This window comes from Terriglobales bacterium, from assembly GCA_035651995.1.
Classification (GTDB): domain Bacteria; phylum Acidobacteriota; class Terriglobia; order Terriglobales; family Acidobacteriaceae; genus DASRER01.
Window position 1 is genome coordinate 1 of sequence record DASRER010000004.1, and the last position, 115343, is coordinate 115343.

General features: G+C 64.9%; 81 protein-coding genes, 3 tRNA genes and 1 other RNA gene (1 of these 85 running past the window's edge). 43 read left to right on the top strand and 42 right to left on the bottom strand.

Annotation, left to right across the window (positions count from 1 at the left end; genetic code table 11):
- Positions 1–408 precede the first annotated feature (408 nt).
- Positions 409–867 carry a transcriptional repressor gene (locus VFA60_02485; protein HZQ90641.1) on the top strand — a complete coding sequence of 153 codons (459 nt, stop codon included), beginning with the start codon at positions 409–411 and terminating at the stop codon, positions 865–867.
- Between the two features lie 65 nt (positions 868–932).
- Positions 933–3182: a catalase/peroxidase HPI gene (gene katG, locus VFA60_02490; GenBank protein ID HZQ90642.1), complete on the top strand. Its 2250-nt coding sequence runs from the start codon at positions 933–935 to the stop codon at positions 3180–3182.
- A 342-nt stretch (positions 3183–3524) separates the two neighbouring features.
- Here the strand turns inward: katG and VFA60_02495 are convergent, their stop codons facing one another.
- The 6 genes from VFA60_02495 to VFA60_02520 all read right to left on the bottom strand — a co-directional run bounded on the left by VFA60_02495 (position 3525) and on the right by VFA60_02520 (position 15931).
- Positions 3525–4886 (bottom strand): CapA family protein, encoded by a 1362-nt coding sequence (locus VFA60_02495; GenBank protein ID HZQ90643.1) that lies wholly within the window; start codon positions 4884–4886, stop codon positions 3525–3527.
- Between the two features lie 50 nt (positions 4887–4936).
- Positions 4937–8143 carry a carboxypeptidase regulatory-like domain-containing protein gene (locus VFA60_02500; GenBank protein HZQ90644.1) on the bottom strand — a complete coding sequence of 1069 codons (3207 nt, stop codon included), beginning with the start codon at positions 8141–8143 and terminating at the stop codon, positions 4937–4939.
- A 24-nt stretch (positions 8144–8167) separates the two neighbouring features.
- Complete coding sequence (locus VFA60_02505; protein HZQ90645.1) at positions 8168–9928, bottom strand: amidohydrolase family protein; 1761 nt, start codon at positions 9926–9928, stop codon at positions 8168–8170.
- Between the two features lie 166 nt (positions 9929–10094).
- A complete protein-coding gene (locus VFA60_02510) occupies positions 10095–13103 on the bottom strand; it encodes a hypothetical protein (GenBank protein ID HZQ90646.1) in 3009 nt (1002 codons plus the stop codon).
- 112 nt (positions 13104–13215) lie between these two features.
- Entirely contained in the window at positions 13216–14481 is a 1266-nt protein-coding gene (locus VFA60_02515) for a cysteine desulfurase-like protein (protein ID HZQ90647.1), read from the bottom strand.
- A gap of 4 nt (positions 14482–14485) precedes the next feature.
- Positions 14486–15931 carry an amino acid permease gene (locus VFA60_02520; protein ID HZQ90648.1) on the bottom strand — a complete coding sequence of 482 codons (1446 nt, stop codon included), beginning with the start codon at positions 15929–15931 and terminating at the stop codon, positions 14486–14488.
- Between the two features lie 146 nt (positions 15932–16077).
- Here VFA60_02520 and VFA60_02525 point away from each other — a divergent pair, with 146 nt between their 5' ends.
- Entirely contained in the window at positions 16078–16839 is a 762-nt protein-coding gene (locus VFA60_02525) for a GntR family transcriptional regulator (protein ID HZQ90649.1), read from the top strand.
- Positions 16840–16938: 99 nt separating this feature from the next.
- On the opposite strand, the gene VFA60_02530 is transcribed toward VFA60_02525, so the two are convergent.
- On the bottom strand, positions 16939–18492 hold the full coding sequence (locus VFA60_02530) for a TonB family protein (GenBank protein HZQ90650.1): 1554 nt from the start codon (positions 18490–18492) through the stop codon (positions 16939–16941).
- Positions 18493–18928: 436 nt separating this feature from the next.
- Between VFA60_02530 and VFA60_02535 the strand changes: the two genes are divergently transcribed.
- A complete protein-coding gene (locus VFA60_02535) occupies positions 18929–19633 on the top strand; it encodes an HAD family hydrolase (protein HZQ90651.1) in 705 nt (234 codons plus the stop codon).
- A 16-nt stretch (positions 19634–19649) separates the two neighbouring features.
- The gene (locus VFA60_02540; GenBank protein HZQ90652.1) at positions 19650–19799 is read left to right on the top strand and encodes a hypothetical protein; all 150 of its coding nucleotides are present in this window, start codon (positions 19650–19652) and stop codon (positions 19797–19799) included.
- 51 nt (positions 19800–19850) lie between these two features.
- On the opposite strand, the gene VFA60_02545 is transcribed toward VFA60_02540, so the two are convergent.
- Positions 19851–20438 carry a GNAT family protein gene (locus tag VFA60_02545; GenBank protein HZQ90653.1) on the bottom strand — a complete coding sequence of 196 codons (588 nt, stop codon included), beginning with the start codon at positions 20436–20438 and terminating at the stop codon, positions 19851–19853.
- Positions 20439–20567: 129 nt separating this feature from the next.
- On the opposite strand from VFA60_02545, the gene VFA60_02550 reads away from it, so the two are divergent.
- The gene (locus VFA60_02550; protein HZQ90654.1) at positions 20568–21170 is read left to right on the top strand and encodes a hypothetical protein; all 603 of its coding nucleotides are present in this window, start codon (positions 20568–20570) and stop codon (positions 21168–21170) included.
- A gap of 148 nt (positions 21171–21318) precedes the next feature.
- On the opposite strand, the gene VFA60_02555 is transcribed toward VFA60_02550, so the two are convergent.
- From VFA60_02555 to VFA60_02580, 6 genes are all read right to left on the bottom strand, one after another.
- A complete protein-coding gene (locus VFA60_02555; protein HZQ90655.1) occupies positions 21319–23841 on the bottom strand; it encodes a hypothetical protein in 2523 nt (840 codons plus the stop codon).
- Between the two features lie 41 nt (positions 23842–23882).
- Positions 23883–25496: an NAD(P)/FAD-dependent oxidoreductase gene (locus VFA60_02560; GenBank protein HZQ90656.1), complete on the bottom strand. Its 1614-nt coding sequence runs from the start codon at positions 25494–25496 to the stop codon at positions 23883–23885.
- Positions 25497–25504: 8 nt separating this feature from the next.
- Positions 25505–27256, bottom strand: coding sequence for a hypothetical protein (locus tag VFA60_02565; protein ID HZQ90657.1), 1752 nt, complete (start codon positions 27254–27256; stop codon positions 25505–25507).
- Between the two features lie 187 nt (positions 27257–27443).
- On the bottom strand, positions 27444–29213 hold the full coding sequence (locus VFA60_02570) for a family 43 glycosylhydrolase (GenBank protein HZQ90658.1): 1770 nt from the start codon (positions 29211–29213) through the stop codon (positions 27444–27446).
- 234 nt (positions 29214–29447) lie between these two features.
- A complete protein-coding gene (locus tag VFA60_02575; protein ID HZQ90659.1) occupies positions 29448–30572 on the bottom strand; it encodes a PmoA family protein in 1125 nt (374 codons plus the stop codon).
- Positions 30559–31914 carry a Gfo/Idh/MocA family oxidoreductase gene (locus tag VFA60_02580; protein ID HZQ90660.1) on the bottom strand — a complete coding sequence of 452 codons (1356 nt, stop codon included), beginning with the start codon at positions 31912–31914 and terminating at the stop codon, positions 30559–30561. Before VFA60_02580 ends, VFA60_02575 begins: the two co-directional genes overlap by 14 nt.
- 280 nt (positions 31915–32194) lie before the next feature.
- Between VFA60_02580 and VFA60_02585 the strand changes: the two genes are divergently transcribed.
- The 6 genes from VFA60_02585 to VFA60_02610 all read left to right on the top strand — a co-directional run bounded on the left by VFA60_02585 (position 32195) and on the right by VFA60_02610 (position 35280).
- A complete protein-coding gene (locus VFA60_02585; GenBank protein HZQ90661.1) occupies positions 32195–32566 on the top strand; it encodes a hypothetical protein in 372 nt (123 codons plus the stop codon).
- 14 nt (positions 32567–32580) lie between these two features.
- On the top strand, positions 32581–32799 hold the full coding sequence (locus VFA60_02590) for a hypothetical protein (GenBank protein ID HZQ90662.1): 219 nt from the start codon (positions 32581–32583) through the stop codon (positions 32797–32799).
- A gap of 28 nt (positions 32800–32827) precedes the next feature.
- Positions 32828–33010: an aminotransferase class V-fold PLP-dependent enzyme gene (locus VFA60_02595; protein ID HZQ90663.1), complete on the top strand. Its 183-nt coding sequence runs from the start codon at positions 32828–32830 to the stop codon at positions 33008–33010.
- Between the two features lie 2 nt (positions 33011–33012).
- Positions 33013–34176 (top strand): M20/M25/M40 family metallo-hydrolase, encoded by a 1164-nt coding sequence (locus VFA60_02600; GenBank protein HZQ90664.1) that lies wholly within the window; start codon positions 33013–33015, stop codon positions 34174–34176.
- Positions 34177–34339: 163 nt separating this feature from the next.
- Entirely contained in the window at positions 34340–34885 is a 546-nt protein-coding gene (locus tag VFA60_02605) for a Chromate resistance protein ChrB (protein HZQ90665.1), read from the top strand.
- 44 nt (positions 34886–34929) lie between these two features.
- Positions 34930–35280, top strand: coding sequence for a chromate resistance protein ChrB domain-containing protein (locus tag VFA60_02610; protein ID HZQ90666.1), 351 nt, complete (start codon positions 34930–34932; stop codon positions 35278–35280).
- 214 nt (positions 35281–35494) lie between these two features.
- On the opposite strand, the gene VFA60_02615 is transcribed toward VFA60_02610, so the two are convergent.
- The gene (locus tag VFA60_02615; protein ID HZQ90667.1) at positions 35495–37291 is read right to left on the bottom strand and encodes a tetratricopeptide repeat protein; all 1797 of its coding nucleotides are present in this window, start codon (positions 37289–37291) and stop codon (positions 35495–35497) included.
- A gap of 441 nt (positions 37292–37732) precedes the next feature.
- Here VFA60_02615 and VFA60_02620 point away from each other — a divergent pair, with 441 nt between their 5' ends.
- On the top strand, positions 37733–39202 hold the full coding sequence (locus VFA60_02620) for a tetratricopeptide repeat protein (protein ID HZQ90668.1): 1470 nt from the start codon (positions 37733–37735) through the stop codon (positions 39200–39202).
- A complete protein-coding gene (locus VFA60_02625; GenBank protein HZQ90669.1) occupies positions 39199–39984 on the top strand; it encodes a LytTR family DNA-binding domain-containing protein in 786 nt (261 codons plus the stop codon). The genes VFA60_02620 and VFA60_02625 overlap by 4 nt, the downstream gene beginning before the upstream one ends.
- A gap of 115 nt (positions 39985–40099) precedes the next feature.
- On the opposite strand, the gene VFA60_02630 is transcribed toward VFA60_02625, so the two are convergent.
- Positions 40100–40786 carry an SDR family NAD(P)-dependent oxidoreductase gene (locus tag VFA60_02630; GenBank protein ID HZQ90670.1) on the bottom strand — a complete coding sequence of 229 codons (687 nt, stop codon included), beginning with the start codon at positions 40784–40786 and terminating at the stop codon, positions 40100–40102.
- Between the two features lie 79 nt (positions 40787–40865).
- The gene (locus VFA60_02635; GenBank protein HZQ90671.1) at positions 40866–42455 is read right to left on the bottom strand and encodes an aldehyde dehydrogenase (NADP(+)); all 1590 of its coding nucleotides are present in this window, start codon (positions 42453–42455) and stop codon (positions 40866–40868) included.
- Between the two features lie 71 nt (positions 42456–42526).
- Between VFA60_02635 and VFA60_02640 the strand changes: the two genes are divergently transcribed.
- Together VFA60_02640 and VFA60_02645 are read left to right on the top strand one after the other, a co-directional pair.
- Entirely contained in the window at positions 42527–43837 is a 1311-nt protein-coding gene (locus tag VFA60_02640) for an enolase C-terminal domain-like protein (GenBank protein ID HZQ90672.1), read from the top strand.
- Between the two features lie 9 nt (positions 43838–43846).
- Positions 43847–44752 carry a dihydrodipicolinate synthase family protein gene (locus VFA60_02645; protein HZQ90673.1) on the top strand — a complete coding sequence of 302 codons (906 nt, stop codon included), beginning with the start codon at positions 43847–43849 and terminating at the stop codon, positions 44750–44752.
- Between the two features lie 198 nt (positions 44753–44950).
- On the opposite strand, the gene VFA60_02650 is transcribed toward VFA60_02645, so the two are convergent.
- From VFA60_02650 to VFA60_02660, 3 genes are all read right to left on the bottom strand, one after another.
- Positions 44951–48196: a carboxypeptidase regulatory-like domain-containing protein gene (locus tag VFA60_02650; GenBank protein HZQ90674.1), complete on the bottom strand. Its 3246-nt coding sequence runs from the start codon at positions 48194–48196 to the stop codon at positions 44951–44953.
- A gap of 301 nt (positions 48197–48497) precedes the next feature.
- Complete coding sequence (locus tag VFA60_02655) at positions 48498–49307, bottom strand: IclR family transcriptional regulator (protein HZQ90675.1); 810 nt, start codon at positions 49305–49307, stop codon at positions 48498–48500.
- 256 nt (positions 49308–49563) lie between these two features.
- Entirely contained in the window at positions 49564–50457 is an 894-nt protein-coding gene (locus tag VFA60_02660; GenBank protein HZQ90676.1) for a LysR family transcriptional regulator, read from the bottom strand.
- Between the two features lie 337 nt (positions 50458–50794).
- On the opposite strand from VFA60_02660, the gene VFA60_02665 reads away from it, so the two are divergent.
- The 5 genes from VFA60_02665 (at position 50795) to VFA60_02685 (ending at position 61690) form a co-directional block, all read left to right on the top strand.
- Positions 50795–54043 carry a carboxypeptidase regulatory-like domain-containing protein gene (locus VFA60_02665; GenBank protein ID HZQ90677.1) on the top strand — a complete coding sequence of 1083 codons (3249 nt, stop codon included), beginning with the start codon at positions 50795–50797 and terminating at the stop codon, positions 54041–54043.
- A gap of 192 nt (positions 54044–54235) precedes the next feature.
- The gene (locus tag VFA60_02670; GenBank protein HZQ90678.1) at positions 54236–56446 is read left to right on the top strand and encodes a TIM-barrel domain-containing protein; all 2211 of its coding nucleotides are present in this window, start codon (positions 54236–54238) and stop codon (positions 56444–56446) included.
- 135 nt (positions 56447–56581) lie between these two features.
- Positions 56582–57694 carry an alginate lyase family protein gene (locus tag VFA60_02675; protein HZQ90679.1) on the top strand — a complete coding sequence of 371 codons (1113 nt, stop codon included), beginning with the start codon at positions 56582–56584 and terminating at the stop codon, positions 57692–57694.
- Positions 57695–57806: 112 nt separating this feature from the next.
- A complete protein-coding gene (locus VFA60_02680) occupies positions 57807–60071 on the top strand; it encodes a HEAT repeat domain-containing protein (GenBank protein ID HZQ90680.1) in 2265 nt (754 codons plus the stop codon).
- Positions 60072–60322: 251 nt separating this feature from the next.
- Entirely contained in the window at positions 60323–61690 is a 1368-nt protein-coding gene (locus VFA60_02685) for an MATE family efflux transporter (GenBank protein HZQ90681.1), read from the top strand.
- A 594-nt stretch (positions 61691–62284) separates the two neighbouring features.
- Here VFA60_02685 and VFA60_02690 read toward each other — a convergent pair.
- Positions 62285–62359: transfer RNA gene (locus VFA60_02690), tRNA-His, on the bottom strand.
- Between the two features lie 280 nt (positions 62360–62639).
- Here VFA60_02690 and VFA60_02695 point away from each other — a divergent pair.
- Complete coding sequence (locus VFA60_02695) at positions 62640–64055, top strand: TonB family protein (GenBank protein HZQ90682.1); 1416 nt, start codon at positions 62640–62642, stop codon at positions 64053–64055.
- A gap of 123 nt (positions 64056–64178) precedes the next feature.
- On the opposite strand, the gene VFA60_02700 is transcribed toward VFA60_02695, so the two are convergent.
- Entirely contained in the window at positions 64179–64415 is a 237-nt protein-coding gene (locus tag VFA60_02700; GenBank protein HZQ90683.1) for a zinc ribbon domain-containing protein, read from the bottom strand.
- An 80-nt stretch (positions 64416–64495) separates the two neighbouring features.
- Here VFA60_02700 and VFA60_02705 point away from each other — a divergent pair, with 80 nt between their 5' ends.
- The 4 genes from VFA60_02705 to alaS all read left to right on the top strand — a co-directional run bounded on the left by VFA60_02705 (position 64496) and on the right by alaS (position 70896).
- Positions 64496–65491, top strand: a complete 996-nt coding sequence (locus VFA60_02705; GenBank protein HZQ90684.1) for an alpha/beta fold hydrolase — start codon at positions 64496–64498, stop codon at positions 65489–65491.
- Positions 65492–65648: 157 nt separating this feature from the next.
- Positions 65649–66167, top strand: a complete 519-nt coding sequence (locus VFA60_02710) for a regulatory protein RecX (GenBank protein HZQ90685.1) — start codon at positions 65649–65651, stop codon at positions 66165–66167.
- A 155-nt stretch (positions 66168–66322) separates the two neighbouring features.
- Positions 66323–68002 (top strand): DUF885 domain-containing protein, encoded by a 1680-nt coding sequence (locus VFA60_02715; GenBank protein HZQ90686.1) that lies wholly within the window; start codon positions 66323–66325, stop codon positions 68000–68002.
- A gap of 143 nt (positions 68003–68145) precedes the next feature.
- Positions 68146–70896 (top strand): alanine--tRNA ligase, encoded by a 2751-nt coding sequence (gene alaS / locus VFA60_02720; protein ID HZQ90687.1) that lies wholly within the window; start codon positions 68146–68148, stop codon positions 70894–70896.
- 416 nt (positions 70897–71312) lie between these two features.
- On the opposite strand, the gene VFA60_02725 is transcribed toward alaS, so the two are convergent.
- Positions 71313–72560, bottom strand: a complete 1248-nt coding sequence (locus VFA60_02725) for an inner membrane CreD family protein (protein HZQ90688.1) — start codon at positions 72558–72560, stop codon at positions 71313–71315.
- Positions 72561–72916: 356 nt separating this feature from the next.
- Here VFA60_02725 and VFA60_02730 point away from each other — a divergent pair, with 356 nt between their 5' ends.
- The 4 genes from VFA60_02730 (at position 72917) to VFA60_02745 (ending at position 78257) form a co-directional block, all read left to right on the top strand.
- Positions 72917–73336, top strand: coding sequence for a hypothetical protein (locus tag VFA60_02730; protein HZQ90689.1), 420 nt, complete (start codon positions 72917–72919; stop codon positions 73334–73336).
- A gap of 290 nt (positions 73337–73626) precedes the next feature.
- Positions 73627–74568: a lytic transglycosylase domain-containing protein gene (locus tag VFA60_02735; GenBank protein HZQ90690.1), complete on the top strand. Its 942-nt coding sequence runs from the start codon at positions 73627–73629 to the stop codon at positions 74566–74568.
- Between the two features lie 26 nt (positions 74569–74594).
- The gene (locus tag VFA60_02740; protein HZQ90691.1) at positions 74595–76892 is read left to right on the top strand and encodes an N-acetylmuramoyl-L-alanine amidase; all 2298 of its coding nucleotides are present in this window, start codon (positions 74595–74597) and stop codon (positions 76890–76892) included.
- A gap of 216 nt (positions 76893–77108) precedes the next feature.
- On the top strand, positions 77109–78257 hold the full coding sequence (locus VFA60_02745; protein ID HZQ90692.1) for a DUF6599 family protein: 1149 nt from the start codon (positions 77109–77111) through the stop codon (positions 78255–78257).
- A gap of 499 nt (positions 78258–78756) precedes the next feature.
- Here the strand turns inward: VFA60_02745 and VFA60_02750 are convergent, their stop codons facing one another.
- A complete protein-coding gene (locus VFA60_02750; protein ID HZQ90693.1) occupies positions 78757–79215 on the bottom strand; it encodes a group 1 truncated hemoglobin in 459 nt (152 codons plus the stop codon).
- Between the two features lie 226 nt (positions 79216–79441).
- Positions 79442–79517 (bottom strand) — tRNA-Thr (locus tag VFA60_02755).
- Positions 79518–79957: 440 nt separating this feature from the next.
- Here VFA60_02755 and VFA60_02760 point away from each other — a divergent pair.
- A complete protein-coding gene (locus tag VFA60_02760; protein ID HZQ90694.1) occupies positions 79958–80833 on the top strand; it encodes a tetratricopeptide repeat protein in 876 nt (291 codons plus the stop codon).
- A 29-nt stretch (positions 80834–80862) separates the two neighbouring features.
- On the opposite strand, the gene VFA60_02765 is transcribed toward VFA60_02760, so the two are convergent.
- Positions 80863–81522 (bottom strand): DUF2490 domain-containing protein, encoded by a 660-nt coding sequence (locus VFA60_02765; GenBank protein ID HZQ90695.1) that lies wholly within the window; start codon positions 81520–81522, stop codon positions 80863–80865.
- 106 nt (positions 81523–81628) lie between these two features.
- On the opposite strand from VFA60_02765, the gene VFA60_02770 reads away from it, so the two are divergent.
- The 5 genes from VFA60_02770 (at position 81629) to VFA60_02790 (ending at position 89923) form a co-directional block, all read left to right on the top strand.
- Positions 81629–82807, top strand: a complete 1179-nt coding sequence (locus VFA60_02770) for an acyl-CoA dehydrogenase (GenBank protein HZQ90696.1) — start codon at positions 81629–81631, stop codon at positions 82805–82807.
- A gap of 667 nt (positions 82808–83474) precedes the next feature.
- Entirely contained in the window at positions 83475–85361 is a 1887-nt protein-coding gene (locus VFA60_02775; protein HZQ90697.1) for an ATPase, T2SS/T4P/T4SS family, read from the top strand.
- Positions 85362–85391: 30 nt separating this feature from the next.
- Positions 85392–85727, top strand: a complete 336-nt coding sequence (locus tag VFA60_02780) for a PilZ domain-containing protein (protein ID HZQ90698.1) — start codon at positions 85392–85394, stop codon at positions 85725–85727.
- 144 nt (positions 85728–85871) lie between these two features.
- Positions 85872–86720 carry a maleylpyruvate isomerase N-terminal domain-containing protein gene (locus VFA60_02785; GenBank protein ID HZQ90699.1) on the top strand — a complete coding sequence of 283 codons (849 nt, stop codon included), beginning with the start codon at positions 85872–85874 and terminating at the stop codon, positions 86718–86720.
- A 95-nt stretch (positions 86721–86815) separates the two neighbouring features.
- Positions 86816–89923 carry a TonB-dependent receptor gene (locus tag VFA60_02790; GenBank protein ID HZQ90700.1) on the top strand — a complete coding sequence of 1036 codons (3108 nt, stop codon included), beginning with the start codon at positions 86816–86818 and terminating at the stop codon, positions 89921–89923.
- Between the two features lie 104 nt (positions 89924–90027).
- On the opposite strand, the gene VFA60_02795 is transcribed toward VFA60_02790, so the two are convergent.
- Positions 90028–90101: transfer RNA gene (locus tag VFA60_02795), tRNA-Arg, on the bottom strand.
- 107 nt (positions 90102–90208) lie between these two features.
- Between VFA60_02795 and VFA60_02800 the strand changes: the two genes are divergently transcribed.
- A complete protein-coding gene (locus VFA60_02800) occupies positions 90209–90619 on the top strand; it encodes a hypothetical protein (protein HZQ90701.1) in 411 nt (136 codons plus the stop codon).
- On the opposite strand, the gene VFA60_02805 is transcribed toward VFA60_02800, so the two are convergent.
- The gene (locus tag VFA60_02805) at positions 90616–91206 is read right to left on the bottom strand and encodes a hypothetical protein (GenBank protein ID HZQ90702.1); all 591 of its coding nucleotides are present in this window, start codon (positions 91204–91206) and stop codon (positions 90616–90618) included. The genes VFA60_02800 and VFA60_02805 overlap by 4 nt on opposite strands.
- Positions 91207–91511: 305 nt before the next feature.
- On the opposite strand from VFA60_02805, the gene VFA60_02810 reads away from it, so the two are divergent.
- Positions 91512–94691, top strand: a complete 3180-nt coding sequence (locus VFA60_02810; protein ID HZQ90703.1) for a TonB-dependent receptor — start codon at positions 91512–91514, stop codon at positions 94689–94691.
- Between the two features lie 92 nt (positions 94692–94783).
- Here VFA60_02810 and VFA60_02815 read toward each other — a convergent pair whose 3' ends face one another.
- Positions 94784–95911 (bottom strand): type IV pilus twitching motility protein PilT, encoded by a 1128-nt coding sequence (locus tag VFA60_02815; GenBank protein HZQ90704.1) that lies wholly within the window; start codon positions 95909–95911, stop codon positions 94784–94786.
- 545 nt (positions 95912–96456) lie between these two features.
- Between VFA60_02815 and VFA60_02820 the strand changes: the two genes are divergently transcribed.
- Together VFA60_02820 and VFA60_02825 are read left to right on the top strand one after the other, a co-directional pair.
- On the top strand, positions 96457–97092 hold the full coding sequence (locus VFA60_02820; protein HZQ90705.1) for a hypothetical protein: 636 nt from the start codon (positions 96457–96459) through the stop codon (positions 97090–97092).
- Positions 97093–97186: 94 nt separating this feature from the next.
- Positions 97187–98455: an NAD(P)/FAD-dependent oxidoreductase gene (locus VFA60_02825; GenBank protein HZQ90706.1), complete on the top strand. Its 1269-nt coding sequence runs from the start codon at positions 97187–97189 to the stop codon at positions 98453–98455.
- 358 nt (positions 98456–98813) lie between these two features.
- On the opposite strand, the gene VFA60_02830 is transcribed toward VFA60_02825, so the two are convergent.
- Complete coding sequence (locus tag VFA60_02830; protein HZQ90707.1) at positions 98814–99755, bottom strand: branched-chain amino acid transaminase; 942 nt, start codon at positions 99753–99755, stop codon at positions 98814–98816.
- A gap of 266 nt (positions 99756–100021) precedes the next feature.
- Positions 100022–101491 (bottom strand): putative glycoside hydrolase, encoded by a 1470-nt coding sequence (locus tag VFA60_02835; protein HZQ90708.1) that lies wholly within the window; start codon positions 101489–101491, stop codon positions 100022–100024.
- A gap of 321 nt (positions 101492–101812) precedes the next feature.
- Between VFA60_02835 and VFA60_02840 the strand changes: the two genes are divergently transcribed.
- Both VFA60_02840 and VFA60_02845 read left to right on the top strand, forming a co-directional pair.
- The gene (locus tag VFA60_02840) at positions 101813–102979 is read left to right on the top strand and encodes an AAA family ATPase (GenBank protein ID HZQ90709.1); all 1167 of its coding nucleotides are present in this window, start codon (positions 101813–101815) and stop codon (positions 102977–102979) included.
- Between the two features lie 156 nt (positions 102980–103135).
- On the top strand, positions 103136–104539 hold the full coding sequence (locus VFA60_02845; GenBank protein ID HZQ90710.1) for a M48 family metallopeptidase: 1404 nt from the start codon (positions 103136–103138) through the stop codon (positions 104537–104539).
- Between the two features lie 201 nt (positions 104540–104740).
- Here the strand turns inward: VFA60_02845 and VFA60_02850 are convergent, their stop codons facing one another.
- A complete protein-coding gene (locus VFA60_02850; GenBank protein ID HZQ90711.1) occupies positions 104741–105325 on the bottom strand; it encodes a GTPase domain-containing protein in 585 nt (194 codons plus the stop codon).
- A gap of 256 nt (positions 105326–105581) precedes the next feature.
- The gene (locus VFA60_02855) at positions 105582–106889 is read right to left on the bottom strand and encodes a VWA domain-containing protein (protein ID HZQ90712.1); all 1308 of its coding nucleotides are present in this window, start codon (positions 106887–106889) and stop codon (positions 105582–105584) included.
- Between the two features lie 247 nt (positions 106890–107136).
- Here VFA60_02855 and VFA60_02860 point away from each other — a divergent pair, with 247 nt between their 5' ends.
- A complete protein-coding gene (locus VFA60_02860) occupies positions 107137–108039 on the top strand; it encodes a VWA domain-containing protein (GenBank protein HZQ90713.1) in 903 nt (300 codons plus the stop codon).
- Between the two features lie 101 nt (positions 108040–108140).
- Here VFA60_02860 and VFA60_02865 read toward each other — a convergent pair whose 3' ends face one another.
- The 9 genes from VFA60_02865 to pheT all read right to left on the bottom strand — a co-directional run.
- Positions 108141–109313 (bottom strand): VWA domain-containing protein, encoded by a 1173-nt coding sequence (locus VFA60_02865; GenBank protein ID HZQ90714.1) that lies wholly within the window; start codon positions 109311–109313, stop codon positions 108141–108143.
- 33 nt (positions 109314–109346) lie between these two features.
- Positions 109347–110357 (bottom strand): RluA family pseudouridine synthase, encoded by a 1011-nt coding sequence (locus VFA60_02870; protein HZQ90715.1) that lies wholly within the window; start codon positions 110355–110357, stop codon positions 109347–109349.
- A gap of 125 nt (positions 110358–110482) precedes the next feature.
- Positions 110483–111292 carry a prolipoprotein diacylglyceryl transferase gene (lgt, locus tag VFA60_02875; GenBank protein ID HZQ90716.1) on the bottom strand — a complete coding sequence of 270 codons (810 nt, stop codon included), beginning with the start codon at positions 111290–111292 and terminating at the stop codon, positions 110483–110485.
- A gap of 183 nt (positions 111293–111475) precedes the next feature.
- Positions 111476–112525: a methyltransferase gene (locus tag VFA60_02880; GenBank protein ID HZQ90717.1), complete on the bottom strand. Its 1050-nt coding sequence runs from the start codon at positions 112523–112525 to the stop codon at positions 111476–111478.
- 74 nt (positions 112526–112599) lie between these two features.
- A non-coding RNA gene (ssrS, locus tag VFA60_02885) (6S RNA) lies at positions 112600–112791 on the bottom strand.
- Between the two features lie 198 nt (positions 112792–112989).
- Positions 112990–113292, bottom strand: coding sequence for a cell division protein ZapA (locus VFA60_02890; GenBank protein ID HZQ90718.1), 303 nt, complete (start codon positions 113290–113292; stop codon positions 112990–112992).
- A 30-nt stretch (positions 113293–113322) separates the two neighbouring features.
- Entirely contained in the window at positions 113323–113625 is a 303-nt protein-coding gene (locus VFA60_02895) for a hypothetical protein (protein ID HZQ90719.1), read from the bottom strand.
- Between the two features lie 174 nt (positions 113626–113799).
- The gene (locus VFA60_02900) at positions 113800–114999 is read right to left on the bottom strand and encodes a histidinol-phosphate transaminase (protein HZQ90720.1); all 1200 of its coding nucleotides are present in this window, start codon (positions 114997–114999) and stop codon (positions 113800–113802) included.
- Between the two features lie 161 nt (positions 115000–115160).
- On the bottom strand, positions 115161–115343 hold the 3' portion of the coding sequence (gene pheT / locus VFA60_02905) for a phenylalanine--tRNA ligase subunit beta (GenBank protein ID HZQ90721.1). 1848 nt of this gene lie beyond the right edge of the window; 183 of the gene's 2031 nt are visible here — the last part of the coding sequence; its start codon lies off the right edge, out of view; it ends in the stop codon at positions 115161–115163.

Sequence of the window (115343 nt, forward strand, 5' to 3'; positions counted from 1 at the left end):
AGAATGCCCTCGACGCAGGCGCGGTTGGCAGCCCACGGCCGCCCACGACCGTCCCGTCGTCGCTTCGGTTGCGGAAAAAAATGCTCGATCAGTTCCCACTGCCGGTCGCTGAGCCGCATGGCGCGAGCTTCGCCAATCGCGGCCCTGCCGCGTAAGTGCTTGATTTGAGTACGAATCTATTTATGAAACCAGCTCTAGGGACCCACAGGCAGTCATCATCCAGATTGGTGCTGGTGATGAAGCGTTCGCGGCTTCTTCGAATCGGATCGACGCCGTCAGTGAAGCTTGCTGAATGCAGTGATCGGCATAAGGCAGTCACTATACGCTGCTCGCCGTTCGGGCGAGCCAACCGAGCGAGCCGAGCGCGCGCGCTTGACAAACTATCACATTAGATATATTCCAAATAGCGTGGATGGCGAAGCGATCAAGCGCCGGTTGGAGGGCAGCGGGTTGCGGTGCACTCCGCAGCGGTACGCCCTGCTGGCATTCCTGAGCGAATGCAACCGACATCCCACCGCGGCAGAGATTTTCGAAATGGTGAATCGGGCGGATCCACGCTCTTCAAGGGCCACGATTTACAACAATCTGCGGGACCTGGTGCAGGCAGGTTTGGTGCGTGAGGTGGCCGTCGAGGGCCGGGCCGCGCGATTCGACGCCAAGCGGATGCGGCATCACCACTTTATCTGCGACCGTTGCGGCAATGTTGAGGACATCGAGTGGTACGACGTTCCCAGGCCGGCCTCGGGCTCGCTGGGTAAGCGGCGCATCCGCGAATGTGAACTTATTTTCCGGGGGCTCTGCACGAAGTGCGCTCCTCGGCGAGCGAAGCGCGTCCGGGGATTGCACGGACGCGCAGGCCAGGGTTAGGTCGTCGCAATTCACTTAACCAATTCGTTGGCGCAGTTCTGCCGACTCATTTGAAGGAAGACATTATGGAGAAGAACCTCAGCGCGACAGCGCCGGCAGGCGCGCCTGCTCAGGAACAAGCCAAGTCAGCCGAATCCAAGTGCCCGGTATCGCACGGGTCTCGCCGGCACCAGACGAATGCCGACTGGTGGCCGAATCAGCTGAACCTGAAGGTCCTGCACCAGAATTCCCCTTTGTCCGATCCGATGGGCCAAGAGTTCGATTACGCGCGGGAATTCAAGAGCCTCGATCTGCAAGCGGTGATCAAGGACCTGCATGCGTTGATGACGGACTCACAGGCGTGGTGGCCGGCCGATTACGGCCACTATGGGCCGCTTTTCATTCGTATGGCGTGGCACAGCGCCGGCACGTACCGCATCGGCGATGGCCGCGGCGGGGCCGGTTCGGGCACGCAACGCTTTGCGCCTCTCAACAGCTGGCCGGACAATGCCAACCTGGACAAGGCGCGCCGGCTGCTCTGGCCGATCAAGCAGAAGTATGGCCGGAAAATCTCCTGGGCCGACCTCATGATTCTGGCCGGAAACGTCGCTTTGGAGTCGATGGGATTCAAGACCTTCGGTTTCGGCGGCGGGCGCGAGGACGTGTGGGAGCCGCAGGAAGACATTTTGTGGGGGCCGGAGGGCAAGTGGCTGGCGGACGAGCGTTACAGCGGCGATCGCGAGCTGGCGGACCCTCTGGGCGCAACGCAGATGGGGCTGATTTACGTGAACCCGGAAGGGCCCAACGGAAAGCCGGATCCGGTGGCTGCGGCACGGGACATCCGGGAGACGTTTCGCCGCATGGCGATGAACGACGAGGAGACCGTCGCGCTGATTGCCGGCGGGCACACCTTCGGTAAGACGCACGGCGCGGCCGTTCCCGCGCAGTATGTTGGCCCCGAGCCCGAGGGCGCCGACGTGGAAGAACAAGGACTGGGCTGGAACAACAAATTTGGCAGCGGCAATGGCGCGCATACGATCACCAGCGGCCTGGAGGGCGCCTGGACCACGACTCCGGTGAAGTGGAGCAACAACTATTTCGAAAACCTGTTCGGATTTGAGTGGGAACTCACGAAGAGCCCGGCTGGCGCGAACCAGTGGACGCCCAAGAACGGGGGCGGGGCGGGAACCGTTCCCGATGCGCACGATCCAGCGAAGAAACACGCACCGGTCATGCTGACCACGGACCTCGCCCTGAAAGTTGACCCGATCTATGGGCCGATCGCGAAGCGCTTCTACGAGCAGCCACAGGAGTTCGCCGAGGCGTTCGCCAAGGCCTGGTACAAGCTGACGCACCGCGACATGGGCCCACTGTCGCGCTACCTGGGCCCGCTGGTTCCGAAGGAGCCGCAGTTGTGGCAGGACCCGGTTCCGGCGGTGGACCACAAACTAATCGACGAGGAAGACGCCGCTGCCCTGAAGGTGAAGGTTCTCGCGTCCGGACTGTCGATCTCCGAGCTGGTCGCCACCGCCTGGGCATCGGCCTCGAGCTTCCGCGGATCCGACAAGCGCGGTGGCGCGAACGGGGCGCGCATTCGACTGGCGCCGCAGAAGGACTGGGAAGTGAACCAGCCCGCCCAGCTGGCCAGGGTGCTGACCAAGCTGGCGGCGATCCAGAAGGAGTTCAACGCCTCGCAAACGAATGGGAGCGAAGGGAAGAAAGTGTCGCTGGCCGACCTGATCGTTCTCGCCGGCAACGCGGCGGTTGAGCAAGCGGCGAAGAGGGCGGGGCACGAAGTGAAGGTTCCGTTCTCGCCCGGGCGCACCGATGCTTCGCAAGAGCAGACCGACGTGCACTCGTTTGCCGTACTGGAGCCGGCCGCGGACGGGTTCCGCAATTACCGCCGCGCAGGCGAGCAGAGGTCGCCGGAGGAGCTGCTGCTGGATCGGGCGCAGTTGCTGACGCTGACTGCCCCCGAGATGACGGTCCTCATCGGCGGCCTGCGCGCGTTGAACGCGAACTTCGGGCAATCGAAGCACGGCGTTTTCACCAAGCGTCCCGAGACGCTGACGAATGATTTCTTCGTCAACCTGCTCGACATGAGGACGAAGTGGCAGCCGGCTTCCGGCTCCGAAGGCGTGTACGAAGGGCGCGATCGCGCGACAGGCGAACTCAAATGGACCGCCACCCGAGTCGATCTTGTGTTCGGGTCGAACTCCCAGCTCCGGGCCATCGCCGAGGTCTATGCATGTGACGACGCGAAGGCGGTGTTTGTGAAGGACTTCGCGGCTGCGTGGAGCAAGGTGATGAACCTTGATCGCTACGACCTTGCCTGACGTCAGCGGGAAAAGCCGCCGCGTGGCGCGCCGAACCAACTGCCGATCTTCTCGACGCATTTGACGGACGGCGCCGAGGATCGGCGCGAGTCGGGAATCATTTTGTCGATCGCGGCCACTGCGCGACGCGGGGAACCGACGCGCCCTTTCCTGGCGCGGCCCTGGTCGCGGCCGGTCTGTTCATCTTCGCACCGCCGAGGACAACTCGAAGGGGAACGTTCGGGCGAGGCGCCTCGTCTAGACAGTTCGTGGCGACGTACCGGCGGGCGAGCGCCGCACGCCAGCGCGTGACCCGGGCGGCACGTCGCCACAACGTGAATGGCATCTCCGCGATCGCGTTGCTCAGGCGAGCTGGACGACGCCGGCGCCGTTGCTGAACGCAACGCGGGCGCCGAACGGTTGGGAGAGCCGAGCGACGCGCTCCACGATTCTTGCTGCGGCGGCCGGTGGCGCCAGGATCGGCGTGCCGCGGCGGGCCCGCGCCAGGTCCTGCTGGAGCGTAATCGGGAGGAGCGTGACCGAGGTGGCGCGGCCGCCGCGGAATTCGACGCGCGCGATTGCCGATTCCCAGAAGACGGCATCGCTGAATCCGTTCATGGCGCGGTCGAAGAAATCAGACGGATCACGCCCTTCGATGCCGCAGCGCGAATAGATCTCCTGGGGGATCTGCCGCATGCTTTCCGCCTGGAAGATGAAGTTGGCGAGCGAATAGAAGATGGGGCGCTGCTTGTAGATTTCCACGCCGCGCAGAATGTGGGGGCCGTGTCCGATGAACATGTGCGCGCCGGCGTCGATGCACTTGCGCGCAAAGTCCACGAGAAAGGCGGCGGGAACTTCGCGTGATGTGCCTGATTCATGCGCGTGGATGCTGACCAGCACCAGGCCGGCGTTGCGCGCGGCGCGGCGCACGGCGGCGGTGATGCGCGCCAGGTCCGTGGGATCGGGTGCGGTTGCGACGCCCGCGGCGTCGGCGGCAACGAAGCGGTTGCCGAGGAACGAGATGCCCTCCTGCGGGGCCTGCGGCACCAGTCCGGCTTCGGGATTGGGGAAGAGCGAATGGGAAATTTCTTCGAGCGATTTGAGCTGTGCGGCGGAGAGCTTGTAGGTGGTGCGAAAGCGCAGCGGGTTCAGCCCGGGGCGTCCGGGGATTTCATCGTTGCCGTCGGCGGCGAGCGACCACGGGCGGATGGTTGAGGCGCATGCGATGAGAGCGACGCGTCCGCGGCGGGAGTCGTAGAAGGCGGGAGCGGTGGCGTCGGCAAGGTTGCGGCCGGTGCCGGCGTGCGCGATGCCGGCGCGCTCCAGCTTCGACGCGGTGGCGAACATGCCCTCCTCGCCGTAATCGAGCGAGTGATTGTTGGCGGTGGAGACAATGTCGAAGCCGGCCCAGCGCAGCTCTTCGGCCATCGGGCCCTCGGCGCTGTTGTTCAGGTCGCCGCAGGCGCCGGTGGCGGCGGGCGCCGTGCCTGGGTCGGGAAAAGTGATCTCCACGTTGGCAAAAGCGGCGTCGGCGTCGCGAATCGAGCGCAGCAAGGCGAGTGTGGCGGGGTCGTCGTGTTCGAACGGCCGGTTGATGATGCAATCACCAACCGCGGCGATGGTGAAGGCATCGTCGCCGCCCTGGGCGAACAGGGAAACACGGGAAAGGCCGGCCATCGCGGCCAAGCAAGCGGAGCTGCGGAGGAAGTCGCGTCGTGTGGTCATGGCTGGAAGGAAGGGTGGACGCGGTCAATGCCGCGCCCACCGCGAGCCGATCAGTAGAGGAACTTCAGCGCGAATTGCAGGATGCGCGGATCGCGCGCTTCCAGCACCCGGCCGAAGGTGGGCGAACCGATGTTCCCATCGGGGATCACGAAGTTCGGATGGTTGAGGATGTTGAAGAACTCGGAGCGGAACTGAACGCGAGAACTCTCGGTGATGCGGAAGTTCTTCGAGATGGAGAAATCGAGGTTCCTGTAAGCCGGTCCAATCAGGCTGTTGCGCCGTTCATTGCCGAACTGCCCGGGATTTGCCGTTTGGGTAAGGCGCTGGAACGCCGCCGTGTTGAACCACTGCAGATCGGTGCGCGGGCCGGCGTTGGGGTCGCCGATGACGTTCGGCCGGTCGCCGCCGACGCCGGTGAGGGAAACATCAACCGGCTCGGTCACCGTGAACGGCTGTCCGCTTTGCATGGCGTAAATCCAGTTTGTCTGCCAGCCGCCAAGGAGCGAGCCCGCCACGCCGGTGAGGTTGCGCGCGAAGGGCAGGTCGTAGACGCCGGAAAGAACGAACCGGTGCCGCGTGTCGTAGAGCGACGGCCCGTATTCCAGGTCGATGCGGCTGGGAATCATGGGCGTGTTGACGTTGCCGGCGTTGGTGTTCTGGCTGATGTTGAAGTAGGAACCGGTGTCGAGGCTCTTCGACCAGGTGTAGGACGCCAGGAACGTGAGGCCGCGCGAGTAGCGCTTGTTGGCGCTCAACTGGAGGCCGTTGTAGTTGGACCCGGCGGTGTTCTCGATCTGGGTGACGCCGCGGAAGTTGGGGTTGATGCGGCGAGACTGCAGGTTGGCGACCGTGGCGCCGGGGCCGAAGATGGCGGGATTCGCCTGGTTGAAGCGGATCAGCTTCACGCCGCGCGTGCCGACGTAGGCGGCCTCGAGGAGCACGTCGCCCGGTATCTGCCGCTGGAGGGAGAGGTTCCACTGCTCGTCGTAGGGCATCACGGTGTTCTGCGCAAACGACGTGAGGCCGACGGGCAGGACGACATTCTTCGAGGCGAACGGGTTCGCCTGGCCGGCCAGCGGATTGGCGAAGCTGGTGGGCGGCGCGGTCGAGGCGAAGCTGGGGAAGCCCGGCGGTGAAGAGTTCGCGGCGTTGAATGTGGCGATGCCGGGGATGTACTCGTAGAAGATGCCGAAGCCGGCGCGGACCGACCACCTTCCCGTGCCGGTCGGATCCCACGCCAGCCCGATGCGCGGCGCGAAGTTGTTGCCATCGGCGTTGTAGGTTCCGCCGGGGATGCCCGGGTCGCCCTGATAGACGAGGCCGACCGGCGCGTCGGCACGAAGCGTGGACTTCATGCCCGGCCGATAGGTGGCGAACAACTGGTTGTCGGGAGTCTTGAATGCGCCCTGCCAGGTGTAGCGCAGGCCGAGGTTCAGGGTGAGGTTTTGCCGGATGCGGTAGTTGTCCTGTGCGTACCACTCATAGGTGTAGCCGTTCAAGTCGAACTGCGCGATGGTGCCCTGCGAGAACGACGCCGGCGTCCCCAGGTAGAACTCCGCCAGTGCGTTTTTCGCGATGGAACCGTTGAAGGTGAACTGGCCGTTGATGTTGCTGCCGAAGACAACGCCGAACTGGGTGCGTCGCAAATCCACGCCGAACTTGGCATCGTGCTTGCCGTGGGCGAGCGCGACCGCGTCGCGGATCTCGTAGCTGTTGGTGATTCTGATTGCCGGTCCCTGCGGATTGCCCAGCGGTGAAAGGCCGGTGACCTGAATGACCGGGATGGTTTCAAAGTCCGGGCCCTGCGTGGGATAGGTGAAGCCGAAGTCGGAGAGTTTGTCGCGACGCGTAAACAGCGGGCTGCCAAAGTTCAGGCGCACATAAGAGAGGCGCAGTTCATTGAGGAGCCGAGGCGTGAAAATGTGCGTGTAGGCGGTTGAAAGCGTGCGCGGCCGCTGCGAAGCCAGGCCGGGGAATCCCGGAACGGTCGCGCCGAAGGGCACGAAGGGCTGTTTCTGGTCCTGCGAGTTCTGCAGGTAACGGGCCCAGAATGTGTTGCTGCTGTTGAATTGGTGATCAATGCGCACGCCCCATCCATTGCGATCGTCCTGCAAGGTGGGCGACGAGGTGAACAGGTTTGCGCCGGAATTGGGATTGGGATACAGCGCCAGCAGCTTCTGCGCGATGGGGTTGATGGGCACCACGTTGTTGGGGAACGGCTGGCCGGTTGCCGGGTTGGTGGGCTTGGTGGCGCTCTGCGAAAAGTCGCCGTTGCGCTCCAGCAGCGTGGGCACGCCTGCCGTACTGGTGATGCCCTGGCGGTTCCGGAAGCCCTCGTAATAGGCGTAGAAGAACGTCCGGTTCTTGCCGTTGTAAACGCCGGGGATGAGAACCGGGCCGCCGGCGCTGAAGCCGAACTGGTTCTGCTTGAGTACGGGCTTGCTACCACGAGCGAAGAAGTTGTGCGCGTCGAAAACGTCGTTGCGCAGGAACTCCCACACCGCGCCGTGCAGCCGATTGGTGCCCGACTTGGTGAGGACGTTCACCACCGAGCCGCCGCCCCAGTACTCGGCGGAGTAGGAGTTGGTGAGGATCTTGAATTCCTGGATGGCGTCAGGCGGCGGGCGCAGCACGCTTGATGTGAAGAAGATGTCGGTGTCGAGGCCGCCATCAACCATGAAGACATTGGCCTGGGTGCGCAGCCCGTTCACGTTGAAACCCTGGTCGGCGGCGGCGCCCGAGCCGCTCTTGGCGAGGTTGGGCGTAATCGGCGTGACGCCGGGCTGGAGCGATCCGAGCTGGAGGAAGTTGCGCCCGTTCAGCGGCAGGTCGGTGACCTTGCGCTCGTCGACGACTTTGCCGAGGGTGGCGACGGTGGTGTCGACCTGGGAGGCATCGGCCACGACTTCCACCGCCTGCTCCACCGCTCCGGGGCGCATCTGCGCATCGACGCGCGCGTTCTCGTTCACGTTGACGGTGACGCCGTGCTGCACATAGGGCGCAAATCCGGTCGCTTCGACGCGCACGGTGTACTTGCCGACGGGCAGGAGCTTGACGGTGTACTCACCGGTGGCGTCGGTGGTCAGGGTACGCTGCGCGCCCGTGCCTTCATTGGTGATGGTGAGCTTGGCGTTGCTGATGGCGGCGCCAGTCGAGTCGTGCACGGCGCCGAGGATGGTGCCGGTGGTTTCCACGGCGAAGGTGAGCGGAGCGGCGGCGAGCAGCAGGATGGTGCTGAGAACGAGAAGGCGTTTCATCGTATGCTCCATGCGGCCGGCAAATCAGTGGCTACCGGCTGCGATTGAGTTCGTGGCCTGCGCATGCGCCAGGGCGGTGTTCGGGGTCCCATTGCGGTAGAGCACGCGGCCGGCGGGGTGTCCGGTCAGCCTGCGGTTTTCCAACGCAACGGAGCCGTTGACCAGCACATGCAGTACTCCGTCGGGGTAGTGCAGGGAATCGGCGTAGGAGCTGCGGTCGGCCATATGCTCCGCGTCGAATACCACGATGTCGGCGGCGAGGCCCTCGCGCAGCAGTCCGCGATCACGCAGCCGCAGCGACTGCGCGGCCAGGCCGGTCATCTTGCGGACCGCTTCCTCCAGCGAGAGGACCCCTTCTTCACGCACATACTTGCGATAGACGCGGGCAAAGCTGCCCAGTGAGCGTGGATTGATCCAGCGCGGGCCGAGTGGCGTAAGTTCGCCGTCGCTGCTGAAGCTGAGCCACGGCTGCTTGAGCACGGCGACCACGTCACGCTCATCACAAGGGCCGATGGAGATGACGAAATGCTCGTCTTCGGTGCGCAACAGCTTCTCGGCGATGCTGAAGCCGTCGGTGTGCTCCAGGGCGGCGATTTGCGGGATCGTCTTGCCCACGTATTGCGGATTTTTCGTGGAGACCTCGACGCGGAGCCAGCCGTATCCCCACTTCCTGATCCAGTTGCGGCTGGAGGGGTTGTTGATCCCCTCGTCGTTGGCTTTCCTGATTTGCTCGCGCCTGGCGGGATCGTCGAGCGCTTTGACGAGTTCGGCGACGTACTGCTTCTGCTCAGCGTCGTTGGCGAAGTCGGGAGGATTCCCGTGGAGGGCGTTGTAAACCTGCTCGAGGTGTCCCATGCCGGGCGGGATTTGCAGCACCGACGCGACCGATGTGCGCACCGCGCCGTTGGGGAACGGGTACTGGTTCGCGGTGATCTCCTGGCCGCGGGCGCGCGCGGCGTTGATGAGCGCGACCGCTTCGGCCATCTGGCCCCAGTTGTCCTGGCCCATGACCTTGATGTGCGAAATCATGAGCGGAATGTGCGCGCGCTCGGTGATGGCGAGCGTTTCGCGCAGCGACGGCATGAATGACGTCATCTCGTCGCGGTGATGGGTGTCGTAAATCCCCCCGTATTCGGCGGCGACCTTGGCAAGTTCCACGACTTCATCGGTCGAGGAGTAAACGCTGGGGATGTACACCAGGCCGGTGGAGAGGCCGAAGGCGCCGGCCTCCATACCCTGGCGGACCATCTGCTTCATCTGCTCGCGTTCGGCCGGGGTGGCGGCGCGGTCCACGATGCCGATCACTTTCGTGCGAATCGGATTCTGGCCGATGTAGAAGGCCGTGTTCACGCCCATGCCGGCGCGCTGCCACTGGCGCGCGTCGTCCATCATTTCGACGGTGCCGAGGCCGTCGATTCCCAGGACGACGGTGGTGATGCCCTGGATCAGCCAGAACTCTGCCGGCCGCAGGTTTGGATCGCGCAGGCCACGGTCGGAGTGGTTGTGCATGTCGATGAAACCGGGCGCGACGTAGAGGCCGGACGCATCGATTTCCTTCGTGGCGCTGGCAGCATGCAGGTCGCCGATGGCGGCGATCTTGCCGACGCGTACGCCGACATCGGCGTGGAACCAGGGATTGCCGGCGCCGTCGATGACGCGTCCGTTGCGTATGATGACGTCGTAGCGATCGGCGGCGAGGGCGGGGCCGGTGAGCGCGACAAGGGCGAGCAGCAGCGGGAAGAATGCCCGCCGCGGCGCAGCAAGGGGCGGGCTTGTGGATGCCAAACCCAGGGCGACGCGAATGTGCCGTGCCCGCATACCGCAACGTGGGAAAGCCACTGATTTCTACTCCGCTACTTCGCTGCTGTCAAGCATGTCCGGTACCGCATCTGTATCCCGATGGTATACCGCCAAGCGGCGCGGCGTCCTATGCAAGGGCCGCGCCAAGGTCCTAATTGCCGGCTGGCTTTTCCGCTGAGGGGCCGACGCCCAGCCGCGCAACGTCCTGCTGCACGGCTTTCCATTCGGCCATGAGCGCGTCGCGCCGCGCGTCGTACTCGTGCAGCAGGTCGTAGAGTTGCTGCGGCGGCGCGGTGTCGGCCGCGCCGGCGACGTTCGCCAGTTCCGCGTACTGCGCGTCCAGCAGAATCGGATAAACGAGCGCGGCGTCGCGGCTGGTAGAGCGCACCTGCGTCATTTTCCCTTCGATGTCGGCCATCTTGCGCAGCAGGCCGTCGATCGTGCTGCGCCGGCCGGCGTCGCCGCCTGCCGATGCTTTTTCGACGGAGGCGCGGGAGTTGCGGATCTGGATGACCGCGTTGTGGAGTTCATTGACGCGATCGCGCACCTGCACGCAGAAGTCATACTGCTTCAGCAAGTCGGCCGTGGTTGCTTTCACACGCGGGTCGGCCTTGATCTCCAGCGGCGCGGTGTGCTGCTGGCCGGCGACGGTGAGGCGCACCTGGTACGTCCCCGGCGGAACCAGCGGCCCGCCGCCGAGCGTTTCCAGGATGAACAGCCCCGGCACGGGCGTGGGGCCTTGGGCGCGATAGTTCCAGCGATAGCGGTTCATGCCCGCGCGCGCGGTGAGAGCCGGTTCGCGTGGAGTGGCGGGCTCGGGGCCGCCGGCGGCCGGTGGCGGGCCCGGCTTGGCGCTTGTTGCGTGGTGCAGAACGGCGCCCTTGGCATCGAGGATGTCGAGGGTGATGGGCGCGGACGGCTCGGAGGCCAGAAAGAAGTCGATCGCCGCGCCGACGGGCGGATTCTGGCCGGCGTTCCTGACGGGCCCTCCGCCAGCGAAACCGCCGCCGCCGCGCTCGCGATAGGAAACGGCGGGTTTGTACAAGTGTACGCCGGCGGCGGCAACTTCGGGCGTCGCCTGGCGCAGCGGCGTGATGTCGTCGAGGACCCAGAGGCCGCGCCCGTGGGTGGCGATGATCAGATCGTCGCCATTGACGGTCGTGTCCCACACGGGGACCGGCGGCAGGTTCAGCTTGAGCGATGTCCAGTTGGCGCCGTCGTCAAACGAGACGTACAAACCGCCCTCGGTGCCGGCGTAGAGCATGCCGGGCCGCTGCGGGTCGGCATGAATGGAATGTACCCAGTGGCCGGGCGCGATGCCGCGCGTGATCCCGGTCCAGGTCTTGCCGAAATCCGACGTTTTGAAAATCATCGGGCGGAAGTCATCGGAGTAGTGAAGATCGGCGGCGAGGTATGCCGTGCCCGCTGCCTTCGAGGAAGGTTCGATCATGCCGATGCGCGACCACTCGGGCAATTGCTGCGGCGTGACTCTGCTCCAGCTTTTTCCGCCATCGCGCGTGAGCTGCACGATGCCGTCGTCGGTGCCGGCCCACAGCAGGTCTTTCTGCACGGGCGACTCGGCCAGCGCAAACAGCGTGTCGTAGTACTCGGAGCTGGCGTTGTCGGGCGTGAGCGGCGCGGGACTGGACTGCTGCTTGCTCTTGTCGTTGCGCGTGAGGTCGGGGCTGATGATGCTCCAGCTCATGCCGCCGGTGGTTGTCTTGAACACGACCTCGCTGCCCACGTACCAGACGCTGGGATCGTGCGGCGAGATGATCATGGGTGGCGTCCAGTTGAAGCGGTGCTTCAGGCCGGCGGGCGGATGCGCGCGAGCGCCCAGCCAGGGCGCGATGTTCTGCACCTGGCCGCTGGCGCGATCGAAGCGCGTGATGTGTCCGTTGTGGTCTCCGGAAAAAACGATGTTGGAGTCGCGCGGGTCGGGCCAGTTGTATCCCGATTCACCGCCGCCGACGGTGTAGAAGTCGCGGTCGGTGATGGCCGGACCGTCGCCGCGATTCAGGATGGCGAGGCTGGTGTTGTCCTGCTGGGAGGCGTAGATGCGGTAGTTGAAATTGCTGTCGGTGGTGACGTGGTAGAACTGGCCGGTTGGCTGGTTATTCTGCGGCGTCCAGGTAGCGCCGCCGTCCATGGAGATGCTGACGCCGCCGTCGTCGGCCTCGATCATCCGCTTGTTGTTGGTGGGATCAATCCACAGGAAGTGATTGTCGCCGTGCGGCACGGGCACGACTTTGAACGTGCGGCCGCCATCGGTGGAGCGCAGCGTGTTCAGCGCGAGGCCGTAGACGGTGTCGGCATCCTGCGGGTCGGCATAGATGTGATTGCCATACCACGGGCGCACCCAAATGGGCTCGCTGTTGACCACCTGCCAGTTTTCGCCGGCATCGTCGGAGCGGTAGACGGCGTTGGTTTCGGCCTCGATGATGGCGTACACGCGCTTGGAATCGGCGGCGGAAATCGAGACGCCGATGCGTCCCAGCACGCCCGCCGGGAGACCATGCCCGGAGAGGCGCGTCCAGTGGTCGCCGCCGTCGGTGGACTTGTACAGGCCGCTGCCCGGGCCGCCGCTCGTCAGGCTGTAGGCCGTGCGGCGGACCTCATACATCGAAGCGAACATCACATTCGGGTTCTTCGGGTCGAGCGTGACGTCAACCGCGCCGGTCTTGTCGTCCACGTAAAGAATGCGCTCCCAATTCCTGCCGCCGTCTTTGGAGCGATAGAGACCGCGCTCGGGATTCGGGCCGAAAGCGTGTCCGATGGCGGCGACGTAGACCACGTCGGGATTCTTCGGGTCGACGACGATGGCGCCGATGTGGCGGCTGTCTTTCAGGCCGATGTTCGTCCACGTTTTGCCCGCATCGGTGGACCGGTAGACGCCGTCGCCTTCCGAGATGGTGTTGCGCAGGCAGGGCTCGCCGGTGCCGACATAAATAATGTTGGGATCGGAGGGCGCCACCGTGATGACACCGATGGACCAGATGCCGGCAGCGTCGGTAATTGGCGACCAGGTGATGCCGCCGTTGGTGGTCTTCCACACGCCGCCGGTGACGGCGCCGAAGTAGTACGTGAGCGGATCACCGGGAACGCCGGCGGCAGCTTCGGCGCGGCCCCCGCGGAATGGGCCGACCAGGCGCCAACGCAAACCGTCGTACAAGTTCGCAGGCACCTGCTGAGCGACTGCGTCGAGGGATGCGACGGACAGAACCAAGCTGGCGAGGCAGAGCAGAAGCGCGCGGCAGGAACGAGTCATGGGATCACCCCTGAGTCACGAGATTGCGAAGCGCGGCGCCGAAGGCGCGGACTTCGTCGATGGTGTTGTAGTGGACCAGCGATGCCCGCACCGTGCCGGAAGCGGGATCAAGGCCGAGGCGGCGGATGAGGCGCGGCGAATAGTTGTGCCCGTCGCGGACGCCAATCCCTCTGGCGGCGAGCGCCTCACAGATCTGCGCGGGCCCGACGCCGTCAACGGTGAAGCTGAAGGTGGGCGTGCGCAGCGCGAGCTGCGATTCGCCGCTCAATCCGTAAATATGCGAGCCGGGAACAGCCCGCAGCGCGGCGAGCATTTCGCGTGACAGCGTCTGCTCGTAGCTGGTGATGGCGTTCATCGCGGCGATGATTTTTTCGCGCCGCGAACCGGCGCGCGGCTGGACTCGCTTGCCAAGCCACTCCAGGTACTGCACGACGGCGTCCATGCCGGCGACGTTCTCGTACGTGTAGGTGCCGGCTTCGATCTTCCAGGGCGGCTCGTCGGGGATGAAGTCTTCGCGGAACGTGGGCAGTTCGCGGAGGGCGCCGAAGCGCCCCCAGAGGAAGCCCATGTGCGGCGCGAAGATCTTGTAGCCGGAGCAAACCAGGTAGTCGCAATCCCAGGCCTGCACGTCGAACAGGCCGTGCGGGCCGTAATGAACTGCGTCGACGAAGACCTGCGCGCCGGCGGCGTGGGCGCGGCGCGCGACGTCGGCGATGCCGGTGATCGAGCCGAGCGCGTTCGAGGCAAGCGTGCACGCGACCAAACGCGTGCGCGAGGAGAGAAGCGCGTCGAGGTCCTCGGGGTGGAGCAGGCCGTCGTCGCGGAACTTCCACCAGACGAAGCGCGCTCCTTCGCGCTCCAGCGCGAGCCAGGTGGCGACGTTCGCTTCGTGGTCCAGGTCAGTGACGATGATCTCGTTGCGCTGACCAAGCGTCTGGCCGATGGCGAGGCTTACGGTCCGAATGAACGAGGTGGCATTCAGGCCGAAGGCGACTTCTTCCGGGCGATTGGCGTTGAGGAACAGCGCGACCGACTCGCGCGCGGAGGCGATCGTCTCGTCCACGGCGCGCGACTGCGGATAGCGGCCTCCGCGCTGCACGTTGCGGCGCAACAGGTGGCCCGCGGTGGTATCGAGCACGATCTGCGGCGCCTGCGCGCCGGCGGCGTTGTCGAAGAAGACGAACCCGGGGTTGTCGCGGACCGCGGGGAACTGGTTGCGGACCTCGGCCACGGGAAAATCAACCTGCGCGGGACTGTGGGCCGCGGGCATGAAACTACTCCGCTCCTTCCGCAGCGGTCGGGGCTGAGATGCGCGCGGCGTTCGCCGCCAGTTGGCCGGTCCGCCTGCTCCTGAAATAAGCGATGGAAATCAATCCGAGCATGGGTATGAACGCGGGGATGGTGTAACGCAAACCGTCTACCCAAAACGTCGTTGCGCTGATGGCGAGCACCGCGGCGATGGCGGTGATGGTCGGCACAGGATGCGCCGGCAGGCGCAGCGGCAGTCGCGCCGCGAGCTCGGCGCCGATCGTTTTGCGGAAGTTCAGGTGCGAAAGCAGGATCACGATCCAGACAAAGAACATTCCGGCTACCGCCGTCCCGTAAAGCAAAAGGAAGGCGTTCGAGGGCGCGTAGATCGCCAGCAGGACGGCAGCGGCCATTCCCGCGGTGGAGACCACCAGGGCGCGCAAAGGAACTCCCGCTGGGGAAACGTTTCCCAGCCACGCGGGCGCGTATCCGCCGCGGGCGAGCGAGAACAGCATGCGCGTGGAAAGATAAAGATTGGTGTTGGCGCTGGAGAGCGCGGCGGTGATGACCACTGCGTTCATGATGCTTGCCGCAAACGGAATTCCCACCGCCGCGAAGGTCCGCACAAACGGACTGCCGGAAAGTCCGGCGCCGGCGGTGGCGTTCCACGGCGAAACCGCCAGCGAGATGAAGAGCGCCAAGATGTAAAAGAGGATCAGCCGGAGCACGATGGTGCGCATGGCGCGGGGAATGCTCTTTTCCGGCTGTTGCGCTTCGCCGGCCGTGACCGCGATCACTTCGACACCCATGTAGCTGGTGATGCCGAGTGTGAGGGCGAGCCACACGCCCGACCATCCGTTGGGCAGGAATCCGCCGTGCGCGGTGAGGTTGCGCAACCCGATCGCCGGCCAAGGTCCGATGCCGGCGACGAGCGCGAACCCGAGCAGGATGAAGGCGACGATGGCGACCACCTTGATCAGCGCGAACCAGTATTCGAACTCGCCGAAGCGGCCGACCTGCATGCTGTTCACGGCAACCAGTCCGGCGGAGACGGCCAGCACCCAGATCCACTGCGGCACCGCCGGAAACCAGTACGCGAAGTAAATCCCGACGGCGGTGACTTCGGCGCCGATGGCGATGATCTGCACGATGCCGTAAGTGGCGCGAACCGCGAATCCGGACCAGGGAGAGAGATATTTTTCCGCGTAGATTCCGAACGATCCCGCGACGGGATGCACGACGGCCATCTCGGCCACGGCGCAGGCGAGAATGCCGGCGACGACGGCGCCGGCGACGTAGGTGATGAGCACTCCCGGTCCGGCCAGACGGATGGTGACGCCGCTGCCCAGGAACAGTCCGACACCGATGGCGCCGCCGATTGCGATCATGCTGAGCTGGCGCTCGGTGAGGCGGCGCTGGAGGCTTTCGCCTTCGCGCGCTGTCTTGTTGCCGTCCGGTGCCGAGCCGGTCATTGTCTCTCCCCGGGGTCACTCGCCGCGCGATTCGGGTTGCGCGGCGCGCACAACGATATACAATCGGTATGCCAATTGTCACGTCCCGCGCAGGAGAAAAAGATTTCGTTGCCCGCAACCGCGGGTTCGGATGGTGGAAGGTCGCGATGAAAACCAAGCCCGGCAGGTCAGCCTTATCTCGAAGCAGCAAGCGGCGCGGCGGCGCGAAGATGCCGGCCATTCCTCCGGTACTGAAGAGCATGACCGCCTCGGCCACTCCGGGCTCGCTCGGGAGCCGGGTTTACCAGGCGCTGAAGCGCGACATCATCACGGGCGTGTTTCGCTCGGGAGAGGCGCTCACCGAGAGCCTGCTGGCGAAGCGATACCGCGGCAGCCGCACGCCGGTGCGTGAGGCCGCAGTGCGGCTGCAGCAGGAGAACCTGCTGCTGATCGTGCCCAGCCGTGGATACTTCGTGCGGCACATCACGATCAACGAGCTGAACCAGCTCTACGAGTACCGCGCGGCGCTCGAGTCGGCGTGCGCGGACCTGGCGGCGCGCAAGGGCGCCGCTGCCGGCGAGATTGACCACCTGAGCAGCCTGGGGCAGGTGCACTTCGAGAAAGACGACCGGGCCAGCTACGAGCGGTTCATCGAGTCGGACACCGCATTTCACATCGGGATCGCGCAGCTCACGCGCAATCAGCTGCTGACCGAGGCGGTGCGCGACGTGCGCTGCCACATGGAGCGCATCATGTACGCGGCGATCAACATTCACTACTACGGCGAGTCGCCGGCCAAGGAGCACGCGGGCATTATCCAGGCAATCCGCGATCGCGACGCGGAGCGCGCCCGCCGCCTGATGCAGGAACACATTTACATCTCCAAGGAGAAGGTGTTCCAGCTGGCAAGCAACTCGCGGGTGCTGTAGCGGCCCCGCCAAACGCCAACGTTCCGCAACCGCCATACCAGCGGCGGTATACGGCCTGCATCCTCGCCCAGGCTTTGCGTGCCTGGTTCCAGACTTTGCCTATTCGCCCTTGAACTGAATGGCAACATCGGTGGAGGACGAAACGGGCCTGCCGTTCAGGGTGGCCGGACGGTAAGTCCACTCGCGCACGGCCCTGACCGAGGCCGCGACGAGGTATGGATCGCCGCTGATGACGCGCGCGTCGGTGACTTTGCCTTCCGCCGAAATGGCGATGTGCAGTCTCACGACGCCGGACCGGCGCAGGAGCTTGGCTTGCGCCGGGTACTCGGGAGGCCGTCCCTGCAAGCGCGTGGCGGGAACCGCGAGCGACTCCTTCGCCACAAGAGCGGCAGCCGGAGCGGCCGCGGCAGGCAGGTCAGGCAGCGGCCTGACCGAGCCGGCCGTGAGTCCGAGGGAAGGCGGCTCGACGGGCTCTTCCGGCTTTGCGACCGGCTTGCCGGTGCTCAACTGAAGGACGGCGACCGGCTCCTCGGCCTTTTCGGGCGCGTGCGTGTGCGCCGGCTCAGGCTTCGGTCCTTCCGTCTTGGCAACGACGGGGGAAGCGGCGGGCTGTGGCGAGGCAGTGACTGGGGTTGGGGCCGGAGGTTGTGGGGCTGGGGTCGCGGGAATCGGCTCGTCCGTCGCTGCCGGAGCCGGCACGGCGGGCGCAGGCGCCTGATGGGCGGCCACGTTCTCCGGCGCGGGGGGCGCAGCCGGCGCGGTCCTGTGCCGCACGTAGAGGACGAGGCCGAGGCCCAGCAACACGAGCGCGGCAACAGGTCCGGCCAGCAGGAAAACATTTCTCCGGCTCCAGGTTTGCGGCGCGCGGTTGGCGACGTGCGACGGATGCGGGACAGCGACCGGCGATGTTGCCGGACGAGCGGTGTAAGTGGCGGCCGGTTTCGGTTTGACGAGAGAGCCGTGCGACGTCGGGTCCTCGGCGAAGCCCAGGACATCGGGGCTCACGCTCGTCGGCGCCGGCTGTTCCTGTTCCTTAACCAACTCCGACACCGGTTTCGGGGCCGCGGGTTTGGGGGACGGGGCAACCGGCGGAACGCGGACCGGCTCCGGTTCCTGGAGCAGGGAAGTGAGGTCAATCTCGAGGGGCGATTCGGTCGCGGACGACCGCAGCGGTTCGGCCGGTTCCGACTCGCTGAGCTTGCTGGCGAGCACGTCGCGCAGGGCCATGAGGATGGCGATGTGCGAGGCGCTGAACGCCTTTTGCGCCTGGGAGAGCACGGCGAGCACGGCACGCACTTCGCCGCCCCACGGCACAGGAACGCTCATGATGGAGCGCACGCGGAGCGCACGGAAAGCGCCTTCGAGCTGCGCTTCGGCGTCGGGATCGGCGCAGGTCTGGACCTTCTTTGTGGTGACGCACAGCCCGGTCACGCCGCTGGGAAACGGAATCGTGGCGCCAACTTCAGGCGCGATGCCGTCGCTGGTGCGAATTACCAGATCGTTGCGACGGCGGAGAGCGATGACGACGCCGGTGGCGCCGGTGAGACACTGCGCGCGCTCGGCGATTTCCGACAGCTCTTCCGCGAGCAGAAGGGCATTCGCGCTCAGCGGAGGAGGCGCGACCCGCGATTCGGTCCTGGGGACGGTTGCCATAAGAATGAGCCTCCCCGTGTTCATTTTCCGTACTGACCGGCTACGAGAGCCGGTGCATATAGATGTTTATCGCGGCGGGACCTGGAGCGATACATCACGAGCGTGCAGTGTGCTTGTGGATGGGGGAAACGAAGGTGTATGGACCAGTGGGTTAGCGGGCAGGCGCCGGAGGCCAGTGGGACCTTGCGATGAGGGCCCTCCCCGGTCGAGCGAAGCACGAGGCCGAAGTACTGGGGGTGCTTGGCGACGCAGGCCTGCGCGAGGGCCACACGCATCCATGCTGCCGGCGTGCGCGGTGGGAGTTTAATGGCGGGGCGGCTTCCACAAGGGTTGGGAGAAGAGCAACTGCGATTTCGAGCTTGCGGCGGTGTGGTCTTAAACTGGCGGGGCGGCCGCGGCGGGAAGCGGCGATTCCGAGATCGCAAGAAGAGCGCCGGTGAGCGACAAGCTGGTCTTCCTGTTCGACGTGGACAACACGCTGCTGGACAACGACCGGGTGGCCGCAGACCTGCGGAACCACCTGGAGCGCGAGGTGGGGCACGAACGGCAGGAGCGCTACTGGAGCATCTTCGAAGGATTGCGCGCCGAAGTGGGTTACGCCGACTACCTGGGGGCGCTACAGCTCTATCGCGCAAATTTTCCGCGTGATCCGCACCTGTTAACGGTGTCGCACTTCCTGCTGGAGTACCCATTCGCGCATCGCCTGTTTCCCAACTCGCTCGACGCGGTGGACCATGTGAAGCAGTTCGGCAAGCCGGTCATTTTGTCTGACGGCGATGTTGTCTTCCAGCCGCACAAGGTCTGGCGCTCGGGGCTGCACGACGCATTTGACGGGGCGGTCCTGATCTATATCAACAAGGAGTTCGAATTGGAGGATGTGGAGCGCCGGTATCCGGCGGAGCATTACGTGCTGGTCGACGATAAGGTGCGCATCCTGACGGCCGTGAAGCGGATCTGGGGGCGGCGCGTGACGACGGTTTTTCCGCGACAGGGGCACTATGCTCTCGACGAGAAGCTGGTGAGCAGTTTCCCGCCGCCCGATTTCACCATCCCGCGGATTGGAGACCTGGTCACGCTGGATTTTGGAGCACTGGTGGAGAAGTCAGGTGCGGCGGACCGGCAAGGACGGGCACAAGGTTAAAGTTGCATAACGGCGCTTGAGCGCTTCGAGCGCGCGGCATGTCCGGGACCTTGCCAGCGGCGCCACGAATACCTGGGTCGCGTATCAGTTGCCCATCAACAATGCCGGCGGGCAGGCAACTTACGATTCGCGGCAGGTAGAGCTGGTGGCGCACTTCACGTTCTAGGAACGGGAAACGCACCGATAGCGCCGCTTCGGCGGCGCTATTTTTTTGCATTCAGTCCAGCTTGAATTGCAGGTGCTGTTTCACGGCCGGCCACTCGGCGGCGATGATGGAGTAGACGACGGTGTCGCGCAGGGCGCCGTTGCTGTGCAGCTGGTGGCTGCGCAGGATGCCATCTTGCTTGGCGCCGAGGCGCTCGATGGCGCGGCGGCTTGCGTGGTTGAAGAAGCTGGTGCGGAATTCGACGGCGATGCACGCCAGCTTTTCGAAGGCGTAGGCCAGGAGCAGCAACTTGCACTCGGTGTTGATGGCGGTGCGCTGGGCGGATTGCGCGTACCAGGTGGAGCCGATCTCCACGCGGCGGTTGCGCGCGTCGATGTTCATGAAAGAGGTCATGCCGACAATGCCGCCGCCGGCGAGATCGCGAACTGTCCATGGCAGCATGGAGCCGGAGCGTTGCAGGTCGAGGCGGCGCTCGATTTCGGCGCGCATCCCCTCGGGCGAAGGGACGACCGTGTACCAGAGCTTCCAGAGCTCGCCGTCGCGGGCGGCGGCGACGAGGCCGTCATGGTGCTCGAGCGAGAGCGGTTCCAGAGCGGCGTGGCGGCCGCGGAGCGTGATGGGGGCGGTGAATGGGTCCATTTCGGAAGGAGTGGCGATGCGCGGATTCTATCAGCCAGGCCCTAAAGGCCAGAGAGGCACGGGAGGGCAGCCCCGTCCGGAGCAACTGCCGCGCCGGGCGGGGCATCTTTGGCGGGTGGGGAGATGTCCATGAAGAAACACTTGAATGTAGTACTGGCAATGCTTGTCCTGATGGCGGCGGGAGTGGCGCAGACGCATATGCTGCCGGAGGGGAGCGAAATCAAGGTAAGGACTGACACGGCAATTCCGGCGAAGCCGGCGGCGAACGCCCGCTACACGGCGAGCGTGAGCAACGATGTGACCGACAGCTCGGGCGCAGTGGTGATCCCGCGGGGCTCACGTGCCACGCTGGTTGCCGTGCCGAACCCCGATGGCAAAGACACGACGCTCGACTTGAGGTCGGTCCGTGTCAATGGGCAGAGCTACTTGCTTCAGGCTCCAGGCGAGACCAGTTCGTCGCCCGAGGGACTGGGCGCCAATAAGCGCACGGCGAAATACGTGGGCGGCGGCGCCGCGATCGGCGCCGTCCTGGGTGCGCTGCTGGGCGGCGGCAAGGGAGCCGGCATCGGCGCCATCGTGGGCGGTGCAGGCGGAGCCGCGGGCCAAGTCCTTACCGGAAAGAAGAAAGAAATGCCGGCCGAAACCGAGCTGAGCTTCAAGCTGGCGCAAAACCTGCAACTCCAGCCGGTCAGCAGCGGTGGGAGGAGTCACCGGCCGGCACAGCCTCAGTAAGCAGCAACCACCGGCATCCTTTGCGGGGCGATCCGGCCCCGCAAAGGGTGACGGCGCCCGCCTCCTAGCGGCGTGCGTGAAGAGGCGCCAGCGAAACCTGCATCTGACGGAACAGAGCATTCGTGGTGTGGCCGCTGTGCGGCGCGCATCACGCGGCGACGCTGGTGTCGGCGGGGCGCAGGTCGGCGGCTGCGGCGTGGGCTTGGGCCAGCGCGGTCATGGATTCAGACGCGAGCCAGGCGACCGCGTAGCTGGCCAGTCCCAACAGCAGCGCGTTGCTGAAGCCGATGGCCATGCCCGCGACCGTGGCGGCGAGGCTGCCGTAGACCGAAGCGCATCCGTTGATCCCCCAGGCCCAGGGGACAAAGGCGGGCGCCTGCTGCCGGGCAAACTGCAACCCGGTGGGGAAGAAGATGCCGAGCAGAAAGCCGACGGGTGCAATGCCGAACAGCACGGCAGCCGCCCGCGCGGGCAGCGGCCAGCGCAGCACCAGGGGCGCCGCGAAATAGAACATTGCCAGGAACATGGCGAGCGCGACCACCAGGAGCGCCGCCGTGACGCGCACCTTGTGGCGGAACGGCGCCGGCCATCGCGCGGAGACGGCGCTGCCCGCACCCGCGGTAAGCAACAGTCCGGCCAGCAGGATCGGGACCGAATACATGGGATTGCCCAGCAGCAGGATGCACTTCTGCATGAGCGCGATCTCCAGCAGCATGAAACCGAAGCCGAGGCCGGCGAAGTAGGTTGCCTGGCCGCGGACGTGCGGCACGCGCAGGCCCTCGCGCTGAAATCCCCAGAGCGGCAGCACGATGGCGCAGATCATCGCGAGGGTTGCGGCGATGCTGATCTGGAGCAGCGTGCTCTGGACGCTCGAGCCGCGCAGCGTGTCGAGGTCCCAGTTCTGCGGGCCGGTGAGGGCCGAGGTCTCGAAGAAGAAGGGCGAGTCATCCGTTGTTGGAGTGACTTTGTAGGCGTAGTTGCGGAAGAACTGGCGCTCGTTGCCACTGTCATACGCCGCGATGAGCGCGTTGAATACGTCTGCCGAGTTCTTCAGGCGGGAACCGTTCATCGCCGTGTAGTAGCGCTCTTCGCGTGCCCGCTGGTCAGCGGCAGGCCACACCTTGGGCCAATAGAGGACGCCGACGCCGGAGCGGCGCGCCTGCGCGGCGAGCGTCTCGGCTTCCTGCGGCGTGAAGACGCCATTCTTGAAAACGGAGAGCGCCCAGCGCTCGTCGCCGATGATCATGATGCGCCCGCCGACTTCGTCCACGCCCATGCGGCGCCAGGCCTGCGCGGCGAGCGACGAAAGACGCAGCGTCTCCTTCGGCGGATAGGAATTCCAGCGATAGAAGCCGACGTAGCCGCCCGGCTTCAGATGCGTGAAGTAGTCGCGAAAAGCCTCGACCGTGTAGAGGTAGTTTTCACTGAGGACGTAAGCGCCGGCGTTGAGGGCGGCGAACGTGTCAATAGCGACGATCTGGATCAGATCGAATTGCTTCGAGGTGGAACGGATGGCGTGGCGGCCTTCGGCGCTGAGCGCGGTGACGCGCGGGCTGCCGAGCAGGTTGCCGTTCCACCCGGCGTAACGGCGCCTGGTGAGGTCGAAGGTATAGGGATTCAGCTCGACGGTGGCGATGGAGTTGGCGCCGGCGGCGAGCGCGTAAGCAACGTCCACGCCGCCACCGGTGCCGATGATGGCGACGTCAGGATGATTGAGCAGCGCGTAAGTGGCCGCGGAAGGGTGAATGGGGCCGCCCGTGGTCATGCGCCGGCGAATGTCGCTGATGGCAGCGCTGCCGACCAGGCGCGTGTGCGCGTCGGCGTCCTGGGTGATGATCTTGTAGGAACCAGGCGGATGCTCGGTGTAGTTGAGCAGTTGGGAATTGTGTCCACCGAGAACGTCGATGCGCACCATCGGCGTCCAGCGGGTGCGCTCGATGCGCGCGCCGGAAGCGAGCATGCGCCACATGTCCTTGTAGCGCTCGGGAAGAAACTGGAAGTGGCGATGGCGAATGCTCATCCAGGTGGTGGCCACGAGGGCGAGCGCAACGAGTGAGGCCGCGGCCGGACGGCGGATGGCGCCGGCGTTGAAGAGCCATAGAGCGCCGCAGGCGGTGACGATGGCGCTCAGCAGAAGCAGGCAGCCGGCCGCGCCGAGCACGGGCAGCAGTACAAAGTAGGCGGCGCAAGCGACGCCGGCAGCCGCCAGGTCGGCAAAGTAGAGCTTGCCGGCGCTCGCCGAACAGCAGGCGAGCAGCAGGGAGAGCGCCGCGCCCGCGAAAACAAACGGCGGCAGCGAGACGGCGTAGCAGAGCATGAGCTTGAGAGCGGGCGAGGCGGCGTCCATGTGCGGCAGCACGCGCGACGTCACGTAGAGCGCGACGAGCAGGCTTACGCTCATCAGCGACGCGCAGACGCCGATCAGCAGCGGGGCCTGCAGCCGGGCGCGGCGCAGGACCGTGACCAGCGTCCCGCTGATGCCGAAACCGAGCAGCGCGATCGAGATGGCGAGATAGACGACGTGGTTCCAAAAGATGAACGAGAGAATGCGCGTCTGCACCAGCTCGAAGGTGAGCGCCGCAAAAGAAATGGCTGCGATGGTGGCGTAGCTGAAAGTGAGGGGGAGCTGCGCCTGGGTGCTTTGCCGGGGACTGTTTGCTGAATGCGCCATCAACTCTCCAGGGCAGTTCTAATTTGCGCCAGCGCGCCGGTTTAGGCGGCCTCGGACGGCTGCACAGGCGGTCCCTTCCTGGCCTCGTGATAATCCTGCTCGGTGTTGACTTCCCACAGGTTCGATTTGTCGGTGCGGCCCTCCACGATGTTGTCCACCGCGATCATGGCGGTGAGCATGGAGTGGTCCTGGTTGTTGTATTTGTGCATGCCATTGCGTCCCACCAGAAACAGATTGGAGAAATCGTCGAGCCAGGCACGCAACTCGGGGAAGCGGGCGTAGGTGCCGAAGTAGGCGGGATAACTTTTCGGCATGCGCAGCACGGTGCTGTCGCGCACCGAATCCTTGTCGATGATGCCGATCTTGTGGAGCTCCGACGCGGCGAAGCGCGAGAGGTCGTCGTCGGGGCGCTTCCAGAGGTCATCGGTCTCGTAGCAGAAGTATTCGACGCCGATCCAGACCTTGCTCGGGTCGGCGACCATGCCGGGGCTCCAGTTGTTGAAGATCTGGAGGCGGCCGGCGAGCACGTCGGGTTCCTGGATGTAGATCCAGTTGTCGGCGATCAGGCGTGAGCCGTTGGCGGAGTCCTGAACCTTGAGGCGGTCCACCAGCAAGCCAACGGTGATGAAGTCGCGGTACTGCAGGCCCTCGCTGACCTCGCGGACGCTGGCGGGAACTTCGCATTGGAGCGAGTCCACCAGCTCGCGAATGGGCATGGTGGAGAAGCAGTAGTCGCAGGGGAATCGCTGCTCGCGACCCTCGCGCACGGCAATGACGGCGGTCACACGATTGCCAACGCCGACTTCAAGGCGCGCGACCTTGGTCAGGGTGAGGATTTCGCCGCCCAGGACGCGTACTTTGCGGGCGACTTCTTCCCACATCTGGCCGGGGCCGTACTTGGGATAGAGGAAACGCTCGATGAGCGACGTTTCCACGTTTTTTTGGCCGACGCCGTGGGAGCGCGCGGGGAGCAGCTTGCGCGCGGCATGCGCCAGCGACCTGCCGATGGACAGCTTCCTGATGCGTTGCTCGCCCCACTCGGCGTCAATCGAATGGCAGGGCACGCCCCAGACTTTTTCCGTGTACGACTTGAAGAACGTGCGGTAGAGCTCGCCGCCGAAGCGATTGATGAAGAACTGCTCGAGGTTTTTCACGTTGCGCAGCGGGAACCAGGCGCGGCGCAGGTAGCTGAGGCCGATGCGGAAGGTCCGCCAAAGGCCGAGGTTGCGAATGGTGGCGGGCGAAAGCGTGATGGGGTACTCGAAAAATTTGCGGAGGAAGTAGATGCGCGACTTTCGGTTGCGCACCAGCATGACGCGGTCACGATCGGGCGGGTGATGTCCGTTGCCGTTGACGGTGCGCGACTTGCGCTGGTAGGTGATCACGTTGTCGCGCGCGCCGTCAGCTTCCTCCATGGGAAGGTGTGAGAGCCACCACTCCATGACGCGATCACTCTTGGAGAAGAAGCGGTGACCGCCAATGTCGATGCGATTGCCGTTGTGGTTGACGGTGCGCGAGATGCCGCCCATGTAAGTACTCTGCTCGAGCACGATGGGCAGCACGCTGGTGCGGGTGAGCAGTTCATACGCGGCCGTGAGGCCCGCGGGGCCGGCGCCGATGATGAGAGCAGTCTTGCGGGGGGCCCGGGTCACCATTCGCGGCGTCACCATCGGCCAGATCCAGGGCCACCCGCCTGAAGATTGCGGGCCCGCAGTGAGGGAGAAGCTGGGCACTGGAACGGCGCCAAGATCGAGTCCATGGGAACCAGGCGCGCAAAGGGTTCGGCGTCGGCGAGCACGAACCACACTTTGCGGTGCGGGTAGTAGTTCACCAGCCGGCAGTCATCGGGGGAGTCGTCGATGCGCGCGAGCACGACGCGCTGGCGGTCAATGTCAGGCCCGCCGTAGACCCACTCCTGGTGGTAGATGTGCCACGGCGCGTACTTGACGAAAACCAGGTGCTCGCCGCCGGATTTTTCCAGCTGGTGAATCACGCGCAGGCGCTCGATGTACCAGGGAATTGCCGGCTCGGGGCGTCCATTGATGCCGAATCCCGGGGTCCGCGCAAAACGATAGAGCTGGCGGCGGGCCCCGTCCTGCAGGGAGGCGATGCCGATCACGAGCAGCACAACGGCGAAACCGCGCACCCAGTACCGACCGACGCGCTGGCCGCGAATGCGCGCCGTCCGCAGCAGCCTGAGTCCGAGGAACGCCAGCCCGAAGTAGCTGACCAGTAGCGGAGCGGCATAAGAAGAGAGCGGCCACCAGACGACGGCGAGCAATCCGAGGAGGACGAACAGAGCCGTCCAGGCAAGCCAGGCGCGGCCCCTGGAACGCACGGCCGCCCACAGCCCGAGCAATGCGAGCAGCACGAGCGGAGCCAGATGCTGATGGTAGTAGTAGCTGAGCTTCACGCGCTCCAGCTCCAGGATTCCACTCGGCGTTTGCGCGAGCAGCCCAGGCACGCCTTCCCAGAGAGCAAAAAACGTACGCAAAACTTCGTAGCGGTAGTGGGGTGCGGGCAGCAATGCCATTCCGAAAAACGGCTGAACGAAGTGGTACTGGCGGAAGTTTGCGACGTAGGGCATCTCGGCGGGATTGCCGGTGCCGCGGTAGTTGTAGTAAGCGGCCCATCCGAACAGCAGAATGAGCATTGCCGTTGCCGGCACCAGAACGCGCACCCAGGCGCTCTCACGCCAGACGTAAACCAGCAGGCCAGCGGCGAGCGGCAGGGCGAACATGAAACCTTCAAAGGGACGGCTGGTGGCAAGAACGCCGACGCCGAGAGCCAGCCACATCACATCTCGCAGGCGGGCATTGCGGATGACGCGAACGAAGCCGCCGAGGGCCAGCGCGGCGCCGAGGGCGGCGACCGATCCGCCCCAGTACGAGTCGCTGTACTGCGTGCCAACGCCGTACTTGAAGGCGACGAAGATTCCCGCCAGCAGGGCATAGGGCGGCCCGATCAGCGGCTGCAGCGCCCAGCAGATGGCGGCGGCCATCAGGCCAGTGTCGAGCCACACGCCCCACCAGTAATGAGCGCCAAACCAGAGCGGCAGGGCCATGAAGAGACTCGGCGCGGGCTGGTACTGCGTCTGGTACGTGGGGACCATGTTGACGTGGAAGGTCTCGAAGTGCCGCCAGAAAGGATGAACAGGATTGGTGAGCCGCCCGTCGGCGAATGTCTGGGCGCCCAGAATGAAGCTGAACTCGTCGGGGATGGAAGCGTCGGGGATTGGAAGCCAGGGGAGGAGGAAGAGCCGGGGAAGCAGCGCCAGCGCCGCGGTGAGGGCGACGGCGAGCGCGCGGCGATTGGCGAGCCGGGTGAACCAGCGCTCGACGCTGCGTCCGGACCGGTAGAAAAACAGAAGATCACCAACAACCAGACCTGAAGCCGCCAAAAGCAATTCGTGCATTCCATCCCCAAGGGTGAGCCCGGGACCGCCATCGAGCAGGGCTGGAGAAGCTGCTCGCAAGAAAAGAAGCGTGAAATTTACGGGAGGTTGGCCGAAGAATCCGGGCCGATTTGGGGGCGAGGGCTGTCGCAACTCGGCGTGGAACTTGCCAAGCCGCTGGTCCGCAGCGCGGCCGCGCCTGAGCGGGTCAGTTCAGGCTGTAAACGCGAACGTAGGAGAAGTGAGCGGTGAAGCCGGCGCCAGCCATGGAGACGAGTCCGATCTTCACGTTGCCGCCGAGAGTGTGCGTCCAGGTGGCGCCGCCCTCCCAGCGAATTCCGTCGTGGCTGGAATACGAAGTATAAGTCTCGCCATTTGCGGTGGCGCGCCGCGCGATGCGCAACCAGGTAAAGTCCGCGGGCGAGGCGAGCAGCGCGCTGCCGTACTGCGGAGAACCGGAGGGAACGCCGTTGAGCTGCTTGGCAAACTCGAGCTGGCGCGTCTGGTTGATGGCGACGGACGCGAGCTTCACGTAGTTGGCGTCGTCCTTATATATGAGCAGGCCGGCCTGCGCGTAGTTGAAGGCGCCGACGGTGGGAACGGTGGTGGAGATGCGCGTTTCGACGATGTAGTCGCCTGCCGGGGCCGCTTCAACCAGCACCGACGCGTTGTTCTGGTTCACGTAAATCTGTCCGGCTTGGGTATCGAAGCGGAAGCCTTCGGAGTCGAGGCCATAGCTGCCGGGCGCGGGGGGGCGGATCCAGCTCCAGTTGGGCGCGAGAGCGAAGGCGGAGAAGTCGTCGGAAGCGGCGCTGACGATGGCGGCGGGAATGTCGCTGGGCGCGGCTGTGGCAACGGGCAACTGCGACGCGGGCGCCATGAAGGGCGCGGTTTGCGGCGAGTCGGAGGGCCCAGCTCCGCCACGGACGCGCGGCCAGCCGTCGATCCAGTCCACGCGGTCGAGCATCGCCGGACGCCGCGTCCAACTGCCACTGAAGTAGGGTTTTTCGGCGCTGATGGCGTGGTAGAGCATCCAGTCCTGGCCGGCGGCGTCGGTGACCATGGAGTTGTGGCCAGGGCCGATCCAGCGATTGCCGTTCATGGCCAGCACGGGCGTGCCGCCCACGCGCGGTTCCAGCAGCGAGTTGCCGTCACGGTCCAGGTACGGCCCGAGAAGGTTCTGCGAGCGCGCGGCGAAGACGCCGTATCCGGAGAGCGGGCCGTTGCAGCACGCGCCGGCGGAGACAAACAAATAGAAGTAGCCGTCGTGGCGGACGATGTAGGCCGCTTCATAGCGGTCGGCGACGGCGATCGGCGTCTCGGAAGGCGAGGAGGTCATGCCGTCGGCCGAAAGAGCGCGCGCAGAGATGCCGCCAACGAAACTGCCAAAGAAGATGTAGCGCTGGCCGCCATCTTCGGCGACGAACGGATCAATCGTCCAGCGTGGACTCGAGGGCGGCACAACCGGCGTACTCGCGGCCGACCAGGGACCGAGCGGCGAGTCGCTGGTGGCGACGAAGATCGCGCTGCCGCCGAGTTTCGTATCCGACGCCGCATAATAAAGGTAGTAGCGGCCGTTGAAGAACTGCACGTCGGGCGCCCAGACGTAGCCGTCGTCGGAAACCCAGGAGGGCCGGTCACTGAAGACATCGCCGACGTACGACCAAGTGACCAGGTCGCGCGAGGCAGAGATGGCGATGTAGTGAAGGCGTCCGCCATCCTGGAAGCGGTCCTCGGTGCAGTACATGTACCAGAGGTCGTCGCCGGGCTTCTGTCCGCGGATGATGGCGGGATCGGGGCAGCTCTCCACCACGCTGCCGCTGCCGGTGGTGATGCGCAGGGGATTGGAGTACTCCGACGCGCCCGACGCGGTGACGCTGGCCAGCGATGCGGCCACATTGGGCGCGGCGCGACCGCCGCATCCGAGCAGCACCGCCAGGAAGAACGAAGCAAAGAGCGCGGCCAGAGATCGCGACACAGCGCCGCCAGCTTAGGTGTGAGCTGGATTGAGGACGATGAGGCGAATCACCGAGGCGTAGCCAGAGTTTCCCCTTAGCCAGAGATTTGCCGCGACCCACCACGCGGACGGGGGCGTCCGCGCCGCACGGTCCGTGGTGATGTGCCGGCGGGCGAGGGCGCCCGTCGCTACAACGTGCGAAGCAGTGGAGGGGCGAACACGCGGACGAGGGCGTCGGCGCCGTACGGATCGCGGCTACTTCTTCGCTGCTTTCACCGTCTTGGGCGAGGTTGATTGCCGCGCGGTGGTGAATTCCATCCAGGCCTTCTCAACATCGCCGGCGGTCGCGGTCTTCGACAGAATCAGGATGCGGTGGCGGAAGGTCACGCTCTGGTGAGGGTCGAGCGCGAAGTTGAGCGTTTCTTTGCCGTCGCTGAGGGCGCTCTGGCCGAGCGGGTTGGCGGCGAACAGGCCGTAGCCGCGCGCGTGCCAGTAGGTCGGGTATCCGGGATTCTGCGGATGATCGAGGATGGCGATGCTCACCGGCTCCTGATTCACCTTGCCGGTGAGGACGCACCAGCGCCCGCGCGTGCCCCAGGCGTCGTCGCCGGTTTTGCCTTCGCTGGTGAGGTAATTGCCAGTGACCACGCTGTTGTCCATGGCGGCCACGGTGATGGCGCGGCCGGTTGAGTCGGTAAACGTTTCGTCCTTCTTGCTGGGCAGCTCGAGCGAGCGCGCCACGCGCATGCCGAGCACGCCTTCCTTGTTGTCGGGGAAGGTGACGCGCTTGTCGAGCGCGATGAGCGTGGTGATGCGGTCCACGCTGCGGGAATCGGCGGTGCCGCGGAAGACGAACCTGGTGTGCTCGTTCAGCATCGGTTTGCCGTCGGGGCCGAGCCACTCGGTTTCGACCTCGAGTTCGCCGCTGTCGCTGCCGCTTTTGGCGCTGACCACCTTGCGATGCTCGATCGTTCCCATGTGCGGACGGTCTTCCGGCTTGATGGCGTCGGAGTTGTTCCAGAAATCAATGCCGTCCACGTTGCCGTAGTTGAACCACAGGCCAACGTGATGCGGATGGTCGGCGCGCTCGCCGGCCCTGGGGGGGAAGTTGCGCGTGATGACCGTGCCATCAGCCATCGCGAGCGGATACAGCACCGGCTTCTTGAGATTCGTCGGATAGCGGTAGGACGTGAACAGCTCGCTGCCGATCACGATGTCAACGCGGCGGCGATCCGGATCGGGGAGGACCTGTACCGGGAGATAGGGTGATTTTGCGGCGATTGTCTTGAGCCTGGGTTTTGTCTCGCCTGCGGATAGGGCCGAAGCGCCGGCGGCGAGCGCCGCCAGCGCCAGAATTGCCGTGAGCCTAGCCGCGCGCATTGCCTGCTCCTATCACTACTTCCTGCCGGGCGTCGTCGAAGCCTACGCGCTGGCCGGTCTGGATGGCGGCGATCGTCATGCAGAGCGCGATGGAGTGGCTGTAGCCGGCTTCGATGTCGGCATTGGGCTTCTTGCGGCTGCGCACGCACTCCATCCAGTTGCGGACGTTGGCTGAAGTGGAGTCGTCGGCCCCGGTATCGGCCGCGGTTTCCTGCGGGGCGGCTTCGCCGAGCGACAGGTTGGGCAGCAGGTTCGCCTTCATGTCCATTTCGGAAGCGTACTTCTGCTCCAGGCCGCCCTCGGCGGTGATTACGCGCTTATCGAGATCGAGCGTGCCGCCGTTGGAGCGGTACAGCTCCTTCACGCCGCCGGCCGAGTTCGTCTGGCGCGACGAGTAAATCACCTGGAAGCCCTTGCTGGGATCGTCGAGCGGACCGTAGTCGAAGATGGCGGTCATGGTGTCCCAGTTGCGGCGGCCGTCTTTCCACAGATAAATGCCGCCGTTGGCCACGACGCTGCGCGGGTGCGGCAGCCCGGTGAACCAGTGCACGGTGTCAATCTGGTGCACCATCCACTGGCAGGGAATGCCGGAGGAGTAGGGCCAGAAGAGGCGGAACTCAAGGTGCTTGCGCGCGTCGAAGGGCTCGTACGGGCGGTTGACGAGGAAGCGCTTCCAGTCGGTATCGGCCTCGCGGAGTTGCGGCACCAGCTTGGGACGGCGCCAGCGGCCGGGCTGGTTCACGTTCCACGTCATCTCGACGGCGACGATCTCGCCGAACCTGCCGGACTTGATGAACTCGTTGGCCTGCATGTACTGCGGCGTGCTGCGGCGCTGGGTGCCGATCTGCACGATCTTGCCGGTCTCGTGGACGGCCTTGCGGATGGCGCGCGCGTCGGCCATGGTGTTGGCCAAGGGCTTTTCGATGTAGGCGTCGCGGCCGGCGCGCACCGCTTCCACGCCGTGCATGGCGTGCTGGAAGTCGGCGGTGGCCACGATGACCGCGTCAACGTCCTTGCGGTCGTAAAGTTCGTCGTTGTTGCGAACCGTGTCGACCGTGCGGTTGAAGCGCTGCTGGAAGTGCTTTTTCGCCTCGTCGCGGCGCATGCTCCAGATGTCGGAGACGGCGACAAAATCGAAGTTCAGCTCGCCGGCCGACTTGTAGAAGGCGGGAATCAACGCCTGCCGGGCGCGGTCGGAAAATCCCACCAGCCCGACGCGGACGCGGTCGTTGGCGCCGAAGATGCGCGCGTAGCTCTCGGCGGTGGCCGGAATTGCGCCGGCCACCAGGCCTGCGCCGGCAACCTTGAGGAACGTGCGCCGTGGAGTTTTCTCGGTGGTCATTGTGCCGCCCTCCTCGCGAATCGTGCCTCGCCGGGGGACCGAGGCGCGTGGAATTCCGGCCAGCGGGGCCAAGGGCGGAGATTGACACCAGGCGTCTCGCATGTCAATCGCGAGTTCCACAATGTGAGAAGAGGCGGGCAGCGGCGCATGCAGCCGCGGCCACGCCGGCCCGCGGCCGGACCTGGCGAGTTGTGCAGACCCGCGCCGGTGGCGCAACTCGGCGCTAACGCTTTTTTCCGCGACGCCCTACGATGCCAGAATCATGCTGCCGAATTCCCCATTGGCTGCCAACACCCGCACCCTTCCGCCGAAGCCCGTGGTCTTGTGTGTTTCGCGCGACGCCACGGTCAATTCCGCCCGGGTGAAGGCCGTGGCATCCACCGGGTTCGCCGCCGCCGTGGCCAGCACGGCGCGCGACGCCACCGACCTGCTCACGTCGCGCTCCTTCGCCGCGGTGATCGTTTGCTCGACGCTGACGCGTGCCGAACAATTCGCCGTGGCCCGGCTGGCGCGCCTCGATTACGAGACGCCGGTCATCGTGGTTTACGACGAATCGGTCGATCCCAACATTCCGGCCGACTCGCGCATTCCCAAGGACGATGCGCACCGCCTGGTGAGCGCAATTCGCCGGCTGCTGCAGGCCGCGGCCTGAGCCTGGGGGTGCCCGTGAAAATGATTCCGACCTGTTGTCCGGTTTGCGGCGCCACCACGATCGAGCGCATTCTGCCGACGCTCGAAGTGCTCGTCCGCGACGCCGGCGTTCATGAAGTTGGCGGGCTCTACAGCTATCGCTGCCTCAGTGGCGGACACATCTTTTTCGTCCGCGTGGCCGACCTCGATAGCGAAGCGCAGGGCGCGGCGGCGATTTCGTCTCCAGAAACTTAATGGCGGCCACGGAACCACCGCGATTGACATGGACAGCGCCGGCTTCGCCATTCGCGCCGGCGACCTGGCGGCGTTGCCGCTGCTGAAGCGCTTAGGCGCCAGCGCGGCCGCGCGCGCGTCGGCGTACATCTACAACACGGTCGAGGAAGCGGACCGCTTCGCCGATGCGCTGGAGCGTGGCGGTGCTGGGCGGCAACTGAGACAATTGTGAGCGTGGCATCGCAGCAAACCGGCGTGGCTGAAGATTTCCTGAGCGAACGGGCTGTGCTCGCGGCGCTGCAGGAGCTGGTCCGGATTCCGTCGGTGAATCCGGCGCTCGCTCCCGGCGAAGGCACGGGCGAGGGCGCGATCGCGGCGCACGTGTGCCGGTGGTTCCAGCAGCGCGGCGTTCGGAGCTGGCTGGAGGAGGCCGCGCCAGGGCGTCCCAACGCGGTGGCGCAGGTGGGCAGCGGCTCGGGGCCGGTGCTGGCGCTGTGCGCGCACCTGGACACGGTGAGCACTGCGGGGATGACCATTCCGCCGTTTGAGCCGCGCATGGACGGCGGGCGCGTCTACGGCCGCGGGAGCTACGACATGAAGGGCGGCGCGGCGGCGATCCTGTGCGCGGCGGCGTGGCTGGCGAAGAAGGCGCTGCGCGGCACGGTGATGGCGGCGCTCGTTGCCGACGAGGAATACGCCAGCATCGGAGCGCGGGCGTTTGTCGCCAAGCACCGCGCCGACGCCTGCATCCTCACGGAGGCGAGCGAGAAGCAGCTCATCGTGGCGCACAAAGGATTCGTGTGGGCCGAGATCGTTACGCGCGGCAAGGCGGCGCACGGCAGCCGATGGGACCTGGGCGTGAGCGCCATCGGCAAAATGGGACGCATCATCGCCGCGCTGGAGAGATTCGATGCCGAAGTTCTGCGCGCGCGCAAGCATGCGCTGGTGGGTCCAGCCTCGCAGCACTGCGCGCTCGTGAGCGGCGGCGAGGGCCTTTCCACGTACTCGCCCGAGTGCCGGCTCAAGATCGAGCGCCGTACTTTGCCCGGCGAAACGCCGGAGCAGGTGATAGGAGAGCTGCGAGACGTGGTCGCATCGTGCGGCGAGGAAGCCGAGATCACGCTGCTGCTCGAGCGCGCGCCCATGGTCACCTCCGACGAAAGCCCGATTGCTCGCATCACGCATGCTGCGATCCACGAGGCCACCGGCAGCGCGCCGGCGCATTCCGGGGTGAGCTACTGGATGGACGCGGCGCTGTTTTCGGCGGCGGGCGCCGACACGGTGAACTACGGGCCTTCGGGAGCCGGCGCGCACGAGGCCGTGGAGTGGGTGGATCTGAACTCGGTGGTGACGTGCGCGCGCGTGCTGGCGCGGGCGGCGGAGAAGTACTGCGGGTAGTCCATCAGCGGCAGTGGTTGCGCGGGCACGCGGACGAGGGCGTCCGCGCCACGCGGACCGTGGCGACCCTGAAGAGCAGTGCTGAGTTGCTCGCGGGCGGGGTCGCCCGCGTACACACGGTCGGTGGTGATGTGCCGACGATATACCTGTATCATCCGGGGCCATGGCGAAGCGAGCCGCGACGAAAACGCCGAGTGCAGATCAAGCGCCTCGCTGGCTGATGCTGATCTTCACGCTGCCGGCCAAGCGCGCGAGCGAGCGCGTGGAGGTGTGGCGCAACCTGAAGCGGTCGGGCGCGCTGCAGATGGGCACATCAGGCTATCTCCTGCCTTTTTCGGCGGCGAACCAGGAGCGCTTCGAGTGGCTGGCGTCGGCCATACGGACGTATAAGGGCCAGGCGTCTGTCGTCCAGGCGCATTCCATTGACGATGCGCCTGACGATGAGCTGCGGCAGCGCTTTCTTCAGGCAAGGGCGGGCGAGTATGAGGAGCTGATGCGCGAGGCGAGGAAGCTGGCGAAGGCGCACGGCGCGAACACGGCGGCGCGGCTGCGGCGCCGGCTGGAAGAGATCGCTTCCGTGGACTTCTTCAACAGCCCGCTGCGAAGCCGTGCCGAGGCAATGCTGGCGCGCGTCGGGCCACCGGCAGAAGCGGGGGCTCCCGCTCGCGGCGTGGTCGCGCGGCGCGATTCCAGAACCGGACCTGGGTAACGCGTCCGCGGCCGGGGATCGACCGCGCGGCGTCGGCGTGGTTCATCCGGCGATTCATTGATCCGAAGGCGAAATTTGCCTTTGCAACCGACGCGCGGCGCCAGCCTGATGCGGTGCCCTTCGACATGTTCCAGCCGGGCGGTTTCGGCCACCGCGGCGACGATTGCACGTTCGAGACGCTGCGCAAGGAATTCGCCATCCGCGATGCGCGCGTGGCCGCCCTGGCCGAGATCATCCACGATGCCGACCTCGGCGATGAGAAGTTCGGACGCACCGAAGGCCTGGGCCTGGACCGGGTGCTGGTGGGCTGGGCCAACCAGGACATCAGAGACGACGAGCTGCTGCGCCGGGGGATGGATCTGATCGAGGGGCTGTACCGATCGGTGGGTGGGTAAGTTTCGAGTTATCAAGTTTCGAGTTTCGCGTGCGCGGACGAGGGCGTCCGCGCCACACGGTCCGTGGTGATGTGCCGGCGGGCGAGGGCGCCCGCCGCTACAACGTGCGAAGCAGTGGAGGGGCAAGCACGCGGACGAGGGCGCCCGCGCAACGCGGTCCGTGGTGATGTGCCGGCGGGCGAGGGCGCCCGTCGCTACAACGCGAAGGTCGTGCTCAGAAGCCAATGATTTCCAGCAGCGACTGGAAGCGCGGATGGCGGCGGAATGGATCGTAGAACGGGTCCTGGCGCGTGAGGACGAGCCAGTAAGAGCGCTCCTCGATGCCTTTTTCCATCCACTGGAAGGCGGTGTCGGGATCGCCGAGGCCGAGATAGATCTGGGCGACCAGCGGCGAGGGCAGGTAGCGTCCCACGCTGCGCTGCTGCGCATCCTGCAGGAGCTGAAGAGCGCGGTCTTTCTGTCCGCCAAAAGCGGCAGCGCAGGCAAGCGCGGCGGTGGCGGAGGGGTTCTGGGAAATGTTATCGGCGCGCTCGAACGCTTCGATGGCGGCGGCGTGATTGCCCTGGCAGAGGAGGACGCGGCCCAGGTCGAAGTGACCGGGCGCGAAGCGCGGCTCCCGCTCAAGCACGTTGCGTATGTACTGCTCAGCGGCGTCGAACTGGCGCCCGTAATAATAAGGATCGGCGATGCTCTTGGCGATGATAAGCGAAAGCGGATCGAGTTCGATGGCCAGCCGGTGCTGCTCGACGGCCTCCTCGAGGCGCCCCATGGCGGAAAGAAACGAACCCAGCCAGTGGTGGGCGGCGGGGTAACTGGGGTTCAGTTCGATGGCGCGGCGCAGTTCGCGCTCCGCGTCACTCCAGCGCCACTCGTACCAGAAGTGCATCAGGGCGAGCGAACAGTGAGCGGCGCCGAGCTTGTCGTCGAGCGCGAGCGCGCGTTGCGCCGCGGTGCGCGCCTTGGGCGCGGCTTCGTGCGGACGTAACGCGCCAAACCAGCTGAGCAGGGAGTAGCAGTCGGCCAGGCCGGCGTGCGCCGGCGCGTAGTCCGGATCTTCGGCGAGCGCGCGCTCGAAGCATTCGATGCCGGCCAGAAGCGCCGTTTCGGTGCGCTGCATGGCCAGGAAGCGTCCCCTTAAATAATGTTCGTGCGCGTCGGGATGAAGCTTGCCCGGCGACGAGGCTCCGGGGGCCATCTCAGGCAGGAGTTCGAGCGCGAGCGAGCGGCCGATGCGGCGGGCGACGTCGTTCTGCAGGCCGAGCATGTCGTCCATTTCGCGCTCGTAGCTCTCGGACCAGAGGTGCGTCTGGTCGGCGACCTTGATGAGCTGCGCGGCGATGCGCACGCGGTTGCCCGAGCGCCGGACGCTGCCTTCCACGATGTAGTCAATCCCGAGTTCGCGGCCGATGGTGGAGATGTCCTTGGGGGTGCGCTTGTATTGCATGGCCGAGGTGCGCGCGATGACCCCGAGGCGCTGCGGATCGAGCCGCCCGAGCTGCGCGATCATCTCGTCGGTCATGCCGTCGCTGAAGTATTCCTGCGCGGGATCCTCGCTGAGGTTTTCGAAGGGGAGCACGGCGAGGCGCAGCTTGGGCAGCGGCGTGGGCGCCTCCTTCGGCGTGCCGGCGACAACCGGCGCGATGAAGCGATAGCCGCGGCGAGAAACGGTTTCGATGTAGCGCGGCAGCTCGGGACGGTCGCCCAGAGCGCCACGAATCTTGTTGATGGCCTTGTTGAGGCCGTGGTCGAAGTCGACGAAGGTGTCGGCGGGCCAGATTTTGTTGCGGAGCTCCTCGCGCGTGACCACGTCGCCATGCCGCTCCAGCAGCAGCGAGAGCACCTGGAACGGGAGCTCCTGCAAGCGCACACGCTGCCCATTCCGGCGCAGTTCCCCGGACTTCAGGTCCGCCTGGAACGGACCAAAGCGGACGACGCGATTTACGCTCGCGACGGTAAGCACCCTTGGCCCCTGGTCCTTCGACGTGCAACTCAGCCCGGGGTAAACAGACATACGAACTATCTCTGTGAAAAGTTCGGCAGTTCGGGTTGACTGGGACGAACCACCGACCGCAATCAGGCGCGCTCGCGCCAGAGCGAACGCGCTTCTTCACTGGATCGAGTTTTTCAGATGTGCCCTACAACTTCCCGTAGACGCGGGCGGACGCACACCACCCCGCACTGCCGCTGCGTGCGGCACGCGTCGCCAAGCAGTGATCGTCTGCTGCTCCTAAGACTTAAGAGATGTTCGGTTTGTTCCAAAGGACTGAAATTTCTTTCGCAGGGGAGCGGCAGGGGAGACTTGTTCCGGTCCTCAGACGTTTCTTCACTTAGCAACGCACCATGGGTCGGCTGGCGTACCGGAATGTGAGTGTCCGGATTCGGTCATACGGAAAGGCACGCCAGTTGCGGGTTAGGAGGGGCCCGGCGTGGCGCACGTAGTGGGGAGCGTGCCATGTCTCGGAAACTGTTCTGCGCCGCCGTGCTGTGCATCATCGCTGGAGTTGGTTTTGCGGACGCCAGCGAACAGTTGAGCCCTGAAGGATATCGAAAGCTGCTGGAAGCAGCGCGCTCCGGAAATGTGGAGGCGCAAAGGAAGCTGGCAATCGCGACCGACAACGGACTGGGCGTGCCGAACGGGGCAGAGCCGGCAGCGTACTGGTACCAGAAAGCGGCGAACGCGGGTGATCCGATGGCGCAAAACGAATTCGGCAACATGCTGAGCACGGGCCGCGGCGTGGCCCGCGATCCGAGCGCGGCCCTCGGATGGTTCCGCCGCTCGGCGACGACCGAGTTTCTACCGGCGCAATTCAACGTCGCCATGGCGTACATAACCGGGCGCGGGACGAGGCAGGACTTCAGCGAGGCGGCAAGGTGGCTGCGTCGATCGGCTGACGCCGGGTTTGCGCCGTCGCAGGCGGCCCTCGCCCTGGTGGAAGTGATGGGTGTCCTGGGAAAGCCCGATTGCGCGGCGGCAGAGAAGCTGATCGCGAAGGCGACGAGGCGTCCCTCGGGAGTGGCCGAGTACTACGCGGGCGCGGTTGCGGAGAGCGGTTGCCCGGGCGGCGGCGCTGAGCAGGCGGCGCGGTGGTATGAGCGTGCGGCGGGGCACGGCAACACCGAAGCCATGTACCACCTGGCCTATCGCTACAGCGAAGGCGAAGGCATGGCGCGCGATGACGCGAAAGCGCTGGCCCTGTTCCGCAAAGCGGCCGAAATGGGTTACGCCAAGGCGCAGTTCTCCCTGGCGTTGTTCTACCAGAAGGGTCGTGGCGGCCTGCCGGCCGACCTGGCGCAGGCCGAGCGCTGGTATCGCGCCGCGGCCGAGCAGGATTTTGCCGACGCGCAAGTGAACCTGGGCAGCCTTCTGTTCCGGCGCGCCGTAAGTGCCGAGGAGCAGCGCGAGGCGCGGCAGTGGTTCGCGCGCGCGGCCGAGCAAGGCTCGATGGAAGGCCAGCTCAACCTGGGGCTCTGCCTGGAAGCAGGATACGGCACAACTCGCGATGTCCGCACGGCGGCGGCCTGGTACCACAAGGCGGCGGCACAGGGTGACGCCGAAGCGGCGCGGCGGCTGGGAACGCTGCTGCTCTCCGGCGAGGGAGTACCGCGCGACGTCGCCGAGGGCGTGCGCCAGCTTAGCTTTGCCGCCGAGCACGGCGACACCGTGGCCCAATTCACGCTCGGGCAGATGTACCTGAGCGGCGAGAGTGTGCCGCACGACCACGCCATGGCGTTCGCGCTGCTCACGCGCGCCGCCGACGGCGGGCTGGGCAGCGAGCAGATGACATCATCGCTGCGCGCCAAGATGAGCGTGGACGAGCTAAACCGCGCGCAGCGACTCCTGGCGGAGCATCGCTTCGAGAAGGCAGTCAACGCGGGACCGGCGGGTCCCGCATTTTCCCCAATCAACGAGAGGACCCCATGAGTCTGCAGGTCTATACCCCCGCTCCCAATGCCGCCACGCACACCGAAATACGCGCGGTGGTGGCGACGGCCCTTTCCGGCTCGGCGGAGCTGCGTTCGGTGCTGCAACACGATCCTGACGTGCATATCGTGGCCGACTGCCTGCATGCGCAGCAGGCGGCGAACGCCATCCATGAACACGCGCCGGACCTGCTGCTGATGGACGCGACGCTGGCGGATGCCGACCACGTGGTGGCGCTGGCGAGCGTGTGCGGCGTGCCGGCCATCCTGGTGACGGGATGCGACTCGCAGAGCGAAGCACGCTTTGCGACGGTGGCGCTGGAGTGCCTGCCGCGCGCGTGTCCGGGTGAGCGCGTGGAGGTGGCGCTGCTGCGGGCCAAGTGTGCCGTGCAGCGGGCGCGGCTGGAATCCATCGCGCAACGCGGCCCGGAAAGGCGTGACGCATCGTCGCCGCCGCTGGAGCGGCTGGTGGTGAAGGCCGATCACGCGCTGATCGTGGTGCGCGTGGCCGACGTGGACTGGATCCGCTCGGCGGGCAACTATGTTTGGATCCACACCGGCAACCAGTGTTACCGGCTGCGGCACACCATCTCCGGGTTGTTCGCGCTGCTCAACAGTGGACGGTTCGTGCGCGTGCACCGCTGCGCCATCGTGAACCTCGACCGCGTGGTGCGGTTCCACATTCCGTCGCGCGGAAATGCGTACGCGCTGCTGCAAACCGGCGTGCAGTTGCCGCTCAGCCGCGGGTATCGGCGGGCGCTGCGGCAGTTGCAGCACCGGTAGGATTGAATATCGGGTCATCGGGCCAGTGAACATCGGGCCGTCGCGATCGCGGCGGCCCTTTGCTTTGCCCCGGCAGTCCGGATCGCGAACGTGGGGCAGGGTCGCTTCGCGAGCGCTATAGTCCTCGGCCGTAGACGGGGATCGCGGCGCCGGTCACGTCTGTTCCTGCCTCGGCCAGCCACAAAATCAGCCTGGCGACGGTTTCCGCCTTCACCCACTGGCTCACATCGGCATTCGGCATGGCGGCGCGGTTGGCGGGCGTGTCCATGGTGCCGGGCAGGACGGCGTTCACGCTGATGTTCGCGTCCTTGTTTTCGCGGGCCGCGGTGCGGACGAGCGAGACCAGAGCAGCCTTTGATGCCGAATATGCGGCCACTCCCGGGCCAGGATCTTCGGCGGCGCGGCTGCCGACGGCGATGATGCTGCCGCCACCAAGCCTGCGCATAGCGGCGATGGCGGCGCGCAGCACGTAGAACGCGGCGTCCACGTTGACGGCAAACATGCCTCGAAAGCCGGCGTCGCTGGTTTCGTGCAGCGGGGGCCCGCCGGCGAACCCGCCCACCAGGTGCGCGACGGCGTCAAGCCGCGAAAAGCGCTTCACCACGTCGTCCACCACCACTTGCGCCGCGGCCACGCTGTTCAGTTCCGCGGGAAGCGCAACGAATCGAGGGTGGTTGAAGCTGGCGGCGCTGATCTTGCGCGAGACGCCGACGACGGTTGCGCCGGCATCGAGAAACGCCCGCGTGACGCTGCTGCCCAGGCCGCCGCCGGCGCCAGTGATAAGGACGATGTTTCCTTGCATGCGTTTCTCCCAAGGTGATTCTACGGGTAGTTCATGGTGGCGTTCATGGTGGCGTGCCGGCGGGCAGGGCGCGCGCCCGCTACACGACGGCGGCGCGCGTCCATTCGCCGTCTATCATGCGCCAGATGCCGCGCGGATTGTCATCCTTCAATTCGTCGGGCAGCCACTCGGCGGGGAAATTCTGGTAGCAGACTGGGCGCACCCAGCGGCGGATGGCGGTGGTTCCCACCGAACTGAAGCGCGAGTCGGTGGTCGCCGGATACGGACCGCCGTGCTGCATGGCCGGGACGACTTCGACACCGGTCGGCACGCCGCCGAAAACGAGGCGTCCAGCTTTCTGGCGCAGGACGTCGAGCAGGGCGGCGTGCTGGCGAAGGTCAGAGGCGCTGGCGTGAATCGTGACCGTCAACTGGCCTTCGAGCCGGCGGGCAATTTCGAGCAGGCGCGAGGCGGAATCAGACGCGACGACCAGCGTTTGCGGTCCAAAAAGCTCTTCGTGCAGCTTGCGGTTGCTGAGGTAGGTCTTCGCGTCGGTGGTGAACACGGCGCCGGTGGCGCCGGCATGCGGCGCGGCCGCGGCAGGAGCACAGGCAGTCGCGATGCCGGTCATTCCGCCGCGCTCGGCGATGCCGCCACGATACCGCTCGGCAATGCCGGCGTGCAGCATGGTGCCGGCGGGCGTGGCGCCCACGGCCTCGCTTAGTCTTCTGGTGAACGCGTCCAGTTCTGCGCCGCCGAGACCGACGGCCAGGCCGGGCTTGGTGCAGAACTGGCCAAGGCCTTGCGTCACTGACCTGGCGAGCGCGTCAGCGATTTCGGGACCGCGCTCCTGGAGCGCGCCGGGAAGAACAAAGACCGGGTTCAGGCTGCCCATCTCGGCGAAAACCGGAATCGGGTCCGGACGTGCCGCCGCGGCGTCAAAGAGAGCGCGGCCCGCGGCGAGCGAGCCGGTGAATCCTACGCCGGACGCGAGCGGATGGCGGACCAGCGACTGTCCGACCGCGGGCGATGGGCCGTGCACCAGAGAGAAAACGCCGGCCGGCATTCCGCAATCGCGCGCCGCCTGCTGGATCACGCGTCCGGCCAGCTCCGACGCGCCTGGGTGCGCGGGGTGTCCCTTGGCAACGACGGGGTTTCCGGCAGCGAGCGCGGAAGCGGTGTCACCGCCCGCGACCGAGTAGGCAAAGGGAAAATTGCTGGCGCCGAAAACTACGATCGGGCCGATCGGAATGAGCATGCGCCGCAAGTCGGGCTTCGGCGCGGGCGTTCGTTCAGGCTGCGCGCGGTCAATGATCGCGCCCACCCACGAACCCTCGCGCAGCAGCGCGGCGAACATGCGGAGTTGGGCGCAGGTGCGTCCGCGCTCGGAGACGAGGCGCGGAAGAGGCAGGGCGGTTTCGGCAGCGGCGCGGTCCAGCAGCTCGTCGCCCAGCTGCTCGAGGCCGGCGGCGATGGCTTCGAGGAAGTCGGCGCGCTGCTCGGGCTTGCGGCTGCGGAAGCCGGCAAATGCCTCGCCGGCGAGTTCGAGGGCGCGCGAGATTTCGCGCTCGGTCGCCTCGTGATAGGCCGGGGCGAGCTGCTCGCCGGTGGCCGGATTCACTCCATGAAATACGGTCGCACCTGCGCCGCTCGTTTCACTTCCCAAAATGTTGGCGCCGTGAAGTTCCATCGCTTTCACGCTAGCGGCAACGGCGGCGAGGCGTCAACTCGGCATCGTGTATTCTGTTTTTCTTTTCCGGCATGCGCATCGCCGACCTCAGGGTGCATTCGATCGCGATGGCCGACCCGCCGCTGCGCAGCTCGTACGGGCTGCACGCGCCGTACGCGCTGCGCACGATCATCGAGTTGGTGAGCGAAAGCGGCGTCACCGGGATCAGCGAAACGCACGGCGGGGATGCGATCGCGCTCGGGTTCGCGAAACTGCGCGAAAACGTGATCGGCGCCGATCCCTACCAGCTGGCCGGCCGGCTGACGCCGATGATCGAAGCCGACGCGCAGGGAAGCGCGCTCGATCGCTCGCAGACTTATCACGTGCCCGGCGAAAACCCGGCCGACGCCGGTGCGCGGCTGTATTCGGCGCTGGAGATCGCATCGCTGGACCTGATCGGAAAATCGGTGGGCAAGCCGGTGTGCGACCTGGTGGGCGGACGGGTGCGCGACCGCATACCGTTTTCCGCGTATGCGTTCTACAAACACGCCGGCGGGGGCGGCGAAGGCGACGACGCGCGCGAGGACGAGTACGGCGAAGCGCTCACGCCGCATGCGATCGTGGGGCAGGTGAAGCAGATGATCGCGGCGTACGGTTTTCGCGAGGTGAAACTCAAGGCGGGCGTTCTCGACTCCGAAGTGGAGATCAAGACGATTCGCCAGCTTCGCGCCGAACTGGGAGCGAAAGTCCCGCTGCGGCTCGATCCGAATTGCGCGTGGTCGGTGGAGACGTCGGTTGGCGTGGGCAAGGCGCTGGCATTGGAGTTGAGCGATGGCGGCTACCTGGAAGATCCCACGGCTTCAATCGCGTCAATGGCCGAGGTCCGGCGCGGACTGTTGCAGGCGGGGATCACCACGCCGCTGGCGAGCAACGTGGCGGTGACGTCGTTTGCCGACCTGCCGGAGAGCGTGAAGAGCGATGCGGTGCAGATCGTGCTCTGCGATCCGCACTACTGGGGCGGCGTGCGGCAGGTGCAGCACCTGGGAAAAGTGTGCCGCGCGTTCGGACTCGGGCTCTCCATGCATTCGAACTCACACCTGGGCGTCTCGCTGATGGCGATGGCGCACGCGGCAGCGGCCACGCCGCGCCTGACGTATGCGTGCGACACGCACTATCCGTGGCAAACGGAGCGCGATGAGGTGGTCGCCGGCGGGCGGGTGAAGTTCGTGGACGGCTGCGTGGAAATTCCCGACCGGCCAGGGTTGGGCGTGGAGCTGGACTACGACCAGTTGGCACGCGGGCGCGAGCGCTACACGAAGTGCAAGTACCGTAAGCGCGACGACGAAGCCGAGATGCGCAAGCGCGTTGATCCCAACTGGAAGCGCGTGCTGCCGCGCTGGTGAGACGGACTTATGGAAGCTGATGCTCTGCGTAAACGCCTGCGGGGCGTGATCGCGTTTCCGGTCACGCCGTTCCACCGCGACTTCTCGCTCGACGTCGCCGGCCTGCACTCGAACCTGCGCAAACTGATGGAGCACTCGCTCGCGGCGGTGGTCGCAGCCGGCGGAACCGGCGAGCTTTACTCGCTGACGCCCGATGAGCACCTGCAAGTGGTGAAGGCGACGGTGGAAGAGGTTGGCGGCCGCGCGCCCGTCATCGCCGGAACCGGATTCAATCGGCAGGTTGGGATCGAGCTGGCGCGGAGGGCCGCTGATGCCGGCGCCGACGCGATCCTGGCGCTGCCTCCTTATTATCCGAACGCCGACGAGGAGGCCCTGGCGGACTACTACGCGGCCATCGGCGGCGCGACGCCCCTGCCGCTGCTGGTCTACAGCCGCGACTGGGTGAATCCGGGACCGGCGTGGGTGGAGCGCCTCGCGGAAAAAGTTCCGACGCTTACCGCGTGGAAGGACGGCCAGGGCGACGTGCGGCGCTACGCGCAGATCATCCAGCGCGTGGGCGAACGCCTGCACTGGATTGGCGGCGCCGGCGACGACTGTGTGCCGCCCTACTACAGCATCGGGCTGCGGGTGTACACGTCGAGCATTGCCACGGTGGCGCCCAAACTTTCGCTCAAGCTGCACGAAGCGGCGTCGGCGGGCGACGCCGCAACGCTGCTCGCCCTGATGAACGATTACGTCACGCCGCTTTACGCGCTGCGCGCGCGCCGCAAAGGGTACGAAGTTACGGTGATGAAGGAGATGATGAATGCCATGGGGCTGGCGGCGGGTCCGGTGCGCCCGCCATTGCCGCCGCTGCGGGCCGACGAACTGGCCGAAGTGAAGGCGATGATGGAGCGGTGGAGGGCGTGGCTCTAGTTTGTTTCCCGTTGCGCCGAAAAACCAAAAGCTCCCCACCTTTTGCGGAGGCGTGCCGGCGGGCGGGGGACGCCCGCCGCTACATCGCGAGCCGCGGCGGTGACTTGTTCGCGGGCGGGGGACGCCCGCGCCCACAGCGGTTGTAACAAGACAAAGGCCCGGGGTTCCGCCCGGGCCTCAAGTCAAAACCAATCAGGGTTAGAAGCTGAACTTCAGGCCGAACTGCATCTGGCGGGGATCGCGTGCGGAGGTGATCTTGCCGAACTGCGCCGAGCTCAGGGTGCCAGTCGGGTTCTGAAGGTTGACGAAGTTGAAAGCGTTGGTGGCTTCGGCGCGGAACTGGAGCTTCATGCGCTCGCTGATGCTGAAGTTGCGCAGGATGCCGATGTCCACGTTCTTGGCGCCGGGGCCGTCGAAGGAATTGCGGCGGAGGTTGCCGTCGGTGCCGACCGGGTTGGCCACCAGGCCGTTCTTATCAACCCATTGCTGCGAGACGATGGAGCGTCCGCGGTTGGGATCGAGGGCGACGTTGCCGACCAGGTTCGGCCGGTCGTTGTTGGTGCCGTCGCGGTTGTTATCGGTGCCCGTCGTGATGTTGAACGGGATGCCGCTTTGCAGGGTGGTGATGGTGGAGATGGTCCAGCCGTTCGTCACCCAGCTCAGGGGATTGCTTTTGGGCACGTAGTTAAGGTCCCAGATGGTGGAGATCACGGCCGCGTGGCGGCGGTCCTGGGCGGAACGGGCGCGCTCCATGTCGAGACGCGTGTAGTCCTGCACCGCGTCGGTGATGGTCTCCAGGTCCTTGCTCCAGACGTAGTAGCCCTTGAGCGAGAAGCCCTTCGACATGCGCTTCTCAGCGCTGAGCTGGAAGGCGTGGTAGGCATCATTGCCAGGCGACTGCATCAGGAAGATGTTGCTCAGCGTGCCAGGCAGGAACGGACGCCGCGCGTTCACCGTGGAAGCCGCCGCGGTGGAAGGCGGCACGGCGTTGACGTCGTTGAGGAAGCCCAGGCTGCGGGCCAGGGTCCCCACGTAGGCCGCCGTCACCGATGTGGTGGCGGTCAACTGCCGCTGAATCGAGAAGTTCATCTGGTAGTTGTAGGGCCAGGCGAAGTTCAGATCGGGGCCGGAGACGGCCGCCGGCACGATGAACTTGGGCGCCGACGGGCTGTAGGTGTAAGGGAAGGGGCTGCCCCCAGGCACGTTCTTGTAGGGATCGGAGAGCGTGGCCACGTTGGGGAAGGTCTGGCGCGCGGCGAAGGGCTGCCGGTCGCCTGACTGGTTCCACTCGTTGCCTGAGACGTTGCCCCAGTAGATGCCGGCGCCGGCGCGGATGGAGGTCTTGCCGTCGCCGAACGGGTCCCAGGCAAAGCCGAGGCGCGGCGCCCAGTGGTACAGCGGCGTGCCGATGATGCCGCGGGTGATGCCCGGGTCGCCGACAAACAAAAGACCCGTGGGAGCGGCGGGAACCGTGGTTGACTTCACGCCGGGGACGAAGGTCAGCTTGCGGTCCTGCGGATCGAGCGTGGGAAGCTGCACGTCCCAGCGGATGCCGATGTTCAGAGTAAGCCGCGGGTGAACGCGGAAGTCATCCTGAACGAACAGCGCCCAGTACCAGTCGTTGTCGATCTTGTCGGTGGGCGCGTCCTGGTTCATGGTGTTGGGCAAGCCCATGACGAAATCAGCCAGCGCGTTGCCGCCCGAGCTTGCGCCCGTGGGACGCGACTTGCTTCCGTCAAAACCGAAAGTGCCGTAGTTGTTGAGCAACGTGTTCTGGCGCTGTTTTTCCAGGTAGGCCTCGCCGCCGATCTTGAGCGAGTGCTTGCCCCTGGTCCAGGCGAGGGTGTCGCGCACGCCGTAGTAGTTGCTGCCCGCCACCGGGCCGGCGATGGCTTCGTTCAAGCGGAAGAAGCCGGTGACGGTGATCTGCGGCAGCGCCTTATCGCCCTGCACCTGGAACTTGGAGCCGAGATCGCCAAGAGAGATGTCGGGGCTGTTGATGCGCCCGCCAAAGTTGCGGACGAAGTTGACGCGCAACTGGTTGACCATGGTGCCGCTCTTCACCCAGGTGTCGCTCAGCGTCAGGTTGTGCTGGGTCCAGTCGAAGGTGCGCGACGACCAGCCGGGCAGGTCGTTGGCGCCGGCGCCGCCGGAGATGGCGTCGAGCGTGTTGCCGTAGCTGAGGAAGTAGCTGGCGGCGAGCTGGTGCTTGGAGTTCAGCGAGTGGTCGAGCTTGAAGATGAACTCGTCGGTGTTGGTGGGGCTGGCCAGGGGCGCGCCGCGGAAGCCGTTCGTGCCGGTGTTGGGCAGCGGAATGTAGGTGTCAATGATCCTGCGCGAAACCGGATCCACGGGAACGATGTCGCCGGGGAAGCGCTGGCCGGTGGCGGTGTTGATTGGCTTTACGGCTGACGCTGAAAAGTTACCCTGGCGCTCCAGCGCGGTTGGAACCAGGGCGGAGGCGCCAAGCGTGGTGCTCTGGTGCTGGCGCAGGCCGGAGTAGCTGCCGAAGAAAAACGTCTTGTTCTTGATCACCGGCCCGCCGATGGTGCCGCCGAACTGGTTGCGATGCAGTGGCGGCTTGGCGAGCTGGTTCCACGGGGTGGCGTTGAACTTGTCGTTGCGGATGAACTCGAACGCCGTACCGTGCAGACTGTTAGTGCCGCTCTTGGTGATGAAGTCAACGACGCCGCCGGAGAAACGCCCATACTCGGCGCTGTAGCCGTTCGTCGTCACGCGGAATTCCTGGACGGCGTCGGGATTGGGCGCGAGGTTGCCGGTATTGCGCAGGCCGCCGTTGTTGGCGCCGCCATCAATGTAAAAGCCGACGGCGCTGCCCAGGTTGCCGGATAAACGGTCCTGCGAGGAGCCGTTCACCAGCACTACCTGCTGGGGAAAACCGAGAGCGTTTCCCTTGAAGGCGTCGCCGCTGGGTAACACGACGCCGGGAGTGAGAGTAAGGAACGAGTAGGGATCGCGGTTGACGAGCGGGAGCGTGGTGACCTCGACGTTGTTCACCGTGCGGCCGATGCTGGCGTCGACGGTGTTGACCTGGGGAGCGTCGGAGGTAACGCTCACGGTTTCGCTCACCGCGCCCACCTGGAGCATGGCGTCAATGCGAGCGTTGCGGTCCAGTTCCAGGACCACGCCGCTGCGCACGAAAGTTTGAAATCCCTGGTGCTTCACCTCTACCTTATAGCTGCCGACGGGCAGGAAGGTGAGCTCGTAGGAACCTGCTTTGTCGGAGGCGGCGGAGCGGGTGAAACCGGTGGCGGTGTTGGTGGCGGTGATCTGCGCTCCTACGATCACGGCGCCGGAATTGTCGGTGACCGTACCAAGAATGGTGGCGGTTGAGGTTTGCGCCACGGCAGTGGCTGATACCAGCAGCATCAGCACCCCAAGCGAAAGCCCCAGGAAAAATCGTCCTGTGGCAGAACGTGTCATCTTCTTGCCTCCTGAATCTGAAACTTCAGCTGAGCCGAGTACGAGTTCCTTCACGGTGCCGGCGCGTTTGCCGGCTGCCCCTGGTGGTGGTTCCGTGTGGCGGTTTCCGTCCCTGTAATGGCCGCGCCGGCTACCGCCTGTGCCAGCTGCTGACCGCGATCCCAGTGTCCCGATGAAGCCCGTGGATGATGCCGAAAGCCCGCGATGCCGATTCAGCGACGGAATCGGAAATACCACAATTCGGTACGACGTATCACTTCGTACGCAAAACGAACCATCCCCGCCCCATTTCCAACAGCTGCTAGGCGCCGGCGAACTGTCCCCGGGCCGGCGGCGAGGGGCGCGGCTGCTGCGCGATGCGCGACGCCGGCTGCTGATATCCCAATTCGTGCGAGAGCGCAGCGGCGGTGGCGACGACCGACCGCGCGATGATGCTGACCTTTTCCGTGCTCACGCGGAACGAAGGGCCGGAGACGCTGATGGCGGCGATCAGGGCGCCGCCGAAACCACGCACCACCGAGCCGACGCAGCGCACGCCCTCTTCGTTTTCCTCGTCGTCAACGGCGAAGCCCTGAGTGCGCACGCGGGCCAGCTCGGTCTTGAGTTCCGCCAGCGTGCCGATCGTCTTGCGGGTGAGTTGCCGCAGGCCGTGGCGCTGTACGGCGGCTTCCATCTCCGCCTCCGGCAAATGCGCGATGATGGCCTTTCCGACAGCGGTGCAATGAGCTGGCGAGCGGCGGCCGACGCTGGAGGCGAGGCGCACGCTGCGCGCCGGTTCGACCTTGTCGAGGTAGACGACTTCACCGGCGTCATACACGCAGAGATGGACGGTTTCGCCGGTATCGAGTGAGAGGCGCTCGAGGAACGGCCGGGCGCGCTCGCGCAAATCGAGCTGAGACACGGCGCGCGTGCCCAGCTCGAACAATTTCAGGCCGAGGCGATAGCGCCCGCTCTGCGAATTCTTTTCGACCAGGCGGTGGCGTTCCAGCACCATGACGAGGCGGTGCGCCGTGCTCTTGTGCAGGCCCAGCGACTGCGAGATTTCGGCGAGGGTGAGGTCGGGACCGTGCTCGCTCAGCTTCTCAAGCAATGCGAGGGCGCGGTCCAGCACCTGCACCCGATAAGGAGAGCCATTCGCGCGTGTCTTACTATGCGACACGGCGAGTCATTATATGAGAAATCAACGTTTCGTCAAGCAGAGTTTCACGTTTTGTTTGGCTAAATTGAGGCGGGTCAAGCGCTGCTGGTTTCTGGCGGCCAGCTGCTGGCGATCGGGTAACTGAGAAATCGGGTCATCGGGTAAATCAAAGCAAAAGCTCATCCACAAAGGACACGAAGCGCACGAAGGAAACCGTCCTGGAGCGAGGCTACTTCGGCTGGGAAAGTGCGGCGTGAAGGAAGCCGGCCACGGATTCGGTGAGCTTGCGGGGGTACTCGGTCTTGGGCATGGCGAGCGCCTGCTGGCGCATCAGGCGGTGGCGGCCGATGCGCAACGTCTGGAAGAAGCGCGGCTGGCCGTGCAGGGCGTGCTCGGGAAGGATGGAGTAGCCGAAGCCGCATTCCACCAGCCGCTTGATGGCCTCGGTGTCGTCGGCTTCCATGATCACGCGCGGCTCCAGGCCGATTTCCTTGAAGAAGCGGTCGATGATGGAACGCATGTTGCTTTGCTTGGGATAGAGCAGGAACGGGACCTTCTCCAGGTCGGCGACGCGCACGGTGCCGACATGGCCGTTGCGGACGCGCGTGGCCGAGGGCCGCAGCACCATCAGCTCTTCCTCGTATAGCGGCAGGATGCGCAGGTTGTCCTCGGCGACGGGCAGAGAGATCAGCCCCAGGTCGAAGCGGCGCTGCTGGAGCCCGGCAATGATCTCCTCGGTCACGCCCACCGTGACCTGTATCTCAGTGTTGGGATACTGCTTGCGCAACAAGCGGAGCGGGCGTCCCAGGCGGTAGATGAGCGTGGTCACGCCGGTAGCAAAGTGAAATGGCCGGGTGTCGGTGGTGGGATCGTTATCGAATTCCTGGCGGATGTTGGTGACCTGCCGAAGCACGCCGCGGGCATGCTCGGCCAGACGATAGGCCGTAGGAGTGGGGATGAGGCGCTTGCCGGAGCGCAGAAAGAGCTCGGCGTGCAGCTCGTTGGCGAGCGAGTGCAACTGCACACTCACGGCGCCGGGCGAAAGATGAACTTTTTCCGCCGCCCTGGTGACGCTGGAGGTTTCCATGACGGCGAGAAAGAGCTCGAGCTGGTGGATTTCCATCCCAATCCTTCAAGCTGTTGATTCGGTGCTGCTTCACTTCGGGGCCGAGTCCGTTTAGTCATATTAAACGGAACATTTAGTTTTTCTACCTTGACTCCCATTCAGAAACTCAACTAAATGGCGCCAACGCGGGGAGTGTCTCCTTGAGCCGCTCGCTTCAGCAGCAGTGTTTCTGTCGCATGACGGTTCCGAGCAGCAAGGACACAGTCTTTCCCTTGCGCACTCAGTCCGCGCCGTCGCACCTGCCACTGTAAGGGCCCATTACAAACGACATGCTCACGCGCTCCCAGCGCGGAAAGGCAGAGACCGCATGAACAGCCGTATCGTTCGAGTACTTGTGTTGCTCCTCCTCGGCGCCGTGTGCGCTTCTGCGCAAGGCACGGGCAGCATTGTCGGCACGGTGACGGATCCCTCGGGATCGGTGATCGCCGGCGCCAAGATCACTGCCACCGACGCAGGGACAGGCGCCGCCCGATCGGCCACCAGCAATGGTGAGGGATATTACATCATCTCGCTGCTGCGGCCATCGCAATACAACCTGAGCGTGAGCGCTTCCGGCTTCCGCACCTACGAGGGCAAAGCGGTCACGCTGCTGGCCGACCAGAACCTGACGCACAACGTGAGGCTGGCGGTGGGCGCGGCGAACGAAGTAGTCGAGGTTTCCGGCGGCGAAGTCACGGTTGACACCACCACTTCGACGATCAAGCAAACGGTGGAGTCGCGCCGCATCACCGAGCTTCCGCTGAACGGCCGCAACGCGGCCCAGCTGACGCTGCTGGTTGCCGGCGCGGTGCAGGCGCCCAACAGCGGCGCCGACCAGGGCACCACCAAGACCTTCCCCGGCGCGGTCACCATCTCCGCCAATGGCGCGCGCCAGAACCAGATCAGCTACCAGCTCGACGGCGGAAACTACGTGGACGAGTACACCAACGTCAACCAGCCGTTCCCGTTCCCCGACGCGCTGCAGGAATTCAGCGTGCAGACCAGCAACTACAGCGCGGAGTTCGGGCAGAACGCCGGCGGCGTGGTGAACGTGGTGACCAAGAGCGGGACGAATGCGTTCCACGGCAACGTGTTTGAGTTCGTCCGCAACGAGGTGTTCAACGCCAAGCAATTCCAGTCGGTGACCGGGCGCGACAAACTGAAGCGCAACCAGTTCGGCGGGACGTTCGGCGGGCCCGTGATCCGCGACAAGGTGTTCTTCTTCGCCGGCTACCAGGGCACGCGGCATCGCAACCTGGGCGCGGCCGCCACGACAGTGACGCCGAGCGCGGCGCAGCGCCTGACGGTCACCGATCCGGCAGTGGCCAACCTGCTGAAGGGAATTCCCGTCGGCGACGCGAACGGCAACGTAACGTTCGTGAAGCCCGATCACCAGGACTTCAACGACCTGGTGGGCAAGACGGACATCAACCTGGGGAAAAACGACCGCTTCGCGGCGCGCTACACCTACGACCGCTTCAGCAAGCTCGGCGTCTTCGACACGTCGAATTTCCTGACCTACGTGGACGGCTCCACGATCGTCTCGCAGAACATCCTGCTGAACGAAACGCACGTGTTCAGCGGCAACCTGGTGAACGCCGGCCGGTTCAGCTTCTCGCGTGACGCATCGAGCCGCGGGCCGGGCGCGGGCGCGTTCAACGTTGGCCAGTTGGGCGTTTCGCTGCCGTGGCTGCCGGTGGACGCCATCCAGGCGGTGCGCGTGAGCGGCGGCTTCAGCTTCGGCGACAACCCGAACGCCAGCTTCGTGCGCAACAACTTCACCTGGAGCGATGACGTGAGCTGGATCCGCGGCGCGCACGACATCCGCTTCGGCGGCGTGGTGGAGCGCAGCCGCGTGGACCTGGACAACAAGTTCTTCCAGGTGCCGGAGTTCCAGTTCGCCAACATTGCCGGCCTGCTGGCAGGCAAGCTGGCCACCGGCGGCGGCAACCCCGGATTCCGCCAGGGCGCCGGAGAATTCAAGAACCATCGCAACACGTTCATGGGTTTCTACTTCCAGGACAACTGGAAGCTGCATCGGCGGCTGACGGTGAACCTGGGGCTGCGCTGGGATTCGGGCCGCGCCTGGCGTGATACCGGCGAGCGCTGGACCGGCTTCAGCATGGCACGCTTCCTGGCGGGCACCAAGTCCACCGCGTATCCGAACGCGCCGGCGGGCATGTTCTTCCCCGGCGACGCCGGATTCCCCGATAACGGCATGCGCGACAGCATGAGCAACTTCGCGCCTCGGCTCGGCTTTGCCTGGGACGTGATGGGCGACGGCAAGATGAGCGTGCGCGGCGGCGGCGGCATGTTCTACGACACGCGCATCGGCGGCATGAACGACAACCGCATCGTGGACTCGACGCCGTTCAGCCCGCAGCTGGTGCTGAACACCGGAGACCTGAATCCGGGGTCGTTCAGCGATCCGCTGTGCACCAAGGCGGCCACGCAAGCGCTGAACAACTGCACCAGTCTGGCGGCCATCTATCCGTTCCCGCCGGTGCTGCCACCGACCGCGGCCTCAACCTTCCGCGCCGGCGACCTGTACGTGACCTATGACACGAGCCGGAAGTGGATGGTGCCGACCATCTACAACTGGAACCTGTCGGTTGAGCGCCAACTGCCGGGCAACACGATTGCGCGCGTGGGCTACGTGGGCTCGCACACCAGCCACCTGGTGGAAACCATCAACCTCGATCCGTTCCCGGTGGGCGGCGGCCCCTTCCGCCGACTGAACGTGATCGCCGGCAACAAGCTGGTGTTCGGCGACATTCAGCAGTCGACATACGACATCGACTCGTCGTATCACTCGCTGCAAGTTTCAGGTGAGCGGCGCATGTCGCGCGGGCTGACGCTGACCGGCGCCTACACCTGGTCGAACAGCATTGACGACCTGCCGCCGGGAACCGGACTGTTCGGCTTCGACGGCACCTATTCGGCGCGGCCGTGGGACGATCCGCTGCGGCACGTGTTCGATCGCGGCCCGTCGGAGTTCGACCACAAGCACCGCTTCGTGGCGTCGTATGTGTACCAACTGCCGTTCATGGACAAAACGAACGGCTTCGTGAAGGCAGTGTTCGGCGGATGGCAGCTGAGCGGCGTGATGTCCACGCAGACCGGCCGGCCGCTGACTTTGGTTTCCAACGTCAATAATTCAGGCACCGGCCTGGGCCAGGACCGAGCGCAGTACCTGGGCGGCGAGGTCTATGCGCCGGGCGCCTGCACCAATGCCGGCACCAAGCCCTGCCGCAACTGGATCAACCCGGCGGTGTTCTCCAATAATCCGGCGGGGACGTTCGGCAACGTGGGCAAGGGGCAGTACCGCTTCCCAGGCATGTTCCAGTGGGACACGGGGCTGCACAAAGACTTCACCTTCACCGAGCGGGCGCGCTTGCAGTTCCGCGCGGAGTTTTTCAATGTGCTGAACAAGGTCAACTGGGATGAAAGTATTGCCTCAGGCAACAACTTCGTCCGCCGCAACTCGGCGCCGGCCAGCGGCATCGGGAACGCGACCTTCGGCGCGCTGACCACGCAGGGAGACGGAATCACCAATCCCATCGGGCCGCGCATCGGGCAGTTGGCCCTGAAGCTTTTCTTCTAGCAGTGTGAAGCGCTGAGCGAGCGCCGGAGAAAGCGCGAGCCAAGCGCGAGGGCGCAGCAGCGAGGCCTGAGCGAGAGCGAAGGCAAGCGTTGCGGAGCCCTGGAAGCAAGGAGGAGCAGGGGAAACGGGGCAACACCGGCCCGGGGCTTCAGGCCCCGGGCCTTTTTCAGCCAGTCAGCCGGGAGCGACCTCGTGAAACGGACCTTCTTTGTATCTTTCATTCTGCTGGGATTCATCGTTGCGGCAAAAGGGCAGACACTGGAGTCGGCGGCGCTGCGGCTGGAGGTGACGGCGCAGCCGTTCGGTTTCCGCATCATAGAAAAGCCGAGCGGCGACGCGCTGCTGGTGAACACGCGGACGGTCTTCGCCAGCGGTAACGCGGTTGAGAGCGCGGGCGAGTTCAAGACCACCGGCAACTCGATGACGGCCGCGCTGCGCGGTTACGCGGCCGCGCGCTCGCGGGTGACGTTTACCTTCGTGACGCCCGAGGTCCTGCGCGTGGAGTTGACCACGCAGGACGCGCCCGGCAGCGTGACGCAGGAGTTCGCCGACCAGGGCGAGCATTACTACGGGGTGTGGGAGTATCCGTTTGGCGGCGCGATTGATAATCGCGGCGCCGACTATGACTTTCTCGGATTGCAGCGCCTGCCCGACGTGAACTACTCCAGCGCGCGCGCGCCGTTCTACATGACGTCGCGCAAATACGCTATTTACGCTGAGACGACCGAGCAGGGCCACTACACCTTCGCGCGCGGCGGCAAGACCAGCTTCTATTTCAACGGCAACGGCCTGACCTACGACATTATCCACGGGCCCTCGTATGCGGAGATGATGAAGCGCTATGTAGAAATCGCCGGCGGGTCGCTGATGCCGCCCACGTGGGCGTTCGATTCGATCTGGTGGCGCGACGATCACCACGCCGACCTGCGCGACGTCCGCAACGCGCAGGAAAAAGTCATTGACGACGCCGACCGGCTGCGCAAGGCGCGCATTCCGGCGTCGGCCATGTGGCTCGACCGGCCCTACGGCACCGGCACGAACGGCTGGGGCAACTTCGATTTCGACTCGTCTTTCCCGTCGCCGGAGAAAATGGTGCGCGAACTGGCCGACCGCGGCATGTACCTGATGGTGTGGGTGGCGAACCGCAACGTGAACTCGGTGTACGAAGAGGGAATAGCCAAGGGCTATATGTTCGATGGGCCCTGGTCGGCGGCCGACATCATGCGTCGGGAAGTCTACGACTGGTACAGGAAGAAGCTCGATGCCTTCGTGGACCTCGGGATCAAGGGTTACAAGATCGACCGCGGCGAAGAGGGCGAGATGCCGCGCTCGGTCGAGAACAAGCATGCCATCCTGATGGAGAAGCTGGCCGCCGAGGGGCTGATGGCGCGCAACGGTCCCGACTACTTCAACTTCAGCCGCAACGCCAACGACGCCAGCCGCAAGTACACGGCGGTGTGGAACGGCGACACGCGCGCCACCTGGGGAGGCCTGGCCGTCTCGGTGAAGGGCCTGCTGCGCTCGGGCGCGATCAACTTCCCGATGTGGGGATCGGATACCGGCGGCTACATCGGCGTGCCCGACAAGGAGCTGTTCGCGCGCTGGCTGGAGTTCAGCGCCTACAGTCCGATGATGGAGGTGCTGGTCGGCCCGAAGCGCACCATCTGGTACGACTACGACGACGAGCTGCTTAAGATCGCGCAGCAGACCGCCGCGGCGCATCACGACCTGATCCCGACGATGCGGTCGCTGATGTACCAGGCCACGCAGACGGGCATGCCGGTGGCGCGCGCGCTGGTGTTCGCGAATGCTTCCGATGAAAAGCTCGCCGACCTGTGGGATGAGTTCATGCTCGGCGACTCGCTGCTGGTGGCGCCGGTGCTGAGTGCCGGAGCGACGAGCCGGCAGGTGTATCTGCCGGCGGGGCTGTGGCTGAACTACAACGAACCCGCCACCTTATTTAACGGAGGAACAACCGTCGCGGCGGCGGCGCCGCTGGGCACGATTCCGCTGTTTGTCCGCGAGGGCGCGATCATCCCGCGCGGCGACATCGTAAAGACGAACAACAACTGGGACACGAACTGGTCGCCGAAGCTGCGCATCGAGGTCTTTCCCTCCGCCACGTCGCCGAGCCGCTTCGACTACTTCACCGGCAAGGAAACGGTGGCGATCACGGCCACGGCGGCGGGGAAGGGCATCGAGGTCAGCCTGCCGGAGTTGGGCGCGCCCGGGGTGCTCGAGGTCTACTGGAAGAATCCGACGCGGGTGCTGCGCGACGGCAAGCCGCTGCGGGCGAAGCGCGACTACACCTATGACGCGGCCGCTCACAAGCTGAACGTTCCGTTCACCGGCGCGACCAGGGTGCAGATCGAGGGCGGCAGCAGCCTGTTTGCGGCGAAGTAGGCCAACCGAACAGGTGTCCGGCGCGTGCGACAATGCAGCGCGGAGTGGCATCCGACAATGGTTTCGCGGCGTGAGTTTTGCGTGGCGGTGGGAGCGACACTCGCGGCTGCGACCGTTGGCCCGTTTGCGTCTGCCTTGCCAACCGTCGCCGGCTCGGTCCCCGATCTGCGAACCATAGAGCGGAAGCGTGTGCTCGAAGCCGCGCGGCGATACCTGGCCGAGCAGCCCATCACCATCACCGCGTATCGCGCCGCGCGCAGCGCGGGCGGCGAGCACGACTACTTCTCCGAGGGCGACTACTGGTGGCCCGATCCAAAAAATCCCGACGGACCTTACATACAGCGCGACGGCGAGTCCAATCCCGACAACTTCAACCAGCATCGCCACGCGCTGATCCGGCTGAGCCTGCACGTGCCGGCGCTGGCGGCGGCGTGGGTGCTGACGCGTGATGCGCGCTATTCACGCCATGCGGCGGCGCACCTGCGGGCGTGGTTCATCACGCCGGCCACGCGCATGAATCCGAACCTGCAATACGCGCAAGCGATCCGCGGGATCACGACAGGACGCGGGATCGGCATTATCGACACGCTGCACCTGGTGGAAGTGGCGCGCGCGGCGTCGCGGCTCGAAAAAGCGCCTGGCCTTGCGCCGGGCGAGCGCGATGCCGTGAAAAACTGGTTTGCCGAATACCTGAACTGGATGAACAGCTCGAAGAACGGGCAGGAAGAACGCGAGGCGAAGAACAACCACGGCACCTGCTGGACGTTGCAGGCGGCCGAGTTCGCGCGCTTCACCGGCGATTCCCTCATCACCCAGCAGTGCCGCGAGCGCATGAAGAACGTAATTCTGCCGAACCAGATCGCGGCAGACGGCAGCTTTCCCCAGGAGCTGCGCCGGACCAAGCCCTATAGCTATTCGCTATTCAACCTCGACGCCATGGCCACGGCTTGCCACGTGCTCTCCACGCCGGCCGACAGCCTGTGGAGCTTCCAAACTGCCGGCGGTCGCGGCATCGAGGGTGCGATGGCGTTCATGTTCCCGTACATCCGCGACAAGAGGTCGTGGCCGCACAAGCCTGACGTGCAGTACTGGGACCAGTGGCCGGTGCGGCAGCCCGCGCTGCTGTTTGCCGGCGTGGCGCTGGGCAAGCCTGAGTACATCGCGTTGTGGCGGGCGCTCAACCCCGATCCCGCGGAGGAAGAGGCAGTTCGCAATTACCCGATCCGGCAGCCTTTATTGTGGTTCTGATTCGGGACCAGCGGCGCGTGCGCCGATTTTCGCCGTTTGCGAAGAAAAGCCGCGAACTGGCCAGTGACTCGGGTTAATCTGTCGCCGAGGGGGAGTTCCACAGCCTTCTTCCATGCTTCCACAGAAACAGCTCAAGGGCCTCGGCCTGCGGTACGCGCGCAGCCTGCAAATCGCCATTCGCACCGCGGGCATGCTCTCGGTGGACCACACCGTGGCCAGCGGGCCGGTGAAGCAGAGCTTCGACCTGCTGACCGGCCTGATGAAGGACGCCGGCACGCTGACCATCGGGTTCGTGGACGGCCGCGTGATGCTGAACAACGTGCTGACCGTGGACGCCGGCCTGTCGCAACTGGAAAACGAGTTTCTCAAGCGCGGCGTGGGCGCGGTGCGCTTCGATGTGGGCCTTACCCTGGCGCGCTACAAGCAGGTGATCGGGCTGCTCTCCACGCCGCTGAAGGAAATTGAAGAGCGCGGCGGGGTGGGCGCGTTCCTGGAGCGCGCTGTAGTGGAAGGCGTGCGCATTGTTCCGGCGGGCAAGAACCAGAAGCGCACCGACGAGGGCGACACGCTGCTGGAGATGGACCCGGAGGCGTTTTTCCGCGCGCGCGACGCTTCGACCAATGCGGCCGCCGCATCGCCGCCGGGCCCCGAGCAGGCGCTCATGATGTTCTTCGATTCCGCCGGTGTGCCGCGTCCCGAGGGCGCGGTGGGCGGGCCGGAAGACATCATGCGGCTGGTCTCGCCGACGATTGAGAGCGCGCTGACTTCGCAGAACGCTGATCCCCAAAAGGCCTACATCGCGCTGGCCCAGGTGATGCAGGGCATGCGCCTGGATTCAGTGCTCTCCGCCTTCCCGCCGGCACGGCATGAGGAGTTGAAGGGGATGGAGCCCAAGCAGCTTGCGGCCGAGCTCATCGGCGACGTGTCGCTGGCGTGGGCGTCGAAGCGCCTGGCGGCGGCGCCTTCGGGCGAGAACGCCTTCGTGGTGGAAGAAGAGGTGGTGCGCGTGCTCGCGCGCAGTCTCTACGCCACGCAGACCGCCGGCAAGCTGGCCAACAAGCTGGCGCAGTTCGTGAAGGAGTATGGGTTTCCCGAGTCCACCAGCCAGAAGGTGCAGGACGAGCTGCGCTGGGTGGCGCTGCCGCCGGAGGAAAAACACCGGGCGCTGATGAGCAAGGTGCACTATAACGCGGTGGAGTTCCGGCGGCTGATCGAGCACATCCGCGAGCTGCTCACCAAGGGCCGGGCGCCGGAAGTGGCGGAGCTAGCGCAACACTACTTCGAGTTCTTCAACGGCCCGGTGGAAGAGGTCACGCTGGAAGAGCTGAGCCGGGCGCCGCAACTGGTGCAGACGATCTCCGGCGTCAAGGCTGGATTGGCGCGCCATCTTACCGAGGTGCTGCTGGAGCAGCTGCAGCGCGAGGAGTTCACCGGTTTCAAGCATTTCCAGCTACTGAACGCCCTGGCCGCCGTTACCAGCGCCGCCGGTCTGTATGAAGACTTCGAGATCGCGCAGATCGTGGGCGCGTCGATCGAGCAGCTGATCGCGCGCGATCCGGAGCAGCATAAAGACTGCTGCCGCAAGGCGCTGGTCCGGCTGCTGCCCGCTTCAGCCTTGCAGCGCCTGATCGAGCTTCACCTGCAGTCGAAAGACGACCCGGCGGCCAGCCGAAACACCGCCACGATGTTGAGACGAGCGGGCACCGCGGCCATCGAGCTGCTGTTCAAGCGGCTGGAGGACGAAACCGTCGCGGCGAATCGCCTGGCCATGCTGCGGCTGCTGGGCAGGACGGGCAGCGCCGGCATCGAAATCGCCCGCCAGCGGCTGGCCGATTCGCGCTGGTACGTGGTGCGCAATGCCTGCCTGGTCATCTCGGAGCTGAAAGACCCGGAGCTGCTGCAGCAGCTCACGCCGCTGCTGCAGCACGCCGACGACCGCGTGCAGCAGGCGGTCTTCACCGCCATCGTGAAAGGACGCGCGCCGGGGCGCGGGCGCATTCTCGCGGCGACGTTGCGCTTCCTGCGCGGCAACAGCGTGGAGCAGGCGCTGGATGAGGTGCTGTTCCTCAAGGACCCGGCCACGATTCCCGACCTGGAAGCGTTTGTTACGGAGCACGCCGCCGGCCGCGGCACGCTGCAGCGGAAAGCCGTGCAGGCGATTGCCGCGATGCCTGCCGCGGCCGGCAGCGAAGCCCTGGCTCGGCTGGTCGCAACGCCCAAGCTGGACAAGGCCACTCGCCGGGAAGCGCTCACCGCGATCGGGCGCGCGCCTTCACCGCCGGCGGACACGGTGATTTCCGCGTTTCTTGCCACCGCATCTCCAGACGACGAGATCGCGGCCGAGTGCCGCCAGCGGTCGCAGCGCGCTGCAACCTAAGCCGGCCGGCGCGATCGCGCGGGCAGCCCGGCTGAAAGCCGCTTCCAGCCACGATTCCGGCCATCAAGCCGCGAACGACTGCGTGACGCCGCGGGACCGCGCCAAGGCGCTCGACCGCGGCCTGGCCAAGCCGGCGCGCTCGCGCGCGGCGGCCGCGCCGGCGGCTACACCGCCCTTATGGCGAGGCGCGAAGCCAAAACTTGAAACTTGAAACCCGAAACTTGAAACCCGAAACTTGAAACTGGCTCTTCATGATTGCCGCCATCCGCAGACAAGTGCGTCCCATGCTCGACCTGGCGCTGCCGCTCGTGCTCGCCGAGGTCGGCTGGATGTGCATGGGCATTGTGGACACGATCATGGTCGGCCGGCTGCCGAACAGCGCCGTTGCCATCGGCGCCGTGAGCCTGGGCGGCGCGCTCTACTACACTACCGCAATCTTCGGCAGCGGGCTGCTCCTCGGTCTGGACACGCTGGTGGCGCACGCCTTCGGACGCGACGATCTGGATGACGCCAACCGATCGCTGATCGCCAGCCTATGGCTGGCGCTGGCGCTGACGCCAGCGCTCATGACCGTCATCTGGATGTGGACGCCGGTGATGCGGCGCTTTGGCGTCGCGCCCGACGTGGTCCGCGAGATGGGACCATTTCTGAATGCGCTCAACTGGGGCACTTTGCCGTTGCTGGTGTACTTCGCCGCGCGTCGCTATTTGCAGGCGGTGAACATCGTGAAACCGGTGACCTTCGCCCTGATCTCGGCCAACATAGTCAACCTGGTGGCGAACTGGGTGTTGATCTACGGGCACTGGGGCGCGAAGGCCTATGGCGTGCCGGGCTCGGGCTGGTCCACGCTCATGGCGCGCCTGTGGATGGCTGGCGTGCTAGCCGTCACGCTGCTGGTGGCGAACCGCGGCAACCGCTTGCGACTGTCGAGCGTTTCGCCGCGCCCGGACGCGGCGCGCATGCGCCGGCTGATGGCGCTTGGGGGGCCGGCGGCGACGCAGATCCTGCTGGAAGCGGGCGTCTTTTCGGCCGCAACGGCGTTGGCAGGGAAACTTGGGCCGATGGCCCTGGCCGGCCACCAGATCGCGTTGAACTGCGCCTCGTTCACCTTCATGGTACCGCTCGGCATCAGCTCGGCGGCGGCGGTGCGCGTGGGGCAGAACCTGGGTCGCGGCGATCCCCGCACCGCGCGCGAAGCGGGATGGACGGCGATCGCCCTCGGCGCCGGATTCATGGGGGCCATGGCGCTGTTGTTTGTGTCCGCGCCGCGGCTGATCGCGCGCGTCTTCTCACCCGATCCGGCGGTGGTGCGCACCGGCGCCGCACTGCTGCTCATCGCCGCCGTCTTCCAGCTCTTCGACGGCATGCAGGTGGTGGCGACGGGAACGCTGCGCGGCCTGGGCGACACGCGCACGCCCATGCTGGCGAACCTGGCAGCTTACTGGGTGATCGGACTGCCGCTGGGCTGGGTGCTGACCTTCAAGATGGGTTGGGGCGCGGCCGGATTGTGGACCGGGCTGTGCATTGGGCTGATTCTGGTGGGATCAGTGCTCGTCCTGGCGTGGGAAACCAAGATCAAAGCGGAGTCTGCAGTCAGCGCCGCACGATCAGCGGTTTGAAGCGAGTCGGATTTGGTGAATTGGTGAAATAACCGACAAACCGGAGTTGGTGATTTGGCGAATTGGTGACTGCACCAAACCACGGAATCACCAAATCCCGCTAGACTCCCGAGGGCTCGTCGGGCACAGCCTTCTGCCGGCTGATGGCCTTGGCGGCGCGCGACAAGTAGGTCTCGATCAGCGAGGCGGCGTCGTCGGACGCTATCTCCAGGTGCATGTGACCGCCCTGCGTCTGTTCTGCGGGGAGGACGCGTTTACGGCACTTGAAGCAAGTAAGGACGCGTTCCATAACCTTGTACCTCACTCCAATGAACGCAACGTTAACCGCAGGGTCGCGGACAGGCGAGATGTCAGCAGTAACCGCGAGTTGCGCGGAGGTAACGTGGAGGAAGCGGCCTGGATTCAGGGGATTAGCATTCAGCATTCAACAGTCAGCCTTCAGCCCCTGAAGGCACTCGGCATCCAGCACTCAGCCCCTGAACAGCATCGCTGGTCCGCACGGCCCTGGGAAGCTCGAAGGCGATACGAGCTTTAGAGGTCGCTACGGGCCTTCGCGGGCTGAATGCCAAGTGCTAATTGCGGAGTGCTGATTCCTGGGGCGGGCGGTGGGATTTGAACCCACGACAGCCGGAGCCACAGTCCGGTGTTCTACCCCTGAACTACGCCCGCCATATTGCCGGAATCGGTTGCTGAAGAGCGGCGCTGAGGATGAACGCCAGGCGCCGCCGGCTATCCGGTTGGAGGAGCGGACACGCGAGCGTATCCGCGACATTGATTATAGCAACGGCGTTTGGGTGTGTCGCGCGCAGGGGCTTGGCTTGGCGTGGCCTGTGCTTCCCACGTTAGCGCCGCAAAGCACGCGGCGCGAACGTGGGGCACCGCGGCGTATATTGTTCGCCGCTGACGTGGGTCCGTCTCCATGAAAAAAATTCCTCTCGCACTCTTACTCATGCTGGCGCCGAACGCGCTGGCGGTCATTCCTGAGGCGCGGCCCGGTGATTACATCGTCCGCAACTTCCAATTCAAAGACGGCCAGGCGTTGCCCGAAGTCCGCATGCACTACATCACGCTGGGCTCGCCGGCGCGCGACCAGAACGGGCGCGTGACCAATGCCGTGCTCATCCTGCACGGCACGGGCGGGTCGTCGAAGCAGTTCCTGGAGGAGCGCTTCGCGGGCGTGCTGTTCAATCCCGGGCAATTGCTCGACGTCACCAAGTACTACGTCATCATCCCTGACAACGTGGGCCACGGCAAAAGCTCGCGTCCCAGTGACGGCCTGCGCATGCACTTCCCGCACTACGACTACGACGACATGGTCGCGCTCCAGCATGCGCTGCTCGATGGGATCGGCGTGAATCACCTGCGGCTGATCTTCGGCACGTCCATGGGCTGCATGCACGCGTGGGTGTGGGGCGAAACCTATCCGGAGATGATGGACGCGCTCATGCCCATGGCGTGCGCGCCCACACAGATTGCCGGGCGCAACCGCATGTGGCGCAAGGCGGCAATGGACGGCATTCGGCGCGATCCGGCATGGGAGAACGGCGAGTACAAATCGCAGCCGGCTTCGCTGATCACGTCGGAGAACTTTCTGCAACTGATGGGCAGCAACGCGCTGGAACGCCAGAAGCAGGGCCCGACGCGCGACCAGGCCGACCTGTACATGGAAACGCAGCTCAACAAGGTGCTGCCCGAGCTCGATGCCAACGACTTCCTCTACTTCGTCGACGCCTCGCGCAACTATAACCCGGAGCCGGACCTGGAAAAAATCACCGCGCCGGTCATGTTCGTCAATTCGGCCGACGATGCTATCAATCCGCCGGAGCTGGGCATCGCCGAGCGGTTGATTCAGCGAGTGAAGCGCGGCCGGTTCATCCTGCTTCCGTACACGGCCGAGACGCACGGCCACGGTTCGCACACCTGGGCGGCGCTCTGGCAGCAGTATCTGGAAGAGCTGCTGAAGGAGAGTGGCGGGCTTGCGCCGGGGACGGGAAGGGCCGTGACGAACGCGGAGGGGCTGGTGAACACGGGACCGGTGATGCCGCCGCCACTGCCGCCTGGAACCGCGAATCCCGTCGCTTACACCATCGGCCCGGGAATCACCCCTCCGCAGAAGATATCCGGAAGCCAGCCCGAGTACACCGAGTCTGCGCGCAAGAGGAAGATCACCGGGACCGTGCGGCTGGCGATCATCGTCGGGACGGATGGCACGGTGCGCGTTGTGCAGGTCATCAACTCACTCGAGCCGTCGCTGGACCAGAGCGCTGTCGAGACCATCCGTACCTGGCGCTTCCGGCCGGGCGCCAGGGACGGACAACCCGTTCCCGTGCGCGTCCAGGTAGAGGTCAGCTTCAGCCTGAAATGATGCGGTCATCCTGACTGAACGCGGGCGTTCCAGCGACTCGCCCCCTTTGAGCCTTCGCTCAGGGCTGGCGCCGCTCAGGATGACCTTCCAATCGCTCTGCGATCTTTGCGGTGAACCGATGTATCAGTCCAGGTCACCGAGCGAACACGCGCCCGGGCCGCGCGGGTCGCCGCAGCTTCCGCAGGCGCCGTTCGGGGCCGCGCTTTCGCTCCTGGCCGGGCCGCCGGCGACGGCGAACACCGAGAGCTGTTGCTCCAGCTTTTTCCCGTGACAATGCGGGCACGCCGGCTTCTGCGAACCAATGACCAGCGCCTCGAAGCGGCGGTCACACTCCTTGCAGATGTATTCGAAGATGGGCATGACAGATTCCGTTTGGTGATTTGGTGATTCGGTGATTTACGATTTAAATCGTAAGTGATTACGTCGTAAATCGTAAATTCTTGCCCTTCACTCCCACAGACTTCAAGCCTCACCGTTTGCTGGTCGGCGGCCACGCGCAGACACTTGCGGGCCGCTTCCTGCCGCGGCGCGATGCGCTGCCGCCTGCAGACGAGCGGCTGTTCAGCGTGGAAGCAGGCGTCGAGGTGATGTGCCGCTGCCACTGGCAGGCGGACCGCCGCGCGGCGCTGACGGTGATCGTCGTGCATGGGCTGGAAGGCTCGTCGGAATCGCAGTACGTCATCGGCACGGCGAACAAGGCGTGGGCGGCCGGCATGAACGTGGTGCGCATGAACATGCGCAACTGCGGCGGCACGGAAATGCTCGGGCCCACGCTCTACCACAGCGGCATGTCGGGCGATGTGGGCGCGGTGATGCGCGCGCTCATCACCGATGACAAGCTCGCACACGTGGCGCTCGCCGGATTTTCCATGGGCGGCAACCTGGCGCTGAAACTGGCAGGCGAACTGGGGCGCGATCGCGCAACGCCGCCTGAGCTGCGCGCCGTGGCGGCTGTTTCACCCGCCGCTGACCTGGGTGCTTCGGCCGACGCCCTGAGCCTGCCCTCGAACCGCATTTACGAATGGCACTTCGTGCGCAACCTGAAGCGCAGCGTGCGGCGCAAGGCGCTCGCGTTTCCGGGGCGCTACGATGTGTCGCGCCTCGCCGGTCTGCGCAGCGTGCGCGATTTCGACGAGCACGTGACCGCGCCGTACTCCGGCTTCGCCAACGCCGATGACTACTACTTCCGGGCGGCGGCGGCACGCGTGATCGAGCACATCGCGGTGCCCACGCTGATCATTCATGCCGCCGACGATCCGTTCATTCGCCTGCTGCCGCCTACCCGCGCGGCCATTGCCGCCAATCCCCACGTCGTGCTCGAGGAAACCGCGCACGGCGGCCACTGCGGCTTTGTCGGCGAAGCCGACCGTAACGGCTACGACGGCCGCTGGGCCGAGCGCGAGATTGTGCGGTTCTTCGCAACCCCAAATCCTTGACCGCAGAGGACGCGGAGGGCGCGGACGGACCATTTTCTTCTTCACGACATAAGGACACAGGAAGACACGAAAGGACGCAATGGCTGGTTTTCCCCTTATGCGCCTTTCTGTCCTTTGTGGTGAAGATTTTGCCTTTCTTTGCGGTTAGACTTTCGTTGTGCGCCAGCCGAAAAAACTCGCCGACGAAGACGTTCTCTACGACTACGCCGTGAAGGCGCTGGGGCGGCGCATGCGTTCGGTCGCGGAATTGAAGCGGCTGCTGCGGCAGCGTGCCGCGCCCGGCAGCGAAGCGGTGATCGAGCGCGTGGTCGCGCGCCTGAAGGAATACAAGTACCTGAACGATTCCGCGTACGCCGCCGCCTACTCCAGTTATCGCAAAGAGAACGAGAAGTTCGGGCCGCGGCGCGTCATCTCTGACCTGAAGGCGCGAGGCGTGCACGGCGATGTGGTGCGGAAGGCCGTGGCGGATGCCTTTGCCGGCACCGACGAGGAGCAGCACGCGCGCGAGTTTCTGCGCCGCAAGCGCATTGCCAGGCCCGCCGATGACCGCGGGGCCGCCCGCATTTTCCGCACCCTGATGCGCGCGGGCTTCAGCACCCGGGCGGCGCTGCGCGTGCTGAACAAGTGGAACGTCGACAGCGAGGTCCTATCGGCGCTCGAGTCGGAGGGGGAGTAAATTCCCCCGTTCACGCCGCAAAGAGCGCGGCGCGATCGCGGGGTACTCTCGCCGAATAAGTTTGCCCGCCTGCCCTCGCAAGCATTACAACTGAAGCCCTCATGCGATCTCTTCGCTGCGTCCTGGTCTGTTTCCTGATCGCTTCGTTTTCGGTTGTGTGCAGGGCTCAAGCGGCTGCTCCCGAGAAAAAACACAACGACCCGCTGCAACAGTTCGCTGCGGACTTCTGGGCGTGGCGCGCGCGCACGCAGCCGTTCAACTTCGACGACATTCCCCGCATCGAGCGCCCCGGCGGACATCGCGACTGGTCGGCGGCGGCCGTGGAGCGCCAGCACCAGGAACTTGCCGCGTTCGAGGCGCGCTGGACGGCGCTGGCGCCCAAACCGGGCGCGGCGATTCACGACCAGGTGGACTGGCGGCTGATGGGCTCGGCGCTGGCGCGCGTCCGCTGGGAGCTGGACGTGCTGCGCCGCTGGCAGCGCGATCCGGTGTTCTACGTGGAACAAACGCTGTCTGCGCTGCAAGATGCGCTTACCGCGCCGCCGCCTTTTGACGAGGCGCGCAGCCGGGAAGTGCTGCAGCGCGTCGAAGATATTCCCGGGATATTGAAGGATGCGCGTGCCAACCTGGGCGCCAGCCGTGGCGCTAACAGGAATGGCCCGCCGCGTCCGTTCGCCGAGGTGGCCATCGCGGCCCTTGCCGACGTGCGCCCGCGGATGGAGCGCGTTGCCGGCAGCCTCGAGCCAGTGACCAAACTCAAACCGGGCGAGCTGCGGGCCGCGCTCACACGTGCCACCGGTGCGCTGGAGCAGTACCGCGATTGGCTGAAGCTGCAACTGCCGTCACTGCCGGCTGAGTCCGCCATCGGACGCGAAGAGTACGTCTTCTTTCTGCGCAAGGTCGCGCTGAACCCGTACACGCCGGAAGAGCTGCTGGCCATGGCGCGGCAGGAGTGGGAGCGCGCGGTGGCGTTCGAGGCGTATGAGCGCCAGCGCAACGCCGGCGTCCCGCCGCTGAAGATGTCGGCTTCGATCGAGGAGCAGATCGAGCGCACGCGCAAGCAGGAAGCGGCGGTGCGCGAGTTCCTCAGCAAGCGCGGCGTGCTCACCGTGCCTGAGTGGCTGCGGCACTACACGGCGCGTGCGATTCCCGACTACCTCGCGGCGCTGGAGGACTACGGCGAGGCCGACGACTTCACCGGGCCGTCGCGCCTGAACGAGGACTGCGTGCGCTGGGAGCACCCGCCGGCGGCGCAGATGGGCTACTTCTGGGCGGCGACGGTGCGCGATCCGCGGCCGATCATCGTGCACGAAGGCGTGCCGGGCCACTACTTCCAGCTCGCGCTCGGCTGGCGGCATCCCGATCCGATCCGGCGGCACTACTACGATTCGGGCGCGAACGAGGGCCTCGGATTCTACGCGGAAGAGATGATGCTGCAAGCCGGCTTGTTCGACGATTCACCGCACACGCGCGAGATCATCTACAACTTCATGCGCCTGCGCGCGCTGCGCGTGGAGGTGGACGTGAAGCTGGCGCTCGGGCAATTCTCCATCGAGCAGGCGGCTGAGTATCTGCAGCGGACTGTCCCGATGGACTCGGAGACGGCGCACGCTGAGGCACGCTCCTTCGCCACCACACCCGGGCAGGCGATCACCTACCAGATCGGCAAGATTCAGATCCAGAAATTCCTCGCTGACGCGCGCATCCAGCAGGGCGAGAAGTTCAACCTGCGCGCCTTCCACGACGCGCTGTGGCTGAACGGCAACGTGCCGATTGCGCTGCAACGGTGGGAGATGACGGGAGCGGCCGATGAGATTGAAAAACTAGATCACTGAGTCCAATTGCGGAATTGCCGAACTGCCGAACTGCGGGACTGCGGGACTGCGGAACTGCGGAACTGCGAAACTGAAATTCGGCAATTAGGCAGTTCCGCAGTTCGGCAATCACTCTGGCCGGATTGCTACAATGAACAGTTTCCATGCCTCCTTCCGGCTCACAGGTACGGCAGAAGTTCATTGACTTCTTCGTCGCGCGCGGGCACCGGCACGTGCATTCGTCGTCGCTCGTGCCCGCCAACGATCCCACGCTGCTGTTCAGCAACGCGGGGATGAACCAGTTCAAAGACGTCTTCCTCGGCATCGAGAAGCGCGAGTACAAGCGCGCCACCACCAGCCAGAAGTGCGTGCGCGCCGGCGGCAAGCACAACGACCTGGAAAACGTGGGCTTCACCAAGCGCCACCACACGTTCTTCGAGATGCTCGGCAATTTCAGCTTCGGCGACTACTTCAAGCGCGAGGCGATCGCCTTCGCCTGGGAGCTGGTCACGTCGAAGCAGTGGTGGGGCATTCCCAAAGAGAAGCTCTACGCCACCGTCTTCAAGGGCGAGGAAGGCGTGCCACGCGACGACGACGCTTACCACTTCTGGCGCGAGCAGGGCGTGCCGGCCGAGCGCGTTTTCGAGCTGGGAATGAAAGAGAACTTCTGGGCCATGGGCGACACCGGCCCCTGCGGTCCGTGCTCGGAGATCCACTACGACATGGGCCCGGCGGCGTCCGACGAAGGCCACACCGACTGCAAGTTCCCCTGCGATTGCGGGCGCTACGTCGAGATCTGGAACCTGGTCTTCATGCAGTTCGACCGCGACTCGGCCGGCGCGCTGAATCCGCTGCCCAAGCCGTGCGTGGACACCGGCGCAGGACTGGAGCGCGTGACCGCCGTGCTCCAGGGCGTAATTTCCAACTATGACACCGACTTGTTCCAGCCGCTCATCAGGCGCGCGGCCGAGCTGACGGGCGTGGATGTGAAGAAGGAGCTCGAGGCGGAGCAGCACGCGCGCTCGGCGGCATCGTTGCGCGTGATTGCGGATCACGCGCGCGCCACGACATTTTTGATAGCGGATGGCGTGCTGCCCTCGAACGAAGGCCGCGGCTACGTGCTGCGCAAGATCATGCGCAGGGCCATCCGCCATGGGCGCCTGCTGGGGCAGGAGAAGCCGTTCCTGTTTCAGATGGCGCACGCGGTGCGCGATCTGATGGGCAGCGCCTATCCGGAGCTGATCGAAGCGGCGGAGCAGGTGGCGAAGGTCGTGTACGAGGAAGAGCGCCGCTTTGCGCACACGCTCGACATCGGGCTGAAGCGGCTGGACGAAGACCTGGCGCCGCTGGTTGCGGCCAAGCGCGCGAATCCGGCAGCGCGCGCAATGTACTCGGGCGAGAAGGCGTTCAAGCTCTACGACACCTTTGGCCTGCCGTTCGACTTCATGACCGATGCCGCGCACGATGCCGGCATTTCCTTCGACACGGAAGGCTTCGAGCGCGCCATGGCCGCACAGCGCGAACGGGCGCGGGCGTCATGGAAGGGCGGGGCGAAGCAGGCAGCCGCGCCGGAGTACCGGGAGCTGCGTCCGACGGTCTTCGAGGGTTACAAGCAGACCGAGTCCACCGACTGTGAAGTGCTGTTCATCATGAAGGACGCGGGCGAGGGCGCCCGCGCCACGCAAGCCGTGCGCGAGCTGCGAGCCGGCGAGCGCGGCGAGGTCGTGCTCGACCACACGCCGTTCTACGCCGAGGCCGGCGGCCAGGTGGGCGACGTGGGCTGGCTGCAACAGCCGAGCCCACGCGCGCTGGTGGCTGACGTGACCGGCTGCTACTACCCGGTGGCGGGCGTGCGCGCGCACCGCGTGGTCGCGAAGCAGCCGATCGTCGTCGGCGACAAGGTGGACGCGGTCGTGAACCTGCATGTTCGCGAGCAGACCATGCGCCACCACACCGGAACCCATCTGCTTCACGCAGCTCTAAGAGAAGTTTTGGGCAAGCACGTGAAGCAGGCCGGGTCGCTGGTCGATCCCGCGCACCTGCGCTTCGACTTCTCGCACTTCTCGGCGGTTGACGACGAAGAGTTGCAGGACATCGAGGACCTGGTGAACAGGGAAGTGCTGCGCAACACGCGCGTCGAGGTGATCGAAGACGTGCCGATTGACGTGGCCGTGAACGAGTACAAGGCGATGGCGCTGTTCGGCGAAAAGTACGGCGAGCGCGTGCGCGTCATTAAGATCGGCGACTTCTCGACGGAACTTTGCGGCGGCACGCATACGCTCGCCACCGGCGAAATCGGCCTTGTGAAGGTCCTGCACGAGGGCTCGGTGTCGGCGGGGGTGCGGCGCGTGGAGGCGGTGGCGGGGGAGGCTTCGCTGCGGCACTTCCGGCGCGATCATCAGCTGGAGCACGTTGTTGCGGGCTTTGTGAAGTCGGCGGATGCCCAGGTCTCGCCTGCCGACGCCCTGCAGGCGGAACTGGAGAAGCGCGAGGCCGAACTCCGGCGCCTGCACAAAGAGCTGGAGCAGGCGCGCATGAAGTCGGCTGCGTCGGCGGCCGCGAACATAAGCGACAAAGTGCGCGAGGTGAAGGGAGTGAAGGTGCTCACGCATCGCGCCGACAATCTGGAGCGCCCGCAACTGCGCACCCTGGTGGACAATTTGCGCAACAAGCTGGGCTCGGGCGTGGTGGTCATCGGCTCCAGCAGCGACGGCAAGGTGGCGCTCATTGTCGGCGTGACCAAGGACCTGACCGACCGCGTCCCGGCGGGGAAAGTTGTGGGCGCGGTGGCGCAGAAGGTCGGCGGCAAAGGCGGCGGGCGCCCCGACCTGGCCGAGGCCGGCGGAAGCGAGTCCGGGGCGCTGGATTCGGCGCTCGATTCGGCGTACGGAGTTGTGGAGCAGTTGCTGGGCTAGCGCAAGGCGCTTCGCGCCGCAATTCTCGGTTTGGGCAGAACGAGAAAATTCGTTGTCAGTTCGCTCGCTAACCTACGCTTCGCACCCGCGCGCGGCCCGTACAGGCACCGCAGGCCAAGCAGCATCCAATTCGATTGTGGCTGGAAAACGATTCAGTTCGCCGTGGAGATCGAACAAAGCAAGGCAGAACGGGTCATTCAGGCCATTCGTAGGCGTGCCCCGATTGCTGTTGTGTCGAGCTATAGGGACGGTTTCGGCTCGACCTGGCTAAAGCTGTAGCGAAAACCTGGTTCCCTCGCACGCGCCGTTAGTCCGCTCCTCGCTTCGCGAGTGACTCCCTCGGCGCGGCTCGGGATGCCAATTCGTTAGCCGTATTCACCGGGCTAAAGTCCGGTGCTTCCGCCGAAAACATCAACTCACGACGCTCTCACTGGCGCCGGCGCCGCTGCCGCAAACTTCTCCGACCAGCGGACCCTTCCCGTGAGCTGCATCACGACGAACAGCGTGATGATCGAGCCGATGGTCACCGCCAGCGCGGTGTATCCTTTGAGGAAGAAGGCGTAGGAGAACAGCACCAGGTACACGAACTGGGCGACGCCGGCTTCGACCAGCGCGAAGCGCAGCCCCACCACCAGCCGCAGGTACGTCACCACCAGGAAAATCGAGACCGCCGAGCAGATGGCAAAGGCGGCGTGGATGGAGATGTGGTCCACCGTGTACGCCAGCAGCAGGTGGAAGGCGAAGAATGCCGTGGCGAGGAAGAAATAGTTCATCGGATGCAGCTCGATGCCGCGCATGGTGGTGATGATCAGCATCAGAAAAAAGAAGAACAGCAGGGATACCGGCGCGAAGAAGCTGATGCGGCCCGCCAGCGGCCCGGGCTGGAGCTTCTCCGGCATGGCCACGCCGATCTGCACGCCGGAGACAAGATTGGTGTAGTCCCAATTGAGCCGCCAGCCGCCGGCAGTTTCCGTCTTGCTGGTGGGCGAGAGCGCGCTCGGCGGGAAGTCGATATCGTGGAAGTTGGTACCGACCTCGAGGTGGAAGTCCTTGACCTGCGCCACGTCGCCGCCGAAGTCGTAGGTCCAGGTGTCGAGCCCGTGCGAGCGATACGCGAAGTGCAGGGTGAGCGTTTCGCCTTCGGGGACCACGATGCTGCCGGTCACCGTGTCGCCGCCGATGCTGGTGGGGACGGGCACGCCGTTCACCGACATTTCCATCGCGTCGTAGAGCACCTTCGCGGCGGGCAGCTTGACGGCGATGCGCAGCGCGCCCTCGCGCTTGGGCGGCGCGGGGAAGGTGTAGTCACCGGCAAAGTTGACCGTGTAGGTGCTGTACCAGAGCAGGCCTTTCTGGCGGTGCTCCAGGTCAACGGCAGCGCGGAGCCGGCTGGAGGAGAGCGTGAGCGGCAGGTCGCGCTCGTACTGCTCCTCGCGCGTGGTCAGCTGGTTGTCCTTGCGTACCTCGATGGTGCGCGTGGCGGTGGTGGCCCACTCCATCTTCGGCGGCGTGGCCTTCTGCGGCGCGCCCCAACTCGACATGACCTTTCCCTTCAGCTCCGAATCGGCGCTGTAGGTGCGCTGGAAGATGGTGCCGCCCAAGATCCACCAGGCGACGGAAGTACAGGCGAAGATAAAGATCAGGGCGAAGATGCGGCGGGCCATAGGCAGCGCTCCTTTGTTCGCGGAGACTATGGCGCAGGGTACATGTATTTGTCAAGTACTTTATATTATAAAGTATCAGCGGCAGGCTGGCCGCGTCGGCGCAGGCGATGAGCAGGACGAGGGCAAACAGCCCACATCATCATCAGCAGGAGTCGCGCCCGCCGCGTACCAGGTCTTCATGCAGCGGCAGGGTGATGGCGTGGACTTTGTGGTTCGAATCGGCGTACTGCTGCCCAAGCCGCGGCGAGATGGCCAGCAGGTCGGCGCGGCCCTGTTAGACGCCGGTCCCGAGTACGGGTTCGCTTTGCGTTCGGTTTGCCGGCGGGGGTATGCTTGCGCCCTCAGCGGAGGCCTTTATGGACCGCGTCCAGTTCATCCAGCACAACGGCAAGTACGTGCTGCTGATCGACTACTCCGGGGTCACCGACGAAGCCGAGATGCTGAAGATCGTTGCGCGCCGCCGCGAACTGGTGAGCGCGCAGCGTCCCGCCAGCGTGCTCACGCTCACCGACATCACCGGGGCACGCTACTCCAAGCAGGTTCTGGCGAAGGTGAAGGAGGCCGCGGTGCTCGACCGACCATTCGTTCGCCGGGCCGCGCTGGTCGGCGTGGACGAAGGCAACCGGCAGGTGCTGGAAGCGGTGTCCACCTTCGCGGTGCGCACCTGGAGGCAGTTCGATACGCGCCAGCAGGCCCTCGATTGGCTCGTCGAGGAGTCCAAGAGCGCCGACAAAGCCAAGCCCACGAATGGTAAGGCTGACGTGAGGGCCAGCTAGGTCATTGCCGAATTGCCGAACTGCGGAATTGCCGAATTTCTGCGCGTCCGCGAGGGTTAGATTCAATGCGGCAGTTCGGCGCTTCCGCAATCCGGCAGTTGGTATTGTCCTTCCGGGTTTCCTCCCCTGATTCGGGGTTTGTTGCCGGCCGATATCGGGGATATAATTTCAGCCACTCTGGACGAAGTTCTCCGTCAGGCTTTGGGGGCAGTGTCGGCCCGCGTGCCTGCCACTTGCGCGCGGGAAGGCAAGCATGGCAGAGCCCTGCCTGCGGGCCCCGAAGGTTGATCATGCCGAAGTTCCCCAAAGTCGCCCTGATGGTTGCACTCCCGACCCTCCTTTCCGTGATTCCACGCGCCCGGGCGCAGGCGATCATGTCGGTGGAGGAGAACGGACGCAAGGTCTACGTCAACGACCTGGCGGCCGTTCCCACTCGGCCGGCCACATCGGCCCGCGCTTCGCGCAAGTACACGCTCATGTACTGGAGCCAGACCGAGCAGCGCTGGAAGCCGGTTCCGCTTGCTTCGCGCACAACCATGCGCGCGGCGCGAACAGCGGCTGCCGAGGTTTCGCAGTATCTGGGCATGAGCGGCGTGCCGGTACGGACGCCATCGGCGGACGCCAAGGCGACCAATGCCAACAACGGCGCTGTGACTCCAGCGCCGGAGATGGTGGCGGCTTCCACGCCAGCGCCGATCGTCAGCACGGCGACGGTGAAGCCGGCAAGCGCACCGGCGCTGACCGCCTCGGCGCCGAAGCGCACGGTCAGTGCGGCCGACCTGGACGCCGCGATCGAAGCGGCGGCGGCGCGGCACCATGTTGATCCCAACCTGGTGCGCGCGGTGATCAAGGTGGAATCCAACTTCAACCCCAGGGCGGTGTCGCGCAAGGGCGCGCTCGGCCTGATGCAGCTGATGCCGGCAACGGCGCGCGAGCTGAACGTGGCCAATCCCTTCGATCCGGAGCAGAACCTGGACGGAGGCGTGCGCCACCTGCGCGCGCTGCTGGAAAACTTTGGCGGCGACGTGCCCAAATCGCTGGCGGCGTACAACGCCGGCGCGGGCGCGGTGGCCCGCAACAAGGGTGTGCCGCCGTATCGCGAGACGCGCGATTACGTGAAGCGCATCACGCAGCTTTACGGCGAAGGCGCTCCGCTGGGGAACTTCTCCAGCGGCGCCATCCATGTGAGCCGCGGGCCGGACGGGGTTTTGAGCATCAGTAACACGGACTGATGAGGGACCCACACCGAATACGAGGCTTGCTCAGGCGGGCCGCCAGTGCGGGTGTGTGCGCCGCGCTGCTGCTGGCCGGCTTCACGCCGGCCGGCGCGGTAAGCGTGGCGCGCAAGAAGCAGATCGCGCGCACGCAGTTCGAGCAGGCCGAGCGCATGCGCGAGGCGCTGAACGGACGTCCCATCAAGGAGCGCACGCAGGCGCAATATCAGAAGGTCATCGATGCCTATCGGCGCGTCTACTACGTTGCGCCGACGTCGAATCGCGCCGATGCGAGCGTCCTGGCCGTGGCCGAACTTCTGGCCGAGCAAGGACGCCACTTCGATGACGACAAGCTGCTGAAGTCTGCCATCGGGCAGTACGAGTTCCTGCGGCGCGAATATCCCGGCAGCAAGCACCGTGTCAGCGCCCTGTTTGCCGAGGCCGAGGTCTACCAGAACGACCTCGGCGACAACGCCAAGGCGAGGAGCACGTACGAAGAGTTCCTCAAGCGCTATCCGGGAAGCGCGCTGGCGGGCGACGCGCGCCAGGCCATCGCGCACATGGACGCCGACGCGAAGAAGGCGGCGGCGAAGAAGCCGGCGAAGGCCGCGGACGCGAAGGAAGCCCGCGCCTCGGCGAAGAAGCCGGCGGAAACAAGAGAAGCCCGCGCCGAGCCGGCGCCGGAGAAGCCGGCCGAGAAAACGAAGCCTGAGACGCAAGCGAAGACCGCGAGCGCCGCCAATGCCGAAGAAAGGGCCGCCGGCAAGCTGCCGCTGGTGACCGGCATCCGGCACTGGTCCACGCCCGACTACACGCGCGTCGCGATTGACCTGGAGCAGGAACTGAAGTACGACGCCGGTCGCGTCCCGGGACCCGACCGCATCTTCTTTGACCTGCACGGCAGCAAGCTCGCGCCCGGGTTGAAGGGCAAAGTCTTCGACATCGAAGACGGGTTCCTGCACAAGGTCCGCGTGGCGCAGTACCAGCCGAGCGAAACACGAATCGTGCTGGAAGTGGACGATGTGGCCGAGTACTCGGCCTTCCTGCTGCCGAATCCCTATCGGCTGATCGTTGACGTGCACGGCAAGAAGGAGACGGCTGCCAAGAAGGGCGCGCCCGCGCCGGCGCCCGCTCAGCCGCAGAGCGCGCAACCCACGACGGCGCGAGCCAACGACCAGCCTGAGAAGACGAACGGTGCTGCAGCGTCGGAACCCGTCGTGAAGGTGACTGAGAAGAAGACGGAGCCCGCGCCGCGTCCAGCGAAGGCCACCGAGACTGCACGCGTGGTTCGACCGACTGAAACCAAACCGGCAGAGACGAAGGCAGCGTCGGAAACAAGGCCTGCCTCGTCAAAGCCGGGCAAAGTGGTGGAAACCGCGATCGCGAAGGAGCCGCCGGCCAAGGAATCCGTCGCCCGGGAAGTGGAAGAACGCGCAGCCGAAGCCGCGGACGACACGCCCGCCGCCGTGACCACCGCCGGCATGACGCCGATCCAAAAGAAGATGGCGCTGGCGCGCGAAGCCGACTTCAAGCGCGACAACGCGCGGCGCAAGAAAGCGGCGCTGGCGACGCACGAAGCACGTCCCACGGCGGGTGGCGACCGCTCGCTGATTCGCGCGCTCGGGCTCAAGATCGGCCGCATTGTGGTTGACGCCGGCCATGGCGGCCACGACACCGGCACGATCGGCCCGCAGGGTCTGGAAGAAAAAGACCTGGTGCTCGACGTCGCGCTGCGCCTCGGCCATCTGCTGGAAAGAGCCATGGGCGCCGACGTGGTTTACACGCGCGACGACGACACCTTCATTCCACTCGAGACGCGGACCGCCATCGCCAACCGCGAGCAGGCCGACCTGTTCATCTCGGTGCACGCCAACAGCAGCCAGGACGACTCGGCGCGCGGCGTAGAGACCTATTACCTGAACTTCAGCTCTTCCCCCGAGGCGCTGGAGGTGGCGGCGCGCGAAAACGCCGTTTCGGAAAAGTCCATCCACGAGCTGCAGGACCTGGTGAAGAAGATCGCGATGAAGGAGAAGATCGAAGAATCGCGCGAGTTTGCCGCCGAGGTTCAGAAGTCGCTGGCCGGCGGACTCAGCATGCGCGGCTCCAGCATGCGCGATCGCGGCGTGAAGAAGGCGCCGTTCATCGTCCTGATCGGCGCGAACATGCCCAGCATTCTGGCCGAGATCAGCTTCCTGTCGAACCCCGGCGATGAGCGCCGCCTGCTCACAGCTGAGTACCGCCAGAAGATCGCCGAGTCGCTTTATCGCGGCATCGCCCGGTACGTCGGCGGCCTGAGCGGCGTGAAAGTGGCGTCGCGGGATACGCGCGCGACCGGGCAGTAGCGCCCAGGACGCTTGGCGAAGGACGCAGGGGACGCTGAGGGCGCAGAGGTCCTTTCATCGGGGGCCGCGGCCGCCCAAATATCCGTCTGGCCCGTATTTGTCTTGAAAAAGAGTCGTTCTCGGCCGACCTCTGCTTCCTCCGCTTCCTCAGCCTTGAAAGACCCCGCCCTGCATGGAATCTTTCCCGGCCCGCCTGTAGTCTAATAGGCAGTCCCGATGGCCTGTTTCTCCCGGATGATTTTCGGCGTTCTGCTGGCGCTTTTTGGCGCCGCGGCGACCCTTTCCGCGCAGAATCCCGCGCCAAACTCAGTGCAGCTGGTGGGACCGGAAGCGGCCCGGTCGAAGCCTAAGGGGAAGTCGTCGTCGCTGCTGCCGGTTGACTTCGCCGGCTGGCAGAAGTCCGCCGACGCGCACGCCAGCAAAGATCCGCTCGAGGCCGACGCCGTGGATCCCGCCGCGCTGCGCGAGTACGGCTTCACCGATTTTGAGCGGGCCACCTACACCCGCGATGGCAGCAAGATTGAAGTTCGCGCGGCGCGCTTTGCCGACGCCGGCGGCGCCTACGGCGCGTTCACGCTCTACAAGAGCCCGGAAATGGTGATCGAAAGGATCGGCGACCAGGGCGCGTCGGCCACGGACCGCGTGCTCTTCTACCGCGGCAACATCCTGGTGGACGCGCACCTGGAGCACGTCACCGCCATGTCGGCCGCCGACCTGCGCACGCTCGCCACCGAACTTCCCGAAGCCGTCGGTACTCAGCGTAATCTGCCTGCCCTGCCGACCTACTTGCCGCAGCAGGGCTATGTGAAAAACTCGGCCAAGTACGTGGTCGGGCCGGCGGCGCTCGCGCACGTCGAATCGCCGCTGCCGGCCAGTGCGGTGGATTTCGGACGCGGCGCGGAACTCACGCTGGGCGAGTACACGACTTCGAGCGGCACGGCGGACCTGGTGCTCATCTCGTATCCCACACCGCAGATCGCCGGCGACCGCTTGCGCGCGCTCGAAGCCATGATCGCCGAATCGCAGAAGTCGCCGGCCGCGCCGATGCAGGCGGTGCGCCGCTCCGGTCCGATCGTCGCTTACGTCAGCGGCGCTATCTCGGCGGCGGAGGCGAAGTCGCTGCTCGCGGCGGTGAACTACGACGCGAACGTCACCTGGAACGAGCCCACGTTTCTCAGCAAGCGCGACAACATCGGCAATCTCGTCGTCGCGGCGCTGGTGCTGTGCGGCATCATCATGCTGCTGGCGCTGGCGGCGGGCGTCGCCTTCGGCGGGCTGCGCATCCTGATGAAGCGCCTCTATCCAGACCGCGTTTTTGACCGCTCGCGCGACGTGGAGATCATTCGATTGAAACTGGGCGAATGAGCCCGGAAACTTCACCTAAGATGCTGTCCAAGAGTGGGTTAGCAGCGCTCAAGGCCTAAACTGGCAGACTTTTCCAAGCCCTGTAAGGGAAAACGCGTACCAACGTAACATGTTGAAAACACATGGGTTTATCGCGGAAAAATTTCTTGACACCCTATCTGCCGCGCTCATAAGATTCGGCCATAGATTTTGACGGATTTACCTCCGTTAGAACTATTCTCCCAAAGGAAGCGGCCGCCTGATTGCCGGGCGGCCGTTTCGTTTTTCAGGAAAATCAGAACCGCTGTGGCTGCTGAAATCCGGGGAGCGGCAGGAAGGCCTCTGATCGGCGCGGCGGGCGCGCGCAAGCCGGCGCCGCCGCGCCGTTTCCAACCGAAGGCAATCAGCTCACGAAAAAACGCTTCTGTAGCGCGCCCCGCGAGCGAACCGTGGAGACACGGACCGCGGAGGAAAACGGACCGTTTTCCTTCGTGTCTCCGCGCTCCGCGGTGAATGACGCCTATTTCCCGACAATCTGGCTCTTCAGCGGCGCGATGGCGTTGATGACATCGGTCTGCTCCGCCGGCGGCACCTTGAACTTGTTCAGCGTGTCGGTGAGGTGCTTTACGCTGATGGTCCAGTCTTCCTCGGTGATGCCGAGGCCGGTGTGCGCCGTGGTCATGTCGCGTCCCGTGTAGATGCACGGGCCGCCAGTGGCCGAACACAGGAAATCGACGATGTGCTGGCGGGTGCGCTTTTTCGAGTCGGTGCTCAGTCCGACGAAGAACCGTCCCTCCTTCGGATCGGAAGCGAGCCGGCCGATGAAGTCGTCGGTCACGGCGGCGATAGCGTCGTAGCCGCCGAGCCGCTGATAAAGCGACTTCTTTGCCTTTTCGGCCTGCGGGACAGCAGCCGACGCGGGCAGCGAGACGAGCCCAGCCACCAGCGTCAGGCACAGCAATAGCGAAATCTTTCTCATAACGTCTCCTGTCAGGTTTTCGGAAATGGGAACCAGGTCCGCTGGGAGTGGTACGGGGCGGGAGGATAAATCGGATTGTGGGCAGGCGCACGCTTTTTGCGAGCTGCGGACTGCCTGCGGATGAGAACAGCGCAGCGGCGCGCGACTTGCGCGCAACGGCCGCGCCGATCAGAGGCATTCCGGGAACTTGGGTGAGCAGGGACCTGCGGCGGTTTCCAAAAGAAACTGGAGCCGACGATCGGACTTGAACCGATGACCTGTCGATTACGAATCGACTGCTCTACCAACTGAGCTACGTCGGCCCTGTGCAGGGAAGCGGGCGGCGAGAAACTGCGTGGCTGCTGATGATTCTAACTGCGATGCTGCCGAGCGTAAAGGGTGCCCTTGAGCGGTTTTCCCGTGCGTGGAAGCGATTTCGTGTCGCTCACTTCGCGAGCCTCCATCTTCCATCCGGCCTGATCCACCCTACGCTGGGCCACTAAATAAGCAGCCGCCGGCTTCACCAGCTGTCGCGAACTGCGCCCGACTTGCTGGCGGTCGCAGCGCTGATTGCTGAGGTGCGCCCCTCTTGCCTCGAAGTCTCTGCGGCGAAAGTTTCGGCGTCGCCATCCACAAGAATGACGCGAATTTCACAGTGATAGCACCTATCCTGTTACCAATTCAGCAACTTTCCTCTTGCGTCAACATGGGTGTCTCCCGATAATGAGCCCAACGTGCGGCAAAACTTGCGCGCCTGGGCACCGTGAACCGATACGATCGATCCGACGTCCTGCGGATTCTGCGCATCACGGCGCAGCAACTGGTGGGATGGGAAAAAGCCGGCCTGATCGCCCCCTGCGAAACCTATTCCTTTTTTGATCTGCTGCAATTAAAGAAAGTCCGCGACCTGCGCGCCAAGCGGGTGCGTCCGGCGGTGATTCGCGCCTCGCTCCAGGCGATGCAGAAGCAGGTCGCCGGCATGGAGAACCCGCTCATCGAGGCGGGAACGTTCTCCACCGGCTCGCGCGTGGCCTTCCGCCACTCCGGTACGGCGGTGGAACCCCTCGCCGGGCAGTTCGTGATGGACTTCGGCAGTGAAGAGCGCGTGGTTTCCGCGAAAGTGCGGCACATGCGCTCGGCCGAAACCGTGGGCGAGCTCTTTGCCCGCGGCATTGCCCTGGAGGAAGACCCGGCCGGACAACAGGAAGCCATCGCCAGCTACAAGCGCGTGCTCGAAATGGATCCGCAGCACGCCGCGGCGCACATCAACCTGGGCACGCTCTACTACAACCGCCAGGACTACAACCTGGCGGAGCGCCACTATCGCGCCGCCGTCGAAGTTGATCCGCGCTACGCCCTGGGCTACTTCGATCTGGGCAATGTGCTCGACGAAACCGGCCGCGTGGAAGAGGCCATCAAGTCCTATCGAGCGGCGCTGGCCCTGGCGCCTACCTATGCCGACGCGCACTACAACCTTGCGCTCGCCTACGAAAAGAGCAGGGAACCGCGCAAGGCGCTCACCCACTGGCGCGCGTACGTTCGGCTTGACACCTCCGGCCCCTGGGCCACCCACGCCCGCAACCAGATCCAGAAGATCCTGGCGGCCGAGGGCCTGAAGGTCGTCTTTCGCAAGAAGTAGTTCCCCGGTCCTCGGCTCTCAGGAATAAATTAAAAACGCAGTTTCACGCCCGTGTACACCACGTTGATATGCCGCGGCAGCGAGCGCGCGTCGAATTGGCGCATGTAGTAGGTGTCGAGCGTGAAGTGACGATTCACGCCGAACTGGTTGCCGGCGTAGAACCGGCTGCGGTTCCACAGGTGGAAGCGCGTGTCGTAGAAGAACTCACCGGCGAGGTAGGGCGTTAGCTTGTGGCCGTCGAGCGAGAACTCGCGCTCCACGCGCGGCATGTTGCGGAAGCGTTCGGAAAGCGCGCCATTCAGCCATCGCCACTCGATCCGGTTGCGATCGCTCAGGCCCCACTTGCGTCCGATGGGCAGGTGCGGGATTGCGTCCAGCGTCCAGCGTTTCTCCAGAGTGTGATGCCCCTGCGCGGGCCGTTGCGAATCGAGCCGGTAGAAGCCGGCCAGGTTCAGATATCGGCTGGGCGCGTACCCACCGCCCGCGTTGATGTAGCGCTGGAAGAGGTGGGACAGATTGTCGTCGGCGCGATAGCCGGCGGCGCCCATCAGACTCCAATGGTGCGGGAGCGCCCAGGTAACCTGCACCTCCGGCCAGAGCTGAGTGTCGTCGTGCTTCTGCGCGGCCGCGGGCAGACACAGCGCGAGCGTGGCCGCGAACAGGACGAAGCGAATGGAAGATTTTGGCAAGCCGGCATTCTAACAATTCATGCCCGCGTCCCGCATGGTGGTCTGGCGCGAATGCTAAAATTGCGGTTCGCGAGTTGGCGCCGGGCCATCCGGCAACGAGGCGCGTATGACGGAAGCAACCTTGCAGAAGCCACAATCGCCGGCGCCGCTGGTGGCGCTCACTGACGATGAAGTCCTGTTCCGCGACAACATCCGCCAGTTTGCCGAGGAGAGCATTCGCCCGCACGTCCGCGAAATGGACGAAAAGGGCGTCTTCCATCCCGACCTGATCCGCCAGTTTTTCCAGCTCGGCATTATGGGCATCGAGATCCCCGAGCAGTACGGCGGCGGTGCGGGCACATTCTTCGAGGCCGTGCTGGCGGTGGAAGAGATCTCGCGCGTGGACGCCTCCGCCGGCGTCATCGTTGACGTGCAGAACACGCTCGTGAACAACGCGCTGCTGCGCTGGGGCAGCGAAGATCAGAAGAAGCGTTACCTGCCGCGCATGGCGACCGAACTGGTGGGCGCCTACGCGCTCAGCGAAGCGGGCTCCGGCTCCGACGCATTTGCGCTGCAGACGCGCGCGGAACTCAAGGGGGGCGACTACGTCCTGAACGGCCGCAAGCTGTGGATCACCAACGCCAAAGAAGCGGGCCTGTTCGTCCTGCTAGCCACGGTTGATCCGGCAGCGGGATACAAGGGCATCACCGCCTTTCTGGTGGAAAAGGAATTTTCCGGCTTCAGCGTGGGCAAGAAGGAAGACAAGCTCGGCATTCGCGCCTCATCCACCTGCGAACTGATTCTGGAAGACTGCCGCGTGCCGAAAGCCAATGTGCTCGGCGAAGTGGGCAAGGGATACAAGATCGCCATCGAAACCCTGAACGAGGGACGCATCGGCATTGGTGCGCAGATGTGCGGCCTGGCGCGCGGCGCCTGGGAGCACGCGGCGCGCTATGCGCAAGAGCGCAAGCAGTTCGGCAAGCCGATTGCCGAGTTCCAGGGCGTGCAGTTCCAGCTGGCGCAAGCCGCGACCGAGCTCGAAGCCGCGCGCATGATGGTTTACAACGCGGCGCGCATGAAGGATGCCGGAATGAACTTCGTCAAAGAAGCGGCCATGACCAAGCTGTTCGCCTCGCAAGTGGCCGAGCGCGTTACTTCGCTGGCGGTGGAAATCTACGGCGGCTATGGATTCACCAAGGATTATCCAGTGGAAAAATATTGGCGCGATTCCAAGATCGGGAAAATCTACGAAGGCACCTCGAACATGCAGCTGGCTACCATCGCCAAACTGGTGTTGGGACGTTAGGCCCGTAAGCAGACCTCCGGCGCACAGCAATTCATCCAGCAAGATACGGTTTGCGCGTGGCGCAACACGGCCAACCCATTCGGGAGTAGACGCATCTCATCGCACGTTTTGCTAGGGGGAGTGGTGTGGAAGGCCGTGCTCGTGGGGTCCACCGGCCCGGAGACCCAGCATCCGAATCCGGAATTTACAAAGTCGTGCATGCCAGCCACCGGGAGCCTCACACGGTAACGGCAATTGAGGGCGAGATCTTCCCGGCCTGCCGCCATTGCAAGGGGAACGTACGTTTTGTGCTGATAGCCGACGCGCCACACGTCACTCACGACTGGGACCTGGCAGGCCCGCTGCTGTTTCCGCGCACCAAGTCAGCGGCGGAGAGCGCCTAACACCCGCCATGTTTCGGCCCTTGGGTCAGTCTTTTCCGTAGTTGGGCCCTGGTAACAGCCTTATATGCAAAGGTTTGCACAGCAAACCAGGGGTCATGGCCCGATGTCGTTGTGAGTTGTGACACCTTTTTCATTTTGTGTTTGACCCGGAACAATGAGCGAAGTTAAGGTGCGTTTGGGGGCGCCTGGGGGCTGGTCAGCTTAAGCCATCGGGTCATCGTTCCAGGGCCGAACGCAGGCAAGCGCTCGACGGCGGACGGACATCGAAGTCACTCGAGGAGCATATGGGCCGTAAGCGCATTGGCGACGTCCTGCGGGAGCGCAAGAGGATCAGCGCAGAGGCGTTGGACGAAGCACTGCAAGAGCAGGCGAAGACCGCCACGCTGCTGGGCGAGCTGCTGCTGGCGCGCGGACTGGTCGCCAAAGAAGACGTAATTTCCGCTCTCGAAGAAGTGGGCCGCTTCCGCTACGTTGACGCCCGCTTCGCCACGGTTGAAAAGGCGGTCCTGGAATTGATTCCGCGTTCGGCCGCGGAGAAGTACACCATCCTGCCGGTCACCAAGGAAGGCAAGCGGATCGTGGCCATCATGGCCGAGCCGCAGAACCTGCGCGTGCTCGACGAACTGCGCTTCCTGATCGGCATGGAGGTTTCGCCGCGACTGGGCTTCGCCAGCGAGATCAAGGAAGCCATCGAGCGCTGCTACGGCGAGCTGGAAGGCCCGCCCCAGGAGCCGGTCAATCTGCCGTTCATCGACCAGGTGGACGTCAGCGACCTTCAGTTCTTCACCACCAGCTCGAGCGAGCGCAGCAAGGCTGCGATGGAAGAGTTCGAAGCCGAGCTGCGCAACGAAAAAACGCCGGCGGTGCGCCTGGTGTCCGCCATCCTGTTTTCCGCTTCCGCCAAGAAGGCCAGTGACATTCACATCGAGCCGCAGGCCATGGGCACGGTGGTCCGCATCCGCGTTGACGGCGTGCTGCGCGAGCTGACGCACGTTCCGGCCGAAATGACCACGTCGCTGATTTCCCGCATCAAGATTCTCTGCGACATGGACATCGCCGAGCGCCGCCAGCCGCAGGACGGCCGCTTCCTGGTGCAGATCGGCAACAGCCAGCTCGACATGCGCGTCTCCACGCTGCCGACGCACTATGGCGAAAAGGTCGCGATCCGGCTGCTCGATCCGGAAAAGAGCCGCGTCGGCTTCCAGCAACTCGGCCTCAACCAGGACATGGCCGACACGCTGATCTCGCTGCTGAAGGCGCCCCAGGGAATGGTGCTGGTCACCGGGCCGACGGGATCGGGCAAGTCCACCACGCTGTACTCGGCGCTGAACCTGCTGCACTCGCCCAGCGTCAACATCATCACGGTGGAAGATCCCATCGAGTACAAGATTGAAGACATCAACCAGGTTCAGATCAACACCAAGGCCGGGTTGACCTTTGCCAGCACCCTGCGTTCGATGTTGCGCCAGGACCCGAACATCATCATGGTGGGCGAAATCCGCGACCAGGAGACGGCGGAAATCGCGCTCCAGGCCGCACAGACCGGCCACCTGGTGCTTTCCACGCTGCACACCAACGACGCCGTTTCGGCCGTCACCCGCCTGCTCGACCTGAATGTCCCCGGCTTCCTGGTGGGCGCGTCTGTTACAGGCATCATCGCGCAGCGCCTTGTGCGCAAGCTCTGCAAGTGCCGCGACGAAGCGCCCATGAACGATGAGTACGCTTCGCGCCTGCTGGCCGCCGGCATCGTGGACTTCGAGAACAGGATGTACCTGCCCACCGGCTGCCCCGAGTGTGACAACTCCGGCTACAAGGGGCGCGTCGGCATCTACGAACTGCTGGTCTTCGACGAGCAGATACGCGCCGTGGTGCGTTCCAACTTCAAGGATGAAGAGGTCCGGAACCTGGCGCGCAGCGGCGGCATGAAGCTCATGCAGGAAGACGCGCTCGACAAGGTGAGCCACGGCATCACCACGCTGGAAGAGGTGATGCGCACGGTCCCGTTCGAGCAGGGCATCGTTTCGCGCTGCCGCAACTGCGGCAAGGCGCTGGCGCCGGCGTTCCTGTTCTGTCCGTATTGCGGCGCCGGTACGCGCCATGTGGGCGGCGGGATGCAGCGCCAGCAGCAACAGCCGCAGCGCCCCGCATCGTCGTTTGCCCAAGGAGGCTAGGCAGGAATGGCAGAGCAACAGAAATCCGGAATGGCAGCTGCCGCCGAGCGTCCGCTGCGGTCTTATGGACGCACCAGCACCCACCACGACCTCAGCATCATCTACGAGGGCCGGACCGAAGAAATTCCTACCCGCGTTCCCGACGTTGGCCCGCGCGGCATGTTCATCAACACCTCGCGCAGCTTTCCCGAGGGCGCGGTGCTGAAAGTGCAGTTCCGGCTTACCCGCAGCGGCTACCTGGTGAACGCCCGCGCCGAAGTGCGGTACTGCCTCCCCGACGTCGGTATCGGCGTTGAGTTCGTGGAAATCTCGGAAGAGGCGCAGCGCGCCATCGAGTACGAACTCGACGCGGCGCGGCGGCCGTGACCGGCACTCAGCACTCAGCACTCAGCATTCAACTCCTGAACATTGGTGGCGGTTCTTCAGGCATCGCCGGACTGTGCAGGGGCTGAGTGCGGAATGCTGAGTGCCGATTGCTGCCTCTTGCGCTAGGCTGTTTCCGCGGCAACCATGAGCGCGCCTACACCGAACCCTCCTGCCCCAATTCAGACGGCACACCTGTTTCCCAAACTGGAAGCGCTGCTGCTGGAGCTGCTCGAGTCGCTTTCTCCCGACGACTGGCTGCGCCCCACGCTCGCGCCCAAGTGGACGGTGAAGGACGTCGCTGCCCACCTGCTCGATACCGAACTGCGGCTGCTCTCCATGGCGCGGGACGGCTATCGGCGCGAGCAGCCCGCGATCGCCAGCAATGCCGACCTGGTGGCATTCGTGAATCGGCTGAATGCGGAAGGCGTGGCCGTTCTCGGACGCCTCAGCCCGGCGGTGCTGGTCAGCTTGCTGCGGGCGGCTTCGCCGCAGTTATGCGCGTACGTGGCCTCGCTCGATCCGTTTGCGCCGGCCGCCTTCGGGGTGAGCTGGGCCGGCGAGCAGCAGTCGGCGAACTGGTTCGACACGGCGCGCGAGTACACCGAGCGCTGGCATCACCAGCAGCAGATAAGGCTGGCCACGAACAAGCCCGGCGCCATGACGCGCGAGCTTTATTTCCCCGTGCTCGATTGCTTCATGCGCGCGCTGCCCTTCGCCTATCGCGACGTGCCCGTGCCGGCGGGAACACTGGTGCAGGTGAACGTTTCCGGCGACGCCGGCGGAACCTGGTATCTGCACCGCGCTCCAGACGCATGGAAACTGCTGGCATCCGCCGCCGGAACCAAGGCAGCGGAAGTGACTATTCCGCAGGAAATCGCGTGGCGGATCTTCACCAAGGGCATCGATCGCCAATCGGCCACGCAACAGATGCGCTTCGAAGGCGACGCCGCGCTCGGGCGGCCCCTGCTTCGCGCCATCGCCATCGTGGGCTAAGGTTTGTTGCGGCTTGTAAAACAACAGACCGAAAGGTAAGCTGCCGTCCCGGAGTTAACAACGGTTAACAAATTCAAACTGTAAGAAGGAGGCTCATGAAACCCCTCATTCGTGGCCTTTCGCTCGCTGCGCTGATTCTGGCGGTGTCGATCAGCGCCTTCCCCCAAAGCCAAATCACCACCGGCGTTATCCAGGGCACGGTTACTGACCCAACCGGCGCCATCGTCGTGGGTGCCAACGTACAGGTCACGAACCAGGACACCAAGTTTACGCGCTCCCAGCCCACCAACGCCGACGGACGGTTCGCGTTCCTGGCGCTGCCTCCCGGCCCGTACACCGCGACGGTATCGGCCGGCGGCTTCGCCACCATGGACCAGAAGGGGATCACGCTCACCGTGGGCCAGACCCTCTCGCTCAACCTGCAGATGAAGGTGGCGACGGGCAGCGAGCACATCGAGGTAACCGCAGCACCGGCGACGGTGGAGACGACCGCCAACGAGCAGAGCAGCACGCTCAACGGCCTCACCGTGGGCACCACGCCGATTCTGGGCCGCAAGTTTGAAGACCTGCTCACGCTCACGCCGGGCGTGGCGATTACGCAGGGTCCGGACGGCGACGAAATCAACTTCTCCGGACAGCGCGGAATCTTCAACAACATCAGCCTGGACGGCGGCGACTACAACAACGGCTTCTTCGGCGAGCAGGTGGGCGGGCAGCGCGCCGCCATCGACATCACGCTCGACGCGGTCGCCGAGTTTCAGGTGGTCGCGGCCGGCGCCAGCGCCGAGTTCGGCCGCACCGCCGGCGGCGTGGTGAACGTAGTCACCAAGTCGGGGACCAACAACGTGCACGGCAGCCTCTTCCACTATCAGCGGCTGGAGGCGCTTAGCTCAGACACGTCGGATGGCAAGCCGCTCAAGAACTTCAGCCGCGAGCAGTTCGGCGGCACCATCGGCGGGCCCATTGTGAAGGACAAAATGTTCGGCTTCGCCGCGATCGAGCAGATCTTCGAAAACCTGCGGCGCGACAACCTGAGCACGCCGCTGGGAACGTGTCCCGTGTCGGCGCCGACGATCACGGCCAACGAGGCGCTGATTGACAGCAACACCGAATGCCAGCGCATCGCGCTGCTCAACTTCTTCAAAGCCACCCGCAATCAGGACGAGGGCCAGCCGATCGACCACAAGATTCGCAACACGGCTGTGCTCGCCAAGTACGACTGGAACATGGGACAAAACAACAAGGTGAGCGCGTCGTACAACTTCGACCGTTCGCGCAACGAGAACCAGACCTTCGACGTTGCGACCTACGGCAACTCGGCCAACGGCATCGAAGGCACGCCGGCGCTCATCAACGGCTTCCACTTCAACCTGTTCACCACCGTCTCCAAGACGCAGGTCAACGAAGGGCACTTCAGCTACTCGCGCGAAAACCGCGGCCGCGCCGCGGTCGATTCGAATGTTCCGGCTGACACCGCGATGGGATTCGCCACCACGTTCCGTTTCGGAGCGCCGTTCTTCCTGGAGCCCTCGATTGATGAGCTGTTCTGGCGCACGCAGATCCGTGACAACTACTCCATCCTCGCCGGCAAGCACAACATCAAGTTCGGCGGCGAGTGGCTGCACAGCAACAACAGCCAGGTGTTCCGCGGTTTCTTCACCGGCCGCTACATCTTCGACAGCGTGACCGGCTTCCTGCGCTACGCGTCGCCGGCGGCGCCCGGCGGCTTCGGTCCGGCCACGTCGCGTTGCAGCAACGGCGCCGTCGTCACGGGTGCGGGCAATTGCCCCGCCGGATCCACCTTCACGGGTAGTCCGTTGCTCCTGTACTTGCAGGGCGGCGGCACCGGCCTGAGCGGCGCTCCTCCGCCCGGCTTCTCCGAAATCACGAACCAGAACTATGCGTTCTTTATCCAGGACAAGTTCCAGGTGCTGCCGAATCTGACGCTCAACTACGGTCTGCGCTGGGAAGGCCAGGTCTTCCCCGATCCGGTCATCGATCCGACGAAGACCGCCTACGGCGTGAATCTCACGAACCCACTGTTTCCGTCGAACGGCAAGATTCCCAATGATCTGGCGATGTGGCAGCCGCGCTTGGGCTTTGCCTGGGACGTGAGGAACAACCAGAAGTCTGTGCTGCGCGCCAGCTACGGCATCTACAACGCCAGCCAGAACATGCTGACGCAGGTCGGCGCCATCACCACCAACGGCGTGCAGAACCAGACCATCTTCGTCGGTAATGTGCCCGGGGGCTTCGTTGGCGCAACGGGTTTCAACACCGCCGGCCCGACATGGCCGAACGTTGTCCCGGTACCGGCCATTCCCGCGGGCCAGTTTCCGTTCCAGCCCGGCGTCACGGTGTTTGACCGCAACTACCGCAACCCGCGCGTCTACACCGCGAACGCCGGCTACGAACAACAGCTCGCACCAGGCTGGAGCGGCTACATTGACCTGACGTGGTCGCGCGGCGTGTACCTCACGCGCTTCGTGAATCCCAACACCGGGTCGACGGTCTCGCTGCCGGTAAACGGCGACACGGTGGTCTACTCGGGAAACAAGCCGTTCAACAACCTCGGCGACATCACCAACACGCAAAGCAGCGCGCAGTCGCTCTACCGCGGCATGACCATCGGCGTGCGCAAGCGCTTCAGCCGCGGCTTCCAGATGGAAGGGAACTACGTGCTCTCCGAGGACCTGGACGACGACTCCAACGAGCGCGATCCGTTCACCTTCCGCTACTTCAACCGCTTCGACTTCCGCAAGGACTACTCGTTCAGCGACCGCGACGAGCGGCACAAGTTCAACTTCTACACGTACGCGAACTTGCCCGCCGGCATCCAGGCCAGCATCCGCATGCAGGCGCACACCGCCCAGCCGATTACCGACAATGCGCTCGGAACCGGCGCCGGCGCGCCCTGCAGCGAAAACAACTCCAAGACGCGCGTGGTCGCCGGCGTGGATTGCGGCCGCAACCACCTGCGCAAGGACAACGGCTACTTCACCTTCGACTGGCGCGCCTCGCGTCCGTTCAAGTTCGGCGAGCACTATGAACTGATTCCGACCCTGGAGATGTTCAACACCTTCAACAACGACAACAACGTGAACCCGCTGGTGACGCCGGGGCTGTTCAACTTCGACGGCTTCCTGCGCCAGGGCGTGGGCGATCCGCGACAGCTGCAACTGGCCGTGCGCTTCACGTTCTAAGGCAGCCGTTCACGCGAAAAAACGAACGCCACAGCCGCAAGGCTGTGGCGTTTTCCTTTGACCTCAGTACCCTGGTACTCACCACTCGTTACTGGGTTCCCAAGTAGGCCCGGCAGGACTCGAACCTGCAACCGTCGGATTAGAAATCCGATGCTCTCTCCAGTTGAGCTACGGGCCCGTGCCTTCAATTGTAATCTCAGCGTGCAACGACTTCGGCGCACTCGCCTTGCCGATATAATTCTGCCTTTCGGATTCGCTCGGCGAGTCGGCTGTTCGGAGGGTTCCATGCGCCGCATTCTCAGTGGGTTGGTTGTGCTCTTCACCATCAGCGCGGCCGCCGGTCCAGCGGCACTCGCGCAGGACGGCATGCAAGAGGTGCTGAAGCGCCTCGACGCCCTCGAGAAAAAGGTGCGGGACCTGGAGCAACAGAACCAATCGCTCACGCGGGAGCTGTCGGCCGCGCGCGCGAGCGCGAACCTGGCTGCTCGCATGCCGCCGGGCGCGATTGCCACGCACATCAATGAATTTCGCGGTCAGCGCGATAGCGTCTCGATCGAAAGCATCTTTGACGCGCCGCACGAGTTCTGTGCCGGCACGCCATTCAACGACGATTGCACCGTGGTCGAGGTGCAGTTCACCGGCGACTGTGCCGGCGAGCAATTCCTTCAGGTCGGCGCCACGGCCGGCGCCGCTTAGGTTTTCTGGAATCCCGACGCGCTCAACTGCAGCAGCGCATTCTCCAGCAGCTTCAGAGCGATCGTCCAGCGGCGCTGCGCCTCCTCTTCGTCATCGCCATAGCCGGAAGCGTAAAGCGTCAGGCAGTAGCCGTCGCGCGAGGCGTCGGGATCGCTGTCGTCGTGGAAGAAGCAGCGGCGCAGGACGAATTCGGCCGCGGCCGAAATCTCCGGCGCCTTGCCCAGAAGCCTGCAGGCCGCCTGCCCCAATCGCTCGTGCTGCTCGAATGAATACCGCGGCGCGTCATCGGCGAAGACGAGATCGACATAGCTGGCAAACTTGCACGGCGAGCCGAACGCCTCTTCGTCGGGCCCGAGCTTGCGGGTCGTCCAGGTGTCGCACTTGGCTGTTTGCAGCATCGAGCCGGAGGAGTTTATCGAGCTCAGAAACTCACCGAGCGGGCGGTAGAGGCGGCCTTCCTTGATGTTCAGCAACAGCTCGGGCTGGGCGCGCAGGTCGAGATAGCGCAGGCTTCCGTCTTCCGAGCGCCAGGGGATCTCCAGCGCAGCGGCATCGGGCCCGATTTCGACGGAGAACTCGGCCTGCATGCCTGTCAGTGGTTTCTTCCGAACAGCCGGCAAGACATTCTAGAGGGCATCGCCTCCGTTGCGAACTCAGCAATTGGGCCGTTGGCGGCCCGGCCTGTTTTGCAGTTAGTAAATGGCACATAAGTGCCATTCATTCATCACATAGGAACGGCTGCTCTTCCCAGCCGAGTTCAGGGTTGTCCCCGCGTCGAGGGGATGTTTGTCCCCGAGCTCGCGAGCCCGCGCCGGCTTCGATGGTTGCGGCCGATAGACCAAAGCAGCACCGAACCGGGGTTTGGTGCGCGCCCACTTTCAGGAGGGGATAGATGAAAGCGTCGCTACGCACAGGAGTGCTTTGCCTGCTGCTACTGGCTCTTGCGGCTTCTGCCTTTGGGCAGGCAGTTACGGCCAGCTCGAGCATCACCGGGACCGTGGAAGATTCCACCGGCGCCGTCATTGTGGGCGCCGCCGTCACCGTGACCAGCGCCGCTACCGGAGTCACGCGCACCACCGTGACCGGCGACATCGGTACCTACCGCATTGACGCGGTGCCGCCGGGCGTTTACATGGTGAAAGTCACCAAGAGCGGCTTTGCTAGCGTCACGTTCGACAAGGTCGAACTCGTCGTCGGCCGCACGACCACGCAAAACGTCAAGCTGAACCCTGGCGCCGAATCGCAAGTCGTCGAAGTGCAGGCGGGCGCGCAGCTGCTCGACCAGGAAAAAACGTCCGTCGGGCTCGAGATTCGCCCCAGTGACGTCGAGAACCTGCCGCTGAACGGGCGCGACTTCGGCAACCTTGCCTACCTCGCCCCTGGCGTGAAAGCAGTCACGCCTTACGATCCCACCAAGCAGCGCTACGCGACGTTCGGCGTGAACGGGTCGAACGGCCGCAATATGAACGTCACTGTCAACGGCATCGATAACAAGGACAACACGGTCGGCGGGCTGGTCATGCAACTCCCGCTCGGCGCCGTGCAGGAGTTCAACATCAGCACGCAGCGCTTTTCCGCGGCGAATGGCCGCTCCGAGGGCGCGGCCGTGAACGTGATCACCAAGTCAGGAACGAATTCATGGCATGGCAACGCGTACGTCTATGACACCGAAACCGCGCTTCAGGCGATTGACGGTCTCACCGTCCGTGCCGCGACTGCGGCGGGCAAGGCCCCGGTGAAGGCCGACTTCAGCCGTCAGCAGTTTGGCGGCTCGGCCGGTGGCCCGATTCGCAAGAACAAGGACTTCATTTTCGGAGCGATCGAGCGCGACCGCGAGCACACGGCCAACCCTGTTGGCGCCAAGGCCCTGGCCGAGCTCACGGCATTGGCGGCGCAGCCGGCACTCTGCTCCACTTGCGTGAAGCCGGAGCCGGTTTCTTCCATTCCGACGCCTTACTTCGACTGGCGCTACAACGGACGCGTGGACCACGTGATCAATCAGGACCACCGCCTGTTCCTCAGCTACACCGGCCAGACGAACCTGGGGAACAACGACCAGGCCGGTATCGCCGACCTGACCGGCGGCAATTTCACCAAGAACGAGCTGATCGTCGCCAACATCTCGCTCAACTCGATTCTCTCGCCGCGCTTCGTAAACAACTTCACCTTCGGCTATCAGTATTGGGACAACCTGATTGACACGCCCTTGAAGGTGCCCACCATCAACTTCCCGGCAGAATCGTTCGGCACGAACACCAACGTTCCGCAGCAGTCGTATCAGAAGAAGTGGCAGCTCAAGGACGACATGTCGTACGTGATGGGCGCGCACGGCTTGAAGTGGGGCGTTGACTTCCTGTTGGAGCCCACGCTGGGCGGCTTCTTTGAGTTCACGCCGACCCTTTCGCCCACCTTCTACGACGACGCAACCAAGATCCTCTCCGACAAGGTGAACTATCCACAGGGGTTCTCGACGCCGGGCGCACTGTCGAACCTTTCCGCAACCTCGGGTGATCCTAAGTTCGACCTGCCGGGGGGCGCCAAGATGTTCGGCGTGTACTTCCAGGACGACTGGAAGCTGAGCTCGCGGCTTACGCTGAACCTGGGGCTCCGCTATGACCGTGATTTCAACCTTTACGGCACCAGCGGGGCGGACAAAAACCGTGTCTACCTGCAACTGAAGAAAATCGGAAATCCCTACGGCCGCGACATTCCGCACGACGATGCCCTGGACTTCAGCCCGCGCTTCGGCTTTGCCTGGGACGTGACCGGCGCCGCCAAACACGTGATCCGCGGCGGCTACGGTATCTACTTCGGGCAGACGTTCCTGAATGTGCCGCTGTTCATGCTTCAGGAAGCCAACCCCACTCTGTTCGCGACCGTGATGAACATTTCGGGCGCGGGTGCGCCAGTGAACGGCGTGTCGCCGGCCTGCAACCCGGCCTCGTGCACGGTGCCGGGGACGGGCAAGACGATGGCGACCTACCGTTTCGGTGTGGATCCGCTTCCCACAATCCCGCCGCCGCCGACTGACCTGGTGGCCGGCTCCTCGGGACGCTGGATCGATCCGGCGTACCGCAATCCCTACTCGCAGCAATGGAACCTGGGCTATGCGTGGCAGGTCAATCCGAACTCGGTGTTCGAGATTGAGGCTGTGCACGAGCTGGCAGTACACGAGTCCAAGGGCGAGAACATTAACGGCATCGTTTGCCCGCTGCCGTGCCAAACGACCTCGGCGATCAATCCTTCGAACGCCAAGCGCGCCCTGGCCGACGCTTTTGCGGCGGCCGGCATTACCAATCCTCCGGGCCGCCTGACGGTCGAGCGGTCGATAGGCCGCTCGCGTTACGACGGCTTGAACGTGACCTTCCGGCGCCGCATGTCGAACCACTTCAGCGTGAACAGCACCTATACGCTCTCACGCGCGGTGGGCTACCGCGGCAGTTCGGCAGCTTTCGGCAATGCCGCCACCATTCCTTCGCAGCCGTATCGTAAGGAGGACTTCGGAGTAGTTCCCAACGACGAGCTGCACCACTGGTCGCTCACCGGCGTGGTGGACCTGCCCTGGGGCTTCCAGATGGCGCCCATCATGCACGTCGCTTCCCCGCGTGCTTATAACGCAACCAGCGGCCTCGACGTGTACAACAGCACCACCTCGGGCATCACGGCGCCTTCGGCGATCGTGCTGACCAGCGATCCCGGCAACCTGCAGGCGCTCGGACTGGCCTGCCCGGCGCCGGTGGGAAATAGCGCGACCGCCGGCTGCACGGCGGCTCAGCTGCGCGCTTGCCTGGTGGCTGGAACTTGCAAGGAGACGCATTTCGACCAGGTGCGCGGCATCCCGTTCTTCCAGCTTGATACGCGCGTATCGAAGCTGATCAAGTTTGGGGAACGCTCCAACCTGCGCCTGATCTTCCAGGGGTTCAACCTGACCAACCGCGGAAACTATGGAGCGAACTTCAACACCAGCGTGCGGTCAACCGCGTTCGGCACACCGGCCGGGTACATGACCGGCAACGGCACGGTGCTGCCGAAGTCGTTCCGGGCTGAGTTTGGAGCTCAGTTCTCCTTCTGAAACCATGCCGGTGTAGCTTCAGGGGCGGCATGGAAGTTGAAAAGGGGCAAGGCCGTCGGCCTTGCCCCTGTTTTCTTGCGCCCGAAGCGCAGCTAACGCTGCCCGCCGAAGCCCGCCTGTTGCATTTCGTCGCGCGCGGCGTCGGCGGTGGAGCCGATGCCCTGCACGCGCAGCTTGAAGTCGTCGGGGTTCGACGCCGTTTCCAGCGCGGTTTCATACGTGATCAACTGCTGCTGGAACAGGTCGTAGAGCGACTGGTCGAAGGTCTGCATGCCGTACTGCGAAACGCCGGCAGAGATGGCTTCGCGAATTGCGCGCGTCTTCTCCGGCGTGATGATGCACTCGCGGATATAAGCAGTCGAAATCATGATCTCGACGGCGGGCACGCGGCCTACGCCGTCGGCGCGGCGCACCAGGCGCTGGCTGATGACCGCCCGGATGGTCGCCGCCAATTGAAGCCGGATCTGCTTCTGCTCCGGTGGCGGGAAGACGGAGATGATGCGGTTGATCGTCTCCACCGCGTCGAGCGTGTGCAGCGTGGAAAACACCAGGTGGCCGGTCTCGGCGGCGTGCAGCGCCGTGCCGATGGTTTCCAGGTCGCGCATTTCGCCGACCAGGATGACATCCGGGTCCTGGCGCAGGCTGGCGCGCAGCGCCGAGCCGAACGACGGCGTGTCCACTTCCACCTCGCGCTGGTTGACGAACCCCTTCTTGTCGCGGTGCAGGAACTCGATCGGGTCCTCGATGGTGATGATGTGCTCGGGCCGGGTGGAGTTGATGCGGTCGATCATCGCCGCCAGCGTGGTGGATTTGCCCGAGCCGGTAACGCCGGTCACCAGCACCAGCCCGCGCGCTTCTTCGCAGATCTGCTCCACGATCTTCGGCATGTAAAGCTCGTCGAGCGCGCGGATCTTGGTGGGGATGACGCGCAGCACCAGTCCGACGTTGCCGCGCTGCTGGAACACGTTCACGCGGAAGCGTCCCAGGCCGGCCACGCCGTACGCCATGTCGAGCTCGGCGTTCTCTTTGAACTTCTGCTTCTGCCGGTTGGACATCATGCTGAACGCCATGTTCAGCATGTCTTCCGCCGAGATGCGCGGCTGGTCGGTGAGCGGCACCAGTTCGCCGTCCACGCGAATGTGGGGATAGTTTCCGACTTTCAGGTGAAGGTCAGAGGCCTTACGCTCCATCGCGATACGGAGCAGGTCATCTATGTGCATGGCGCACCCGTGGCATACCTCGGCTCAACGGCGTGAGCCGCCGTTCAGGTGCGCTGAAAAGTATCACGGAGCGAGGGGGATAGCAATTGAGTAGAGGGCTGAAATCACCCCGGCTCACACCACGAACACATAGGACAAACGAAGGACACGCCTAAGACTCGCTGGCCCACAAGGAACTTGCCGGCCCGACTCCCACTTGACGGCGAAATGCCAAATGAGAACTGAGAACTGAGAGCTAAGAACTGAGAAAAAACATGATTCCGGTCGACTTGCGCCAACCGGGGTTCCTGCCGAAGGCCACGGCGCGACTTCCGTCCAACCCGCTAAGGTCAGGAGGAAACGTGGCCCTCAAACAGCTCGCAATGCCGGAGCGGCCTTGGTTGACTCCTGCCGCCTCTGCGCTCTTGGACGCTCCACCTCCCAATACGTAAGCGCCTGCGCGATCGTTTCACTGCGGCGGCGGTGTCGGTGCGGCCGGCGGTGGAGTCACAGCTCCCGGTGGCGGCGAAACCGCAGAGGGTGGCGGTGTAGTCGATGCCGGCGCGGTGTTCGTCGTCCCAGATGGCGACGTGGTGGCGCCGGTCGTCCCAGGAACGCTGGTTACGCCGGTGGCAGGCGTGATGCCGGTCGTGCCGCTGATCCCGCTTCCTCCGGTGATAACCGGCGGAGAAGTGATCACGGGCGTTGCTGGTGGAAGACTCGAGCACGGCGTTGCGGAGCTCGTCGAACCTGGCGGTGGCAGTGCGGTTGTGCTCGCTGTGGTTGGGCCCGGCAGCGATGTGCTTGGCATCGTCGCCGGTGTTGTGACCGTTGTCGTAGAAGAAGCGCTCGTCACCGACGGCAAAGGTGCGGTCGTGGTGGCCGGCGGAGGACAGAGCGCAGTCGAGCGCGCGGTGATGCCCGTCCGCGACGTATTGCTCGTCGGCGATGTGGCTCCCATCTGGCGGGTGGTGGACGGATTCGTGCTCGGCGTTGACGGCGTCGCCGCCAGCGCCGCCGGCGTGGTTGTGGCCGGCGCCGGCGTCGTCGTGCTGGTCTGGCCGGGAGCTGTCGGGCCTGTGGCGCCTGAAGGAACGCTTGTGCTGGTCTGCGCCACGGCCACGCTGCTCGCCAGCAGCGCGATGGCGATCAGAACTACGGCGGTTCGCATGGATTCTCCTTTGAGGATGAGGGCTTCTTAATCGGATGGGCCTGCCAGCCACGGCGTGGCCCCGCAGCACGATTTTTGCGTGTAGCATGGTGCATCCGAGGCAAGCGGCTCGCGCGAGTGGAACATTGCCGGCCAGCAAGACAGACAATCGTCCCCGCGTAGTGATCATAGGCGGCGGCTTCGGCGGACTCTACGCCGCGCGAACCCTGGCTCGCCATCCGGTCCAGATCACGCTGCTCGATCGCACCAACCACCACACATTCCAGCCGCTGCTCTATCAGGTCGCGACCGCGGTGCTCTCGCCCGGCGACATCGCCTCGCCCATCCGCAGCGTGCTGCGGCACCGGCACAACGTTGAGGTCATTCTTGACGAAGTAGCAGATTTCGATCTTGCGCGCCGCGTGGTGAAGACCAATGGTCTCGAGTTCGCTTACGACTACCTGATCGTTGCCGCCGGCGCCACACACTCCTACTTCGGGCACGACGACTGGGCCCCGTTCGCGCCCGGGCTGAAGTCGCTGGAAGACGCCATTGAGATCAGGCGCCGCGTGCTGCTGGCGTTTGAGCTGGCCGAACGCGCCGCAGCGCGCGGCCAGCCGCCCGGGCCCATCCGCTTCGTGATCATCGGCGCCGGGCCCACCGGCGTGGAGCTGGCAGGCGCGATCGCCGACATCACGCGCCACGCGCTGGCCGGCGAGTTCCGCGCCGTCGATCCCGCGCGCTCCCACGTGCTGCTGCTGGAGGGCGGGCCGCGCGTCCTGCCCGTCTATCCCGAAGACTTGTCGCGCAGCGCCCAGCAGCAACTGGAAAAGCTCGGCGTGGAGGTACGCGTGAATTCGCAGGTGACCGGCGTCGAGCCGGGACGCGTTTACGTGGGCGACACGGTGCTCGAGTCGGCCGTAACGCTGTGGGCCGCCGGCGTCGCCGCGTCACCATTGGGGAAAAAACTCGGCGCGCCCACCGACCGCGCTGGACGCGTGCTGGTCGAGCCCGACCTGAGCTTGCCCGGCCATCCCGAAGTGTTCGTGATCGGCGACCTGGCATCGGTCAAACAGGCTGACGGACGCCCGGTTCCGGGCGTCGCGCCCGCCGCCATCCAAATGGGCGAAGCCACCGCGAAAAATGTCTGGCGCGCGGTCAAGGGGCAGAAAACCGGGCCGTTTCGCTATCGCGACAAGGGAAGCCTGGCGACCATCGGCCGCGCCGCCGCCGTCGCCCAACTCGGACGCCTGCACATTGGCGGCGCCATCGCCTGGCTGCTCTGGCTGTTTGTCCACATCTTCTTTCTCATCGGTTTCCGCAATCGAATTCTGGTGATGTTCGAGTGGGCCTGGGCATACCTGATGCACACCAACCCCACGCGATTGATCACCGGACGTACCGATATGCCGTAGGGCAGGTTGTTGCCGGTTGCCAGCAGTCAATGGCCGGCTTTGCGCGTGCCGCTCGCGCAAGAACTGGAAGCTGGCAACGCGAAGCTCGAAACTGCCTTCCATCGCTTCGCAACCCGCCACTGGCCCGGCTCGACAGCGCGGAGGCGCGGAGAACTACAAGCCAGGTCATGCTGAGCGGAGGACCGCGCAGCGGGCCGGAGTCGAAGCATCCCTACTCGCACCACAGGTCGTGATAGGAGTAGGGATCCTTCGACCCGCCCCTCGCAAGCGCGGGACCGCCCAGTGTGACAGCAAAAAACGAGGGCGGGCCGCTAGGCTCGCCCTCTCTCTCTGTGACTCTGTGTCTCGGTGGTAGGTGTCAAACGCCCACCGGTTGCTTCACCGGCACGCGTGTGAACCAGCCGAAGCGGTCGGGCAGCGTGCCGTTCACCAGTCCGTAGAACTCACCCTGGATCCTCTTTGTGATGGGGCCGAGCGCGCCGTTGCCCACGCTGATCTTGTCCACCGAGCGGATCGGTGTGATCTCCGCCGCCGTGCCGCTGAAGAACACCTCGTCGGAGATGTAGAGCATCTCGCGCGGGATCATCTGCTCCACGACCGGAATGCCGAGGTCGCGCGCGATGCGGATCACCGTGTCGCGCGTGATGCCGGGCAGCACCGAGTTGCCCAGCGGCGCGGTGTAGATCGTGCCCTGGCGAACGATGAACAGGTTTTCGCCCGAGCCCTCGCTGACGAAGCCGTTCACGTCGAGCGCGATGCCCTCGACATATCCGTTCATGATGGCTTCCATCTTGATGAGCTGCGAGTTCATGTAATTCGCGCCGCTCTTGGCGATGGCCGGCAGCGTGTTGGGCGCAATGCGCGTCCAGGAGGAGACGCACACGTCCACGCCCTCGGTGGCGTCCGAGCCCAGGTACTTGCCCCACGCGTAGTTGGCGATGTAGACCTCGGTCGGCGAGTTGAACGGGTTCACGCCCGCCTGGCCGTAGCCGCGCAGAATGATCGGCCGGATGTACGACGGCCACACTCGGTTCACGCCGATCAGCTCGACCAGCGCCGCCACCAGTTCGTCGCGCGTGAAGTCCACGTCAATGCGGTAGATCTTGGCGGAGTCGAGCAGGCGCTGAATGTGCTCCTGCGCGCGGAAAATCGCCGGGCCGGCGGGCTGCGAGTAGCAGCGGATCCCTTCGAACACCGACGAGCCGTAGTTCACCACGTGCGACATCACGTGGATCTTTGCGTCGTCCCAGGGAATGAGCTTCCCGTTGTGCCAGATCTTTTCCGATTTCGTGATCGCCATGCCGGCTCCTTAAGCACTCCTGGTCGGTGGGCAAAACCGGGCCGCGTTCCGCAAATTCAGATGCCGGGTGCGACAGAGCGGAACCGAAAAATTATAACCGAGAGGGCAAGGGAACTCAGGATTGATCCGGCTGCGGCGATTGAATATGCAGGCGTAACGTGAATCCGTGCCGCGCCACCGGCTGACTCATCCCTGCTTAACTACGGTTGCCGGGCAGGTAGGGGCCCCTCGCTGCGCTCGGGACCTAAACACAAACACCGACGTGCTCAGTGCGAGGCGCTGGGCGTCGCGGTGTTGGAAGGACCGGGCAGTTCGTCGCCCTTGAAATACTTTCCCGAAGCCAGCCGCATCTCCTGCATCGCCAGCAGCGGTTTGGGATAACTGTTCTGCGCGTTCCAGAACTGGAAGCCGACGCCGCCATGCTCGCGCGCCGTTCGCACCTGCGTGATCACATAGTCCACGCTGTAGGTTTTGGTGCGCCATGCGAAGGCCTGCAGCCACGGGCGCAGCACCACATTGCTCCCCGAGGTGACCTTGCGGAAGCGGTCCATCGATTCGGAGATGAAGTGCTCGGGCGCGTCGCCGGGATTGGCGTAGCCCTCCATGTTGAAGAAGTGCGAGGGATAGATCATGGGCGCCATGATATCGCAGTGGCGCGCCAGTTCCGCCACGTCCTGGCCGGTCTGCGCCAGGTCTTCTTTTTCCTGCCATGCCATGATGCCGAAAACGTCGAGCGAGAGCGCTACGCCGGCCGCGTGCAGCGCCACGTAGCCGCGCTTCACGAAGTCGGTGATCACGTCGGCGCGGCGCCACGTGGGATGTTCGGTGAAAAAGGCGAAGACAGCGTCCTTCTGATCGCCTTCGGCAGGGAAGCGCACGTAGTCGAATTGCACTTCATCCGCGCCCGATGCCGCCACGTATTTCGCCAGCGCCAGGTTGTACTCCTGCACGGCGCGGTTGGAGCTGTCGGTCCAAACCAGCTTGCCGTTTTCCGTCCACGGCTGGCCGGATTTCTTGGAGCGCACCGCCAGCTCGGGATGTTCGGTCACCAGGCGCTCGTCGCGGAAGAGCGCGATGCGCGCAATCGCGCGCATGTTCTGCCGGTGCAGATAGCGGACGTACTTGGGCAGGTTCGGAATCGCGGCGTGCGTTTTTCCGGCCAGCGCGTGTTCGAAGGGAACGTTCAGAATGCCGTCCGCGTCCTTGATGTCGAACACCACGGCGTTGCCGCCGGCTTCGCGCCAGCGCCGCACGACGTCGAGGCCCAGGCGGCTGCCGGCCATCGTTCCCGTCAGGTAAATGGCGCGGACTTCGAAGTCCCGCGCCGCCGGGAGCGGCTTCTCGGCGATGGGCGCCGTTTCGTACCCGGGCACCACCACTTGCTGGCCCGGCCTCAGGAAAGTCGCGCGCTCGAGGTGGTTGGCCGAGCGCAGCGCCGCCTCCAGCTCGGCGCGCGTCATGTACTCGGTTTGCGGCCACAGCCGCCGCACCACGTCGGTGATTCGCTCGCCTGAGGCGGACGTGTAGACATATCCCGCTGGGGTCAGGGCCGGCTTTCCCGCCACAGCCGTCCCCGAGGCCGGGACATCAGCCTTCGCCTTGGCAGGCGTGCTCCAACCCGCCTCAGACGACGCAGAGGGCAGAAGCAGGGCGTTGGCGCCCCATACCAGCAGCGAGCAAATCGCGAGGGTTACGGCGGAGATTACGAGAGGACGAGACCCGGGTCGGCAAAGCATTCCCCCAACTCTTTCAGAGCGCCTGAATCGCGATACTAGCACGCCACGCCCGGGCCGGGGTCCCGCCGGCGCCGCCGGGCATCTAGTCCAGCAACTCTGTTGGCTTGGAACCCGGTTCGGGCCCGCGAGTTTTCCACAGCAGAAGTGAATTTCACTCGCGTTCGTGGTCGCATCGGCCCGCGCGTTGCATCTAATCAGTGTGTATGGATTGTGCTCGGCTGTGCGTGATTACAACTCCGGCAGCCGCTTGTCCATCACATGAGCAGTCTGTCCAGGTCTCTGCGTGAGCGTGGACGGGGGTCCCCGATCGGAAGGGGAGATATGAAAACCGGTCTGAATACCGCGCTCGATCCGAACCGCCGCAGTGGCGATGCCCAGGATTTCGAGACCGCGCTCCGCCGCCGCATCGTCGGCCAGGAACAGGCGATTGAGAAGGTGGTGGAGATCTACCAGATGTTTCTGGCGGGGCTGAACCCGCCGAACCGTCCCGTGGGCAACCTGCTGTTTCTCGGACCCACCGGTTCGGGCAAGACGCGCGTGGTCGAGTCAATCGCCGAGGCGCTGTTTTCCGACCCGCGCGCCTGCATCAAGATTGACTGCGCCGAGTTCCAGCACAGCCACGAGATCGCCAAGCTGATCGGCTCGCCGCCGGGCTACCTTGGCCACCGCGAGACGCACCCGCTGCTCACCCAGGAAGCGCTCAACCAGTGGCACACCGACCGGCTCAAGCTCTCGATCCTGCTGTTCGACGAAATCGAGAAAGCTTCCGACGCGCTCTGGCAGCTCCTGCTCGGCATTCTCGACAAGGCCACGCTCACGCTCGGCGACAACCGCCGCGTGGACCTGAGCCAGTGCCTGATCGTGATGACCTCGAACCTGGGCGCGGGCGAGATGAGCGAACTGGTGAACGGCGGACTCGGCTTCGCCAGCAAGCCCAGCGAAGTGGACAACTCGCTCGACGACAAAATCGCGCGCACGGCGCAGGAATCGGCGCGGCGCAAGTTCTCGCCCGAGTTCATGAACCGCATCGACAAGGTCGTGGTCTTCAAGACGCTCCGCCCCGAGCACCTGGAGCAGATCCTGGAGATCGAGCTTGGCATGGTGCAGCAGCGCATCCTGCAGGCCACCGGCAACAACCAGTTCGTCTTCAGCTGCACGTCGCGCGTGAAGCGCCACCTGCTCGACGAAGGCACCGACGCGCGCTACGGCGCGCGCCACCTGAAGCGCGCCATCGAGCGTCACATCGTGTTCCCGCTCGCCAACCTGGTCGCCACCGGCCAGGTCAAATTGGGCGACTTCGTGAAGATTGACATGAGCCCCGAGGGGCGCATGGTCTTCGTGAAGGAAGCCGAAGGGGCGCTGGTGCCGGTGCTGCTCGAGAAGTACGGCGCCGAGTTTGCCGTGTCGGCCGCCGGTGCCCGCGCCGGCAAGAGCGCCGGTCGCAGCCGCGAGTTCGGAGCGTCATCCTCGACGGTGGACCATAAGTAGCTTGTTTCGACAGACTGCCTGCCAGGCTGTAGCGGCGGGCGCGCTTGTTCGCCGGCTTTCTCTGGCCCCAACCGCCAGCTCCGGCATCTAAACTCCGTAGGGCTTCTGTTACGTTATTAGGCCGTTCGGCGTGCCTCGGCACGCGCAGGAGGACGCATGACTTCCAATCTGACCCGCCGTCTGATGGCGCTGGCGTTGGTCGCCGTGATGGCTGCGCCCCAGCTCTTGCTGGCCGCCACCAGCTCGGGGATCGCCTTTCCCCAGCCGCACTCGGCGATGTTCGTCTCCCGCGACCAGGAGATCCAGCTCGGCCAGCAGGCGGCGCAGGAGGCACGAAAGCAGTATCCCGTCCTTCCCGATAACGACCCGCTCACGCAGTACCTGCGCTACGTGGCGTCGCGGCTGGTGCCCAACGTGCCCGAACCGCGCTACCCGTACGAGTTCCACATGATCAACCAGAAGGACATCAACGCCTTCGCCCTGCCGGGAGGGCCGGTGTTCGTCAACGTGGGCGCTCTGCAGGCGGCCGACAACGAGGCCGAGTTCGCCGGCGTGGTGGCGCACGAGATGTCGCACGTGTACATGCGCCATGGCGCAGCCATGGCCAGCAAGGCGATGATGGCGCAACTCCCTCTCGGCGTGCTCGGCGCGGTGCTGGGCAGCGGAACGGGCGCGTCGCTGGCGCGCATCGCCGGCTCGCTGTTCGCCAACGGCCTGCTGCTGCGCTACTCGCGCGACGCCGAAAGCGAGGCTGACGCCGTGGGCGCCCGGCTCATGTACCTGGCCGGTTGGAACCCAAGGGCCATGGCCGACTTCTTCACCAAGCTCGAGCAGGAAGGCGGCGCGCGCGGTCCCCAGTTCCTCAGCGATCACCCCAATCCAGGCAATCGTGCCGGCGCCATCCAGAAGCTGGTGGCGACTTTTCCGCCTCGCTCCTCATTCCAGGGGGATAGCTCGCAATTCCGCCAGGCCAAGCAGATTGCCATGGGCCGCAGGCCGCTGACGGCCGAGCAGGTCGCGCAGCAGCAGAAGCAGGGCGGACAGGGCGCCATTGGCCAGGTCACGCGCGACGAAATCCGGCCCAGCGACCAGATGCAGGCCCTGAATCACAGCGCATTCACGGTTTCGTATCCCTCGAACTGGAAGGTAAGTGGCGACCAAAACTCGGGCGTGACGATTTTCCCGGAAGCGGGTGTGTCGCAGAGTGCAATTGCGTACGGAGTGATCATCAACGGTTACGATCCCGAGTCACGCGATCTCGATGGCGGTTTGCACGAGCTGGAGGCGCAGCTCAGGCAATCGAACCCTGACCTGCGCGTCGTCACCAGCGACGAAAACATTCGCGTGAACGGCGTTCCGGGCAAGTCGGTCGAGATGATCGGGCCCTCGCCAGTCACCGGCCCCAACAATCAGCCCTTGCGCGAGCGCGACTGGATGGTCGCCTTCCAGCGCGGCAACGGCAGCCTGGTCTATATCGTCTTCATTTCGCCGGAAAACGACTTCAATGCTCTGCGCCCGACCTACGAAAAGATGCTGAGGTCGTTCAAGCTGAAGCAGTGAATCATTGAAAGTGGATAGTGAAGAGACCGCCTCCTGGGTGAGCGAGGTCGCGGCAGGCCGGCGCCGACCGGTTCATGACCGACGACAAGTCGCTATGCGGGAAGATGATCGAGGGAATCAGGTTTATTGCGGGAATTGATACCGACTTGTTCTGATCGGTGACGAAATTCAAGGCCGTGCCCAAGCGGCACTTCCCGACGGTCAACCCTTCTTCAGTTCCACCAACACCTGGCGCGCCACTTCCTTCAGCGTCTCAAACACGCCGGTGCCCTGGAACGCGACGGCTTCGAACACCGGCTCGCCGCGCTTTACCAGCTCCTTCTTGAGCGAGTCCACGGTCATGATGTTAGGCAGGTCGCGCTTATTGAGCTGGAGCACGTACGGAATCTTGCTGAAGTCGTAGCCGTGCTCCTTCAGGTTTTCCTGGAGATTGTCGAGCGCTTCCAGGTTCGCGTCCATGCGGTCTTCCTGCGAATCGGCCACGAAGACCACGCCGTCCACGCCCCGCAGGATCAGCTTGCGGCTGGCGTCGTAGAAAACCTGCCCCGGGACGGTATAGAGGTGGAATCGCGTCTTGAAGCCCCGCACCGTGCCCAGGTCCAGCGGCAGGAAATCGAAGAACAGCGTGCGGTCCGTCTCGGTGGCGAGTGAGATCATCTTGCTCTTCTGCTGGGCGGCTGTCTTATCGAAGATGTGTTGCAGGTTCGTGGTCTTGCCGCCCAGGCCGGCGCCGTAATAAACGATCTTGCAGTTGATCTCGCGCGCCGCAAAATTGATAAAGCTCACGGATGCGTTCTCAGTTCTCGGTCTTCAGTCCTCGGCTGGACACTGGGAACCCGCCAACCGAGCCCCTGAAACCGCGGGGATGGCCGCGATCCAGGCAGGCACTGACCTGTTCGGGCTGTCGGGGTGTTATATCACAACCGAAGTTGCCGGTTGCCAGTTGCCGGCCGTCAAGCAGAAAGCCGATAGGGCATGGCCGGATGACAGACGGTCCGGCTTTCGGAAGCCCATTCAAGACGGGCCATTGGACCGGCAACCGCTACTTCCGCTGCGGCGGCAGCGGGTAGTACCCGTCGCGGGCGAAGACTTTCAGGTTCGGCCGCCGCACCACGACTTCGATCTGCCGATAGTTGCTGGCCGCGGTGGCGCGCGCCGTGTACCCCAGCGTGTACTGGTTGCGCGCCTCCAGCGTGGCGCGCTGGTACGCCGCTTCGATCGCCTGCCGGTTGAGTTCGGCAATCACGTCGCCGCCTGTCGCCGAGGCGTACTTGGGCAGCAGGTTGGCGTAGCCCATGCCGGGCACGCGAACTTTCTGCAGGCTGCCATACACCGGCGCGGCTGACTGGCCCACGTTGACGGCGTACACGGAAATCTCGTGCGAGAGGAGCACCTTCAGCACGTCGGAGTAGCTGGCGTTGCTGCCGCGCTCCCGGCCTTCCGAGATCACGAAGATCATGCGCCGCCGCGTGCGCTCCCGCGCCGAAAGATCGTTGGCCGCCGCCAGGATGGCGTCGTTCAGCACGCGTGGTTCCTCGCGCGCGATTTCCACGATGGGAGCATTCGGATCCACCGGTTTGCCGTTGATCGTCGGCGAGCTGTTCAGCGGACCGCCCGCAACCGCGAAGCCGCCCTGCCGTCCGGTCCGGCGCGAACCGTCATCGCGATAGCGCAGCCGCCGGATGGCCTCGTCAATCCGCTTCTGGGCGCTGCTGAAGTCGGAAAGCCGCTCCACCGAGCTGCCGAAGGTGTAGAACGAAATCTCGTCATACTGGCTGAACGCGCCGGAAAGCGCGGGCAGCGTTTCCTGCACCTTGTTGAGGGTCAGGTCGCTCATCCCGGTGTCGAGCAGGACGGCCACCGAAAGCGGGAACGGGTCGCTGGTGAAAAGCTGCAGCGTGACCGGCGCGCCGTCTTCGAAGACGCTGAAATCGCGCTTCACCAGGCCTGCGACCAGGTGTCCGCCCGAATCCTTCACCGTCACCGGAACCAGCACGAAGTTCACGTTTGTCGAAATGGTGAAGTCGCCGGCGCCCGGCGGCGGCGCCGCGGAGGGGCGCGACGGCGGTCCAACATCGGTCCCTGGATTCTCCGAGGTCGGCGCCGGCGGCGGCTGCGAAGACGACGTGCCCGCTGAGCCCGGCGTGTTGTTACCCGGCGGCGGCGGCAGCTGCGGCTGGGGCGCGTCGGGAAGCTGCGTCTGCTGCGCGGCAGAAGACGAAGACGACGAGGCTGCCGGCTGCTTCGGGGCCGCCGTTGAGCGCGGACCGTTTTGCGTGAACGTGGGCTGACGGCTCGACGACGGCGCATCCGGCGGCGGGACCTGCTGCGCCATTCCAGCCAGGGCCACAATCAGCAACACCGCTGCGCATCCTGCAAGTAAAACTCTCATCCGCGTTCTTCTCTCAAGGGCGTCAGCGCGCCAACAAACAAAAACTGTATAGTAGGGGTCCAGCATCCAACATTATAACGGCTGCGTTTCCGTCTTTATGTCGTTGTCTTCCCGCTGTATTGCTCTCCCGCTTGCGTTTGCGTTGCTGTTCTCCGCCGCGTCGGCCCAGGCCCCGTCGAAGCCCCCGCTTTCAGACGATCAGGCGATGGAAACCTTGCGCCTCGACGTCAACGTGGTCAACCTCTTCTTCAACGTCAAGGACAAGCGCGGCGCGCTCGTTCCCGGCCTCACGCGCGACGACTTCAAGATCCTGGAAGACGGCCAGCCTCAGACCATCAAGTACTTCAGCGCTGAGAGCAATCAGCCGCTCACGCTTGGGATCCTGGTGGACACCAGCGCCAGCCAGCAGCGTGTTTTGCCGATGGAGCAGGAAGTCAGCGCCGAGTTCCTGCGCGAAGTGATCCGCGAAAAGGACCTCGCCTTCCTGGTGAGCTTCGACGTGAACATCGACCTGATGCGTGACTTCACCAGCTCACCCAGGGAGCTGGCCCAAGCGCTCAGCAGGCTGAAGATCAACACGGGCGGAGGAGGCGGCGGCCTGCCCGGCATGGGCGGCGGGCCTGTGCCGGTCTCGCGTCCTCGCGGGACCCTGCTTTACGACGCCATCTTTGCCGCTTCGCGCGAGCAACTCGCGCGCGAGGTGGGGCGCAAGGCGATGATCATCTTCACCGACGGAGAAGATCAGGGCAGCCAGGAGACCATCAACAGCGCTGTTGAGGCGGCCCAGAAGGCTGACGCCGTCTGCTACGTCATCCTCATCGCCGACCGTGGATTTTACGGGGGCGTTGGCTACGGCGGCGATCGCGCCATGCGCCTGCTCACCGAGCAGACCGGCGGCCGCATGATCGATGTCGGCAGCAGCCGCAACAAGCTTCAGGAAGCGTTCAGCCAGATTTCCGCCGAGCTGCGCACCCAGTACAGCATCGGCTATACCCCCACCAACAACAAGCGCGATGGCACCTTCCGCAAAGTGGAAGTCCGCACCGTCAGGAAGGATTACCGCGTGCAGAACCGCTCCGGCTACTACGCGCCGCTGCCGCAGAGCTGAACTTGGTGATTGGGCGCACTGGTGATTCGGCGATTTAGGGCAGCTCTGTTTCGTGATTTTCAAAATCACTCAATCACGAAATCGCCAAATCACGAAATGAGCTACTGCCGTGGCGCGAAGTAGCCTTTGCGCGCGCGCACCTTCAGGCCTTTGTTCGCTGCCATGATCTCGATCGAGCGGTAGCGTCCGTCGCTGCGGAAGTCCGCCGGACGATAGGCGATGGCGTACTGGCTGCGCAGCTCGTCCTGAACGGCGCTGAAGAAGTTGGCGATGTCTTCCACTTTGAATGGGAAGAAAGCGCGTCCGCCGGTGGCTTCGGCAATGCGCTCCAGCACCTTGTCGCCGCGCAGCTTCATGCCGCTCACGTTGGTGCTGATGGCGTAAACGATCACCTCGGCGCGCTGCGCCATCTCGATGGCTTCTTCGCGGGTCACGCGGCTCTGGTTGTCCTCGCCGTCGGTCAGCAAAATGATGGCGCGGCGCACCGGCATCCCGGGATTGATCTTGCCCAGCTTGTCGCGGCACGCGTAGTAGATCGCGTCGTACAGCGCCGTGCCGCCGCCGGGGCGAAGCTCACGCACGCCGTGCGAGAGCTTTTCCGTGTCGTCGGTGAAGTCCTGCGTGACTTCGGCGGTGGTGTCGAAGCCGAGCACGAACGCGCGGTCGCTCTTGGGCCGGACGATCTGCGCCAGGAACTCGATGGCCGCCTCCTGCTCGAACTTGAAGCGGTCGCGGATGGAGTTCGACGCGTCCACCAGCAGGCCCACGCGCAGCGGCAGGTCGGTTTCGCTGCGGAAGTTCACCACCGTTTGCGGCGGCTTGTTGTCGTCGAGCACGGAGACGTCGGCGGCCTTCAGGTTCTTGACGAAGTGCCCGTGCTTGTCGGTGACGGTGAAGATCACGTTCACTTCGTCCACGCGCGACCGGATGGTGATGTTGCTGTTTTCCGCGTCGCCGCCACCGGCGGTTGTCGCCGGCTGCGCCGCGCCGCGGTTCTCCGGTTCCGCCGCGTCCGATGAGGCCGGCGCAGCCGCCGGCTTAGACGCCGTGGCCTGGCTTGCGCCGTTTTCCGGCGAGGCCGCGGGAGCGGTCGCGGCCGGCGCTGGCCCGGCCGCTTGCGGTTGCGGCGCCGGCGGAGGCGGCGGCACAGGCTTGGGCGCCTTGGCGGCTGATGGGGCCGAGGGCAGCTCGTCCGCCGGCGGGTTCGTCTGTGGCTGTTGTGCCCAGCACGTCACCGCCAGCGCGGCGCAAACAATGAGTACAGGAATTCGCATCGAAATCCAATTATAGCCCCTCGCCGCACGGCCTCAGCGGGCCGACTGGTTGGGCAACAGCAGGCCAAGGAACTCCTCCAGCTCTGCCGGTAGGGGCCGGCGAAATGACAACGCGGCGCGCGTGCGTGGATGTTTAAGTTCGATGGCCGCGGCGTGCAAAAAGTTTCTCGCCAGGGCCAATGAGTCCGCCCTCGTGACGCTTCCCGGCGTCTTCTCGCCATGATACTTAATTACGCGCGGCGCCCCGTAAAGCGTGTCGCCCACCACCGGATGTCCGAGCGACGACATGTGCACCCGAATCTGGTGCGTGCGCCCGGTCTCGATCTTCACCTCCAGCAGCGAAAAGCGGCCGTAGGGAGACTCGATCTTCTTCAGCGCGCGCCAGTGACTGATCGCGTCGCGTCCCTCGCGGCGCCGCGTGGTCATTCGCGTGCGGCGGATGCGGTCGCGGCTGATGGCGCTCTCCACCGTGCCGCTCTCGCGCTGCATCCAGCCGTGCACCAGCGCCAGGTAGGTCTTGTGCACTTCGCGCCGGGAAAACTGCTCCGCCAGCTTGCGATGCGCCGCATCGTTCTTCGCGACCACCATCAGCCCGCTGGTTTGCCGGTCGAGCCGGTGCACAATGCCGGGCCGGGTTTCGCCACCCTGCTGCGAAAGCGACGCGAACCGATGCAGCAGGGCATTGACCAGCGTGCCGCGGTTGCGTGCGTCGTCGGTTGCGCCCGCGCCGGCGTGCACCATCATGCCCGCCGGCTTGTTGACGATGGCCAGATCATCGTCCTCATAGACCACATCGAGTGGGATTTGTTCCGCCACGGCGCGAAGCGGCGGCGTTTTTGGCTCGCCAAGCACACGCACGTCTTCGCCGCCGCGCAGGCGCATCGAGGCACGCGCCACCTCGCCGTTCACCTGCACAAGCTCCTGCTTGATGAGCTGTTGCACCCGTGCCCGGCTCACGTCGCCCAGTTGCGCCACCAGGAACTGGTCGAGGCGCCTGCCTTTATCTTCGGGACACGCCTGGAATGTACGGGTGGCGTCAGACACGGAAGGATTCTAGAGGGAAACCCAGCACTCGGCGGTCAGCAATCAGCACCCAGCCATTGAACACTCGGTCACCTCAGGCAAGTCACGGAATGTGCACGGGCTGCTGGCCGCTGCGTGCTGACTGCTTAACGCGCGGCAGTGACGGCAGCCGGCCGCTCGATGCTCCGCACCCCGCGCGCCCAAAGGATTCCGCCCACGATGACCAGCCCGATCGAGATCAGCTGCGTGTAGCTGAGCGCGCCGTTGAAGGCCGAGCCGCGCTCAGGATCGGCGCGCAGAAATTCCAGGAAGAAGCGCGCGATGCCGTACAGGAACATGTAGGTGCCCATGATCTGCCCGTCAAACCGTTTGCGCTTCAGCAGCCACCAGAGGAAGACGAAGTTGGCGCCCTCCACCAGGAACTCGTAGATCTGCGTGGGATGCATCGGAATGTTGAGCGGAGTCCCTGTCCACTCGTTGGCGAGGGGATTGGTGAACGTGACGGCCCACGGCACATGCGTTTCCTTGCCGTAGCAGCAGCCGGCGGCGAAGCAGCCCAGGCGCCCGATGGCGTGTCCCAGCGCGATGCCCGGCGCGAAGATGTCGCAGGTCTTCAGCAGCGGCATACGCGTGTAGCCGATGTAGACGAAGGCCACCGCCACCGCCGCCAGCAGCCCGCCGTAGAAGACGCCGCCGGCCTGCAACGTCGCCAGCGTGAAGATGGACTTGGGGTGCTCGGTGTAGTAGTGCCAGTCGTTAATCACCATCAGGACCTTGGCCCCGATGATGCCCGCCAGCACGCCGATGATCCCCAAATTCCAGGCCTTGTCGGGATCAACGCCCTCGCGCCGTGCGCCACGCACCACCACGCTGAGGCCTGCGATCATTCCCAGCGCGGCCATCACGCCGTAAGTCGGCAGGCTGAAATTTCCGAGATGAAAAAGGCGGGGGAACATGCTCAATTGGATGCGCGCGGCATGCCTGCCGCCTCACGCGTCGCTGCGCTGATTTTATCAGCCTTGACGTGCAAGCACTCAGCAGTCGGCGCCCAGCATTCAGCCCCTGCACATTCGCTGGCCCTTTGCAGGATTGCCCGGACGTTCAGGGACTGAGTGCTGACTGCTGAGTGCTGACGGCTGCTACTTCGCCACCGCCTCCACCACGCACACAGGTGACTTGGTCGGCACCACGCGCGTCATTCGGAATCCGGAGCGGTCGAACAGCGACGCAAACTCGGCTTCCGTGCGCTCGCGCCCGCCGGGGAGCATGAACATCTCCAGGTCGAGCAGCTTGGCGAAGTGGGGCTCGCTGCCGGAAGAGAGCACCGCCTCGATCAGCATCACCTTGCCGGGCTTGCGCGAACCCATCGCAGTGCGGATGTTCTTCAGGATGGTGATTGCCTTCTCGTCGTCCCAGTCGTGGATGATGTGCTTCATCACGTACGCGTCGCCGCTGGGCACCGCCTTGAAGAAATCGCCGGAGGCGCGCTCGCAGCGGTTTTCCACCCCGCACGCCGCAATGCGCTCGGTCGCGCCCGCCACCACGTGCTCCAGGTCGAACAGGATGCCCTTCATGCCGGGATACTTCTGCAGAATGGATGTGAGGATGAAGCCGTGACCACCCGCCACGTCCACCAGCGTCCCGATGCCGCTGAAGTCGTAGGCCTCGAGCACGGCAGGCGCCATCATGGCGCTGAACGCCGTCATCGCCTGGTTGAAAACGGCGCCTTCCTCGTGGTCGCGCTCCAGCACTTCAAAGCACTCGCCGCCGAAGACGCGCTGACAAACCGTGTTGCCGCTCTTCACCGCGTACAGCATCTCGCCGTAGGCGTCGAAATGAAATTTGTCGGCCATCCACACGACCATGTCGTAAACGGCGTCGCGCTTCTGCGTGTCGAGCGGGGAGCTGATGTCATTGTTGGCGAACTTGCGTGGCGCCACTTCGCTGAAGATCCCAGCCGAGACTAGCGCGCGCAGCACGCGGTATAGCCGGTCCTCGTTCGCTCCGGTCGAGCGCGCCAGCTCCCCGGTTGTCTTCGGACCCGACGCCAGGTGGTCCGCCACTCTCAGCTTCGCCGCCACATACAGCGCTTGCGACAGCATGTACCCCAGCGCCGTCTGCAGCAGCCGTTCCTGCGGCGTGGATTGTGGCGGAGCTTTCCGGTCAGCGGGCAAAGGCTGAGCAGACATGAGCAATCCTCCATGAAAGTACAAAAAGACTTGGAGCGCGCCGGCGGCCCGCGGCGCTCGATGGACGAAGTTAAAGCCGACCCGCGTGGCCGTGAGGTGGGCCGCTAATGAACCTTGTCGAAGACAAGGTGGGAACCCTCCGCAGCCCTTCAGGCATCTCCGCATGACGGAGCATCGCACACCAGGCTGAATCGAGTCGGGCCCCCGCGTTATTTGAATGTTGGTTCAAATAACGGTGACCACCAGCACCAACCTTGCAGGCCGGCTTCAGGGGGAGATGCTAAGGAAAGCCCGAGTACAACGCAAGCGAAGCGAGAAAAAAGTTGGAAGCGAAGTTGCTGAAAAGCAGCACTCAGCTTTCAGCACACAGCATTCAGCCCCGGAACATTCCGGTGAGCTGCAAACCTTTCTTACCGGACTGCGCAGGGGCTGATTGCTGATTGCTGAGTGCTGATTGCTGAGCGCTAGCCTGCCCTTCGGCACTCCTCGATCACCTTGTCCAGCGCGCCGGAGAGACTCTGGCTCCGCTGGTTGAATTCTCCGGCGATCGCATCGTACTTGCGCTTGAGCAGGTGATATTCGTCGGCGATGTTCAGCGCCGCCAGCACCGCCAGCCGCAGCGAATCCACCGTGGCGGTCTGCTCGGCGACGGCGCGCATCTTCGTATCCACGAATTCGGCCAGCCGCAGGATGTGCTCGGGATCTGTGCCGCGCAGGTTATAGGGCTGATCGTAAATTTCTACGCGAATGCTGCTGGCTTGGGCCACTCCGTTCCTCCGGGAACCGAATCTGCCGAATTATCGCCCGCCTTCGGCCGCGGTCAAGCCGTCAATCTGGTTCAGCATCTTTTCCACCCGGGCCCGTACCTCCTCGCGCTCGCGCCGCAGGCCCACCAGTTCCCGCCGCAGCGCCTCGAATTCGTGCGCCTGCTCGCGCATCTGCTCCCGCACGCGCTGCGTTTCGCGCTCCGCCGCCGCCCGCGCCTCGCGCGCCGCCTTCAGCAGCTCGATGGTCTGGTACACCTTCGCTTCCAGCGACTCAAAATCGTCGCCGCGGTTATCACGCGCGTCATCAATCTCGCGGACTGCCTTCACCGACATGATGGCCAATTCCTCGTATGAAAAATTCCAGCTGATGTGCGCAGTATAGCCAACATTCCGGAATTGCCGAAGCTAAGAAATTCGACTGCCGAACTGCGGAATTGAAACTCTTCCATCGCCGCGCGCCAGGTTTTTCAATTCGGCCATTCCGCCGTTCGGCAAATTCGGCAATCGCTATCCGATCTTCATTTCATCCCACGCGTCCCAGAACGCCTTCATCTCCTCCGGCGTGCCGAAACTGACGCGCGCCCACTTCTCCAGCGTCGGAAAAGGCCGCCCGATGCTGATGCCGCGCTCCCGGAAGCCGGCGATCACGTCGCGGACCGGCCGGCCGGTTTCGACCATGGCGAAGTTGGCCGACGACGGCATCACATGCAGCTTGCGCGCCCTGGATGCGGCCAGGAACGCCTCGCGATCGCCCACGATGCGCTTCGACGCGGCCAGCATCCCGGCGTCATCCTCCAGCGCCGCGGCGCCGCACTGCGCCGCCAGCATGTTCACGTTGTCCTGGAGCTGGCACTTGGCCATGGGCGCAATCGCCTCGCGCGATCCGGCGGCATAGCCCAGCCGCAGGCCCGCCATGCCGTAGACCTTGCTGAACGTCCGCGCCACGACTACCCGCGGGTTGCCGCCGCCATCGGCCAGGAAGCTCTGGTATTCCGGCTCGCCGACGGCGAAGTGGTGATACGCCTCGTCCAGCAGCACGGTGAACTCCGCCGGCACACGCGTGAGGAACTCGGCCAGCTGCTTGCGCGGCGTGAGCGTCGCCGTCGGATTGTTGGGATTGCAGATGTAGATCAGCCCGCTGTGTCCGCGCGTCGCCGCCAGCATGGCATCGAGGTCGTGCGCCCACGTGCTGGTGAGCGGCACGCGCACGGTTTCCGCTCCGCAGTTCGTCGCGTACCACTCGATGGACTCGAACGTCGGGTGCGGCACGATCAGCCGCTTGCCCGGCCCGGTGTACGCGGCCGCCGCCATGCGCAGCACCTCGGTCGAGCCGCACCCAACCAGCAGTTCCTGCTCGCTGCGCCGCAACGTGCGCGCCAATGCGGCGACCAGCTCATGCTGCTGCACGAACGGATACCGGTTCGTGACCGCCAGGCACTGCTGCATCACCGCAGCGACCTTGGGCGGCGCGCCGTAGGGATTTTCATTGCTGCTCAGGATGATGGCGCCGCGTCCGCCGCGCGCATGCGCGGCACGTGAGGAGTGGCGAGCGGGCGCCGTCGCGGTTTGCGGGAGGGCAAAAGCCGCAGCGGTTTTCAATTCGAAGTCGCGCGCCCATCCCGCTTCGAACGGGATCACGCGTCCCGCGGCGGCGACGGCCGTTCCGGCGGTGAAAGCGGTCAGGAAGTGGCGGCGGGATACAGGCATGATCGCCTCCAGGTACTTTCCGGCGGATTGTACGCCTGTCGTGGGCCGGCCGGGGCCCTTGTTTTCACATCCCGAAGCGAAGCGAGGGATCCATACTCGAACCCGAGCTGCACGGGTCAGGCATGAATCCATCGTCGCTTTGCTCCTTGGGATTTAGTTTTCTATGCCCTGAGAGTTCCGCCCAGCGCCTTCAGTGCCTCGATGATCCGCTCCGACCACGCCGCCACTTCGTCATCGCGCAATGTGCGTTCGCCGGACTGGAAGCCGGCGCGCAGCAGCATGGAGTAGCGGCCGGTCGGAACCGACCCGCCGCGGAACACCTCGACCGGAGCGAACGAGCGCAA

What these genes read in the sequence shown, in the direction of transcription:
- katG (HZQ90642.1), top strand. Translation starts at nt 933, where the DNA reads ATGGAGAAGAACCTCAGCGCGACAGCGCCGGCAGGCGCGCCTGCTCAG.
- VFA60_02495 (HZQ90643.1), bottom strand. Translation starts at nt 4,886, where the DNA reads ATGACCACACGACGCGACTTCCTCCGCAGCTCCGCTTGCTTGGCCGCG.
- VFA60_02500 (HZQ90644.1), bottom strand. Translation starts at nt 8,143, where the DNA reads ATGAAACGCCTTCTCGTTCTCAGCACCATCCTGCTGCTCGCCGCCGCT.
- VFA60_02515 (HZQ90647.1), bottom strand. Translation starts at nt 14,481, where the DNA reads ATGCCCGCGGCCCACAGTCCCGCGCAGGTTGATTTTCCCGTGGCCGAG.
- VFA60_02520 (HZQ90648.1), bottom strand. Translation starts at nt 15,931, where the DNA reads ATGACCGGCTCGGCACCGGACGGCAACAAGACAGCGCGCGAAGGCGAA.
- VFA60_02525 (HZQ90649.1), top strand. Translation starts at nt 16,078, where the DNA reads ATGAAAACCAAGCCCGGCAGGTCAGCCTTATCTCGAAGCAGCAAGCGG.
- VFA60_02530 (HZQ90650.1), bottom strand. Translation starts at nt 18,492, where the DNA reads ATGGCAACCGTCCCCAGGACCGAATCGCGGGTCGCGCCTCCTCCGCTG.
- VFA60_02545 (HZQ90653.1), bottom strand. Translation starts at nt 20,438, where the DNA reads ATGGACCCATTCACCGCCCCCATCACGCTCCGCGGCCGCCACGCCGCT.
- VFA60_02550 (HZQ90654.1), top strand. Translation starts at nt 20,568, where the DNA reads ATGAAGAAACACTTGAATGTAGTACTGGCAATGCTTGTCCTGATGGCG.
- VFA60_02555 (HZQ90655.1), bottom strand. Translation starts at nt 23,841, where the DNA reads ATGGCGCATTCAGCAAACAGTCCCCGGCAAAGCACCCAGGCGCAGCTC.
- VFA60_02560 (HZQ90656.1), bottom strand. Translation starts at nt 25,496, where the DNA reads ATGGTGACCCGGGCCCCCCGCAAGACTGCTCTCATCATCGGCGCCGGC.
- VFA60_02565 (HZQ90657.1), bottom strand. Translation starts at nt 27,256, where the DNA reads ATGCACGAATTGCTTTTGGCGGCTTCAGGTCTGGTTGTTGGTGATCTT.
- VFA60_02575 (HZQ90659.1), bottom strand. Translation starts at nt 30,572, where the DNA reads ATGCGCGCGGCTAGGCTCACGGCAATTCTGGCGCTGGCGGCGCTCGCC.
- VFA60_02580 (HZQ90660.1), bottom strand. Translation starts at nt 31,914, where the DNA reads ATGACCACCGAGAAAACTCCACGGCGCACGTTCCTCAAGGTTGCCGGC.
- VFA60_02595 (HZQ90663.1), top strand. Translation starts at nt 32,828, where the DNA reads ATGGACAGCGCCGGCTTCGCCATTCGCGCCGGCGACCTGGCGGCGTTG.
- VFA60_02605 (HZQ90665.1), top strand. Translation starts at nt 34,340, where the DNA reads ATGGCGAAGCGAGCCGCGACGAAAACGCCGAGTGCAGATCAAGCGCCT.
- VFA60_02615 (HZQ90667.1), bottom strand. Translation starts at nt 37,291, where the DNA reads ATGTCTGTTTACCCCGGGCTGAGTTGCACGTCGAAGGACCAGGGGCCA.
- VFA60_02620 (HZQ90668.1), top strand. Translation starts at nt 37,733, where the DNA reads ATGTCTCGGAAACTGTTCTGCGCCGCCGTGCTGTGCATCATCGCTGGA.
- VFA60_02625 (HZQ90669.1), top strand. Translation starts at nt 39,199, where the DNA reads ATGAGTCTGCAGGTCTATACCCCCGCTCCCAATGCCGCCACGCACACC.
- VFA60_02630 (HZQ90670.1), bottom strand. Translation starts at nt 40,786, where the DNA reads ATGCAAGGAAACATCGTCCTTATCACTGGCGCCGGCGGCGGCCTGGGC.
- VFA60_02635 (HZQ90671.1), bottom strand. Translation starts at nt 42,455, where the DNA reads ATGGAACTTCACGGCGCCAACATTTTGGGAAGTGAAACGAGCGGCGCA.
- VFA60_02640 (HZQ90672.1), top strand. Translation starts at nt 42,527, where the DNA reads ATGCGCATCGCCGACCTCAGGGTGCATTCGATCGCGATGGCCGACCCG.
- VFA60_02645 (HZQ90673.1), top strand. Translation starts at nt 43,847, where the DNA reads ATGGAAGCTGATGCTCTGCGTAAACGCCTGCGGGGCGTGATCGCGTTT.
- VFA60_02650 (HZQ90674.1), bottom strand. Translation starts at nt 48,196, where the DNA reads ATGACACGTTCTGCCACAGGACGATTTTTCCTGGGGCTTTCGCTTGGG.
- VFA60_02660 (HZQ90676.1), bottom strand. Translation starts at nt 50,457, where the DNA reads ATGGAAATCCACCAGCTCGAGCTCTTTCTCGCCGTCATGGAAACCTCC.
- VFA60_02680 (HZQ90680.1), top strand. Translation starts at nt 57,807, where the DNA reads ATGCTTCCACAGAAACAGCTCAAGGGCCTCGGCCTGCGGTACGCGCGC.
- VFA60_02685 (HZQ90681.1), top strand. Translation starts at nt 60,323, where the DNA reads ATGATTGCCGCCATCCGCAGACAAGTGCGTCCCATGCTCGACCTGGCG.
- VFA60_02695 (HZQ90682.1), top strand. Translation starts at nt 62,640, where the DNA reads ATGCTGGCGCCGAACGCGCTGGCGGTCATTCCTGAGGCGCGGCCCGGT.
- VFA60_02700 (HZQ90683.1), bottom strand. Translation starts at nt 64,415, where the DNA reads ATGCCCATCTTCGAATACATCTGCAAGGAGTGTGACCGCCGCTTCGAG.
- alaS (HZQ90687.1), top strand. Translation starts at nt 68,146, where the DNA reads ATGCCTCCTTCCGGCTCACAGGTACGGCAGAAGTTCATTGACTTCTTC.
- VFA60_02725 (HZQ90688.1), bottom strand. Translation starts at nt 72,560, where the DNA reads ATGGCCCGCCGCATCTTCGCCCTGATCTTTATCTTCGCCTGTACTTCC.
- VFA60_02730 (HZQ90689.1), top strand. Translation starts at nt 72,917, where the DNA reads ATGGACCGCGTCCAGTTCATCCAGCACAACGGCAAGTACGTGCTGCTG.
- VFA60_02735 (HZQ90690.1), top strand. Translation starts at nt 73,627, where the DNA reads ATGCCGAAGTTCCCCAAAGTCGCCCTGATGGTTGCACTCCCGACCCTC.
- VFA60_02745 (HZQ90692.1), top strand. Translation starts at nt 77,109, where the DNA reads ATGGCCTGTTTCTCCCGGATGATTTTCGGCGTTCTGCTGGCGCTTTTT.
- VFA60_02750 (HZQ90693.1), bottom strand. Translation starts at nt 79,215, where the DNA reads ATGAGAAAGATTTCGCTATTGCTGTGCCTGACGCTGGTGGCTGGGCTC.
- VFA60_02770 (HZQ90696.1), top strand. Translation starts at nt 81,629, where the DNA reads ATGACGGAAGCAACCTTGCAGAAGCCACAATCGCCGGCGCCGCTGGTG.
- VFA60_02775 (HZQ90697.1), top strand. Translation starts at nt 83,475, where the DNA reads ATGGGCCGTAAGCGCATTGGCGACGTCCTGCGGGAGCGCAAGAGGATC.
- VFA60_02780 (HZQ90698.1), top strand. Translation starts at nt 85,392, where the DNA reads ATGGCAGCTGCCGCCGAGCGTCCGCTGCGGTCTTATGGACGCACCAGC.
- VFA60_02785 (HZQ90699.1), top strand. Translation starts at nt 85,872, where the DNA reads ATGAGCGCGCCTACACCGAACCCTCCTGCCCCAATTCAGACGGCACAC.
- VFA60_02790 (HZQ90700.1), top strand. Translation starts at nt 86,816, where the DNA reads ATGAAACCCCTCATTCGTGGCCTTTCGCTCGCTGCGCTGATTCTGGCG.
- VFA60_02800 (HZQ90701.1), top strand. Translation starts at nt 90,209, where the DNA reads ATGCGCCGCATTCTCAGTGGGTTGGTTGTGCTCTTCACCATCAGCGCG.
- VFA60_02805 (HZQ90702.1), bottom strand. Translation starts at nt 91,206, where the DNA reads ATGCAGGCCGAGTTCTCCGTCGAAATCGGGCCCGATGCCGCTGCGCTG.
- VFA60_02810 (HZQ90703.1), top strand. Translation starts at nt 91,512, where the DNA reads ATGAAAGCGTCGCTACGCACAGGAGTGCTTTGCCTGCTGCTACTGGCT.
- VFA60_02815 (HZQ90704.1), bottom strand. Translation starts at nt 95,911, where the DNA reads ATGCACATAGATGACCTGCTCCGTATCGCGATGGAGCGTAAGGCCTCT.
- VFA60_02830 (HZQ90707.1), bottom strand. Translation starts at nt 99,755, where the DNA reads ATGGCGATCACGAAATCGGAAAAGATCTGGCACAACGGGAAGCTCATT.
- VFA60_02835 (HZQ90708.1), bottom strand. Translation starts at nt 101,491, where the DNA reads ATGCTTTGCCGACCCGGGTCTCGTCCTCTCGTAATCTCCGCCGTAACC.
- VFA60_02840 (HZQ90709.1), top strand. Translation starts at nt 101,813, where the DNA reads ATGAAAACCGGTCTGAATACCGCGCTCGATCCGAACCGCCGCAGTGGC.
- VFA60_02845 (HZQ90710.1), top strand. Translation starts at nt 103,136, where the DNA reads ATGACTTCCAATCTGACCCGCCGTCTGATGGCGCTGGCGTTGGTCGCC.
- VFA60_02860 (HZQ90713.1), top strand. Translation starts at nt 107,137, where the DNA reads ATGGAAACCTTGCGCCTCGACGTCAACGTGGTCAACCTCTTCTTCAAC.
- VFA60_02865 (HZQ90714.1), bottom strand. Translation starts at nt 109,313, where the DNA reads ATGCGAATTCCTGTACTCATTGTTTGCGCCGCGCTGGCGGTGACGTGC.
- lgt (HZQ90716.1), bottom strand. Translation starts at nt 111,292, where the DNA reads ATGTTCCCCCGCCTTTTTCATCTCGGAAATTTCAGCCTGCCGACTTAC.
- VFA60_02880 (HZQ90717.1), bottom strand. Translation starts at nt 112,525, where the DNA reads ATGTCTGCTCAGCCTTTGCCCGCTGACCGGAAAGCTCCGCCACAATCC.
- VFA60_02895 (HZQ90719.1), bottom strand. Translation starts at nt 113,625, where the DNA reads ATGTCGGTGAAGGCAGTCCGCGAGATTGATGACGCGCGTGATAACCGC.
- VFA60_02900 (HZQ90720.1), bottom strand. Translation starts at nt 114,999, where the DNA reads ATGCCTGTATCCCGCCGCCACTTCCTGACCGCTTTCACCGCCGGAACG.